Raw genomic sequence first — 101,145 nt, 5'->3', positions numbered from 1 at the left:
GCGAGCGCGATTCACTGAATCCGAGCGAAGCGAGGATTCAGCCTTTTTCACCCATGTTTTTCGAGGAGTGGTGCCCGCAGCGAGCGGAGCGAGCGAGGACACCCGACGATGAAAAAGATGGCTGTACTTAGCATTCGCGCGAACGTAGTGAGCGCGATTCACCGGAACCGAGCGAAGCGAGGTTCCGGCCTTTTTCACCCATGTTTTTGGCCCGGGGGTCGCGAACGGAGTGAGCGACCCCCCGGCGAAAAAGATGGTTTCTACTCTTCGAGGGCCGATTCGGCGCCGGGCGGGAGGTCTTCCGGGCGCATCACGACGTTGCCCCGACCCACGTCGACCTTGACGATGGCGTCGTCGGACTCCATCGCGGAGAGGACGCGGCTGACTTTCGACTTCGACCACTCGGTCTCCTGGACGAGGGCCGCCTGGCGCATCCGCCCGTCGTGGTCGTCGAGCAGGGTGAACACGACCTCCTCGTCCGAGAGGAACTCGGTGGGCACCTCGTCGGCGTCGGCGGCCGCTTCCCCCTCGGCGGCCTGCGTACTCCCGTCCGAGACGACCGCGGCGGGCGTCGCTTCGGCTTCCGACCCGGTGGGTTCGTCCTCGCCTCCTCCGGTGTCCGACCGCTCGCGCTCGCCGGTAGAGAGCGCGCGCCGGACGCGGCCGACGGGGGCGCGACCGGACCACACGAGGAAGACGACGACCGCGATCGCGGCGACCGCGACGCCGATCAATCCCGCGAGGGCGACGGAGAACACCTCGTTACCGGACCGCTCGACCTCTTCCGGGTCGGGGACTCCGTCGCCGTCGGTGTCGGGGTTGGTCGGGTCCGTCTCGAACTCGTTGACTTCCGGCCCGTCTTCGAGGCCGTCGCCGTCGGTGTCGGGGTTGGTCGGATTCGTGCCGTAGGTGTTGACTTCCGCGCCGTCTTGGAGGCCGTCGCCGTCGGTGTCGGGGTTGGTCGGGTCGGTGTCGTACTCCTCGACTTCCGCGCCGTCTTCGAGGCCGTCGCCGTCGGTGTCGATCTGGTTGGGGTCGGTGCCGTAGGTGTTGACTTCAAGGTTGTCGTCGAGGCCGTCGGCGTCGGTGTCGGCGTCCAGCGGGTTCGTCTCGAACTCCTCGATCTCCGCGCCGTCGTCGAGTCCGTCACCGTCGCTGTCGGGTTCCGTCGGGTCGGTGTTGTACGTGTTGACTTCGAGCCCGTCGGCGACGCCGTCGCCGTCGGTGTCGGCCTTGTTCGGGTTCGTCTCGAGTTCGAGTTCGCGCGGGTCGGGCAGGCCGTCGTCGTCGGTGTCGACCTTCGTCGGGTCGGTCTGGTAGCGTTCGATCTCCGCGTGGTCCGAGAGGCCGTCGCCGTCGGTGTCGTTGTTCTTCGGCGAGGTTTCGTAGGTCTCCACCTCTACCTCGTCGGAGAGCCCGTCGCCGTCTGTGTCGTTCGACCGGAGCGACGTGCCGAGCGAGGCTTCACGTTCGTTGACGAGGCCGTCGCCGTCGAGGTCGCCGTCGCGTTCGAGGACGGTGACCGGGATCGTCTCGCTGTCGAGGTCGGTCGACGCGTTGGCCTCGGCCACCGCGACGCGGAGCTCCTGCTGCCCGGTCAGGTTCTGCGGCCAGTTCCCGACCTCGACGGTGACGGTCTGGTTCCCGCCAGCCGGGACGGAGAACCCGCTGCACCCGAGGTTGCCTTCGACCGAGACGACGCGCAGACAGGCCGAACCGTCGTCGAGCCCCTCGTCGCTAGCGGCCGTCACCGCGAAGCCGTGTTCCGCGGTCCGCCAGATCGCGAAGCCGTCGTCGAACTCAGTGACTGCGCCGTCGCCCCGGTAGGTGACGTCGGTGATCTGCGCGTCGACCGCCGACGTCGAGTGGCCGGCCTCCCCGGTCGCCGCAGAGACGATCGGTGCTGCGCCACTCGCCACTACGAGGACCGCGAGAAGCCAAACGTGAACGTTCCGTTCCATGGGGTCGTGGATGCCTGCCCGTCAACCGGACGTGGCCCGGCCCCGCCTCCCCGACCGGGCAGTTTCACGCGCGGGTGACAGAGTAGTATGGCTTGGGTGGCTGACGTTAGGAACCTTACGGCGCCACCAGAAGGGTATGACCACCTTTCCGGGCCGAAATACCTCCATACCGGTCGGACGACGACCGCGGCGAGCGCGAGTTCCTGGCGGAGAGCGGGCTACCACGGGGGGAGGGGACTATGGGCGAGCTTCGTCACCGACGAGTCGTGTCGGCGCGCGCGTCTCGTCCGGTCTGTCCGACCAGGGCTCGCTGATCGAGATCTTCATGTCCTCGGCGAGCCGGACCGTGTCCCCGCGCGGGTCGTACGTGAGGACGCCGAAATCGTCGAGTTTTAACAGATGCGCACACCCGAGTCGATCCCTGACGCGAGCCACCGCGGCGTCGTCCGCGTCGGCCGGTCGGTCGTGGCCACGCCACCAGCCGACGAGGTGGGCCGCTACCTCCTCGACGGTCGCGCGGCCGTCGTGTTCCTGCAGGTAATAGAGTATCGCGCGACGTTCCCAGTCCGAGAAGACGTCGTGCATCGTCTCGATCTCGCTCGAATCTGGCGTCGGACGGTTGTGTGCCGGTCGGGTTCGCGAGTGCGTGTCTGACATGGTTGGCCTGGCAGGGGCTCAGAGACGACCCGGTCGCCGGTCTCGTCCACCGCGCCCCGTAGTCCAGTATAGGCCGGAGAGCCCCAAAGAACCGCGAACTCGTCCCGACCGTTGTCACAGTTCCTCACGGTTCGGTCCCGCATGGGTGGCCCCTATCCCCGGGACGTGAGCGCGTCTGCCGCCGTTTGGCGGCCGGGATCGTGAAACAGTCGAAACAGTCGGGCCGGGAGCGCGCAACCGACGAAACAGTCGGTATTCTGACCGTTCCGGCCGCCAAATCACCAGTGAACGGCCGTGAGGACGGACTCGGGACGATCGGGCGTCCGAACGAACTCGGCGCAGTAAGGACGGGTTACTCGACGAGCGCGGCGAGCAGGTCGGCGGCCAGTCCCTTCTCCAGGGGGTCGTTGGCGTTCCCGCAGTGGGGCGACTGCACGCAGGCCGGACAGCCGGACTCACAGGGGCAGTCCCGGAGCATCCCCAGCGTCCGTTCCATGAGGTCGACGACCGTCTCGTAGGCGCGCTCCGTCAACCCGACGCCACCCGGGTAGCCGTCGTAGACGAAGATCGTCGCGCAGTCGGTGTGGGGGTGTCGCGGCGTCGAGAGCCCGCCGACGTCCCGGCGGTCGCAGAGAAAGGACAGCGGAAACAGCGAGATCATGCCGTGCTCGGCCGCGTGGATGGCGCCGGGGAACGCGTCGGGTCCGTCCCCCGCCGTCCGGACGTCGGTCTCGACCTCGCCGGGAACGGTGAAGTAGAGCGCCTCGGTGTCCAGCGTCGTCTCGGGCAGGTCGAGCGCCTCGCGGCCGATCGGCTCGCCGCTCTGGCGGTCGTAGCGCTCGAAGTCGGTGATCTGTTTGCGCATGCTCACGTCGGCGAATCTGACTGTAACGTCTTCTCGCGTCGGCAGCGCGCGTTCGCGGCGGTCCGCTTCGACGGTTATCGTCTTGTCGTGAAGCACCTGCGTGTAGTAGTTCGGTCGCACGGGCGCGAGGTCCGCGATATCGTTCCGCAGGTCCAGATCGACCACCTCGAAGTCCTGGCCCTGGTGGTGGTATATCGCGCCGGGGTGGGCGTCGCGCAGGGCGTCCGCGAACGAGAGCGTCGCGATGGCGTTCCCGTTCCGGCGGTCCCGGAGCTGCACCTCGCGGTCGCCGATGGTCCGCAGGCTCATCTCGTGTTGCGGGCTGCCCCCGCCGTCGTAGAGCCACCGCAGGCCCGCGTCGGTGGTCCGCCGGTCGAGGTCGCCGGCCTCGGTCAGGTCGGCGACCACGTCGGGGAAGGGCTCGCCGAAGTACCGGTCGTCGTCGGGACGGAGCCAGTTCTCGCGTGCAGCTGCGCGCACGTGGTCCGGCAGGAGGTGTTCGTTCTCGGGGTTCGAGATGGCCTCCTCCGGGTCGTTCTCGAAGAAGTCGCGCGGGTGGGCCATCAGGTACTGGTCGAGCTGGTCCTCGCCGGCGACCATCGCGACGAGCGAGGGGTCGGTGCCCCGGCCGGCCCGGCCGCCCTGCTGGAAGGCGGCCATCCGCGTGCCGGGATAGCCGTCGAGCAAGACGACGTCGAGGCCGCCGATGTCGACGCCGAGTTCGAGTGCGTTCGTGCTCCAGACGCCGCGCACCTCGCCCGAGTCGAGGCCATCCTCGATCTCGCCGCGGCGCTCGTCGGTGAGCGCGGCCTGGTAGGCGTCCACGTTCCGGGCCGCCTCGTGTTCGCCGCGGTCGCGCAGATCGCTGGCGCTGTCGGTCGCGTAGCGCTCGGCGACCTGCCGGGAGCGGGTGAACGCGACGGTCTGGTAGCCGCGAGCCACCAGGTCGACGAACAGGCGCTTGGTCTCGACGTGACTGGAGCGGCGCCGACCGCTCCCGAACCCCTCGCCCGCGTCGTACTCGGGCGGGTTCCAGAACAGCCAGTGGGTCGGTCCCGTCGCGCTGGTGTCCTCGTCGACGAGTTCGAACGACTCGGGCGACTGCCCCGTGACCGTCGCGGCGTGGTCGACGGGGTTGCCGATGGTCGCCGAGCAGCAGACCCAGTCGGGGTCGGCGTCGAAGCGTTCGCAGATGCGCTGGAGCCGCCGGAAGACCATCGACACGTGACTCCCGAAGACGCCGCGGTACTCGTGGACCTCGTCGACGACGACGGTCTCCAGACGCTCGAAGAACCAGTCCCACAGCCGGTGGGCGTGGGGCATGATGCCGTAGTGGAGCATGTCTGGCGTCGTCAGCAGGACCGTCGGTTGACGCTCGCGGATGGCCTCTTTCTCGTTGCGGTCCTGTCGGCCGGTGTACTGCGCGACGGAGACGCCCGAGGCGAAACCAAGCCCGTGGGCGAGGTCGGAGAGGGTCTCCTCCTGGTCGTTGATGAGCGCGACCTGCGGCGCGACGTAGAGGGTGGTCGCGCGCTCGTCGAGCGCGCGTTCGAAGGCGGGGACGGTGTAGGCGACGGACTTCCCGCTGGCCGTCGGCGTCGCGAGGACGACGTTGTCCCCCTCGCGGACGGCCGAGACGGCGCTCGCCTGGTGGTCGTAGAGACGCTCGACGCCGTCGGATTCGAGGGCGCTGGCGAGCCGCGAGTCCAGGTCCACGTCGGCGAACGTCGCCTCGCGGCCGGGCGTCACGTGCCGCTCGGTGATCTGTCCCTCGAAGTAGGGCCTGCCCTGCAGCCAGCGGATCGTCTCGTCCACGTCTACAGGGTCGTTAGCGAGCGGAGCAAAAGCGGTTGCGCCTCACGAGTTCGTCGGACCCGCGAGCGACCGTCAGTCCTCGCGAGTCCGGGTCGTCGCCAGCACGGCGAGCGAGAGCCCCATCAGGCCGACGAACGGCGCCGGGAACAGCGGCGACGTGGAGAGCGTCTCCAGCGCCGTCTGGTCGGCGGCGGGCGCGTTGCCGGCGTCGCCGTCGTCGTCCGGTGTTTCGGTCGGCGTCTCGGTGTCCTCGTCATCGCCGTCGTCCTCGGGCGTCTCGGTCGGCGTTTCGGTCTCCTCACCCTCGCCCGTGTCAGCGTCGTCGGGGTAAGCCTTGATCGACCCGCGGTCGAGTTCGCTCTGCGCGAATCGCAGCTGGGTCTGGCCCGGCGCGCAGGGACTGCTCGCGGAGCGGTCGCCGCTCACGTCGGTCCCCTCGCCGGCCTCGATGACGCCCGGGCTCCCGGACTGCTCGTAGAGCCCGGTATCGGTCCCGTGGACGACTGACTCAGGCCCCATGCCGGGGCCGCCTTCCCGGTAGTTGACGGTGACCGGGTCGCCCTCGGCGTTGTCCTCGACGTTGTTGACGATGATCACCCTCCGATCCGTCTGGTCGGAGTCGAAACAGAGGGCCACGAAGTCGATCGCGCCCTCTTCCGGTTCGGCGCCGGGCGCCTGGGTCGTCTGCGTCGGCGTCTCGGTGGCCGTCGCGGTGTCGGTGGCCGTGTCGGTCTCCGTGACCGTGTCGGTCTCCGTCTCTGGGGCGGCCGCCGTCTCGGTCTCGGTGTCGGTCTCCGTGACCGTCTCGGTCTCGGTGTCGGTCACGGTCGCGGTGTCGGTGGCCGTGTCGGTCTCGGTGTCAGTCCCGGTGGCGGTGTCCGTCGCGGTGTCCGTCGGCGTCTCGGTGGCCGTCACGGTACCGGTCGCGGTCGGCGAGTCCGTCTCGGTCGGCGCCTCGGTTTCCGGGGCCACGGTCTCGGGGCAGTCGACGCGGAGCGCGTACGCGGCGCCCGCGTCGGTGCGGTTCAGCGAGTCGTTTTGGGGCGCGCCCACGACGAGGTCGGCGTCCCCGTCGTCGAAGAAGTCCCCCGCGTCGGCGACCGCGAAGCCGGCCTTGTCCCCGTCGGCTGCGCCGAGGAAGGTGGCGTCGGCGTCGGAGAGGTTCACCTCGTCGTCGAGGGCGTCGTCGCCGTTCACGAGGTATGCCGCGCCGGCGTTCTCGGCGGAAGTGTCGTTGGCGGGCGCGCCCACGAGCACGTCGCTCGCGGCGTCGCAGCCCGTGCCGTCGGCGCCGTAGGAGGCGACGGACCAGCCGGCGCGGTCGAGCGCTCCCTCACCGGCCATGCGAACGTCGGCCTCGGCGAGGGACGTCCCGTCGTCGGCGCCCTCGTCACCGAGGTCGTCGTCGCCGTAGACGACGTAGGCCGCGCCCGCGTTCGTGCGGTTGTTCGAGTCGTTGTACGGTGCGCCGACGATCAGGTCGTCGACGGTGTCGTTGTTCACGTCGCCCGCGCCGGCGACCGACCAGCCCGCGCGGTCGCCCTCCGAGACGCCGACGTAGGTCGCAGTCGCGTCTTCGAGCGAGACGGTGTCGTCCGCGGAGCCGTTCACGACGTAGACTGCGCCGGTCCGGGTCAGCCCCTCGGTCCCGTCGGTGGCGTTGTACCCGGGTGCGCCGACGGCGACGTCGCCGACGCCGTCGTCGTTCACGTCGCCCGCGTCAGCGACCGACCAGCCGGCGTTACTGCCGTCGCGCTCGCCGAGGAAGGTCGCGTCCGCGTCGGAGAGGTTCACTCGCACGTCGGGCGAGTCGGCGATGGTGTCCCCGTCGACGACGTAGGCGGCGCCGGCGTTCGTCCCGCTCGTGTTGGCGTACGGCGCGCCGACGGCGACGGCGTCGGTCCCGTTCGTCCCGTTCACGGCCGCGACGGAGTAGCCCGCGAGACCGTCGTCGGCCGTGCCGGCCAGCACCGCGTCGGCCTCGGAGAGGTTCATCGCCGACGGGAGCGACTCGTTGCCGTAGATCACGTACGCGGCGCCGCCGTTGGGCGCGGCGCTGTCGTTGTACGGAGCGCCGACGACGACGTCGTCGAGGCCGTCACCGTTGACGTCGCCGGCCGTCGAGACGGACCACCCCGCCAGTTCGTTGTTCTCGGGGGCTCGCAGCACTACGTCGGCGTCGGAGAGGTTCACGTCACCGGGGTCGGCCGGCCCGTAGACGACGTAGGCTGCGCCCGCGTTCGGAGCGGCGGAACTGTTGCGCGGCGCGCCGACGATCAGGTCGGTCACGCCGTCGCCGTTCACGTCGCCCGCGTTCGCGACTGACAGGCCAGCAGTGTCGTTGACGCCTTCACCGTAGAACGCCGATTCGGCGTCAGAGAGGTTCGTCGAGTCCGCGAAACCGTCGGGCTGTGCCTGCGCCGCAGATGCCTCGTTCTCGGCTGTCGCCGACGGTCCCCCGGCCGCTCCGAGGTCGACCGCGCCGGCGACGACTGTACTCAACAGGACCAGCGCGACGATACCGACCACGACCAGTCGGCCGCGAGTCGGCCAGGATCTCGTTGGTGATTCGTCTGACATGCATCGGACGCACGAACAGCCCTGTCGTTGTTATTCAGCGACCATCGCGAGTAACCTCGGAGAGACCACGAGACAACGCGACGTTACCCGACCTCCGGGTGAACGCTCCCGACTGTTCCGACTCGCCCAGACGCTGCTCGCTACCGGAATCCACACCGTCGTTCGGCGGGCCGCTCTCCCGCGGCGAACGGTCCCGGAAAGGCGGTATTTGACGACGCAGTCACGCGATTACGGGTGGGACAGCGGACAGCGATCGAGGCGCGATTGAAGTCCGCCACCGTCGCAGTACGAGAACGTGAACGAGTCGGCGATAGTCCTCCACGGGGGCTGCTCCGTCGGTCAGTCCTCGTCCGGCGGTGGCGACTTCGCGCCGAAAAAATAGAGTCGGATCGGGTCGCTACTCGTCGCGAACGCGGGTCATCGCCAGCACGGCGAGCGAGAGTCCCATCAGGCCGACGAACGGAGCCGGGAACAGCGGCGACTGCGAGAGCGTCTCCAGTGCAGTCTGGTCGCTGGCAGCCTCGTTGCCGGCGCCGCCGTCGTCGGTACCGGTCCCTTCGTAGGTCTTGGTCGCTCCGTCGGTCAGTTCGTTCGATTCGAACTTCACCGCGGTCTCGCCATCGGCACAGGGCTCGTTCGGAGAGCGGTCGGCGGTCACGTCGGTACCCTGACCGCTGACGACCGTTCCGGAACTGCTTCCGGATTGTTCGTAGATCGGCTGGCCGGCTTTGTGGACGACCGAAGTCGGTGCCGGTCCGTCCACCGAGTAGTCGACCTCGATGATCTCGCCCTCGCTGTCCGTCCTCACTTCGTCGATGGTTATCGTCGAGTCTTCCGTCTGGTCAGACGGGAAGCAGAACGCGATGAAACTGATCCCCTTCTGACCGTCCTCGGGCGTGTCAGTCGGCGTGTCGGTCGGCGTGTCAGTCGGCGTGTCGGTTGGCGTGTCAGTCGGCGTGTCGGTCGGCGTGTCAGTCGGCGTATCGGTTGGCGTGTCAGTCGGCGTGTCAGTCGGCGTATCGGTTGGTGTATCGGTTGGCGTGTCAGTCGGCGTGTCTGTTGGCGTGTCGGTTGGCGTCGCAGTCGGCGTGTCGGTTGGTGTATCGGTTGGCGTCGCAGTCGGCGTGTCAGTCGGCGTGTCGGTTGGCGTCGCAGTCGGCGTGTCAGTCGGCGTGTCGGTTGGCGTCGCAGTCGGCGTGTCGGTTGGCGTCGCAGTCGGCGTGTCGGTTGGCGTCGCAGTCGGCGTGTCAGTCGGCGTGTCGGTCGGCGTGTCAGTCGGCGTGTCAGTCGGCGTCGCGGTCGGCGTCGCGGTCGGCGTTGCAGTCGGCGTCGCGGTCGGCGTGTCGGTCGGCGTCGCAGTCGGCGTTGCAGTCGGCGTCGCAGTCGGCGTCGCGGTCGGCGTCGCAGTCGGCGTCGCGGTCGGCGTTGCAGTCGGCGTCGCGGTCGGCGTGTCGGTTGGCGTCGCAGTCGGCGTATCGGTCGGCGTCGCAGTCGGCGTATCGGTCGGCGTCGCAGTCGGCGTCGGGGTGTCGGTTGGCGTCGCAGTCGGCGTCGCGGTCGGCGTCGCAGTCGGCGTTGCCGTTGCCGTCGGGGTGTCGGTTGGCGTCGCAGTCGGCGTCGCGGTCGGCGTCGCAGTCGGCGTCGCAGTCGGCGTTGCCGTTGCCGTCGGGGTGTCGGTTGGCGTCGCAGTTGCCGTCGGCGTGTCGGTCGCGACGGCCTCTCTGCAATCGCTGAAGACCAGGTACGCGGCGCCCGCGTCGGTGCGGTTCAGCGAGTCGTTGTACGGGGCCCCGATCACCACGTCTTCGAAGCCGTCGTCGTCCATGTCGCCGGCCTCGGAGACGGCGTAGCCCGCCTGGTCGCCCTCGGACTCACCGAGGAACGTCGCGTCGGCGTCGGAGAGGTTCAGGTCGCCGCCGAGCGACGCGTTACCCGAGACGAGGTATGCCGCGCCGGCGTTCTCTGCGGAAGTGTCGTTGCCGGGCGCGCCCACGAGCACGTCGGCGATGTCGTCGCACGTCACGTCGCCCGAACCGGCCGCGGAGACGGACCAGCCGGCGCGGTCGAGCGCGCCTTCACCGGCCATGCGAACGTCCGCGTCGGACAGCGACAGCTCGCCTCCGACGTCCGTGCCTCCGTAGACAGCGTACGCGGCGCCGGCGTTGGTGTGATTGTACGAGTCGTTGTAGGGCGCGCCGACGACCACGTCGGCGAACCCGTCGTCGTTCACGTCACCCGCGTCCGAGACCGCCCAGCCTGCTCGGTCGCCCTCCGCTTCACCGATCAGCGTCGTCGTGGCGTCGGCCAGCGATACCTCGCCTCCCTCTTCGGCGTTCGCGACGTACGCGGCGCCGGTGAAGTTGAGGGCCTCGCCCGTCTCGGACTCCGCGGCGGTGACGTTGTACCGCGGTGCTCCTATCACGACGTCCTCCTCCGTGTCGCCGTCGACGTCGCCGGCGGTCGAGACCGACCAGCCGGCGTTGCTACCGTTGCGCTCGCCGAGGAAGGTCGTACTCGCCTCGGAGAGGTTCAGGGAGCTCCCGGGGGACTCGACGACGGAGAGCCCGTTGACGACGTAGGCGGCACCGGCGTTCTCACCGCCGGCGTCCGCGTACGGCGCGCCGACGATCACGTTACCGTACGTACCCGTCGTGTTGACGTTCGAGACGGAGTAGCCGGCGAGTCCGTTGGCCTCCGTGCCGGCCAGCACCGCGTCGGCCTCGGAGAGGTTCATCGTCGCCGGGAGCGACTCGTCGCCGTAGATCACGTACGCGGCGCCGCCGTTGGGCGCGGCGCTGTCGTTGTACGGAGCGCCGACGACGACGTCGTCGAGGCCGTCACCGTTGACGTCGCCAGCCGTCGAGACGGACCACCCGGCCAGTTCGTTGTTCTTCACGCCGCGGAGCGTCACGTCGGCGTCAGAGAGGTTCACGTCGCCGGGATCGGCCGGCCCGTAGACGATGTAGGCGGCGCCGGCGTTCGGACCGCCGGAACTGTTGCGCGGCGCGCCGATGACGAGGTCGTCGATCCCGTCACCGTTTACGTCACCGGCCTCCGAAACTGTCCATCCCGCCGTGTCGTTGACGGCTTCACCGGCGTACTTTACGTCCGCATCTGTCAGGTTTATCGTCCCCTCGTACCCGCTCTGGGACGACTCCTGCATCGGTACGGCGTCGGCCGGCGCGTCCGGCACTGTGCCGAGCTGGACGGCACCAGCGACGGACGTACTCACTATGAACAACAACACGATACCGGCCACGGCGAGCCGTCCACGTGTCGATTCTCCACTGGATTGCTGTGTCATGCCATGACATCCACGAAAGCTGGCGACATTGTTATTGAGCTACCAGTGCGAGTAATCCCGGACAATCGTTCAGCGGGTGTCCCGATCGGTTGTGGTTACGTCGCTTCGATCGTCCGTCGGCGCGCTGTCCGTGAACGGGCGGATCAGTGGGTTCGCGATGGGCGCCGCGTTGGTCTCGCTTACGGTGCGAAACGTGATATTTGTCTCCGCCGTCCCGAGATCTGTGGCTCGTCTCTCCGTTCGTTCGCCGGCGTAGCCACCGTGCGGACTGGTCGAGGTACGCTCGCGCCTCCCCCAGTACGAACGCGTTACAACAGGGCGATTCAAGACAACATTTACGTTCTATACATGTGGTTGACGTTTGTGGCCTACCACGTCATCGACCCGATGGACCTGGAGCCGGAGCCGGACCGACCGTCCGAGATGCGCTACGTCAGCGAGGCCGCCGACATGGATCGGCTGGGGTTGCGCACCTACACCGTCGCACCGGGCGAGGAGATCCCCCTCTCGGGCCTGCACTACCACGACGAACAGGAGGAGGTCTTCTACGTCCGCTCCGGTGAACTCAGCGTCGAGACGCCCGAGGAGCTGTACACCGTGCCGGCGGGCCGGTTCTTCGTCGCCGAACCCGAGAGCCCTCACCGCGCGCACAACGCGGACGACGCGGACGAACCCGTGCGTGTGATCGGGATCGGTGCGCCCCCGCTCAGCGACGGACACCCCTGCGACGAGTGACCGAGTTCACGGCGGACGTGTAGCCGGTGGTCGTCCCGACCGGCGGCGCGGAGCACGGACCATCTCGACTGGTCGGGGGCCGCTCGCTGACGCTCGTCTCGAACGCGGCGGACAGTCGGCACCGACAGAGCGGCCGTCCCGGACACCGGAAGACGAAAGGGACGCCTCGCGCAAAGAGTGTGCAATGGCCGGCGAGACGCTGTCGCGTCGCCTCGAGGGAGCCGTGTCGCCGATGGCGGCACTGGTCGTCGCGATCCTCGCGATGTCGACGAGCGCCATCCTCATCCGCTGGAGCGGGGCGCCGCCGTCGGTCGCCGCGTTCTACCGGGTCCTCTTCACCGTCGGACTGCTCGCACCCCTGGCGTTCTCGCGCCACGGCGAGGACCTGCGGTCGCTCGGGCGCCGCGACGCCCTCGCGGCCGGAGTCACGGGCGTCGCGCTCGCCGTCCACTTCGCCGCCTGGTTCCAGTCGGTCAGGTGGACGAGCGTCGCGGCCTCGGTGACGCTGGTCCAGTCGCAGACGCTGTTCGTCGCCGTCGGCGCCGCGCTGTACCTCGACGAGCGACTCACGCTCCCGAAGGCCGCCGGTATCCTGGTCGCGCTCGCGGGGGCGGTCGTCATGTCGGTCGGCGAACTCCTCGGCGGCGCGCTGGTCGGCCCCCGACCGCTCGCGGGGAACGCCCTCGCGCTCCTCGGCGCGGTGATGATGGCCGGCTACGTCCTCGCCGGGCGGTCGCTTCGCGACCGGGTCGCGCTCGTCCCGTACGTCACGGTCGTCTACTCGGCGTGCGCCGTCGTTCTGGGCGCCATCGTGCTCGCCCAGGGCGACAGCCTCGTCGACTATCCCCCGGTCGAGTGGGGGCTGTTCCTCGCGATGGCGATCGGCCCCGGCGTCTTCGGGCACACGGTCATCAACTGGGCGCTCGAACACGTCGAGTCATCGCTCGTCAGCGTCTCGCTGCTGGGCGAACCCGTCGGGAGCACGCTACTCGCACTGGTCCTGCTCGCAGAGGTTCCGGGCGCCTGGACGGTCGGCGGAGGGGCGGTCGTTCTCGGCGGTATCTACCTCACCGCGCGAGCGCGAGTGTCCTGACTGCCGCGTACCGGCCGTTCAGGCGGCGTGTTTCTCGATCTCGCCCTTGACGGCGGCGCCGTCGAAGTCGTGTTCGGGACGGATGTTGACGAAGTCGAGGAACTCCCGGGCCTCCAGCAGGGCGTCGGTGTCGTGGACTTCGAGGGCTGCGGCGACGGCGTCGCGCGCGCCGACGAGCGGTTCGAGGGCGCCGAGCGCACAGGCGGTGTCGTAGGCGCGGGCGTCCTCGATGGCGTCGCCGCTGACTTTGGTCGCGTCGATGAAGTACAGGTCGCCGCCGGAGACGAGGACGTTCTCGCGCTGGAGGTCGCCGTGGGCGAGGTTGTTGTCGTGCATCCGGTCCAGCGCCTCGAAGAGACCGACTGCGTGCCCGCGCACCTCGTCGGGTGGCAAGTCGTCGAGCGACCGGAAGTCGGGGAGGTACTCGAGGACCATCACGGCCACGTCCTCGAACTCGAAGGCCTCCTTGGGTTCGGGCGCGTTGACGCCGATCTCGCGCATCCGTTCGTTGGCCTCCAGTTCGTGTTCGGCCATCTCGATGGGCGCGTCGAAGCGCTCGAAGAAGCCTTCCGTCCCCGAGGAGAACGCGCCGAGGTTGCGACCGGCGGTCAACAGCGCGTGGACCAGCGAGTTCTGCTCGGTGACGACCTTCACGAACAACTGGTCGTTGACGACGCAGGGCGTCGACAGCCAGTTGTCCGCCTCGAGGAAGACGACTCTGGCCGTCTCCAGGTCGTAGCGGTCCATCACCTCCCGGATCGCCCCTTCGAGCGTCGGCCAGGGGACCGTCCCCCGGAGGAATCGCCTGAACGCCATCCGTCAACCGAGTCGCACCCCACGGGTTTAGTGGTTCTGTCACCGCTCGCCGTTCGTCCGCAGCGCCGACCTGATCTGCGGGCATCCCCGCCCCGCCGACACAGCCTTTATTCCGAGCGCCGGCAATATTTGCGTATGGACTTCACCCTCCCCGACGAGCACCGGATGATCCGGGAGACGGTGCGCGACGTCTGCGACGAGGAGATCGAGCCCATCGCCCAGGACATCGAGGACGAACACCGCTTCCCCGAGGAGGTGTTCGACGACCTGGCGGACCTGGACGTGATGGGCGTCCCGATATCCGAAGCGTACGGCGGCCTCGGTGGCGACCAGTTGATGTACGCGCTCGTCACGGAGGAACTGGGACGGGTGTCCGGATCCATCGGCCTCTCCTACGCGGCGCACGTCTCGCTGGCGAGCAAACCGATCGAGCTGTTCGGTACGGACGAGCAGAAAGAGCGGTGGCTCGAACCGCTGGCGACCGGCGAGTACCTCGGATCGTGGGCGCTCACCGAGCCCGGATCGGGGTCTGACGCCTCCGACATGGACACCACTGCCCGGCGGGACGGCGACGAGTGGGTGCTGAGCGGGACGAAGCAGTTCATCACCAACGCGAACGTGGCGGGGTCGGTACTCGTCAAGGCGGTCACCGAACCCGGCGCGGGCTACGACGGCATCTCGACGTTCATCGTCGACCCGGAGGACGACGGCTTCGAGATCTCGGCGGTGTGGGACAAGATGGGCCTGAACGCCTCGCCGACCTGCGAGATCACGCTCTCGGACGTGCGGATCCCGGACGAGCGCATCCTCGGCGAGCCCGGCGACGGCTGGGACCAGACGAAGAAGACGCTCGACGGAGGTCGGATCTCCATCGCGGCGCTCTCGGTCGGGCTGGCGCAGGGCGCGTTCGAGGCAGCGCTCTCGTACGCCAAAGAGCGCGAGCAGTTCGGCCAGCCCATCGGCGAGTTCGACGCCGTCCGGGACATGCTCGTCGCGATGGACCGCAAGATCGAACGGGCGCGCCTGCTGACGCACAAGGCCGCCGTCATGTACGACGAGCGCGAGGCGTCGAAGACGCCTCGTGGAGGCGGCGAAGCCGCCGGGGACGTGACGCGCCTGTCCTCGATGGCGAAGCTCGACGCCTCGGAAGTCTCCCGGGAAGTGGCGGAGGACGCCGTCCAGGTGCTGGGCGGCTACGGCTACACGACGGACTTCGCGCCCCAGCGGTTCTTCCGGGACGCCAAACTCATGGAGATCGGCGAAGGGACCAGCGAGATCCAGCGGCTCGTCCTGGGCCGGGAACTCGGACTGTAGTTGCCGAGAGTCGTTCGCTGCTCTCACCGACGAATTCGGACCGAACTCGGTTCGACCACGGAGAGATTTCGGACCGAGTTCGGAAAACCATCACAGTAGTGATCTGTGTTGGTCGAGACATGCGACTCACGAGGCGGGAGGTGCTGGCCGCAACCGCATCGAGCGTCGCCGTCGCCGGCTGTACCGGCGACGGCGACGAAACTGAGACACCCGGAGACGGGGCGGGCGCGCCGGACGGCGACGCGGGATCCGACGGCGGAGACGGAACCGACGACGCGGCCGCGGAGCCGTCGGCCGAGACGACCACGGGACCGACGGCCGACGGCACGCAAACGGAGGGCGACGAGACGCAAACGGGGGGAGCGGAGGCGCTCGTACAGGTGACGTCGCACGACCTCGGAGCGATCCTGGTCGGCCCCGACGGGATGACCCTCTACAACTTCGACTCGGACACGCAGGGTGCGGGGGAGAGTACCTGTTACGACGGCTGTGCGGAGGCCTGGCCGCCGCTCACGGTCGAAGACGAGTCCGCGGTGACCGCCGGGTCGGAGGTGACGGCGGAACTGACGACGTTCGAGCGCGACGACGGATCCCTGCAGGTCGCGGCGAACGGCTGGCCGCTGTACTACTTCGCCAGCGACGAGGAACCCGGCGACGCGAACGGGCAGGGGGCGAACGACGTGTGGTGGGTGCTCCGCCCCGACGGGACGCCCGTCCGTCCGGACGCGACGGCGACAGTCGGGGGGACAGCGACGGACGCGGACGACGAGACAGGTGGGGAGACGGACGAAGCGACCACTGACGGCGCGGAGACGGACACGGACGAAGAGACCACCGACGGCGGCACGGCGACGGACGACGACGGGTACGATTACCCCGCGCTCGAGCGTCGTTGAGCCGCAGTCCGGCGGCGTTCCGTTCGCGACTCGCCTGCAGCCCCGTCAGCGCTCCGCGGCGAGGACCCCGTAGCGTTCCATGTCGACCCGGCGGCCGCGGGCGAACGCCTGGCCGCGTAGCGTCCCCTCGTGTTCGAACCCGGCCTTCTCCAGGACGCGCATCGACGCGTCGTTGAACGCGAAGACGCGCGCCCATATCTTCTCGAAGCGGCGTTCGTCGAAGCCGTACTCGACCATCCGGCGGACGGCCTCGGTCGCGTAGCCGTTGCCCCAGTGGTCCGGGTGGAAGAAGTAGGCGAGTTCCGCGGTGCCCCACTCTCCGCTGACGTCGCGGAAGCTGATCGTCCCGACGCGCTCGCCGTCGACCCGCAGGAGGAACTGGACGCCGTCCTCGCCGAGCGATTCGAACCACTCGCGCTCGTCCTCCATGTTGATCGGGCGCGTCGCCGCGAGCCCCTCGCGGACGTCCGGGTGGTTGATGATGCTCTGCAGGAACGCCAGGTCGTCCTCTTCGACCGGGTGGAAGGTCACCCTCTCGGCTTCCATGAATATCGGACCGCTCATATCCCGGAGAACTCGCGGGGGACGCTTCAGCGTTCTTCCGGGGTGAGACTCGGTGGCACGCTACGGGAGGTCGCGCACGCGAGCGAGCATCTCGTCCAGGTCAGTCGGACAGGCGGCCAGCGAGTAGCCGTCGATGCGCGCGAGTTCGGCGGCGTGCTCCCAGACGCTCTCGTCGTCGAGGCCCTGGAGGACGACGGCGTTGGGCGTCGGATTCAGGACTCTGAGCGCGACCATGGCGCCCTCGCCGCTGGTGACGTTCGTGAACACGAGCGCCCGGTTGGTCGACTGCCCGTAGAGGCGGTAGAACTCCTCGGAGGAGAGCCGGGAGATCGCCTGGATGCTGTCGATGACGGTGTGGCCGGCGACGCTGTCCTGGGTGCCGCCGACGATCTCGGTCGCGCCGATGGCCTCGTAGAAGTCGTCGACGTGGACGGCGGTCGGGTACTCGCGGAGGTCGTGGACGATGTCGGCGTCGAACCCGGCCGAGAGCACGCGGACGTGCTGGCGGATGTGACTCCCGCCGCGGCGCGCGTCGATCGAAAGCAGCGCCTCGACGGTGCGCTTGACGACGCCGATGCCCGGGCTCTCGCGGCGGCCGCTCTCGTAGTCGGAGACGACCGACGGGGAGACGCTCAGTTCGTCGGCGAGTTCTGTCTGGGCGACCTCGAAGTCGGTGCGCCACTTCCGGAGGGTGCCGCCGGGGTCGTCGCTCAGGGCGATCTCGCCCGCGATCTTCTCGGCCAACTCGCGCCGCTGTCCCTGGCCCATTTGCCCGTTGGTGGACGAGTGGCGACAAAAGCGTGTCGGACCGCCCCACAGCGACGCCCTCGGTGTCCCCGACCGGTCGAGAGACCTCCGCCCCCGCGTCCCCCATTCGGTCGAGGGACATCGGCCGCCGGCCGGCCTCACTCGGCCGAGAGGTGCCCGCCGACGAGCCCGCCGATGGCGCCGAACAGGAGCGGGTAGACCGCGCCCGCCAGCAGGACCGCGGTGACGAGGTTCGGGCCGGCTGTCGCGTCGCCGACGGAGACGGCGAACAGGACGGCACCGGCGACCGACAGCGGCAGGTACCCCAGCAGGACGGCCGCGCCGTTGCGCGCAGCGGTCGTCGGGTCGTCTGCGGTGTTCCAGACCGTCGCGATGCCGGCGACGACGAGCAGGAGTGGCGGAACGACGAGGAAGGCGGTCAGCGCCGTCTCCTCGGCCCCGGCGACGAAGTTCTGGGCGGTCTGGCCGAACACCCCGGGGATCCGGACGGTGACGTTGTGGGCGTTGTAGAAGAGCCAGCCGACGATCTTCCAGGTGACGTTCTCGTCCGTCAGGAGGTTCAGCACGGTCGACCCGACCGAGTTCTCGATCTCGCTCGCGTGCGTGAGATACACCGCGAGATATCCGACCAGCCACGCGGCGATTCCCCCCGCTAGCCCCCCGGCGACGACCCGTTTCGTGTCCGTAGTCGTGTCTGCCATGTCCCGGTCGTCCGACCGCGGCGGGAAGTGCTTTCTGTCCTCGCGGCGGGACCGGGCAGACGCCGAGCGGGGACCGACCCGACACGAGCGGGGACCGACTCAGAAACGAGCGGACGATCGAGGCGGGTACCGCGTGGTTCGTGACGGGGAGCGTTCGGTACTCGCCCAATACCTTAGTCCGGTGCGGTCGGGCGTCCCGGCATGGCCGTGCGCGTCGCGCTCCTCCCGGCACAGACCGCGACGGGGACCCCGTCGCCGACCCCGGGCGTCGGGCCGGACGAACTCGTGGACTTCGCACCGACCGTCGTCCGGGGGGCCTGGTTCCTCCTCGGGGCGACTGTCGTCTTCCTCGCGGGCTGGTACCTCGTCGAACCGGCGATCAGCCGCGTGGTCCGGCGTCGCAACCGCAACAACCCGACCATCCACGACGCGATCTCCCGATACGTCCGCGTGCTCGTCGTCTTGCTGGCGCTCGTCGTCGGTGCCGGCGTCGCCGGCTACGCGAACGTCCTCACGAGTTCCGCACTCGTCGTCGCCGCGGTAACGCTCTCAGTCGGCGTCGCCGCCCAGTCAGTCGTCGGATCGCTCGTCAGCGGTCTCGTCCTCGTGTTCGACCCGGAGTTCAGCGTCGGCGACTACATCGAGTGGGACGACGGCCGCGGGACCGTCGAGGCGATCACGCTCCGGGTCACGCGCGTCGAGAACCTCGACGGCGCGCTCGTGACCGTTCCCAACACCGTCCTCACGAGCCAGCCGATCACCCGGCCGTTCGGTCGCGGTCGATACCGCGTCGTCGAACGGGTCGCCGTCGATTACGACGCCGACGTCGACGAGGCGAGATCGATCCTGACAGCGGTCGCTCGCGACATCGACGCGGTGTCCGCCGACCCCGAACCGGTCGCGTTCGTCGACGAACTCGACAACGACGCCGTGATCGTCCGCGTGCTCTTCTGGCTCGGTGACGTCCGACAACCGGAGGTCGCGGACGTCCGATCGACGTTCGCGACGGAGGTCAAATCGCGCTTCGAGGACGCCGACATCACGATCAGCCCCGCGCCGCAGCAGGAACTCCTGGGGCGGATCGCCGTCGACGAGGGGACACCTCCCGGGAGCTCCGAGGAGTCCGGCTGAGTCAGGGTCTCAGTCGTCCGCCGGCGCCGGGGCCGACTCGGTGCTCTCGCGCGTCACTCGCTCGCCGCTGACGGGCCAGCTCAGTTCGACCCTCCACCGCTGGCCGTCGGCCTCGTCCTCGACGGACTCGACGAGCTGGACCGGGCCCTCCGGTCTCGGCGGTCGGTTCCCGTCGGGTTCAGACGCCGGCGGCTCGTAGCGGGCGGTCAGTCGCTCGTCCAGGCCCCGGAGGTACGCGCCGAGTTCGTCCCGGTCGAGCGACGCCTCCCGATTCGTCCGCCGCTGGGCCGCACCGCGCCCGACGCCGCCGGGGCGGCCCGAGGAGTGCTCGCCGGTCACGGCGTTGATCACCGCGCCGACGAGGAGGACCAGCGCCGAGAAGTAGAGGTAGGTGACGACGACGACGACGCCGCCGAAGAAGCTGCTCGACCCGGGGTCGCTAAAGGAGAGGTAGACCTGGAAGAGCGCCTGGAAGGCGGCCCAGCCGACGGCGGCGAAGGCGGCGCCGGGCAACACGTCGCGGATCCCGACGTCGACGTCGGGGAAGACGTAGTACATCGGGAGGAAGGCCAGGACGAGGCCGCCGAGGAGGACGAGCGGTGACGCGTAACTGAGCAGCGGGATCGCGTCGGCGAACAGCGCGACCGCCGCACTGGCACCGACGGTCGCCAGCACGGCGACGACGAGCGCCCCGAAGACGACGACGCCGTCGCGGAACTTGTCGACCAGGGAGTTCTGGGCGGTCGTCTCGTAAATCTCCGAGAATGCGGTGTCGAGCCCGCGGAAGATCTTGAGCGCCCCCCAGACCAGCACGACGAACCCGATGACGGACGCCCCGCCGGACCCCGCGTCGTCGGAGAACAGCCCACTGACCACGTCGGCGATCGGACCGGGCAGGTACTGCTGGGCCGCGTCGACGACGCGCGCCTCCAGGCCGCCGCCGACGACGTTGAGCACGACGAAGAGGATGAGCAACAGCGGCGCCAGCGAGACGAACGCGTTGTACGCCAGGCCGGCGGCCATGAACGTCACGTTCTTGTCGGAGACGTCGCCGTAAACTCGGGTCCCGAACTGCCGAGCGCCTGCGAGCGAGACCATGCCGTCCGTTGGGGCCTCGGTCGGAAAACCGGCGTGCCGGCGGGTGCGTGCCCGTCGAGCCGGTCGGACCGACGGGTGACAGCGGCAGCGGTCGTCGGCTACGGCGCCGTCGTCGCGGGCCGCGGCGCTCCGAAACCACTAACCCCCTTACACGCCTGGGTTCCGCCAATGGACTGGACGGAGAAGTACCGGCCGTCGTCGCTCTCGGAGATCCGCGGGAACGACAAGGCCCGCGACGCCCTGCAGGAGTGGGCCGACACCTGGGAGGACCACCGGGAGGCGGTCGTGCTCCACGGGTCGCCGGGGATCGGCAAGACCTCCGCGGCGCACGCGCTCGCCAGCGACATGGGCTGGCCGACCATCGAACTCAACGCCTCGGACTCGCGGACGAAGGACGTCATCGAACGCGTCGCGGGCGAGGCCGCGAAGTCGGGGACGCTCACGGCCGGCGAGGCCGGACGCCGCGTCGTGATCCTCGACGAGGCGGACAACCTCCACGGCAACGTCGACCGCGGCGGCACGGCGGCGATCACCTCGCTGGTCAAGGAAGCCAGCCAGCCGATGATCCTCATCGCCAACGAGTTCTACGACATGTCCAACGGCCTGCGGAACGCCTGCCGGGAGATCGAGTTCCGCGACGTGTCCAAACGGTCGATCGTCCCCGTCCTCCGGGACCTGTGCCGGAAGGAGGGCATCGAGTACGACGACGCCGCACTGGACCAGATCGCCGACATGAACAGCGGCGATCTCAGAGGGGCCATCAAGGACCTGCAGGCCCTCGGCGAGGGCCGCGACCGGATCGAGGCCGACGACGTGGTGACGGGCGAGCGCGACCGGACGAAGGGCGTCTTCGACTACCTCGACACGGTCATCAAGGAGGCCGGCGCCGAGGAGGCGCTGAAGGCCTCGTACGACGTCGACGAGACGCCGGACGACCTCATCAACTGGATCGAGGACAACATGCCCAAGGACTACGAGGGCGAGGAACTGGCGGTCGCCTACGACTTCCTGTCGAACGCCGACCGGTGGCTGGGCCGGGTGCGAGCGACGCAGAACTACACCTTCTGGCGCTACGCGGGCGACAACATGACCGCCGGCGTCGCCGCCGCCCGCCGCGAGCCCAAGGGCGGGTGGACCCGCTACGGCCCGCCGAGTTACTGGTCGAAGCTCGGTCGCTCGCGGGGCACGCGCAACACCCGCGACTACATCGCCCAGGAGATCGCCGAGGCCGGCGGCGTCAGCATGTCGACCGCCCGGCGGGAGATCCTCCCGCACCTCTCGGTGATGACCCACCACTGCAAGAACAGGGAGTTGACCGTCGCGATGGCCGCGAAGTACGAACTCGACGCCAAGCACGTCTCCTTCATCACCGGGAGCGGCGAGGACACTAACAAGGTGCAGTCGATCGTCGAAGACGCCGAACGGCTGCGCGAGGAGCGAGCCGTCGAGAACGCCGGCGGCGCCTTCGAGAACGCGCACGCCGGCGAGGGGGAGTCCCTGGACGACGGGAGCGGCGGCGAGGACGAGTCCGACGCCGGAGCCGCCCAGGCGTCGCTCGGTGGGGCCAGCGCGGCGGACGAGGGCGACGGCACAGACGACGCGGACGACGCGGCGGACCCCGAAGACGACGACGGGCAGTCGGGCCTGACGGACTTCATGTAGGTCCCGTTTCTCGAATCACTGCCCGGTGGCGGACGCTTCTGTCCCGTCTCGCTTCCGCCACCAGCGATACATGAGGGAAAGTCCGGCGAGGAGACAGACCACAGCGAGTCCGTCGAGGGCGTAGTTCAGCGTCGTACCGGTCGGGACGGGGCCCTCCTGGGTGATCTGCAACAGCCCGTAGGAGAGCCAGGTGAGGCACACGCCGACCAGGAAGGCGAACTTCTCGCGGCCGACCGTTCCGCGGCGGTATCGGACGGCGAGGAGCCCCAGGAGGAGGGCGTACGCGACGACGAGGGCGAGGTTGACGACGGCGGGGACCATCGCTATGCTGTTAGTCGGCTGTCAGTAACTATCTTGTGGTCGACGGTACCGCGGAGCGGACAGCGACTGCTCGTCAGTCCGCGCGCTGGGTCTCGACGCCGCCGGTTGCGACGACGATGCGATCGGCGACGAACGCGAGGCCGACGACGAGCGCGACCACGAGGAGCGTGGTCACCTCGCCGACGACGCCCGCGACGCCCCACAGGTGCCGGCTCAGGATCATGTCGACGTAGAGGACGGCGGTGCCGGCGGCGGCCACCGAGCGGAACCGGAGGAGGTTCGCGGGGTCGACGGCGGACTCGCTCCAGACCAGCAGCGCGACGAACGCGGCCAGCAGCGCGAACGAACTCGCGTAGTAGCCGACCTGGTTCGCGGGCTGGTAGGCGAAGACGGGGACGAACTCGAAGAGGACGTGCCCGGCGACCAAGGCGACGCTGGCCCAGACGACCTGTCGGACGCGTTCGACGGCAGGCACGCCGTAGATCCGGGCCGCCGCGTAGACGAGCAGGGCGAAGATGAGCGTCGCGGTGGTGAAGTGGGCGGTCATGATAGCGGGGTTGAACCCGCGGGGGAACAGGCCGCCGGCGGTCGTGGTCACGCCGCCGAGGACGATCTGGACGGGGAGGATGGCGATGGCGGCGGTCACGCTGTAGCGGACGCGGCGGTCGTCCTGCCAGCGCCAGGCGCCGTAGAGCCACCCCAGCAGGAGGAAGCCGACGACCATCGCCACCAGGCGGTGGAACCACTCGAAGAAGCTCGCCCAGTTGGCCGGGAACAGCCCCATCCAGCCGTTGCACAGCGGCCAGCGGGTCCCGCAGGAGAGACCGCCACCGGTCGACCCGGTGTGGAGGCCCAGCAGGATGAGGACGAAGGTGAGCGCCGTCGTGACGCCCGCGAGGGTCCGAAAGCGACGGGTCATGAGCGCGGCTTCGTTCGCCACGGACTTTACTCCCCCCATTTCCGTCCCGGTCCCGGTCCCGGTCTCCCCGTCCCCGCTTCCCAACGGCGGACGTCCCCCCGCACGCAGCCACTGAACGCCACCCCTTCGCGTTCCCTCTCACGGAACGTTCGCTCACGGTGCTGATCCCGATGGGCCGCTCTCGCCGGTGAAATCAGCCGCGCCAGTAGTTCGTCGAACGACGAACAACTGGTCGTCATTTGGCGCAACGCGAAGGTTTTTGCCGGCCCCGTCCGGGGATATCGTATGGGACTCGACGAGGACGCACTGGAGTATCACCGGACAGAACCGCCCGGCAAGATCGAGATCGCGACGACGAAACCGACGAACACCCAGCGGGACCTCCAGCTCGCCTACTCACCTGGCGTCGCGGCGCCGTGCCTGGAGATCGACGAGAACCCCGGCGACGCCTACGAGTACACGGCGAAGGGGAACATGGTCGGGGTCATCTCGAACGGGTCGGCCGTGCTCGGCCTCGGCGACATCGGCGCCCAGGCCTCCAAGCCCGTGATGGAGGGCAAGGGCGTCCTCTTCAAGCGCTTCGCCGACATCGACGTGTTCGACATCGAACTCGACGAGCACGACACGCAGGCGTTCATCGACGCCGTCGCGGCGATGGAGCCGACGTTCGGCGGGATCAATCTGGAGGACATCAGCGCGCCGGAGTGTTTCACGATGGAGGAGCAGCTCCGCGAGCGGATGGACATCCCCGTCTTCCACGACGACCAGCACGGGACGGCCATCATCTCCGGCGCCGCGCTCATCAACGCCGCCGAGATAGCGGGCAAGACGCTCGAAGACATGCGGATCGTCTTCTCCGGCGCCGGCGCTAGCGCTATCGCGACCGCCCGGTTCTACGTCTCGCTCGGCGCGAAGAAAGAGAACATCCTGCTGTGTGACTCCTCGGGGATCATCACCCAGGAGCGCGCCGAGGCCGGCGACGTCAACGAGTACAAGCAGGAGTTCGCCCGCGACGTGCCCGAGGGCGACCTCGCCGACGCGATGGACGACGCCGACGTGTTCGTCGGCCTCTCCGTCGGCGGCATCGTCGACCAGGAGATGGTCCGGTCGATGAACGAGAACCCGATCATCTTCGGGATGGCCAACCCCGACCCGGAGATATCCTACGAGGACGCCAAAGACGCCCGCGACGACACCGTCATCATGGGCACCGGCCGCTCGGACTACCCGAACCAGGTCAACAACGTCCTCGGGTTCCCCTTCATCTTCCGCGGCGCGCTCGACGTGCGCGCGACGGACATCAACGAGGACATGAAGACCGCCGCGGCGGAGGCGCTCGCCGAACTCGCCCGGAAGGACGTCCCCGACGAGGTCGTCAAGGCCTACGGCGACCAGCCGCTGCAGTTCGGTCCCGAGTACATCATCCCCAAGCCCGTCGACCCGCGCGTCCTCTTCGAGGTCGCGCCCGCCGTCGCCAGGGCCGCCATGGAGTCGGGCGCCGCCCGGACCGAACTCGACCTCGACGACTACGTCGAGCGGCTCGAAGCCCGACTCGGCAAGTCCCGCGAGATGATGCGGGTCGTCCTCAACAAGGCCAAGAGCGACCCCAAGCGCCTCGCGCTGGCCGAGGGGACCGACGAGAAGATGATCCGCGCGGCCTTCCAGCTCCAGGAACAGGGCATCGCTGACCCGGTCCTCATCGGCGACCGACAGGAGATCACCGAGAAGACGGCGGACCTGGGGCTCGACTTCGAGCCGGAGGTCGTCGACCCCGAGAACGGCGACTACGAGGAGTACGCCGAGCGCCTCCACGAGCTTCGCCAGCGCAAGGGCATCACCCGCAGCGAGGCCTCCGAACTCATCGAGAACGACACCAACTACCTCGCGAGCGTGATGGTCGAACAGGACGACGCCGACGCGATGCTGACGGGGCTCACCCACCACTACCCCTCGGCGCTGCGTCCGCCGCTCGAGGTCATCGGCACCGCGCCAGACGCCGACTACGCGGCGGGCGTCTACATGCTGACGTTCAAGAACAGCGTCATCTTCTGCGCGGACACGACTGTCAACCTGGACCCCGACGAGAAGGTCCTCTCGGAGGTCACGAAACACACCGCGAAGCTCGCCCGTGACTTCAACGTCGAACCGCGGGCCGCGCTGCTCTCCTACTCGAACTTCGGCAGCGTCGAGAACGAGGGCACGCGGAAGCTCCGGCAGGCTGTCGACGACCTGCACGGCGACCCCGAGGTCGACTTCCCGGTCGACGGGGAGATGCAGGCCGACACTGCCGTCGTCGAGGAGATCCTCAACGGCACCTACGACTTCGCCGACCTGGAAGACCCGGCGAACGTCCTCGTGTTCCCGAACCTCGAAGCGGGGAACATCGGCTACAAGCTCCTCCAGCGCCTCGGCGGCGCGGAGGCCATCGGCCCGATGCTCGTCGGCATGGACAAGCCCGTCCACGTCCTCCAGCGGGGCGACGAAGTGAAAGACATCGTCAATCTGGGCGGCGTCGCGGTCGTCGACGCCCAGAAGGCCGAAGACGAGGAGTAACCGACCGGCGCCTCCGGCGCCGGTTCACCGCCCGAACGGAGTCCTCGTGAGAGGAGCGAACGAGGTGGTTCGAGACGGCGCAGCCGTCTCGTCACTGAGCGAATCGGAGATTCGCGAGGTCAGCGAGAGCTTTGCTCTCGCCCGATGCCGAAAATCTCCGATTTTCGAGCAGCTCGGAAGAGCCCGCTCTTCCGGTGTGAGGGTAACGTTTTGCCGCATCTTTTTCGAGTCGAGCGGGACCGACGGCCCCGCTGACCGTGCGAACGGCACTTCGCGCCCGTGAGCAGCGAGCGGTTCCCCAGCGAACGGAGTGAACGATCTGCCGAAGACAGATACACAAGGCATACGTGTGACACGTCCGGTGCGGCGAACAGGGAGCGATGGACAGGACCGTCGACGTTTCGGGCTGGCCGATGCGCGTCATCCGGTACGTGCTGACCGGGTGCTACGCGTTCGGGACACTGTTCGTTCTGTCGTTTTTCGTCTGGAGAGCGCTCACCGCACTCGGTGTCACCGTCCCGTACCGCGACGGAGCGCTCTGGCCGGCGGTGTTCGCCGTCGTCTGGGTCGCGCTGACGGTCACGTGGATACGAGTGCTCCGCCGGGCGAGCGGTGACTGGTGGGGACCGATCCCGCGCGAGCAGTACCTCGGCCGGTTCGCTGGGGCGGGCGGGCTGGCGAGACACAGCTGGGAGCGAGCGGTCGACCAGTTGCCGGACGACGAAGACGACTGAGGAGTCGGAGTGGCACCGTCGACCGGGGCGGCGTCCCGGCACTCACCGCGGGCCACTCACGTCGACGACCGACAGGTCCTCCGCCAGTTCGAGTCGCAACTCGTCGCCGTCGAGTTCGAGCGTGACCAGGACGCGGAGGGGGTCGTCGGACAGGACCTCCCAGTCGGTGCGGCCGGTTTCGAGCCGTTCGTTGATCGACGCGAGGTCGTTGAACCCGTACTGCAGCGAGAGGCCGCGCTCGTAGTGGAAGGCGACGGCCGCGGGGTGGTACTTCGCGACGCCGCCCAGCGTCGTCACCGCCCAGTCCTTGCAGACGGGGCACTCGAACTGCGCCGTGACCGCCGCCCCCCGGCCGCACTCGTCGCAGACGCCATCGTCGTCGTGAGCCTCGCACCGAGCGAGCGAACGCTCGACCGGGCCGGAACAGGACGGGCAGACGCCCTCGATCATCGTGTAGAGTCGCTGGAACGCTCGGACCCAGGCTGTCGCGTAGATCTCCTCCGGGGACCGACCGGTGAACCCCGCGGGGTCGAGTTTGAACTTGCTGAGGAGGCCGCGGGGCGTGTCCTCGCCGGCGAAGAGCCCGTCGCAGTCGGTACAGGCGTTGTACACCCACCCGTCCTCGTAGCCGACTTCGACGGCGCCCCCGCAGAGACTGCATTCCATTTCGATTTCGGTGGGCTCCAGGGTCGGTTCCTCGATGCCGGCGCCGGCGACGACGGCGCGGACGAACTTGCGACCGGGCTCGCGGAGTTCGTACCCGTCGTCGGTCGACTCGACGAAGTGGCCGGTCAGCTTCTCGAGGTGGTAGTTGAACTGCCCGCTATCAGTCATTCCGACCGCCTCGCGGAGGTCGGAGAACCGGACGGCGTTCTCGCCGTCGAAGGGGTCGTAGGCGTCCCAGAGCGCGACGAGGATCGCCAGCCGCGTCTCGTTGCTCAGTAGTTCGAAGGCCTCGCTCGCCGGCCCGGTCGTTCCCGGCGCCGCCGCCAGCGGCGACGCTGAAGCGTCGCTCCGTTCCATAGTCGACCTATCGGGCAGGTTCGCATAAAGTGACGGGACCGCCGGCCGGGACGCTCCCGTCAGTCCGACGCGCTCCCGCGGTCGGCACGCGAGGGCGGCGGATAGCGGTCGTCACCGGTCGACGGCGACTCGGGGAGGACACAGCGGTCGGGTTCGCTATTGACGTGCGCGTACTCGTCGGGGGCGTTCGCGAGCGGGTGGGCGGGGTTGTAGCCGCTGCCGATGCGAGCGGCGCGGATCTCGGCGAAGTCCCGGAGTCGCGAGCGGATGCCCCGCCAGTGGAGTCCGATGGCGGGTGGGTGGGACACGGAGTGCGTCGGTTCGAACCCTGGGCTCCGGTCCGTGAGGACCGCGGCGTTGAGGTTCTCCGCGAGGGCGTCGTGGTCGATGAGGACGCCGACGCTCGCGTCCGCGGGGGAGCGAGCGGCGAGGACGTCGAGCCCGAGGTGCAGCGCCCGATACTCGGCGACGTTGTTGTCCGGGGCGCGGTTGGGGACCGACAGCCGCGCGACGCGTTCGCCGTCGCGGGTCTCGATGACGACGCCCAGTCCGCCCGTGAACTCGCGGGCGTCGTCGCCCGGCGCAGCGCCACCGCTCTCTCGATACGAACCGTCGGTGGCGAGGTAGAAGTCGCGATGGTGTGTCCGCGGCGGGTGGGCGATGTGCGGCGTCGGTGCCTCGTCGAACAGGTCTCGCAGGGTCGGCCGGCCGTATGCGGCCATACTTCCCCTTGGAGATAGGATGATTTAAACGTACGGGCAATTCGGGGATCGGTCCCACGGAGACCGACCGATACAGGGACGGCAGCCGGACCGACCGCGCCACCGACCGTCGACGACGCGGTCTGGTGGCGGTGTTACCCGGTGGCGGCGCGGTCTGGCGCCGGTGTTACCCGGTGGCGGCGCGGTCTGGCGCCGGTGTTACTCGGTGGCGGAGTGACCCGGTAGCGGTGTGGCCAGTTGGCGGAGTGACCCGGTAGCGGTGTGGCTCGGTGGAAGGAACGTCCCGGCCAAAGGCCCGTCTCGGGTGAACACGCACCCCGATGGAACGCGCGTCTCCGGGCCCGAGAGCGGACGGGCGACCCGAAAGGTTCAGGCCGGCTCGGGCGAATCACCGTCCGTGTCCACCTACCGGAATCTCGGGCTGTTCCTCGTGCTCTCCGCGCTCTGGGGGTCGGCCTTCATGGCGATCAAGGCGGGGCTGTCCGCGTTCCCGCCCGTCCTCTTCGCGGCGCTCCGCTACGACGTCGCCGGCGTCGTGATGCTCGGGTACGCCGCGATCAGGGCCGACTGCTGGTACCCGCGGGGCCGCGACGAGCTGGTGACGGTCACCGTCGGCGCGTCGCTCATGATCGCCGCCTACCACGCCTTCCTGTTCGTCGGCGAACAGGGGACGACCAGCGCCGCCGCCGCGGTCATCGTCAGCCTCTCCCCGGTGTTGACGACCGTCTTCGCCCGCGGGCTGCTCCCCGACGAGCGGCTCTCGGCGGTCGGCGTCGCGGGCATCCTGCTCGGCGTCGTCGGCGTCGTCGCGGTCGCCCAGCCCGATCCGGACGCCCTCTTGACCGCGGAGGTCCTGCCGCAGTTGCTCGTCTTCGCCGCGGCGCTGTCGTTCGCCCTGGGCAGCGTCGTGACGACGTACGTCGACGCCGGCCTCGAGATCGAGACGATGGAAGCGTGGTCGATGCTCGGCGGCGCCGGACTGATGCACGTCGTCAGCGTCGGTCTCGGCGAGTCGCTGTCGGCGGTCACCTGGTCGGGGACTGCGCTGTGGTCGCTCGCGTACCTCTCGCTGGGCGCGAGCGCGGCCGGCTTTCTCATCTACTTCGACCTGCTCGAACGGCTCGGTCCGGTGGAGATAAACCTCGTCTCCTACGTCGCGCCGCTGTTCGCCGCCCTCACGGGGTTCCTGTTCCTCGAGGAGGTCGTCGACGCGTGGACGGCGCTGGGCTTTTGCTGTATCTTCGCGGGCTTCCTGCTGATCAAACGCCAGGCGCTCCGCCGGGAGATCCCGCGACTCCGCGCGGCGATTCGAGAGGAGAACTGACCTCGACCGGCGTGAACGGAGTGGAGGGCGGAACCGTCGTGGACGGCGCGATCGAGTCGTGCGTCACGAGTCCGTCGAGACGGACGACCGCAGCGGCGCCATCAGTCGCGATAGTGGGTGTGACCGACGAGGAGCGCGAGGACGTTCGCGACCAGCAGGGCGACGAACGCGTTGGTGTACGGTTCCGTAGACAGCCCGGTCGCCAGCAACAGCGGGAGGTGGAGGAAAGGGAGTGCGACGGCTGCCCAGAACGCGAAGCCGGTGATCGGTGCGACGACGCTCTCGCCGACGTCCGGCAAGGTGACGTCGAGGCGCTCGAGCGAGGGGGCGAGATCTGACGTTCGACTTGACATACGGGGAACCTCGTACTCTCACAGTGACACGGTGATACCTTATAACCGTCCGAGTCTTCCACTGATTTCACAACGTTTCACGCGTTCGATGCGTCCCTAGACGCCGTTTTACCCGCCCGTTTTTTCTTTCATCACTGCCGCAGAACTGCCGAGAAGTTTCATACCTCCTTCCAAACCCGTTTCTGGATCGGATTGCCGGCCCGGGATCGAGAGTTTACAAACGTCCAGTTTCGGAACCGAATACTTATCCGAGGACCGAAATCCTCACTTCGTGTGGGCCGTCGGGAGTGTCGACCGTCGCGGTCTCGCGGAGGTGGTCCCGGACTCGTTCCCGCCACGCTGCCACGGCCTCCCGGTGTCGCTCGTGGTGGCGGTCGACGGTGTACTCGGTATCGGGATCCGCGCGGAGTCGGTCCTCGGTGTCGGCCGGGCGCGGATACGCCGGTGCCGACTCCGCAAGAAGCGCCTCCGGCGACAGGTGGAGCGGCGCCGGGTTCTCGTCGTAGTCGGCGCGGCCGACGTGCAAACGCGCCCGCATCCGGCCACTGAACGGCGGTGTCACGCGCAACACGGCCGCGCTGTCGCGCTGGATCCGCGCTTCGAGGGCTGCGACCACGTCGTCGACTGTCACCGCCAGTGTCCGGATCCGCGTCGGGTCGGCCGACTCCCCGTCCATCGATCGGATCCAGGACGCACGCCGATTTAGTCCCGTCGGTGGACGGAGAGCCGCTCTCGCAGACCGTTCCGTCCTGCCGACGGCGACGGAACTGCCCTCTATTTTCACCGATGATAATCGATGGGGTGGTTTTATGCGTTGGTTTGTTCGATACTCGATAATCCGTATCTCCAATTACGGGACCTATGATGATCTCGCCGAAGAGCAACTCCGAGGACGTAACCGTTCTCGTCGTCGACGACGAACGGGACATCGCAGACCTCTACTCCACCTGGTTAGGGGAGGAGCACGATGTCCGGACCGCCTACGGCGCCGGGGAGGCGCTCGACGAAGCCGACGACGCCGTCGACGTGGTCTTCCTCGACCGCCAGATGCCGGAGATGAACGGCGACGAAGTACTCGAGGTCCTCCGCGAGCGCGACTTCGACTGCCGAGTCGTGATGGTGACGGCGGTCGACCCGGACTTCGACATCGTCGACATGCCGTTCGACGATTATCTCACCAAACCGGTAATGCTCGAGGACCTCCACGAGGCCGTCGACCGGATGTTGACCCGGGAGAACTACGACGAGCGCATGCAGGAGTTCTTCTCGCTGGCGTCGAAGAAGGCGACGCTCGAGGCCGAGAAGGACCACGTCGAACTCCAGGGCAACGAGGAGTACGAGCGGCTCGAAGCCGAGGTCGAAACCCTCCGCAAAGAGGCCGACCAGTCCGTCACCGAGTTCAGCGACGCCGAGGACTTCGAGACGCTGTTCCACGAGTTCCCCGGCGACGCCTGACGAAGGACGCGTTTCGGTGTCGACGTACCATGGTCCGCACAGCGGCGGCTCGACCACGCTCCGCTGGGCACTGATAGTTTCAGCGGTATGCCCGGGGGGCTTCGAACCACGGGGAGACTCACTGGATTCGGCTCCGCTCCCCTGCGGGTTCTCCGACCTCGACCGACGATTCTCGGCACTGCCGCTCACACGAAGTTCGTAGCGACGCGAAAATGCCCGGGGAGGGCTCCGAACCCTCGATCTCCGCATGTCCCAGGTCCGAGGCTGACGGGCCTCGTGGGGGCATGCCGGCTGCCGCGCAAGGAAACCCTATGAGTGCGGCGCTATGTCCAGCTAAGCCACCCGGGCGCACTTGCTCGTACTGTGGTATCGGCCTTTAACCTTCTCATCTCCGGCGGACGTTCGCCGCGATCCGGCCGCCGTCTCGTCGTTTCAGTGATCGGTTCGGGCGTCCCGAGGTGACGACGTTCAGTAGAGCGTGCGTATCGACCACTGAAAGTTATCCGTTTTAAAGGGGGATTCCGAAAGTCGTACGTGATACAGCGTGGGATTCGGTCATAAAACGAGGGTGAATTTCTGAGCGAGCCTTCTTCAGCATACAGGAATGAAAGCAGCACCGGCGATGAACATCAGACCAAGCAGGTGTGACTTGGGGCGAGAACGACGGCGCGACGCCGTTTCATCATCGTCTCTATGCTGCTTCTTTCAGTTTGAACAATCCCATAGGGTTTTAGCAGTATATCCAGTTTTCAAACATTGCCCGTAGTCCTTGGCCATTTCCAGGCATACCAGAGAACTAGTGCAAGAAGAACAACTTCTACAGCAGCACCAAAATACATATGTGGCCAAGATTCACCCGCTAAATTGAATAAAGTAAACGGAATATAGAGTATTGCCACCACGATATTCGTCCAGCGATTCACTCTTGCCGGCAATGCCAGAGACAGGAAAATCATCAAACCCGGAAGCGTCACAAATACTAGTGCAACCAACGCCCATGTTGGCGTAATTTCGAACGTGAATACTTTTCCTAGTAGTATATCCTCAATAGTCCCTGGCTTGTAAAACCCAATAATATCTACATATACATATAAAAACATAAATGATGTCCACAATGCTGCTAGCTTCAGCTTCGCGTTAACATCGATGTCTTCCAATCCCCCTTTGGTTGTATTAGAAGAACTCATAGCTCACGTTTCCCCATCCGCTATAGTTGAATTTCATGGAGAAATATTGAGACAACCACATATAGTTAGCCGGTCGCGTATTGCTAGTAAGCCTCGAGATATTCAGTGAGGCGAATGGTATCCTGGCCAAGTATGTGTCAGAACGAAATCTACCGGAAGGTGGTTTCCCTGTACTGAGCATCCGGCGCCGAAGGCGCCGGTTCACCGGACGCAAGGGAGCGAAGCGACCGCCGCGTCCGGCCTTTTTCACCCATGTTTTTGCCGGTGGGGTGCCCGCAGCGGCGCGAAGCGCCGCGAGGACACCCCGCCGGGAAAAAGATGGTCGCCGAAAGGATGGTAGCCCCACCCTCGGTTTTATACACACGGACGGGTACACCTCTGCCATGGACATCCCGGACCTCGTCAAGGGGGCACTCGGCGACGAGGAGATCCAGGCGGGCGTCTCGCTCGGAGACGAGGACGCCGTCTGTCTCACGCCGACGCGGACGCTCGTCTACCGCGGCGAAGGACTGCTGAGCGACGAACAGGTCGAGGAGTACTCCCACGACATCGAGCAACTCGCCGTCTCGGAGGGTCGCCGGAAGACGAAGTTCACGATGCAGTACATCGACGGCACCGACTCGTTCACGGTCCCGGCCAACCGCGGCGACAAGGTGCTCACCCTCTTCCTCGAAGGCGTGCTCCGACTCGACGGCGTTATCGAACCCCGCGAGTCGGTCGCGGGCGTCTACCGGTTCAGCGAGTTAACGCTCATCATCACCGAAGGCCGACTGATCAAACACATCGGGAACCAGGTGTGGACCGAGGACTTCGAGGTCTACCCCTACGAGGACGTGACCGGCCTGGAGTTCGAACGCGCGAGCGTCGCGACGAGCATCGCCCTCGCCGTCGACGGCCGGCCCCAGCGGGTCAAGGTCCCTAACGACAAAGCGCCGGTCGTCCGCCAGACGCTCGAAGAGGCGCTGTTCGGGTACTACGACGTGGGATCGATCGAGGAGCTCAACCGCGTCGTCGGCGCCGACGACGCGGGGGAGGCCGCGGTCGAGGAGGCGGACGACGACGGGTTCGCGTTCGGCGACGACTTCGACCCGCTCGTCAGCGACGAGGACGACGAACTGGCGGAACCGCTCGAAGCGACCGACGGGCCCGACGAAGACGCGTTCACCGAGCAGCCAGCCGACGCCGGACGGTCGACCCAGGCCGTCGAGTCGTCGAACCAGTCGCAGCCGGCACCGGACCAGCCGACAGAAGCGCCCTCCGGTCAGTCCGGTTCGGGAACCGGTTCACCGGCGAACGCGTCCGGCGGGGCGGTGGCCGGTTCGCAACCGGGCAACGACCAGACCCCCGGGGCAGACGTACCTGAACAACCCCAGTCGTCCGACCCTGGTCAGCACCAGTCGTCCAATCCTGAACAACCCCAGTCGTCCGGTTCCGAATCCGCCGGGCCGCAGTCTTCCGGGGCGGCCACAGCAGACGCGACCGCGTCGTCGCCGGACGGCCGACAGGGGCGTGGGACCTCCCAGGAACAGCCCCAGCAGACCGCTCAGAACGCGACGACGGGATCGGCGGAAGCTCGGGGTGGCGGGGGAGGTTCGCCCGCAGAATCCGGTCCGACGGCGGCGGACTCGGCACCGACCGTCGACGGTCCCGATCGGTCGACCGAGACGGAGGTGGACCGTTCGTCGGCGTCGGCCCCGTCGTCGACCGCGGACCAGTCGGTCGACAGCGCGTCGGGCACGCCCGTCAGTCGCGAGGAGTACGAGGCGCTCGCCGAGCGCGTGGAGGAGCTGACCGACGCGGTCGACCGGCAGAACGAACTGCTCAAACGGCAACATCGCGCGCTCAAACAGCTCGTCCAGCAGAACCAGCAGTCGGAGTAGCGCTCTCCCCGCTCAGTCGCTCTCTCGGCCCGTGACCTTTCTGATGCACGACGAGCCGAACGGGCCGTGCTCGCCGGCGTCGAACTCGATGAAGTAGCCGGTGGTGATGCCAGCGCCGCAGCGCTGGCAGGTGAACTCTCCGTCCCTGCTGACCACGTCGCCCTCGAAGCTGAGGTAGTCGCCGGAGGTGGGGACGACGGTGTCGCCGTCGCGTTCGATGATCCCCCGTCGATCCGCGGTTTCGAGGATCTCGCGGGTGACGGCGGGATCGCTCGTGACCGTCTCGATGCGGTCGACGGCGTCCGGGAGCGACAGCTCCGCGTGTTCGAGGTGGGCGAGCAGTTCCAGGCCGAGTTCGACGCGGTCGTCCACGCTCGGTGGTCGTCCGCCCGTAAAGTAAGCGTTTCCGCGTCGCCCGGCCGGCGGGCGGACCACAAGACTTGTACGGATATGGTAGCGATCGGTATCGATGGCAGTCAGTCGGGCGACGCGTCGCCAGTTCGGGAGCCTCGGAGCGGCCGGCGCCGCGCTCGCGGCCGCCGCGCTGGTCTTCTCGCCGGGCGCAGTCCTGGATTCGATAGCCGGCCTGTCGGCGCACCCGTGGCGATTCCTCGCCGTCCTGGCCGTCCTGTATCTCGCGCGCCCGTTCCTCCTGTGGCCGGTCAGCGCGCTCTCGCTGACCGTCGGGTACGTCCTCGGCGCGACCTACGGCGTCCCGGTCGCCATCGCGGGGACGCTCCTCTCGAACACGGCGCCGTTCCTGCTCGCCCGGTACGCCCGAACGGAGGACGGGATCGTGGGGCTCACGACCCGGACGAGCGACCGATTCGTGGAGGCGACCGGCGAGTTCCGCGGCGTCGTCGCGGCACGCCTCGCGCCGCTGCCGGCCGACGTCGTCTCCACGGGCGCAGGCCTGTCGGACGTGTCGCTGCGGGCGTACCTGCTGGGGACGCTCGTCGGTGAGTCGCCGTGGATCGCCGCCGAGGTGATCGCGGGCGCGTCGATGCACACGCTGTCTGTCCACGGCCTGCGCCACAGCGTCGCGCTGTTCGCGGCGGCGACGACACTGTCGGCGCTGTTGCTCGCGCGGCCGATCTATCGGTTCCTCCGGGAGGAGTACGGCGTCGGTATCGACGGGTAGGTTCCGCGCGACAGTTCGTCGCGCCGTTCAGTAGAAGGTGTCCGAACAGTCGTAGACGACGCCGTGTTCGGGGCAGACGTACTTGCAGTGGCGATGGGTCATCGGTCGCTCGCAGCGGGGGCACGGACGACCGCCGGCGTCGCTCATACCGGCACCTCGGACGAGAAGCGCTTGAGTCTTGTTCTCCCCGACGGGACCGGCGTCGCATCCGTCCGGGACCGGTCGGCCGGCTGGCAGGCCGTCAAACCGAACGAATTCTAGACGGAGTTCGACGGGTTTTCGAACAACGCCTATTGGCGGGGACCGCCCACTCCGATCCATGTCAGAGTACACGCCGCTGTCCGACCGGTACCCGCCCGGACCTGGGACCGTCGCGGTCGCGTTCGCGGCGGGCGTCGCGGGCCTGCTCGGGTCGTTCGGCGCGGCCGGCTTCGCACCCGGGTTCGTCCTCGCACCGGTCGAGAGCACGCTCTCACAGGTCATGCCCGGCGCGCTGATCACGTTCGCGATCACGGTGCTCGGCGACCTGGGCCAGAAACTCAACGTCGCGCTCGCAGGGACCCTCGTGGCCGGGCTGTACGCGCTGCTGGTCGGACTGACGATCGGTATCGGGCGACGACTCGACGAACGGCTCGTGCCCGTCGTCGGCGGTCCTGCGGCCGTCTGGGCGGCGACGGCGGCGCTGACGCTCCGACCGGGGCTGTCGCTTGGTGCGGCCGTCGGTGCGGGCGTCGTCGTCTGGCTGACGGACCTCTCGCGGTCGGGCGAGCGCTTCGTCGGGCGGCGCGACCCCGACGGACGGCGCCGGGTCGTCACGGCGCTCGGCACGGCCGCCGCGGCGAGCGCCGTCGGCTACTCGCTCGGACGCCGGAGCGATTCGGCGGCGAGCGCCGGCGGTGACGGCGGAAACCTCGGAGGGGGCGGCGAAGGCAGGGAGGGCGTGCCGACTGGCGACCCCGCTATCTACGGCAACGTCGACGTGCCGACGTTCGACGTGGACGACCAGCTCGCTGCCGCGGACGAGCGCACGTACGACTTCGGCGGGATGGACCCGCTCGTCAGCGAGGAGTTCTTCAACGTCTCGTACAGTTCGGTCTCCCCGACGCCGGACGCGGCCGAGTGGTCGCTGTCGGTCACCGGCGAAGTCGGGGAAGAACTGTCGTACTCCTACGCGGATCTGCGCGAGCGGGGGTTCGAACACCGCTTCGTCACGCTCCGGTGCGTCGGCGAGCCGCTCAACGGCCACAAGATGGACAACGCCCTCTGGAGCGGCGTCCCCATCGCGCCGCTGGTAGCGGCCGCTGACCCGGACTCCGAGTGCGACTGCGTCATGGTGCGCGCGGCGGACGACTACTACGAGGAGTTCCCCGTGGAGGCGCTGGAAACCGGGATGCTCGCGCTCGGGATGAACGGCGGGCCGATCCCGCGCGGCCACGGCGCGCCTGTCCGCGCGCTCATCCCCGGCCACTGGGGGGAGATCAACGTCAAGTGGATCACCGAGATCGAGTTCCTCGACCGCGAGCAGGACGGCTACTGGGAGCAGAAGGGATGGCACGGCACCGGCCCCGTCAACACCGTCGCCAAACTCCACGCGACCACCCGGACCGAAGACGACCAGATCCTGGTCGGCGGACACGCGTACGCGGGCACGCGCGACGTCGAACGCGTCGAAGTTTCCGTCGACGGCGGCGAAACCTGGGTGGACGCGGACCTCACCGAACGCCTGCCGGGCGCAACCGGCGCCGTCGAGAACCCGCCCGAGTACGCCAACGACGCGTGGCGCCAGTGGAAGTACGCCTACGACCCGCCCAGCGGGAGCCACGAGGTCGTCGTGCGAGCCACTGACGGCACGGGCGAACGCCAGCCTCGCGAGGAGCGCAACGCCTTCCCGAGCGGCCCGTCGGGCTGGGTGAGCGAGACCATCGACCCGAGTCGCGTGCAGTGACGCCCGACTCGTCGGCGCTCCCCGGAACCAGCACGCATAAATATCAGGGTCGAGACAAGAACGGACGAGCGTCGATGGAGAAGGCACTGTGGTATCTGCTCGCCGGGACGCGCGGCGGGGAGAACCGCGCGCGCATCATCCGGTTGCTCGACGACCGGCCGCGCAACGCGAACAAGCTCGCCGACGCGCTCGACGTGGACTACAACACGGTGCGACACCACCTCGACGTCCTGCTGGAACACGACGTGGTAGAGCGCGGCGGCGACGACTACGGCGCGATGTACTTCCTCACGGACCGGTTCGACCGCCACCGCGAGGAGTTCGAGACGATCACCGACAAAATGGAGTAATACACATGGCGATGCACACCTGGCTGACCGTCGCGACCGCCCTCGCAGGGCTGAACGCCCTCTTACTGCTGGCCCTGGGCGCCGTCTGGCTGCGCAACTACCGCACGTTCGGCACGAACCTGATCCTTGGCCTGCTCGCGTTCGCCGGGGTGATGCTGCTGGAGAACCTCGTCGCTATCTACTACTTCTTCAGCATGCAGATGCTCTACGCCAGCGACCCCGTCGCCCAGCAGGCCGTCGTCGTCCTCCGCGCCCTGCAGTTCCTCGCCCTCCTCTTCCTGACGTACGTGACGATGCAGTAGCGCGATCGGTTCAGATTCTTCAGCCGTGGTTTCTCGGCGTTCGACCACGTGAGTCGAGGCCCTTCACAGCGAGCCCCTGACCGTGACCGAGACGACTCCTAGCGAGCCTCACCGCGGGAATACAGCACGGAGCGGGTCGGACGCACCAGTCCGAACGCGAGGCCGATGACGACGCCGGTCAGGTGCCCTACCACACCCACCCGAGCCGTCCCGTACGCCAGGTTCACGAGGCCGAAGACGGCCTGCCCGACGACGAACCCGCCCAGCAGGACCCACACCCAGGTCGCGTCGCCGTGCCACTCGCCGGTCGCGAGTCGGTACCGCACGCTGTCCACGACGACGAGCGCGGTCATCGCGAGGACGATGCCGCTGGCGCCCAGCGTGCCGACGGGTCGGCCGCCGACGCCGATCACCGCGTACGATGCCACCTGCGCGGCCGTCGTCGCGATACCCGAGACGACGACCAGGCCGAGGAACTGCCGGCGGCCGAGTCGTCGCTCGACGATGCCGCCGAACAGGAGCAACTGGACGACGCTCGACGCGAGGTGACGGAAATCGGTCGGGAGGTGCGCGAGCGGCGCGAGCAGCCACCCGAGCGAGGGCTCGCGGGTGGCGACGAAGAACTCGACGAACGCGGCGCGACCCAGGCGGGTCCAGACGTACCACTCGGCGGCGAAGACGAGGGAGAAGAGCAGACAGAGAGAGATAGTCGTCGGGACGGTCCGGAGCCAGCGGAGCCCGCGCGTCAGCGGCGACGCGGGGCCCTCGGTCATCTACGTCAGCACTCCGACCAGCCGCAGGACTCGCACGTCTTGCAGCCTTCGGAGTAGTACAGCGAGAGCGAGCTACACTCCGGGCACTCCGGGCTCTCGCCGGCGTCGATCAGTTCCTGCTGGGCGTCCTCGGACGACTCCCCGGCGTCGGGACCGGGCTCGTCGGCGTCGCTGCCGGGTTTGGCGTCCATGGAGACGGAGGCCCCGCCGTCGGTCTCCGGTTCGGCGGCGGAGACGTCCTGGTTCGGGTTGCTGCGCTGTTCGGATTCGCTGGCGGTCTCCTCCAGGGTCTTCTGCTGGGGGTAGCCCTTGTCGATCTCGTCATCGAGGTAGCGGCGCAGGGCCGTGCCGATGGCGTCCGGGATGGACTGGATCTGCTCGCCCTTGTCCCAGGCGACCTTCGGCGAGCGGATGCCCTGGAGCTCGTCGGCGATCTCTCGCGGGTCCACACCGGCGCGCAGCGCCGTCGAGATGGTCTTGGCCAGCGCCTCGGTGAACGAGGCGGTGAAGCCGCCGGAGTTGCCGATGTTGGCGAACAGCTCGAAGGGGCGCTCGGCCTCGGGGTCCTCGTTGATGTTGACGTAGAGCTTCCCGTAGCCGGTGTCGATGCGCTGGGTGACGCCGTGGAGCACGTCCGGGCGCGTGCGCTTCTGGGCGTAGTCCGGGCGGTCGCCGTCGGCGGCGCCGAGCAGTTGCTCTGTCTCGGCCTCGACGGCCGCCTGCACGGCGTCCTCCTCGAGGAAAGCGTCGAGGCCGCCGAAGACCTCCTCGATCTGGGCGACGACTTCCTCGGCGTCCATGTCGGCGAACTCGGTGTTCTGGGCGCGCGTGGTGAGCACCTGCTTGCTGCGGGTGCCGTCGCGGTAGTAGGTGACGCCCTTGCCGCCGTGGTCGTAGATGTACTCGAAGACCTCGCGGGCGTCCTCGGTCGTCGAGTCGTTGGGCGCGTTGACCGTCTTCGAGATGGCCGAGTCGACGCCCTCCTGGCAGGCGACCTGGATGCCCGCGTGGGCCTTCGCCGAGAGGTCGCCCGTGGTGACGAACAGTTCGCCGACCGCGTCGGGGACCGTCGAGAGGCCGTCGACGCCGTCGAACTCGTTGTTGGCCATCTGCTCCTGGGCCTCCTCTTTGACGGCGTCGATGTCGAGGTCGTTCTCCTCCAGCACGCGGAGGAAGTAGTCGTCGAACTCGACGAGCATCTCGTCGCCCTGCACGTCGTCGGAGACGTTCTTGTAGTAGGCGACGTTGTAGATGGGCTCGCAGCCGCCGGTGGTGTTGCCGACCATCGAGGTGGTGCCGGTCGGGGCGATGGTCGTCGTGTTGTGGTTGCGGATGGCGAAGCCGTCGGCCCACTCGTCGGCGTCGAGGCCGGTCTGCTTCTCGAACCACTCGCGGTACTCGATGGGCTCGGCGAACTTCGAGTTGTCCCACTCGGCGAAGGCGCCCCGATCCTCGGCGAGTTCGTGGCTCGCCCACTTGGACTGGTGGTTGATGTGGCGCATGAGCTGGCGGGCGACCTCGTTGGAGACGTCGTCGCCGTACTTCATGCCGAGCTGGATGTACAGCTGCGCCAGGCCCATGACACCGAGACCGATCTTGCGCATCTCCCGGACTTTCTGCTCGATCTTCGGGACCGGGAAGTCCGACATCGTGACGACGTTCTCGAGGAACCGGGTCCCCATCTCGATGCGGTAATCGAACGAGTCGAAGTCGATGGCCTCCTCGAGGAAGGCGTCGACGGCCTCGTCCAGGGAGTCGTACTCGTCAGCGTGTTCCTCGGACCAGACGCGCCAGTCGGGCGCGTCGCGGGCCGCGAGCGTCGAGAGGTTGATGTGCCCGAGGTTACAGGCCTCGTACTCCTCGAGGGGCTGCTCGCCGCAGGGGTTCGTCGCGAGGATCTGGTGGTCGGGATGCTCCTCGATATCGAAAGAGTGCTCCTTGTTCACCCGTTCGAGGTAGATAACGCCCGGTTCGCCGTTCTCGTGGGCGCCGTCGATGATGCGCTCCCAGACCTCCGTCGCCGGGACGGAGAGCACCTCGCCGACCTCGACGTAGTCGCCGAGGTCGAACATGTCGTAGAGCTCTTTCGTCTCCGCGGTGGCGACGTGCGGTTCGCCCGTGCGCGGGTTGGTGAAGGTGAACTCCTCGTCGGCCTTGACGGCCTCCATGAAGTCGTCGGTGATGCCGACGGAGATGTTGAAGTTCGAGAGGTGACCCTCGACGGCGTTGCGCAGGTGCTTCGGGACCTTGCCGTCGTCGTCGATGAGTTCGCGGGCCTCCTCCAGCGCGTCCGCGAAGGAGTTGTGCGTGAAGTCGTCGGGGTCGTTCAGGCGCAGGGTGTGGGCCAGCGAGACGTCCTTGTTCTTGGCGTGGATGAACTGGATGACGTCGGGGTGTGAGACCCGCATGACGCCCATCTGCGCGCCGCGGCGGGCGCCCCCCTGGGCGATGGTCTCGCACATCTGGTCGAACGTGCGCATGAACGTGATGGGGCCCGAGGCGATGCCCCCGGTGGAGCCGACCGCGTCCCCGTACGGTCGGAGCCGCCAGAAGGCGTAGCCCATGCCGCCGCCGGACTGGAAGACCTGTGCGGCCTCCTTGGCGGTCTGGTGGATGTCGTCGATGTCGTCGTCGGGCGAGTCGACGAAACAGGCCGAGAGCTGCTGGAGTTCGTCGCCGGCGTTCATCAGCGTCGGCGAGTTCGGCATAAAGGAGAGATCCTCCATCAGCGTCTGGAACTCCTCGGCCGTCTCCTCGACGTGGGTCCGGACCGCGTCGGGGAGCTCCGGGACGACCGTGTCGTAGGCGAACTTGTTGACGTTGTGCTGGGTGAGCGTCGTCTCGGCGTCGTCGTCGACCGAGGTCCCCGTGCCGAAGACTTCCGCGGCGAGCTCGTCCCGGCGCGGGTGGTCGGGCTTGAGCTGGTCGGGCGTGACGGTGACCTCGACGCCCTGATTCTCGGCCTCGTAGACGGCTTCGGCGAGCGCGATGTTCTTCGCGACGCGGACGAAGAGATCCTCCTGGTCCTCGATGAGTTCCCCGTCGGCGTCCTTGCGCAGATAGCGCGCGGGCAGAATGTTGTGATACGCGTTGCCGGTCAGGCGCTCCTCCAGCGTCGCCCCCTCGGTGCGCTTGATCGGCAGGTCGATGTCGCCGACCCCGAGATCGGCGTTACTCATGCGTCGCACCCCTCCGGGTGACGATATCGGCACCGGATCGAGAGCGTGTCCGCTGTGGCCTCATACCTATCATTTGTGACGGAAGTTCTGTTTGTATGGGTCCCAAATAACCCTTTGGTTGCGGGAATTTGTCGCGCGATACAGGTGTCCGAATTCCGAGCATTCGCGTCGCTACAGGGGTTCCTGGCTGTGTAACCGTGCGTTCTGTTTCATGCGGCGAGTCCCTATTAAGGCTAGTCGGACCAGAGTGAAAGTATTTCGGAATTTCGAGAAACCGCCCGACAGCGACCGAATTTCCATCGGAAGCCATGGGGGGTTTCGCCTGGAGATACCGTTCGCGTGCCAATCATTGTCGGGACGTTCGGTCGTCGATCTGCTCATTTCATAGTTTTTATAATATCGTCGATGACGAGGAGAAACCGCCTTCCCTGCTGCGGTCGGGGAAAGGGACGGCAGTTTATATAATGAATGTGTCCATTCTGACGGTGGACGCGCGGACTTCGCGTCGTCGCGCTCGAAGTCTTCGTCCGCGAGCTGTCCGCTATCCGGGAGACGTAGTAACTGGCAGTGAGTGACGTCGCGCGGCAGCGAAGGGGGAAGGACACTGATGAAGGTCAGTGTCGGTAAAAGCCGAAGGTCCGAAGCCGATTAGGCGTCGGGGCCGGTCTGCTCGTTCAGCGTGGACGAGGTGTCGCCCTCAGGCGATTCCCAGACAACTTTGACATCGTACGTGCTTTCGACACCAACATCGACCGACTGCCCGGACTTAACCTCGCTGTTAGGGCCGAAGAACGTACCACCTTGAGTCCACGAGCCGTCGGTGATATACGTGCCACTTGGAGAGGTGCTGAATCCGCTCCCGCGAATGTAAAGGTTTGCCGCATCAATCGTCTCACCACTCTCGTGCGAGAGCGTCAGAATGCCGTATTCTACACCACCGCCAGAGCCGGTTTGCTCGTAGTCCATCCCGATCGTCGCCGTCGGCGTCGGGTCGTTCTGCTGGCCCATACCGAGCACGAACGATGCGATGACGGCCGCGAGGATGACCGTGATCGCGACCATCAGGATGACGCCGATGACCGGCGACACCGCGTCGTCGTCTTTGAATAGCTGCTTGATATCCATGATTCCAACTGGCAACTACCTGGGTACTACGATAAAGGGGGACCGTCGTTTCGGATAATCTGGTAATCAAGATGGACTTTCTAGCATTCTCTAAGAAAGAACAAGCTTTCAACGTGAGGTAGAACTGCCGTGGGATAGTTTATACCTCGAAAAACCGGTCACAGCAGCAAATCTCCCCGATGTGCAGAGACCTCCAGAGCTGGATGAATTTTTCCCGGGTCGCGGAGTGTCCTGGTCACCTTTGCGACCCCGCCGTGATCTACCTCGTGGTTCGGCGAATCGTTTTCGCCGAAAGCGTGAGGAGTGAGGAGCAATCCCTCCCCACCTTGGGCAGTCACGATCCGTACGAAATGCGACGACCGGCGTTCACGGGCCGACTTCCCTCTGGAACAAATCCGTCTGAGCGGCCACCTGGTCGGAGTCACTCCGTTTGGGGCGTGAAATCCCTCGTTCGGAGGGTTTGAGGATCTTCCTAAATCTAGTGGTTGTTAACTCTTCACACACTATGCTCCGGTGGAGGTGAAGCACCTACCACCGGGTACAATTCCCAGCGATCCCTGACCTGACTCGTGGTCGGTTTGCCACCCCAGACATTCCATTGTCACCGTCACTGAGGCTGGTTCCGGGGCCGCCCTGGCCCCGACCTCACGACTCGTTCTAGCTCTGCTGGAGGCACCTACTCCCCGCTCGATCGGCTGTGGCCGCTCAACTGGCGACGGTACCTGTCCGACCCCTCGGCGAGAGAACGCACTGGCACCAGTGCACGCGCTGTCGACTATCCGTGTACTCCGACGGAGCGAACGACTGTGATGGACTTGCGGGGGTCTCGCGAGCCCAGTGAGTGAGACCTCGCGGAGAGATGATCGAACGAAGCGAGGGAATGAACCCGCGGGGCAGGAGCGTTCGAATCCGCTGAATGGATCGGTCCCTGACCGTCTTCGGAACCGGTATCGAGGTATTCAGTCGGAACGAACCCGGGTCCTCGAACGCGTATTCGGCAGTGGGCGTTACCGTCACTCAGATGGCTAGTTCCACGCGCGACGGCGATCTCGACCACGAAGACGAGATCCGTATGTGGCGCGAGGGCGATGGTTGGGTCATCACCCGCGTAGAGACTGGCGTGACTACCCAAGGTGAGACGCGGGAACACGCTTGCAGGTATTGACGAAGCGGTCGCGCTCCATCACGGAGAGACCGGTGAGTCCATCGACACTCCGGAAGCGGAACGCGAGGCCTCGCGAGATCTGGGTATCGACCCCGACGAGGTGTCGGCCGCTCGCGTCGAGAACGGCGAACTGCCCGATTCCGTGCAGTGACGACGAGCGCGAACTGATTTCTCCGGGCGAGAGGGCGTCGCGGCGCTGGCGGAGAATCGATTTCACGTCGTCGACCGCACGGGGAGCCACGTGAAACTCCGGTACGAACATCCCTCGAACGAAGACGACGTCCGAGTCGTGAGCGTCCCGATGCACGACGGTATCCGAGTCGGGACGCTCCGGAACGTCGCCGATCAGTCCGGCGACGATGCTAGTCGGCCTGCCGCCGAATGCCGTCGGGCGCCTCGGCGGTTACTCCCGGGACGAACAGGGAGAGGGCGATGAACGTCATCCCCAGTCCGGCGAAACACGTCTGGATCACGCCCGAATGTAGCGTCGATAGCTGGAACACGTTGTAACAGATCCCCTCGATGACCGAGCCGACGCTCAGGAACGTGAACCCGCCGGCCACCACGAGCAGTCGCTGGCTCCGCTCTCGCTTCGCCGCTCGATAGCCCTGAAACGCGACGAACAGACCGAGCGAGACGATGGCAGCTTTCGCGAGAAGGAGTCCGACGAACACTACTTCCACCCCGATTGCATCGCGTCCCAGATAGCGCGGAAGCGGTCTGGTGCGTCGTTGCGTCTTTCGACGTCGATATCGAGGTTCCCGTCTTCGAGGGTGACAGCGAGTCGGTCGAGGTTCGACTCGAACCGCCTGTAGTGGTTGCCGTCGGCCTGGATCTCGACTCGTTCACGGAGGAGTCCGACGTCGAGTAGGTCTTCGATACGTCGGTAGATCGTCGCGAGCGATGCGTCACAGTGGCCTTCCAGCCGCTGAGCCGACATCGCCTGCTGGTCGGTCGCCATGAGGATGTGCTTGCCGATGTCGTCACTGAGCATGTCGATGATCCGATCGTCCGGTCGCTCTGCTTCGGCCACGGGAGAGAGTAGGACTGCCGAAGATATACTTACCCGCCGGCTAAACCGGTCGGCCCGTCGGACGAACCGCCTGGCAGGTGTCGATCGCGCGTCCGACCACTGGCCCGGGCACGGACGATCCGAGCGTTTGCAGCCAGTGCGAACGCGCTGGCGTATTTATTCTGAACAGTCGCCTCTGTCCGGACACAGTGACTGCCCGACGCGACATTCGTACGATTGCTGTGACGCGGACCAGCCGATGGAGCGACGAACGTGGATCGACTGAGCGGCCGGGCCGCTCCGTCCCCGTGGGGAACGTACACCCGGATGGTGGGTCAGCCGAGTCACGCGCTACACGGGAGGGGAGACCGAACGCACTCGACGCGAGGGTGAACCGATGACGGACCGGCGAGTGACCCGGCGGCGGGTACTGCTCGGCACCGGGTCTCTCGTTGGACTGGCCGGGTGTTCCGGCCTCACCGAGAGGGGCACCGAGTCGACCGGCTCGTCACCGACAGAGAGCGACTCGACGGCCACGGAGACCGAGGGCGCCGTCACGCCCTCGGAGACCGAGACGATGACCAGGACCGAGACCAAGACGGCGACCGAGACCAGGGCCGCGACCGACACCGAAACTCCCGCTCCGACAGCAACCGAGGCCGGGCCCGGTTACAAGCAGAACCACTGGCACGGACGGCTCTTCTTCGAGATCGACGGCGAACTCGTCGACTTCGACCAGCCGAAATACTACCTGGACACCATCGAAGACGAGCACCCGGAGACGGTGTACTTTCACTTCCACGACGGGGCACACGGCCCGAACGAGTGGAGTAACGAGAAGCGGATCGTCACGTTTCAGCGGGCCCTGAATCTGTTACCGGATATCGGCTACGAACGACGCGACGGCGCGCACCGCGTCACCTACGAGGGGACGACGTACGACGCCTCCCGGGCCGGGACGGACGTCGCGATCCACCGTGGGACAGAGCGGATCGATCCGACGACGTACGAGGTCCGCCACGACGACAACTTCTGGGTCACCGTCCAGACCGAGGAGGGCACCGAGTCCGGCACCGACGAGCGCAGCGGCAAACTCGTCGTCGACGTGAACAACCGCCGGCTCGAGTTCGGATCGGCCGCACGGCAAGCCGGTTCGGACCGGTTCGAGTGCCGGGACGACGGCGAGCCCTACACCTGGTACAGCGCGGGCGATCCGGTGACACTGGAGCACGCGCTCGCGACCGTTCCGAACCTCTCGTACGACCGCAGTGACGGGGGCCACGTGGTCAGGTACGAGTCCGGCGACGCCCTCGCGGGGACCTACCGCGAGACCGCCGACGCGACGCAGATCATCGCCCGCCAGCGTACCACGCCCGTCGATCCCACCTCGTACACGCTGCAGGACGGCGACATCGTCTGGGTGTACGTCCACACCGCGAACGCTCCCGACAACGAACACTGAGCATGTCCGGGTACACGCTCGCGTTCAAGCCGGCGATCGGTCTGTACGGACAGCACGACCCGAGCGCCGTCCTCTTCGAAGACGGACGCCTCGTCTACGGGATCGAGGAGGAACGGCTCACACGCCGGAAACATGCGGTCGATACGTTCCCGGAGCGGGCGATCCAGTCGTGTCTCGACTACCGCGACCTCGCCCTGTCGGAGGTCGACCGGGTGCTTCTGCCCTACGACCCGTCTCTCCGGTCGAAACTGATTCCGCACTACGTGCGGGACATGCTCCGCGTGGACGGCGCAGTCCGGACGCTCACGTCCGCCGAGTCCCTCGTGAAGACCCAGGTGAAGAGCCGGTTCTTCCCGACGCGTGAGGTCGAGTCCAGGCTGGCCGCGCTCGGCGATTCCGTCCCACCGGTCGAGACGCGGTCTCATCACGCCTGTCACGCCGCGAGCGCCTTCCATCCGTCCGGCTTCGAACGGTCGCTCGTGCTCACCGTCGACGCCAAGGGAGAGTACGACTCGACGGTGGTGTGGTGCGGCGACGCGGAGGGCCTCGAACGCGTCCGCACCTATACGCACCCCAACAGCCTCGGCCTCTTTTTCGCCATCGTCACCGAGTACCTCGGCTACCGGATGTTCAACGGCGAGGGGAAGGTGATGGGGCTCGCACCCTACGGGAACGAGAACCCGTCTATCGAGCGAACGCTCCGGTCGCTGATCGACACGGGCGTCGACTACGACGTCACGGAACTCACCCGTCGCTGGGGGACAGGACACGGCGTCCGCCGCCTGGAGGCGGCGTTCGACCGCGATCGGACCGAGACGTCGGGGGAGTTCTCCCAGTGGGAGAAGGACCTGGCGTACACTGCACAGAAACTCCTCGAGGAGACGGTGCTCGGTATCGTCGAGGAGCACACCGAGACGGTGGGCAGCGACAACCTCTCGCTCGCCGGCGGCGTCGCCCTCAACTGCAAACTGAACAAGCGACTCCGCGAGTCAGACGCCGTCGAGGACGTCTTCGTTCAGCCAGTAGCGCACGACGCCGGCCTCGCCGTCGGTGCGGGCCTGCTCGAGCGGTCCCCCGCGGAAGTACCGCGACTCGAAACTGTGTACTACGGCCCGGAGTACGACGCCGACGAGATTCGAGACCTCCTGAAGCGGAACAAGATCCCGTACAGCGAGCCCGAGGACACCGAGCGTGTCGTCGCCGAACGTCTGGCTGACGGCGACCTGGTCGGGTGGTTCGACGGCCGCCTCGAACTCGGTCCCCGGGCGCTCGGGAACCGGAGCATCCTCGCCGATCCGCGGACCGTCGAGTCCCGTGACCGCGTGAACCGGTTCGTCAAACACCGCGAGGAGTGGCGGCCGTTCGCCCCCTCGATGCTGGAAGCGGCAGCAGACGAGTACCTCGTCGACGGCGAAGCAGCCCCGTTTATGATCTCGGCGTTCGACGTGGACCCGGCCAGGCGCGACGAGATCCAGGCCGTTCTGCACCCGGCCGACGACACGACACGCCCGCAGACTGTCGACCAGCGACAGAACCCGCGGTACCACCGCCTCATCTCGAAGTTCGCCGACATCACCGGCGTTCCGGTCCTCCTCAACACATCGTTCAACGACCACGCCGAGCCCATCGTCACGACGCCGACGGAAGCGCTGAAGGACTTCTTCGGGATGGGACTCGACGTCCTCGCCCTCGAAGGCCTCGTCGTCGAGAAGTCAACTATCGGAACCGAGAGACCGGCCGTGCCCGTCAGGACCACGTAATCCCCATCACCGCTGCCAGGTTGTGCACCACGTCCAGAATCGCCTCTCGTTCGGCGGTTGCGGAGTCGATCTCCGTGAGGGAGGTATCCGAGAATCGGACGTCCTCGAAACCCAGAGTCCGAACGCAGTCTGCGGAAAGTTCGACTTTCTCGGAATCGCGTGAGGATCGGAATGGACTCGCGGGGGTCTCGCGAACGTAGTGAGTGAGACCTCGCGAGGAAACGACCGAACGAAGTGAGGATGGACTCGCAGGGTAGGAGCCACCCGTGAGGCCGAATATCCCGACCGAAGGTTTTTGTCCGAGTCCACGCAAGGTCCGCTCGTATGGCGACGAGAGCCCACGACGATTCCGACGGGGAGGGAGTGGAGTTCATCCACGAGGACGACGGCTCGATAACCGCCAGAGACATCGAGACGGGGGTCGCTTCCTTCGGAGACACGAAGGCTGAGGCCCTTCGGATGCTCGCCGAAGCCCTGACACTCCACGAGGGCGGCGGCGAGCCGGTGTCCGACGAGGACCTCGAAGAGTGGGGTCTCGATCCGGAGAACGAAGGGGACGAGGAACTTCCGGACTTCCTGCAGTAGACGCCGATGGTCCGCACGCAGTTTTCCGGGCACGAAATAGCGAAAGTCCTGCGAAATCACGGCTATCGGAGGGCTGGACGAACTGGGAGTCACCTCCAACTTCGGTGGGAGAGTCCGGACACCGACGAGGTTCGAACGGTGACTGTCCCGATGAAGTCGGAAGACGAGATCCCGACGGGGACGCTTCACTCGATAGCCGACCAGTGCGGTGCCGAAGACTTCGAGGCATGGTGTCGATGGATAGACGAACACGCGTAGCGACTGCGCGTCGAGCCAATCGGACGGAGTTCGAGGCTCCGAATCAATTCGATCTGAGACGGCGATATTTTCGTTACCCGTGCGAGAGTAAGTTTCCGTAAGAACCGCAATACCGGCGACTAACCGGATAGTTCGCGGGAAAGAAACGGTGTAGTGGACTCGCGGGGGTCTCGCGAGCGTAGCGAGTGAGACCACGCGAGGGAACGAACGAAGTGAGTGGACTCGCGGGGATTTGAACCCCGGGCCTCTTCCTTGCGAAGGAAGCGATCTACCGCTGATCTACGAGCCCGCGTATATCGCTCGCAGCGCAGAGGGGATAAGTCCTGCGCGTGAGAGCGGCTTCGGGAATCAGTCACACGGTGTCGCCGTCGGGCGACCGGGCGACTGCGGCGGCGCGGGCCGCCGACCCCTCTCTAGTCCTCGAGGACGATCTCGATGGAGACGTCGTTCGGGACCTGAATGCGCATCAGCTGGCGCAGCGCGCGTTCGTCGGCGTCGATGTCGATGAGACGCTTGTGGACGCGCATCTCCCAGTGCTCCCACGTCGCCGTCCCCTCGCCGTCGGGGGACTTGCGAGTGGGGACCTCGAGCGTCTTGGTCGGGAGCGGGATGGGCCCCGACAGCTCGACGCCGGTCTTGTTGGCGATGTCGTTGACCTCGCCGCAGATCGAGTCGAGGTCTTCGGGGCTGGTACCGGCCAGCCTGACGCGTGCTTGCTGCATGAGTTAGTCGCGCTCGTTGACGGACATGACCTGACCCGCTGCGATGGTCTGGCCCATGTCGCGGATGGCGAAACTACCCAGTTCCGGGATGTCGTTGGCGGACTCGATGCTGAGCGGTTTCTGCGGACGGATGGTGACGACCGCGGCGTCGCCGTTCTGGATGAAGTCCGGGTTCTCCTCCTCGGCCTCGCCCGTCGCGGGGTCGATCTTCTGGTCGATGGACTCGATGGTACACGCGACCTGGGACGTGTGGGCGTGGAAGACCGGGGTGTAGCCGGCCGTGATGACCGACGGGTGCTGCATCACGACGATGCGAGCCTGGAAGGTCTCGGCGACCGACGGCGGGTCGTCGGCGGGACCGCAGACGTCGCCACGGCGGATGTCGTCCTGGCCGATGCCGCGGACGTTGAACCCGACGTTGTCACCGGGGCCGGCCTGGGGCACCTCTTCGTGGTGCATCTCGATGGTCTTGACCTCGCCACCGACGTCAGACGGCTGGAAGGAGACGTTGTCGCCCGTGTTGAGCATCCCGGTCTCGACGCGTCCGACGGGGACGGTACCGATACCGGAGATGGTGTAGACGTCCTGGATCGGGAGGCGCAGCGGCGCGTCCGTCGGCGGCTCCGGCTCGGGCAGCGAGTTGAGCGCCTCGAGCAGGATCTCGCCGTCGTACCAGTCGGTGTTCTCGGACTCGCTGGCGATGTTGTCGCCCTCGAAGGCCGAGACGGGGATGAACTTCGCGTTCTCCGTGTCGAAGCGGACCTGGTTGAGCAGGTCGGTGACTTCCTCGACGGCTTCCTGGTAGCGACCTTCCTCGTAGTCGACGAGGTCCATCTTGTTGATGGCGATGATCATCTCGCCGATGCCCAGCGTACGGGCCAGGAAGACGTGCTCCTGGGTCTGCGGCTGGACGCCGTCGTCGGCGGCGACCACGAGCACGGCGTTGTCGGCCTGGGACGCGCCCGTGATCATGTTCTTGACGAAGTCGCGGTGGCCCGGACAGTCGACGATGGTGAAGAAGTACTCGTCGGTGTCGAACTCCTGGTGGGCGATGTCGATGGTGACGCCGCGCTCGCGCTCCTCGGCGAGGTTGTCCATGACGTAGGCGAACTCGAAGCCGCCCTTGCCCTTCTCCTCGGCTTCCTCTTTGTGCTGTTCGATTACGTGCTCGGGGACGCTGCCCGTCTCGTAGAGCAGTCGCCCGACGAGTGTGCTCTTCCCGTGGTCAACGTGGCCGATGATGGCCAAGTTCTGGTGAGGTTTGTCTTCGCTCATTGTTGTATCTCACGCGCAGAGGCGCTATGTGGGAATCTTTTGGCGGTTGGTGTTAAAACCATTTCGATAGCGACTCCACGACATCCCGGCGCCGTCTTGCGATTTGACAACCGCTCTCACGGACCGCGGGCCAGTCGAGCACCGATCGGCGTCGGTCGTCGCACGTCGAGTCACTACAGGCGATCACAGGCTGGCGAGTGTGAGGAAACCGTCTGGCGAGCAGGGGACGTACAGCGGGCGAGAACCCTGCAGAAACGCAGTTCAGTCGCCGTCGAGGCGGCCCACGTCGGCCAGCACCGCAGTCGCGGTCTCGGGCCCACCCGCGCCGCGCCCGGAGACGTTGAGACGGCCGGCGTGTTCGGTCTCGAACTGGACGATGTTGTTGGTGCCCGTCACGGCGAGGGTGCCGTTGGCGGGGACGAGCCGCGGGCCGACGCGCACCTCGCCCGCGGGCGTGACCTCGCCGATGAGCCGGACGGTCCGGCCGTCCTCGGTGGCGAGGTCGAGCGCGCTGCCGGGGATCTCCTTGATGCCCTCGACGTCGGCGTCGTCGAGCGTGTACTCGCGGCCGTTGTCGGCGAGCACGTTCGCCACGATGACGCACTTGAGTGCCGCGTCCGTCCCCTCCACGTCGAAGGTCGGGTCGGCCTCGGCGACGCCCAGGTCCTGGGCTTCCGCGAGGACGTGCTCGTAGTCGAGCCCCTCCGCGGCCATGCGCGTGAGGATGAAGTTGGCCGTCCCGTTGAGCACGCCGCGAACGGCGGTGATGTGGTCGGGGTCGAAGTCGGCGATGGTCGACAGGACGGGCATCGCACCTCCGACGGTCGCCTCGAAGAGCACCTGGCCGTCGCTCTCGCGTTCGAGTTCGCGCACGTCGGCGTAGCGCTCCGCCACCGGCCCCTTGTTCGCGAGGACGACGTGGCGGTCGCGTTCGAGCGCCGTCCGGACGTGGCCGAACCCGGGCTGGGCGTCGCCGAGCGTGGTCGGCGTCGCCTCGACGAGAGCGTCGTACTCGCCGTCGAGCGCCGCTTCGAGCGACGCGCTTCCCACGACGTCGTCGGTTCGCTTGGACGCCAGCGCGCTCGCGACGTCGATGCCGTCGGGGTCGACGGCGGCCGACGAGGAGTCGGCGAGCGCGGTGACGGTGTGGCCGTAGTCCGCGGCGAGTTCCGCGACGGACGAGCCGACCGCACCGGCGCCGAGCACGGCGAGTCTCACGCCGCGTCACCCCCCGTGAGCGGCTCGATCAGGCGCAGGTCCTTCCGGTCGGCGATGTCGCGCAGGGCCGCGAGCGTCGCGTCCGTCTCGCCCTCCTCGGCGGCCAGTCGGAGCCGCGCGCTCGACACGTCGTCGGTGCCTTCCGGCGCCGACAGCGAGAGGTCGGTGACGGTCGCGTCGGTCGACTCCTGGATGCGCGAGAGGGTGTCCGAGAGGTCAGAGTCGACGATGTGACCCGAGACGACGATCGTCAGCGACTCGCTGTAGTGCTGGGTGCCGGCCTGGATGACGTTGATGCCGGCCTCGCGCAGCGCGTCGACTATCTCTTCGAAGCGCTCGGGCGTCGCTTCGAGGTCGACCTCGACGGGGATGTGTCCGCGCGGCGTGAGGTTCCCCCGCTCGTGGAAGATAGACAGCAGATTGCCCCCGTTGTCGGCGATCGGGTGGAGCGCCCGGAGGAGTTCGCCCGGCTCGTCGACGAGTTCGAGTCTGACTGTGTACGCGCGTACCTCGTCGGTCGAGTCACTCATCGCCCGATCACCTCCCTGGTGCGCTCGCGTGCGCTCATTACGGATGACTCACAGGGGGCGGCTATATCAATCCGGCCATTCCGACCGTCGGTCCGCGTGCGCCACGTCGGTCACCCCCTCGCGTTCGTCGTTCACCTACGTACCTGTCCGCCCCGCAGGCCAGTCCCACACGTTCGTCCACGCGTCCCCGAACCGCTGGCGAACCGATACCTATTACTGACATGTTTCTGTATCTGCAATCGGAATGCCCTCCATACCGACAGGAGCTTTCGGCAGCACAGCGGCCAAGGCGGTCGTCGTCGTCGCGTTTCTCGCGATCGGCGGCGTCGCCGCGGCAGAGATAGGCGTCTTCGAGGACGTCGTCGGCCAGGACGACTCCGACGCGATCGATCAGGTTCCCGACGGAGTCGACAGCGTGGCCACGCTCGACGCGAGCGTCCTTGAGGAAGACGTGAGCGCGCGCCTCTACGCCACGGCCTACAACGCGACCGTCGGTGCGAGCACCGGCGGTAGCGAGTCCGAGACGACAGCGACGACCGCGACACCCGCGGGCGACGGGGCCGACGAAACCGACGAGGACGAGACCGACGGGTTCGACGACGAGCCGAGGACGGCGACGTCGCCGGTCGAGATGGTGCCGGCGAACCTGTCGGCCGCTCTCGACGAAACCGAGAACCAGACCGGTCTCGACCCGCGCGCGGCCGAGGAGGTCACCTTCTTCGAGAAGCAGCGCGAGAACTACACGCAGCCCCGCTACGCCGGTGCCGTCGTCCACGCCGACTGGACGGAGAGCGCCGTCGTGGAGGCCGCGTCCAACAACAGCGACACCGAGTACGAGAACACCACGATCGACGGCGTGACCGTCTACCAGCCCGTCGAGAACGAGAGCGAGGACGAGGACGAACTCAGCTTCGGGCCGCCCGAGCCCGAGGAGTGGATCGCCGTGCTCGATGACGGCGAGTACGCCTTCGGGACCCAGCAGGCCGTCAACGACACCATCGCGGTCGCCGTCGGCGACGCCGACCCGGTTGACGGCGACCTCCGGAGCGCGTACGAGGAGACGCGCGACGACGGCTACGTCCGCTACGCTCAGCGCTCCCAGAACGTCAACGTCACGCGGATCAACCAGACGATGGGCCAGCGGACCGGGCTGAACGTCACCGCGTACGCCGAGGCGTACAACGACCTGCACGTCACGTCGGGTTCGTACTACATTGCCGACGACAAACTCGGCGTCGAGTCGCGGATCCTGACCAACTCGACGGAGACCGCGCGGGACGTCGCTGACATCACGCAAGGGTTCATCTCCATCCAGGCCGGTGCCATCCAGAACGAGACGCTGGAGACGCAGCTCCGGTCGACGAACGTGACCCAGGACGGGACGACCGTGACGGTGTCGCGCGAGACGCCCGTCGACACGGCGGCGAAGCTCGTCCGCTGGTACGGGTCGATCCTCACCGGGAGCGGCCAGACCGGTAGCGCGGCCGCACAACCCACCGTATAAGGACCCCCGTCTCACGTCCTTTTGTATGGCAGTCGGACCGCTCGTCGAGAAGGAACTGCACTGGGTGCGACGCAACTGGCGAGCGGTCGCGCTGGTGTTCCTGCTCGTCCCCGCGTCGTTCGCTCTCGCGAGCGCGTCGTTCGACCGCACCGTCCCTCGCGACGTGCCAGTCGCCGTCGCACCGGCGAGCGACGCCGTCACCGACGACGAACTGCAGGCGGTCGCCGGGCTCGCGCGCTCGGTCGCCGCGCCGCGACAGTTCGACTCGCCGGCGGACGCGCGGACGGCACTCGAGCGCGAGGAGGTCTACGGCGTCGTCGCGGTCGGCCACGGCCTCTACGAGTCCGGTGCGAACGTGACGCTCTCGTTCGCGATCGACGGCGGGATGGTGACCTACGTCCAGCCGTCGCGCGCGGTGACCGTGACGCTCCGTGACCGGGCGACGGTGTTCCCGTCGACGGTGACCGTCGAGCGCCGCGTCGTCGGCCCCGAGCGAACGCTCCCGGAGTTCCTCTTCACCACCGGCCTGCTCTACCTGCTCGCGATCTACGCGTTCACCTACGTTCCCTACCACCTCGCCCGCGAGCGACGGGTGTTCGACCGTGTCCGCGTCGAATCGTCGCTGTGGACCATGCTCGCCGCTAAAGCCGCACTGTTCGGCGCGCTCGGCACGCTCGCCGTCGGAAGCATGGGCCTGACCGGCGCGGCGCTGGGCTATCGAGTCGCCGTCGCGAACCCCGTAGTGCTGGGCGTACTCGCGCTCACGGGCACCTCGCTCGTCGCAGTCAGCCTCGGCGTCTCCTTTCTCACCCGCTTCTCCGTCGCCGGTCGGTTCGTCAACGTCGCGCTCCTGGGCGGCCTGGTCGCCTTCGCCAACCCGGTGTACCCGACCGGCTTCTTCTCGGCCACCCGGCGCACGCTCGCGGGGTGGATGCCCGTCTATCACGCGAGCGTCGTCGTCCGTGCACTCGCGCTGAAGGACCTCTCGGCGGGCCTGTTCACCGACCGCTTGCTCCTGGTCGGCGGCGTGGCCGTCGCCTCTCTCTGCTGGCTCGCCGGGTGCGTCGTCGTCTTCCAGCGGAGGGGTCGCGATGGGTGACGGCGACCCGGAGATACGTCTCGACGGCGTGACCAGGCGCTACGACGGCGTCACTGCCCTCGACGGGATCGACCTCCGGATCGGCGCCGGCGACCTGCACGCGCTGGCCGGTCCCAACGGGTCCGGGAAGTCGACGCTGTTCGCGCTCGTGCTCGGGCTCGACCGGCCGACCGCGGGGACCATCCACCGACCGGACGGCCGGATCGGCTGCGGCTTCCAGACCCCCAGCGTCTATCCCGACCTGAGCGTCGACGAGAACCTCCGCATCTTCGCCGCGATGGGCGACGCCGGCGACGAGTGGGTTGGAACCGTTCGCGCAGAACTGGGACTCGACCCCGTCCGCCAGCGCGTTGCGGCCGACCTCTCCGGCGGATACCAGCGCCTGCTCGACGTCGCGCTCGCGTTCGTCCGCAGGCCGACGTTCGTCCTCCTGGACGAACCGCTGGACGAACTCGACGATTCGGCCCGCGAACGGGTGATCGGCTTCGTCGCCGACTACTGCGGGGACGACCGCACGGTGTTGGTCTCGACGCACCACCTCGACGCCTTCGGCCCGTCCCTCGACCGGCTCACCGTCCTCGCCGACGGCCAGGTCGCGTTCGACGACCGCGTCGACGAGCGGAACGACCACCGCGACCTGTATCGAGAACTGGTGGCGTAGCAAGCAGTTACGAGACGCGGAGCAGAAAGAGAGAACGTAGATAGCATCCGCGCCGAGCGGAGCGAGGCGCGGTTCTTCCGAACGCGACCGAAGGGAGCGTTCGGCCTTTTTCACCCATGTTTTTGCCGGTCGGGTTCCCGCAGCGCGCCGCAGGCGCGCGAGGAAACCCGGCCGGGAAAAAGATGGTTTAGAAGTAGTCGATCGCCTGGTGGAGTTCCTGCTTCATGCCCTTGCGCTCGCGGATCTCCATGATGGTCTCGCGCTGGAGGTTGTCGGCCATGACCTGGAAGCCGGCGTTCTCGGTGTTCCAGGAGGCGCGGCCCTCCGTGGCGCTGCGGATGTCGCTGGAGAAGCCGATCATCTCGTCGACGGGCGCGACGCCCTCGACGACCATGAGGTCGCCTTCCTGGTACATGTCGTCGACGCGGCCGCGACGACCCTGGATCTCGCCGGAGGCGGCACCCATGTGGTCGTTCGGGACGTCGATGCGGACTTCCTGGATCGGCTCGAGCAGGCGCACCTCGGCGTCGATGAGGGCGTTGTGGATGGCCTGGCGGGTGGCCGGGATGACCTGGGCCGGACCGCGGTGGATGGCGTCCTCGTGGAGGCGCGCGTCGTGGAGGCGGATGAGCGAGCCCTGGACGGGTTCCGCGGCGAGCGGGCCGTCGTTGAGGGCCTCTTCCATCCCTTCGAGGACGAGCTCCATCGTCTCGTTGAGGTGCTGGATCCCCTTCGTGTCGTCGATGATGACGTTCGTGTTGTGGATGTGCTCGACGTTCTGCGAGGTGTCCTTGTCCATGCCGGCTTCCTGGAGCGCCTCGCGGCGTTCCAGTTCGGGCATGTCCATGGAGGCCTCGCCGTGCTGGATGGCGTCGACGATCTCCTCGTCGAGCGGCGTCACGGTGATGTAGAAGCGGTTGTGACGGTTCGGGGAGATGCCCTCGACCTCCCGGCTGTCGGTCTGGGGCGCCTCGCGGAAGACGACGATCGGTTCGCCGGTGTTGATCGGGATGCCCTGGTTGCGCTCGATGCGCTGGCCGATGACTTCGAGGTGGAGTTCACCCTGACCGGAGATGAGGTGCTCGCCGGTGTCCTCGTTGATCTCGATCTGGATGGTCGGGTCTTCCTTGGCGACCTGCTGGAGCGTCTCGATCAGCTTCGGCAGGTCGTCCATGTTCTGGGCCTCGACGGACTTCGTGATGACCGGCTCGGAGATGTGCTCGATGGACTCGAAGGGAGTCATCTCGACGGAGGAGACGGTCGAGCCGGCGATGGCGTCCTTGAGGCCGGTGACGGCGGCGATGTTCCCCGCGGGGACGCGGTCGACTTCTTCGCGTTCGCCGCCCATGTAGATCCCGACCGACTGGACGCGGTTCTTGCCGGCGGTCCCGGAGACGTACAGTTCCTGGCCCTTCTCGATGGTCCCGGAGAAGACGCGGCCAGCGGCGATTTCGCCGGCGTGGGGGTCGATCCCGATGTCGGTGACCATCAGGACGACTTCGCCCTCTTCGTCGACGAGCTGCATCGTCTCGGCGACGTCGGACTCGGAGTCGCCGCGCCAGATGCGCGGGATACGACGGGGCTGGGCGTCGATGGGGTTCGGGAAGTGCTCACAGACCATGTCGAGGACGACGTCCGACAGGGGCGTCCGCTCGTGGAGCTCCTGGCGCTTGTCGGCCCGTTCGAGGTCGATGATCTCGCCGAAGTCCATGCCGGTGCGCTCCATCGAGGGCATCGAGACGCCCCACTTGTACAGCGCGGACCCGAAGCCGACGGTGCCTTCCTCGACGGAGACGGTCCAGTCTTCGTTGATGTCGTCCATCTCCTCGGTCATCGCGCGGATGAGCTCGTTCACGTCGCGGATGACGGCGAGGAGTCGCTCCTGCATCTCCTCGGGCCCCTCCTGGAGCTCGGAGATGAGGCGGTCGACCTTGTTGATGAACAGGGTCGGCTTGACGCCCTCGCGGAGCGCCTGGCGCAGGACGGTCTCGGTCTGGGGCATCGCGCCCTCGACGGCGTCGACGACCACGAGCGCGCCGTCGACGGCGCGCATCGCGCGGGTGACGTCCCCGCCGAAGTCGACGTGGCCCGGCGTGTCGATGAGGTTGATGAGGTGGTTGGTGTCCTCGTACTCGTGGGTCATCGAGACGTTCGCGGCGTCGATGGTGATGCCGCGTTCCTGCTCGTCCTCCTCGGTGTCCATCGCGAGCTGCTCGCCCGCGGTCTCGTCGGAGATCATGCCCGCGCCGGCGAGCAGGTTGTCAGTCAGCGTGGTCTTGCCGTGGTCGACGTGAGCAGCGATGGCGATGTTCCGGATGTTCTCCGGCTTGTCCATCAGTGTCTCACATTCCTGTACGATCTTTTTGCGTCGGCCCATTATACGGCTCTCTATCAATGGGTGCGTCAAAAGGGTGCTGTTTCGGTTTGCGTGCGAGAGTAACGAGCACGCAAACCGAAGCTCGGCTTACGGCGACCGGTAGGGAGCCGTCTGGCGGTGTTTCCATCTGCGTGCGACAGTAAGGAGCACGCAGATGGAAGCTCGTCAGGGAGCGAACGGAGAGAGCGAAGCGGCGGTGATCCGCCCCCGTGGGACCGCCAGAGAGTGCCAGACCCCGCAAGAGTGATGCTGCCGTAGCCCCTCCCTCAGTGCGTATGGACGTGCGAGTGCGCGGTCCCGGCCCGGAGGCGCCGTTTCTCGGGGCGCGCGATCTCTTCGAGACCGAACGGACGCTGGAGCGGCCGGTCACGATCGAGATCCGCGAGGACCCAGACGAGCGGACGCGAGTGAGTCACGACGACGAGAGCCACCTCTTCATCATCTCGCGGCAGGCGGCGACGAGTGCGATGGCCCGCGAACTCGCGCTCCACGAGTTCGCGCACATGCACCACTACGAGCGCGACCACCCCTCTCACACCCAGTCGATGGAAGAGGTGATCTTCCTCGCGCTCGCGGGGCAGTCCGTCGAGCGCCGCAAGCTCACCCACTGCTACCAGATCGCCAACCACATGAAGGACATCTACGCCGACGACGTCTGGCTGGAGGTCGCACCGGCGGACAAACTGGTTGCCTTCCTCGAATCCAGCCTCGCGGCGGCGGTCGCCGACCGGCCGCGGGGACCGTCAGCGTGGGACCGACTGACTCCGGCCGCCGACCCGGACATCACCGCAGTCAACGCCGCGTTCGCGCTCGGACTCGTCGAGCGCCACGGCCTCGTCGACGACGACCATCGGATATACGACCTCGCGCACGCGGCCGCACACGACGCGCCGGAAGTGGAGATGGCGGAGTTCACCCGGCGCTTCCGGACGCTCGCGCGCGACCCCGACGACAGCGAGTACCGGAAGGCGCTCGTGGACGTGACCAGGGCCTACGCGGCCGGCGGCGAGCAGGCCGCGGACTGACGGAGAGACGGGGAGTGAGCGAAGCCGCGCTATTCCTGCGTGAGGCGGACGAGCACGTCGTCGCGTTCGGTCGGGAACTCACCCTTCGCACGACCGTCGCGGTTGGAGGTGATGACGTAGACGTCGCCGTCGGGCGACTGCTCGACGTGACGGATGCGACCGAGTTCGTCCTGCATCGTCGTGTGGACCGTCGCGACGTAGGCGTCGTCCGACCAGTCGTCCGTGACCTGTGCGTAGGCGTCCTCGGCGGGCGGTAGTTCGCCACCCTGGGGCGTCAGCGTGGTGACGATCAGTTGCTGACTGATGAGCCCCCCAGTGATCATCCGATTTTTCAGCGCGGGCACTTTGTCGCCGGTGTAGAACAGCGACCCGGTCGGTGCGAAGCTCTGGCCGCCGGTGTTGAAAAGCGGCGGGTGGAACCCGCTGTCGGGGTAGTTCTTCGGCTCGTACACGTCGGGCCAGCTGTAGTTGTCGCCGGGGACCAGCCGGTTGATCTCGTCGCGGCCGGTGGGGCCGTGTTCCGAGTTGAGGGGCGTCCCGTCGGGCAGCCAGACGACCCCCTGCGGGTTGCGGTGGCCGTAGGTGAACACCCGCGGGTCGGCACCGTCGCCGAGATCCGGGTTGTCCGGCGCCGGTTCCCCGTCGGGCGTCACGCGGAGGATCTTCCCGGCGAGGGTACCGGGGTCCTGGACGATATCGGGCTGGCCACCGTCACCGCAGGTGATCCAGAGGTAGTTTTGGGGGCCGAAGGTGATCCGGCCGCCGTTGTGGTAGCTGTCGGCGGGGATCTCGTCGACGACCGTCGCCACCGGCGTCCCGGGCTCCTCGGAGTCCACGTCGAACGCGCTGACCTTGTTGTACTTCTCGCCCTCGTCGTCGGTGTAGGTGTAGTAGACGTAGATCCGCGACGGGTCGGGATAGGTCGGGTGGACCGCGATCCCCAGCGTCCCGCCCTCGCCGCCCTTGACCCACCAGGGGCGTTTGTCCGATCCCGGTTCGATCGACCCCGCGTCGATGGCGTCGGCCGGTTCGGCGACGGTGCTGACTTCGTCCCCGTCGAAGCGGAGGACCCGCCCGACTCGCTCGGTGAGGAACATGTCGCCGTCGGGGGTGAAGGCGATGTCCCACGGTACCTCGAGGTTCTCGACGAGGACCTCGGTGCCGAGCGAGGCGTCGAGCGGCGAGGAGGTCGGTGGCTCCCACTCGGGGTCGTAGCCCGACCACTCCTCGAGGGGCCGGCCGACGACCGAGGCAGTCGTCGCGGTGTCGCCGTCGACCGTTCCGCCGTCTCCGGTCGATCCGCCACCGTCACTGCTGTCACTGCCGTCACTGCCATCACTGCCGTCACCAGTCCCATCCCCATCCCCGTCGTCGCCGTCGCCGCCGCTGGGCGTCGCGGTTTCGGTCGAACAGCCCGCAAGACCGGCCACGCCGACGGCGGTCGCTGCGAGGAACCGCCGGCGCGACCGAAAGGGACCGGTCGCGGTGCGGTCCGTCGAGTCTGGTTGCATGTCCGATTCCTATTACCCGACCGGAATGAATCTTCCGGGAACGAGAGCGAGCAGCGGCGAACACGCGAGCGCCGCGCCGAGTCCCGCAACCAGGTAGTCGCGACGACGGAACCGGAGCGCCGGGAGCGTCGGGTTCCAGGCGAAACAGCGAGCACGGAGCGCCAGTGTCAGCCGGTCGGCCCGTAGCAGCGACCGCTGGAGTCCGCGCGCGAGGATGCGGCGGACCCGATCCCGGAGTCCCCGCTGTTCGCCCCCGCGGGCACGCACTGCCGTCCGAACTGCCCGCAGATCGCCCAGCACGACGGGGAAAAATCGGAAGACGAGGCCGACGCCGACGCCGAAGAGCCGTCCGACCCGTCCCGGGAGCAGCCGCTGTATCGCCGCCCGTGTCTCGCGGACCGGCGTCGTGCGCACGTAGACGGCGCTGACGAACACGACCGGGACGACGCGAGCGACCGAACGAAGGGAGTCGGCAGCGCCAGCCGGCCTGAACCACGGGTCGCCGAGTGCGAGACCGCCGACGAGCGGGCCCACGGCGAGGAAGAGGAACACGACCCGGTAGGCCCGCAGGACCCGGACCGGAGAGAGGCGGCCGGCTGCGAGCGCGGCGAGCGCGACAGTCCCACCGACGGCGAATCCACGGAGCGTCGGGTACGCGAACACCGCGATCGCCACGCCGAACTGGACGGCAAGTTTCGCCCGCGGGTCGAGCCCGTGGGCGAGCGAGTCGCCCGGTTCGTAGGTCAGCATCGCGGGTCGCGCACGCCGAGGCGGTCGAGTTCGTCCAGCGCCGCCGGCGTCGGCGCGTCCACGACTACGCGCCCGTCCGCCAGGCCGACGATCCGGTCGACGCGGTCGGCGAAGTCCCGGAGGTCGTGCGTCACGACGACGAGACTGGTGCCCCCGTCGGCGAGGGCGTCCAGGTGCGCCAGTACCGACTCCCGCGCACCCTGGTCGAGCCCCACCAGCGGCTCGTCGAGGACGAGGTGGTCGGGGTCCATCGCGAGGACGCCCGCGATGGCGACTCGCGCCTGTTCCCCGCCGGAGAGCCGATCGACCCGTTCGTCGTCGCGTCCGTCCATGTCGACGGTGGCGAGCGCGTCCGCGACCCGGCGGTCGATCGCCTCGCGGTCGAGCCCGAGGTTCTCCGGGCCGAACGCCACGTCCGCGCCGACGGTCGCCGAGACGAACTGGTCCCGGGGATGCTGGAAGACCATCCCGACGTTCGTCCGGGCGTACACCTGGTCGTCGGTCACGTCACGGCCGTCGACTGTCACCGTCCCCTCGTCGGGTTCTAACAAGGCGTTGAAGTGCCTGACGAGAGTGGTCTTGCCGCTCCCGTTGGCGCCGACGACCGCGACCGCTTCCCCGTCGTCGATGGTCAGCGACACTTCGTCGACCGCCGCGGTGTCGCCGTAGCGGTGGACGAGCGACTCGGTCTCGATCATTCCCTGAGCGCGAGGTGGCCGCCCTCGACGACGCCGACGGTGATGAACACTTTCACGACGTCCGGTGGAACGAACGGGGCCATCGCGGTCGCGGCCGCGCCGACCGAGATGCCCAGCACCTCGGCCATCCACGGGATGCCGACCGCGTAGACGACGACCAGCCCGGCGAACAGTCCCAGCAACTGGACCGGGACGGAGATCTCCGAGACCGGACGGGGCCGCACCTGCCGGTGGGTTATCGCTCCGGTGACGACAGCGCCGAGGAGGAATCCGACGAGGAAACCGCCGGTCCGGCCACCGAACTGTCCGATCCCGGCCGCACCGTTCGAGAAGACGGGCGCGCCCGCGGCCCCGGCGGCCAGGTACAGGGCCATCGCGAACCCGCCCCAGACGGGCCCGAGGACCAGTCCCGCGAAAAAGGATCCGAACGGCTGTAACGAGAACGGAACGCCCACACTCGGGATCGGGATCGACAACTGGGCGAGCGCAGCCGTCAGCGCCGCGAGCACCGCGGCGCCGGCCAGATTTCGCACGGTGTCGTCCCCGACGAGCTCGACCGATTCGTACTCCTGTGCCATACTCGTCCGTCCATCGTCAACCTCCATATAGACACTGGTTTACCACACTGCGGATCCGATGGTGCGAGCGCATCGCGGTCAGGACGCGTGGATTTACCACGCGGGCGCCCGCAGGCGTCCCATGGAGTACGTTTCGGTCCAGGACGCCGAGGTCCCCGCCCTCGGACTCGGGACGTGGCAACTCACCGGGGAGGAGTGCTACGACGCCGTCTCGACCGCGCTCGAACTGGGGTATCGCCACGTCGACACCGCGCAGCTGTACGAGAACGAGCGCGAGGTCGGCCGCGCCATCGCCGATCCCGACGTCGACCGCGACGACGTCTGGGTCACCACGAAGGTCACGCCGGGTAACGCCCGCACCGACGACGTCGTCGAGAGCACGAAGGAGAGCCTCGACCGCCTCGGCACCGGCTACGTCGACCTCCTCTTGCTCCACTGGCCGAACCCCCTGGTCTCCTTCCGCGACACCGCCCGCGGGATGGCCGAACTCCGCGACGACGGGCTGATCCGCCACGCCGGCGTGAGCAACTTCCGCCGGTGGCGTCTCCGGCGCGCCCGCGAGAAATCGCCGATCCCCATCCTCGCCGACCAGGTCCGCCTCCACCCGTTCTACACCCATCAGGCGCTCCGCGAGGACGCCGTCGAGAACGAGACGATGGTGACCGCCTACAGTCCGCTGGCCCACGGAGGCCTGATGGACGACAGGGTCCTCGCCGAGATCGGCCGGCGGTACGACAAGACGCCCGCGCAGGTCGCCTTGCGGTGGGTCACCGGCCTGGAGAACGTCTCGACCGTTCCCAAGTCCACGAGCCGCGACCACCTCGAAGAGAACCTGCGAGCGCTCGACTTCGAACTCACCGCGGCCGAGCGCGAGGCCATCGCCCGCCCCTCCTACGCGACGTCCGCGAAGCTGTTCCTCCGCAACGAGATGGGGATCTGAGGGACGCGACTTCCTTTTTAAGCCTACGGTGGCGCGCGCTGCCGAGCGTTTCATCGCGAGGCGGCGTCGTGCGAGGGACGAGTGAGGGAACGGAGTGGCCGAGCGAGTCGGCTGGGGAGGTGTGAGGCCGTCTGCGGTACTGTATGGTTACGCAGCCGTCCCTGGCGGACTGAAAGGGCGAGGCCCGGTCGCGCTGTAGGGTAGTCGGTGGGCGGGCAACTATCCGAGTGAGCGAAGCGAGCGAGGATATCCCGGTCAGCGACCGCGAGCGGGCCGAGGGCTTTCGTCGCTTGCTTCCCATCGTAATCGAACGCACAGCTAGCGAACGGGTCGAGGAATGACAGCAGTGACTACGGAGAAAACGGACGCGAGAACCGACTCGACGCGAGCTGCCCACTCTCCGGGAAACTGAGAGAACGAGAGGAGAGAAGCCCGCAGAGAGAGTCGCTTATCTGGCGGCGGCGGCGACGCGCTCTTTCTCTTCTTTCTGGTTGACGGCGTAGGCGGAGACGTCGTCGTTGGCGGCCGAGACGAGCTGGTTGGCCAGCGCGTCCTCGGCGTCGGTCGGCGTCTTGAACGAGTCGCTGTAGACGCCGTCGGCGATGAACTTCAGGGCCTGGTCGACGCGGCGCTGGGGCGCGACGTCGACGGCCTTGGGGACGGAGATGCCACCGTACTTCAGGCGAACGGTCTCCTCGCGCGGCGCGGAGTTCTCGACGGCGGTGACGAGGACCTGGATGGGGTTCTCGTCGGTGCGCTCGTGGACGATCTCGAAGGCGTCCCGGGTGATGCGCATGACCTTCTGCTTGTCGCCGGTGTTCTCCTCGGTCTGCATGAGGCGGTTGATCAGCCGCTCGACGATGCTGATCTCCGACTTCTGGAACTGCTTGCCGGCGTGGCGACCCATCGTGTGGGCGATGGGCGTGACGGTGATGTAGCGCTCGGTCGAGGGGTCGGCGTAGTCGATGTCGGTGACCTCCCACTCGCCGAAGAGCTTCGCGGGCGCGCTCTCTTCCTCGGACGGGGCCGGCTCGTCTGTCTCGGTGGATTCGTCGTCTGCACTCATGATTATCGGACCGGTTTCTCCGCGTTCCCGCGGACGAGCTCGATCATGGAGACGCCGTTGACCTTCTCGACCTTGTAGTTCACGCCCGAGAGGTCGCCCATCGCGCGACCCTTCGCGCCGCCGATGCCGGCGATGGTGACCTCGTCGTGCTCGTCGATGAACGAGATGGCTCCGTCGCCGGGGCAAAAGGCGGTGACCTGCTTCCCGTTCTTGATGAGCTGGACCCGGACGCACTTCCGGATCGCGGAGTTGGGTTGTTTCGCTTCGATACCGACCTTTTCCAGGACGATGCCTCGTCCCTGGGGCGCACCCTCCAGCGGGTCGGACTTCTGGCCGAGTCCCCGCTCGCGGCGCGCGTAATCGGAGTCGGACCATCGGTGCTGCTGACGGTCCTTCTTCAGTTTGCGTGCGGCGTATTTGCCGTTCGCCATAGTAGCCGTGCGTACCCGACGGAGTCACTTAAGCCCACCCTTTTCACCCGCCAGCGTGACCGCCGCACCCGCCGAAATCCGGGCGCAAACGGCCTGTGACGGGTTCGCACACCACGGCCCCAGAGCGCGGACTGCCCGAGCTATCGGACCAGCACAGTGAAAACGAATCCGCCGGCGACGACCGCCCCGTCCGCTCAGGTCAGTTCGATCTCGTCGACGTCGAAGTGACGCGCGGCGAGGTCGCGGGCGGCGTCGATGTTGCGGCCGTCCGTGCCGATGGCGGCGCCGCGGTCCTCGTCGGCGACCTCGGCGTAGGCGACGCGGTCGTCGTTCTCGCTGATCGTGACGTTGTACACGGCGGCGGGCGCGAGCGCGCTGGCGACGAAGTCCTCGGCGGTCGGCGCGTCCTCGACGAGTTTGATCTCGCGGTCGAATCGGTCTTCGACGCGCTGGACGTGCTTGCCGCCCGGGCCGATCGCCTCGCCCATCTCGCCAGCGGTGACGAGGAAGATCAGGCGGTCGTACTCGTCGTCGACGACGCAGTCCCTGGCCGTCGCGCCGGTCTCGTCCTCGAACAGCGCGATGTACTGGCGCGCCTCGTCCGAGAGCGTGACCGTCATCTAGTCGGCCTCTTCACCAGCGCCGTCGCGCGCGGTCATCCGCAGGTCCACGTCGCCGGTGCCGAGCTTGATCGGCTTGCCGACGATGACGTTCTCCGTCACGCCGTTGAGGTCGTCGACCTCGCCGTGGATGGCGGCGTCGAGCAGGTGGTTGACCGTCACCTCGAACGCCGCGCGGGCGAGCACGGAGTCCTTGTTGCCGGAGATACCGTGGCGGCCGATGGACTCGATGGTGCCGCGGTTGGTCATGATGTCCGCGACGAGCATCAGGTGGCGGATGTTCACCTCGTCGAGCCCCTGCTCGGCGAGCGTGTCCATCGTCTCGTTGATGATGGCCTCGCGGGCCGCCTCGATGCCCAGCTGACGGTGGATCTCGTGGATGTTGTTACACGTCGTCCGCGAGGCGTCCACGCCCTCCAGTCCGAGCACGTCGCCGAGTTCCGAGCCCTCGGTGTAGAGGACGAACTCCTCGCCGTGCTCGGTCTCCTCTTTCCGGATGACGACGCGGGTGATCTCCTCGATGCCCTTGAAGACGATGTCGCGCAGCTCCTCGACGAGCTGGAGCAGGTCGCGGTAGCTCGGCTCCTCGGGACCGAACTGGACGACGGTCGGCGCCGGCGTGTCGACCTCGACGCCGAGCTTGTCCTGAATGGTCGAGGCGATGTCCTCGACGACGGACTCCAGGCTGTCGGCGGTCGGCCACCGCTCCTCGAGGGTGTCCTCGTTGAGGTCGACCTGCACGAGCATGTCGGCGACGTTCGTCGACACGTCCCCGAGCTGGAGGATCTTCGTCGACTCGATCTGCCAGACGACCTCGTGAGCGCGCTCGCGCTCGGCGGCGTACTCGTCCTCGAGGTGGATGGTCATCATCGGCGTGTCCGGCTCCTTCCGGGCGTCCACCAGTTCGATGAGTCGGGGCAGGCCCTGGGTCACGTCGATCTCCGCGACCCCCGCGTAGTGGAAGGTGTTCATCGTCATCTGCGTCCCCGGCTCCCCGATGGACTGGGCGCTGACGGTGCCGACCGGGTCGAGCGGGTCCACGCGCGTGTCGACGTACTTGCTCTCGACCGCGCGGGCGATCTCGTCGACCTGTTCGAGCGTGACCGAGTCGCGGTCTTCGAGCGTGCTGTACACTTCCTCCTTCAGTCGACGCGGGAGCTCGGTGTCCTCGACGAGCGCCCGCATGTCCTCGGTTACCTGCGTCATCGTCAGTCACCTCCGGCCGCTTCCATCCACCAGTCGTCGGCGTGCTCGGAGAGGTTCGTCGGCTCGGGCTCGCGCCCGAGGAACTGCTCCTTGGCGGTCGCGTCCTCGAACTCGGCGTCGATGACCTGGTCCGCGATGGCCTCGACGTCGACGATGTCGCCGTCCTGGTTCGAGGAGACCTCGACCGGCGAGGTACCGTCCTCGCCGAACTCGAACTGGACGATGTTGTCCGAGGTGTCCCGGACGGTGCCGTCGTACTGCGTCTCCAGTTCGGAGAGCGCGTTGATGAGCCGGCGCTGCAGGTACCCGGACTTCGACGTCCGGACTGCCGTGTCGACCAGCCCCTCGCGGCCGCCCATCGCGTGGAAGAAGAACTCCCGGGGCTCGAGCCCGCTACGGTAGGAGTGCTCCACGAAACCGTGGGCCTCCGCGGAGAGGTCGTCGGGCTTGTAGTGGCTGAGGGTGCGGTCCTCGTACCCGCGGTTGATCCGCTCGCCGCGGACAGCCTGCTGGCCGACGCAGCCGGCCATCTGCGTGAGGTTCAGCATCGAGCCACGCGCCCCGGAGTCGGCCATGATGACCGCGGGGTTCGTGTCGCCGAAGTGGTCCTCGGCGATGTCACCGGCGGTGTCGCGGGCCTTCGAGAGCGTGGACATGATCTTCATCTCCAGGGTCTCGTCGACCGAGCGACCGGGCAGCGACTCCAGTTCGCCCGCCTCGTAGGTCTCGATGAGCTTCTCGACGCGGTCGTAGGCGTCGCCGATGGCCTCGTCGATCTGCTCCTCGGCCGCGGGCGGGATGGACTCGTCGTCGATGCTGATCGAGAACCCGAAGTGCATGATCGAGCGCATCGCGAGCGCCGACACCTCGTTGATGAAGATGCGCGCGCGAGTCTTCGAGTACACCTTCGCGATGGTGTCGACGACCTCGCCGCCGAACGCGCCGACCGCGTCCTCGTCGATGGTGCCGTCGATCATCTGACCGTTCTCGATGGTGACGGTGTCGCCGGCCGAGGACGTGAACTCGAGATCCAGGTCGTCGGGCAGCAGTTCGGAGAACAGCGTCCGGCCGGTCCAGTACGCCTCTCCGTCCTCCGTCCCGTCGGCTTCCGGCAGTTCGTCGATCCGGGTCGCCCGCAGCAGGTCCAGCGCCTGCGTCTCGTTGAAGTTCGGGTTCGTGTGCGTCAGCAGGTACGTCCCCGTGATGTGGTCCTGGATGGCGCCGATGATGTTCTCGCCCATCTTCGGGCTGAGCATCTGCTCCTGGACGCGCATCAGCACGCGGGCCTCCGCGCGGGCCTCCTCGTTCTGCAGCGCGTGCATGTTCATCTCGTCGCCGTCGAAGTCCGCGTTGTACGGCGGACAGACCGTCGTGTTCAGCCGGAACGTCTTGTACGGCATCACGACCACCTCGTGGGCCATGATGGACATCCGGTGCAGCGACGGCTGGCGGTTGAAGATCACGATGTCGCCGTCGATGAGGTGCCGGGAGACCTCCCAGCCCGGCTCGACCTTCTCGGCGAGCTCCTCGCAGTTCTTCTCGGTGACCTTGAGACGACGGCCGTCGTGGCGGCGGACGTAGTTGGCGCCCGGGTGGGACTCCGGCCCGTTCGCGACGTAGCGCCGGGCCTCGTCGAGGTTCCGGTCGTTGACGTTCATCGTCTGGGTCATCTCCGTCGCCACGCGGTCGGGGACGCCGACCTCGTTGAGCGACAGCGTCGGGTCCGGGGAGATGACGGTCCGCGCGGAGAAGTTGACGCGTTTCCCGGACAGCGAACCACGGAAGCGCCCTTCCTTGCCCTTGAGACGCTGGGAGAGCGTCTTCAGCGGCCGGCCGGAGCGGTGTCGCGCCGGCGGCGTGCCCGAGATCTCGTTGTCCATGAACGTGGTGACGTGGTACTGCAGCAGTTCCCAGAGGTCCTCGATGATGAGCTGGGGCGCACCGGCCTCGCGGTTCTCCATGAACCGCTGGTTGATGCGGATGATGTCGACCAGCTTGTGCGTGAGGTCGTCCTCGGAGCGCTGGCCGTTGTCCAGCGTGATCGACGGACGGGCCGTCACCGGTGGCACGGGCAGCACCGTCAGGATCATCCACTCCGGTCGGGAGCGCTCGGGGTTGATACCGAGCGCCTCGATGTCCTGGTCGGGGATCTCCTCGAACCAGTCGCGGATGTCCGACGGCATCAGCTTGTCCATGTCCTCCTCGACGAGGTACTCCGCCGAGGAGCTCACGTCCACCTCGAGTTCGTCGAGGTCGTTGAGCCGACCGAGCGCGCGGCCGAGGTTCTTCAGGCGGTCGATGTCGTTGCGGTCCGGGCGGTAGGTCCCCGACAGCAACTCGCGGATGCGCTCGGCGGTGAAGTCGCCCTCGTCGAGCTCGTCGGCGACGTCGCTCGGGCGGACGGCCTCGCCCTCGGGCGGGTCCATCGCGCGTTCGAGGCGCTTGGAGAGCTCGCCGTGGGGCACCTCGATGATCTCGTAGTAGGTGGTCGGCTTCTCGTGTTTGATGTCGAACTGCTTGGCGCCGCAGTACGGACAGTAGTCGACCTTGCGGCACTCGCGGATGGCCGACTTGAGCACGTCGCTGGGGTCCTTGTTGAGCTCCTTCGCGCGGCGGAGCTGCTCGCGGTAGGCGTCCTTGCGCTGCTCGGCCTTCTCCTCGGCGTCGGCGACGCGGCGGCCGTCGACGGGAGTCAACCGCGAGCACTCGCGGCAGGTCCCGCGCAGCAGGCGCCGGATGAGCTTCGCGAAGCCGACGTGGATGACCGGCGCGGCGAGCTCGATGTGGCCGAAGTGGCCGTTACACGACCCGGAGTGCTTGCCGCAGGTCTTGCACTCCAGTCCGGGGTCGATGACGCCCAGCCGGGGGTCCATCAGGCCCATGTCGATGGGGAAGCCGTCGTCGTCGTAGGTGTCGGCCGTGATGACCTTCGTGGCCGACATCTCGCGGTACTCCTCGGGGTCCATCAGCCCGAAGCTGATCTGACCGATCTCCTGGGGTGTTCCTTGTGCGCTCATTTATACGGCGTCCTCCAGTTCGATGCGCGGCGCGATGCCGAGCGCCTTCATCTCGTCCAGCAGGAGCTTGAAGGCGTAGCTCATCTCCACCTCGTGAATCTCGGTCTCCTCGTCGCAGTTGGGGCAGTAGACGCGGCGTTGCTCGACGTTCTCGACCGCCGTCATCCCGCACTCGCCGCAGACGTTGATGAACTCGCGGTCGGACTCGTCGAGCAACCGCTCTTTCAGCGCCATCGCAGCGCCGTGCCCGATGAGCACGTCGCGTTCCATCTCGCCGACGCGCAGGCCGCCCTCGCGGGCGCGCCCCTCGGTCGGCTGGCGCGTGAGGACCTGCACCGGCCCGCGCGAGCGGGCGTGGATCTTGTTCGAGACCATGTGGTAGAGCTTCTGGTAGAAGATGGTCCCGACGAAGATCTCCGCCTCGATCTTCTCGCCGGTGATGCCCGAGTACATGATCTCCTTGCCGCTGGACTTGAAGCCGCGCTCCTCCAGCGATCCGCGGAGTTCGTCCTCGTCCTCGCCGGTGAAGGCGGTCCCGTCGACGCGGCGGCCTTCCAGCGACCCGACCTTCCCGCCGATCATCTCGAGGATGTGCCCGACGGTCATCCGCGACGGCAGCGCGTGCGGGTTCAGGATGAGGTCCGGCACGACGCCCTGCTCGGTGAACGGCATGTCTTCCTGGGGTGCGATGTGGCCCACGACACCCTTCTGGCCGTGCCGCGACGCGAACTTGTCCCCGAGTTCGGGGATCCGCTCGTCGCGCACCGAGACCTTCGAGAGCTTGGAGCCGTCCTCGCCCTCCATCAGCGTCACGGTGTCGACGACACCGGACTCACCGGAGCGCATGGTGACCGACGTCTCCCGGCGCTTCTGCGGGGAGAGGCCGCCCATGTCGTCCGGCTCTTCGAGGAACCGCGGCGGGCTCGTTTTCCCGAGGAGCACGTCGTTCTCGCCGACGGGCGTTTCGGGGTTGACGAGGCCGTCCTCGTCGAGGTGGGTGTACGCTTCCTCGCCGCGAGCGCCCCGCACTTCGTCGTCGGGGATCTCGAAGTGGTCCTCCTGGCCGCCGGGGTAGCGGCGTTCCTCGCCCTCGTAGGTCCGGAAGAAGTGCGAGCGGGCGAGCGCGCGCTCGACCGACCCCTTGTTCATGACCAGGGCGTCCTCGATGTTGAACCCCTCGTAGGACATGACCGCGACGACGAAGTTCTGCGCCGCCGGTCGGTCGTCGTACCCGATCTGCTCGGTCGTCTGGGTCTTGACCAGCGAGAGCTGCGGGTAGTGCAGGAGGTGCTGGCGCGTGTCCGGCCGGATCCGGTAGTTGGCGCTCGGCAGGCCGAGCGACTGCTTGATCATCCCCGACCCCATCGTAATCCGGGGCGAGGCGTTGTGCTCGGGGTAGGGGATCATCCCCGCGCCGATACCGAACATCAGCTGCGGGTCGACTTCGAGGTGCGTGTGGTCCTCGGTGAGTTCCTCCTCGTCGACCGCGACGTAGATGTCCTCCTCCTCCTCGGCGTCGATGAACTCGATGTACCCGCGCTCGACGAGTTCCTCGAACTCCATGTCGCTGTCCTTGACGGCCTCGACCTCCTCGTCGGAGACGATCGGCTCGCCGTTCTCGATGACGAGCAGCGGACGGCGCGCGCGGCCGGCGTCGGCGTTGACGATGACCTCGCGCGTGCGGTTCTTGACCGAGACGTTGACCATCTCGCTCACGTCGCCGCGCCGTCGCGCCTGCCGGATCTGGTCTGCGAGCTGATGCGGGTCGGGGTGCGTCCCGACCAGGCTCCCGTTGACGTATACTTTCGCTTCTCGTGTTTCCTGGCTCATGTTAGTCGTCCGCCGGCTGCTGGTCGATGGACTCGATGCCCGGGATGCCCGAGACGCCCATCGCCGCCAGTTCCTGTTTGAGTCCCTGTTCGTCCTCGACGTTCTGCGACAGCTCCATCGCCTGCGCGAAGTTCTTCACCAGTCCGCAGTTCGGCCCCTCGGGCGTCTCCGAGGGACAGATGCGACCCCACTGGGTCGCGTGCAGGTCCCGCGCCTCGAAGTGGGGTTGGGAGCGGCTGAGCGGCGAGCGAAGCCGGCGCAGGTGAGAGAGCACGCCCATGTAGTCCGTCCGGTCGACGAGCTGGCTCACGCCGGAGCGGCCACCGACCCAGTTGCCCGTCGCGATCGGGTGTTCGAGCCGCTCGGTCAGCACGTCCGAGCGGACCACCGTGGAGACGGAGAGCTGTCGGTTACGCATGTTGGCGCGTTCGAGCTGGTACTTCACGTCCCGCGCGAGCTTGTTCAGCGCCGTCCGGAACAGGTCCTTCATCAGGTCGCCCGAGACCTTGAGGCGCTTGTTGGCGTAGTGGTCCTTGTCGTCGGCGTCGCGGCGTTCGAGCGCGAGCTCGAAACACGCCTCGGCCATCCGACAGAGGTAGTACGCCTTGTTGATGCGCACGTCCTCCTCCTCGACGCCATCCTCGTGGAGGTGCGGCAGGAGGTAGCGGTCGATGACGTAGTTGGCGCGCTTGAGCTGGTAGTTCTTGCCCTGGCCCGAGGCGACGCGCTTGCCGAGTTCCTCGATGGCGCCCTCGGTCGTCTGGACCTCCGCGGCCTCCAGGTTCTCGAGCATGAACTTCACGATCTCGGGGTCCTCGGAGACGCGGTGGACGATCTCCTCGTCGGATTCGAGGCCGAGCGCCCGGATGAGCGTCACGAAGTTGATGCTCCCCGACACCGAGGGGAACGAGACTTCGAGCAGGCCGTCGCGGGTGCGCTCGACGAGCACGAGCGCGCGGTAACCACGACGCTGGGAGAAGGTCTTCGCGACCTCGATGGTGTCGCCGTACTTCGTGTCCGTCTCGGCGAGGATCTTGTTCGGCGCGAGGTCCTCGCTCGTCATCAGCACGCGCTCGGAGCCGTTGACGATGAAGTAGCCGCCGGGGTCGGCGGGGTCCTCGCCGATGTCGATCAGTTCTTCCTGAGTGAACCCGGCGATGTTACACTTGTTCGAGCCGACCATGATCGGCATGCGGCCGATTTTCGTCTCGGTCTGGTCGACGACGCGCTCTTCCTCTTCCTCGCCGCCCTTGATGATCGCCATCTCCATGAAGACGGGCGCGGCGTAGGTGATGTTCCGCAGTCGCGCTTCCTGGGGATAGAGCAGTTCCTCGGAGCCGTCAGCCTCTCGAACGCGGGGGGTGACCACTCGCACGTCCCCGAGTTCGACGTAGACTGGCTCCTCGCCTTCCTTGTCGCCGATGTCCGTCTCGATCGTCTCTTTCTCGTCGACCACCCGCTGCATCCCCCGGTCGAGGAACGCGTTGAACGAGCGGAAGTGGTGTTCTGCGAGTCGTTCCCTCGAGAAATACTCCCGTGATATTTCGCGTCTGTCCTGAATGTTCATATTATTCCACCACGAGCCGATATACGACTGCCCGGTCGGTCGTTCGCGAGTCCCGTGTCACCTGGATGACGTCGCCGGCCTCGACGTCGGCATCGAGGTCGCGCAACGCGGGGTCGGATCGCTTGATCTTCGGCAGGTCCGTTTTCTTGATGTTGTACTCCTCGAGCACGCCCTCGATGTCGTCGCCGTCGAGGAGCGTGTGGTCGGGAACGAGTTCGTGTTGGCTTACGTCTACCATGTGTGGGCCTGTTGGGAGTGAGAAGTTGCTGTCACGAGATACTACAGGCGCCTATAACCGCGAGCCATAAAACGCTTACCAAGTCAGCCGAGCATAGCTACTCGGACCGCAAACAGCCGCCGTGGACCGCGGCAATGTCCTTTCGTGGGGCAGGATACGCAAACTACCTTGATTAGTGTTGGGGTGTGGTAGTAATTGACGCGGCCGGGTGGGATCGGCAGACGGCGCGGTCGTCGTAACTGGAAAGCCTTTTCTGTGTGTTCCTCGCAGGTGTTGGTAAGCCCGGGTGGTGTAGTGGCCCATCATACGACCCTGTCACGGTCGTGACGCGGGTTCAAATCCCGCCTCGGGCGCTTCTTCGATTTCAACTCCGTGAGCGACCGCCTTGGCGTGTCGCGAACTTCCGAAATCGAAGAGCGGTCGGCAAGGAATTTGAAGTAGACCGGAAGCGCGCAGCGAAGCGAGCACTTCCGGGCATGGTTCAAATCCCGCCTCGGGCGCTTCTCTGATTTCAACGGCGCGGAGTTTCATCTCCGCGCTACTCCCGAAATCAGAGAGCGACCGCAAAGGGATTTGAATCACGCAAGACGAGCGAAGCGAGTCTTGCTCGGGTTCAAATCCCGAGAGACGCCTTCGGCGTCTCTCGACCCTCGCGAACGCTCCGCGTTCGCTCGGTCCCGCCTCGGGCGTCTCTTCGAACTCACCTACCAAGGGGGACGTTTCGTCGCGGGCAGTCGAGTTCGAGGAACGCCGTTCAGAATGGGGCTCTCGTGCGCGGTGCCGTCCGGGACAAACCGCTCACGGCGCGCCACCGCAGAGACACAGTAGCGAACAGTGACGACCGCGCCAGCAAAAGCGTAAATGGCTGCGTGTGAATTGGTCGGTATGGACGAAATCGACAGCCAGGCGATGCCGCGCGTCCTCGTCGAGGAGTTCCTCGAACGCGAGGAAGGGACGCGCGCGCTCCTGGACGACCTCGAGCGGGCGACGCTGGAGGGCGAACACGAGTCGGTCCGGGAACGCATCCGCGACCTCGCCGAGAACAACCAGCACGTCTTCTACGCTATCGCGCTCTCGCTGTCGGGATCGAAGCAGTTCTACGGCGACGTGGAGGCCCAGCTGGGCGTCGAGGCGGCCGACGTGCTCCGGGACCTGGGGGAGACCTACCCGGCGCTGGCCGAGCCGTTCGGCGTAGTCCGCACCGAACAGACCCGCGAACGACGCAATCCCGTCACGGAACTCGAAGCGACGACGACGTATCACTCCGAGGCGGAGGTGCCGGTGGTCAGCTACGCCCCGAAGTCGGGTTCCGTGGAGCTGTTTTCGGGCCAGGGCTCGCCCGAAGAGGTGCTCCAGTTCGCCTCGTATCTCGTGCAGGCCACGACCGACTCGCTCGACAGCGCGCTCGACCACGACTACTCGGTCAACACGGAGGAACTCAGCGCGCTCATCGACCGCCAGGAGGACCTCGAGAGCGAACTCGGGCGCCTGCGCGACCAGCTCGACGAACTCCGCCGGAAACCCGTCGGCGACGAGTAGGCGCCGACGAGGGAGAGAACGCGACGGAGGATCGCGACTGTGACGGTGACCCGTCAGGTCGACGGGGCGGCACCTGTGACTTTATTACGCCCGGGGGGATACACCCGGTGGACTTCATGGTGGATCGACTGACCGATCAGGTCGAAAAGGAGGAACGGGACCTGCGTATTCTGGAGGCCGTCATCGAGTCGGGACCGATCGGGATCGTCCGGATCGCCGAGGAAACGGACATCCCCGAACACAAAGTGCGCTACTCGCTGCGGATGCTGGAGAACGACGGACTGATCGAGCCCACGCCCAACGGCGCGACGCCGGCGGAGGGGATCGAAGACCGACTCGCGGAGATGAACGACGGGATCGACGACCTGATCGCGCGACTCGACGAACTCAAGGACACGTTCTGAGCGGCGCGGCGGTCGGGACCGACTCGTTCGGGCGCCGCATCAGTGTTTTGTACGCCGCTATCGTTGGTCGAACCGAACGATATGAAGGCAGTCATCCCTGCGGCGGGGCGCGGGACGCGGCTCCGGCCGCTCACCGACGACCGGCCGAAAGCACTCGTCGACGTCGCCGGGACACCGCTACTCACACACGGGCTCGAACGGCTCGCCGATCTGGACGTCTCCGCGTTCGTGATCGTGGTCGGCTACCGGAAGGAAGCGATCATCGATCACTACGGTGACGAGTTCGCGGGCGTCCCGATCACGTACGTGCACCAGCGCGAACCGAAGGGGCTTGCGGATGCAGCCCTCCGGGCCGAGAGCGAGGTCGACGGCGATTTCCTCGTGTTCAACGGCGACAACGTGATGCTGGGTGATCTCGACGCCGTCGTCGAACGCCAGCGGACCGACGGGGTCGACGCGACGCTGGTGGTCGACGAGGTCTCGCGGGACGAGGCGGCGGAGACGGGCGTGTTCGTCACGGACGACGACGGTCGACTCGACGCGGTCGTCGAGAAGCCGGACGACCCACCGTCGACCCGCGTGTTGACCGGGCTGTTCGGGTTCGACCCGGAGATATTCCACGCCTGCCACCTCGTCCAGCCCTCGAACCGCGGCCAGTACGAACTGACGGACGCGATCGACCTGTTTCTCCGGGCCGGCCGCCGCGTCGAGACGGTCCCGTTCGACGGCCAGCGGGTCAACGTCAACACGCCCGCCGACCGCGACCGGGCCGCCTCACTCGTGGGACAGTCCTGACGGTCAGTGGACACACGGCTGAAACGCGAAAAGCGACGTTCCCCGACGGTCACGACGGCGAACGGGGACCGGACCGACTCACTCGGAGGGGTTGTTCCCGCGCTGGAAGAGGTACACCATCTCCCACATCGCCGCGTCGAGGTCGCGACCGTCCGAGGCCTCCTCCAGTTGACTGTACAGACTGTCCGACACCTGAATTTCGGGCATGGAAGAACGCAGGCGCCGATAGCTAATAAACACCCGCTGAGTCGGAAACGAGTTAACGATCAGACGACGGCCGGGCGAAGCGGCGGCCACCAGCGAGGAGTGAACGGTGTAGGCCGACGTTACTTCGAGGAACGACCGTTTCGGGCGCTATGGCTCGAATCCGCGGCACTGCTGGCGAATACGTCAAACAGACTTTTAGATTGAACAACCTTCATGAGGGGGTCGTCCGTCCTCCGGGGTGTATGGTGGACAGAAGCGACTCGGCCGGGACGACCACGGTGTTGTACGTGATCGTCGTGGTCGTTGCCGTCCTGATTGCAACCGTACTCGCGCCAGTCGTCTGGAGTGCGACGCAGTCTTCAGGCGATTCGGGGGAGCCGACGGTGTCGGTCATCACGCTGCGGGCTGGCACGAGCGCCGGCCCGGTGAACGACGTCAAGGAAGACCTCCGGGAAGCGAGAACTAACGATTCCGTCGAGGCGGTCGTCCTGCGTATCGACAGCTCCGGCGGACCCGTCGCATCGAGCGAAGAACTCTACCTGGCGGTCAACCGGACCGCGCGGCAGATGCCGGTCGTGGCCTACGTCGAGGGGGTGGCCGCGTCCGGCGGGTACTTCGGGATCGCGCCCGCCGACCGCATCTACGTCAAACCCAGTTCGACCGTCGGCTCCATCGGCGTGATCGTCAGCGCGCCGTTGAGCGCGCTCGAACAGGCCTCGGCACAGAGCAAGACCTACCTCCGGACCGGTCCCGACAAGGCGACCTACGAGAAAGACCAGTTCCGCGAGGAGATGGAGACGCTCCACAACGCCTTCGTGGACACGATCATGAAACACCGCGGGGAGAACCTGTCGCTCTCCCGCGCCGAAGTCGCCCACGGCGACGCGTACATCGGCCCGACTGCAGTCCAGAACGGGTTCGCCGACCGGACGGGCGACCTCCACTCGGCGATCGAAGACGCGGCCTCGCAGGCGGACGGTATCGAAGGCGATGAGTACAACGTCCAGTACAACGAGCCGATCAGCCCGTCACAGGGGCTCCTGTTGCTGGAAGAGGGCGCCGAGAAGGCCGACGGGAACGTCGTTTACGTCGACACGTCCGGCGAAGACGGGACGGAGTTCCAGCGACCGGTCACGTACTACGCGGTCTGGGGCGTCCCCGTCACGGAGGACGCTCAGGAGGTGAACACCAATGAAAGCGACTGAAGTGCTCAAACCGCTCGGCGTCTTCGTGCTCGTAATCGCGGTGATCCTCGCCGGAACGGCCGTCGTCTCGACGCTCAGCGGTTCCGGTTCGGCAGCATCGTCCGACGGCGAAGACATCCAGGGGCAGTCTCCCGACCAGTTCCAGCCCGAGAACGCCATCGCGACGAGCGCGCCGGACGACGGCGAGATATCGGTCGACGCCGGCGGCGAGGACAAACGCATCCTCGTCGACAGCAGCCACGGCAACCAGTACTCCCAGTCGGAGATGGAACCGCTCGTCGCCGCGCTCTCCCAGGCGGGCCACGAGGTCGACTTCGCGGCCGACGGCGGTAGCAACGGCGGCTTCGGCGGCGGCAGTTACAACGCGACGCTCCAGCAGTACGACGCAGTGTTGATCGTCCAGCCGACTTCGTCGTTCTCGGACGCCGAGATAGCGGGACTGCAGGCCTACGCCGAGGGCGGCGGCCGCATCGTCGCGCTCGGTGAGCCCCCGCAACTGCAGGTCAGCGGCGGGCTGGTCGCCCAGGTCTCCGAGGTTCGCTTCGGCGCACAGGACCTCACCGAGGAGTTCGGTCTCCGCATGGGGACCGAGGGCCTCTACAACGTGGACGACGACCGGAACGACAACAACTACGAGAGCATCGTCGCGAGCCCCGACGGGGACTCGTCGCTGACCGAGGGCGTCGACAACGTCACGTTCGACGCGGCGGGAACCATCGTGCAGACCGGTGACGGGGCGGACGTCCGACTCCGTGCGCTCCCCGGCAGCAAGACGCTCGACCGGCGACAGGCGGGCGAGCATCCCGTCGCCGCCCAGAACGGCAACTTCGTCCTCGTGGCGGACACGTCGTTCCTCAAGTCTTCCGAACGCTACGACATGGACAACGAACAGTTCATCAGCAACCTCCTGGAGTTCCTCGTCTCCGGTGACAAGGAGGAGGGGGTCCCCGAAGCCGGCGGAGGAATGGGCAACGGCGGCTTCGGCGGCGGTGACAGCGGCGGTGACGACGACGGCGACGACGGCGGCCAGTCCGGCGGGCCGCTCACGCCGACGCCGACTGCCGCTCCGTAACGGTGCCGTAGCCGTCTCCCCGTTACACTCGCAGAATCGATCGCGACCACCGCCCACGCGGTTCTATCCTTTTCTGAACCCGAGGAAGAAGCCGCCGGTGAAGCCGGCGCTGACGGGGATGATCGAGAGGAAACTCGTCACGATACCCGGCGGCTGGTTCGCGCTCGCCGCGTCGCCGGCCGCGGTGCTCGCGTTGACCAGCCCGGCGGAGAGCCGTTCCCAGTCGACTGTGAGGATGCCCTGCGATTCGAGGAACTTGAACAGCGCCAGTTCGAGCCCGATCAGGAAGGCGATGATCTTCGCGACCTTCTTCGCGGTGAAGCCGATCAGCCCGCCGATGACGGCGCCAGTGCCCAGTTCCAGCCCGATCTGTTGCAAGCCGATGTCTACCATATCACGCCCGGTGACGGCCACGGAATAAGGCTCTTGTGCCCGCGCCCCCCTCGCCGGTAGGCTCACCCTATCCACGGCCACCCGTCTCCTTCGGCGAGTACCTCGGCCGAAACGCCGGTTCGGCCCTCGAAATCCACAGAAGGGGCTGAGCCCGACGACTGGCACCCGCGACCAGAGTTTAAATACGCGGGCGACGTAGCCCCGCGCGAGTGACGGAGTCACAGACCGAACGGCGGGCCGTCGTCGCCAAGCGCGTCGACAGCGGTCGGCCGGACACGACGGAGATCCGCGACCTCGCGCGGGCGGCCGGGTACGACGTGGTCGGCGAGGTGACCCAGACCCGGACGGAGGACCCGGCGACGCTCCTGGGCGAGGGGAAAGTCGCCACGCTGGCGCGCAGGGTCGCCGAGACCGACGCGACGGTGGTCATCTTCGACAACCAGCTGGGACCCTACCAGACGTACAATGTCGGGAACGAGCTCCCGGAGGGGGTCCGCCTGATCGACCGTTTCCGGCTCATCCTGGAGATCTTCGGCCAGCGCGCCCAGACTCGCAAGGCCCAGCTACAGGTCGAACTCGCGGAACTGCGCTACGAACTCCCGCGCGCGGAGGCCAAGGCCAGCCTCGCGCGGCGCGACGAGCGGCCGGGGTTCATGGGGCTGGGCGAGTACGACGAGAGTCGCGAACGCGACATCAAGTCACAGATCTCCCGGATTCGGGAGGAACTCGAACAGATCGAGGAGACGGAGGAACACCGCCGCGAGCAGCGCCGCGAGTCCGGCTTCGACCTCGTGGCGCTCGCCGGCTACACGAACGCGGGGAAGTCGACGCTGCTCCGCCGGCTGGCCGCCGACGTCGAGGTCGACGAGAACGAGGACCTGCACCCGGACCTGGACGCGACCGCCGAGTCCGAGGACCGGCTGTTCACGACCCTCGGGACGACGACCCGCCGGGCCGACATGGACCAGCGGGACGTGCTCGTGACCGACACGGTCGGGTTCATCTCGGATCTGCCCCACTGGCTGGTCGAGTCGTTCAAGTCGACGCTCGACTCGGTCTACCGGGCCGACCTCGTCCTGCTGGTCGTCGACGTGAGCGAGCCCGTCGAGGAGATCCGCGAGAAACTGGTCACGTGTCACGACACCCTCTACGAACGCAACGAGGCGCCCATCGTCACGGTCCTGAACAAGGTCGACAAGGTCGACGACGAGGAGGTCGCCCGCAAGCGCGAGGCGCTGTCGGCGCTCGCCCCGAATCCGGTGTCGGTCAGCGCGAAGACCGGCGAGCGGATCGACGACCTGCGCGAGCGCATCCACGCGGAACTGCCCGACTACGAGCGCGAGCGGCTGGTCCTGCCGATGACCGACGACACGATGTCGCTCGTCTCGTGGATCCACGACCACGCCCAGGTCGACTCGGTCGACTACGGCGACCAGGTCGTCGTCGAGTTCGAGGCGCGACCGGCCGTCGTCGAGCGCTCGCGGGCGAAAGCCGGCGATCTGGTCGAGGCGTCGGCCTGAGCCTCACGAGTCTTCGTCTTCCGCTCGCCAGTCGAGCGCCCGCTCGCGCAGTTCCCGGCAGCGCTCGGCTTCGACAGACAGATCGGGGACCGGGATCGGCGAGCCGTTCTCGTCGATGGCGACGAAGACGAACTGCGATTCGGTGGTCGTCTCCTGCTCGCCGGTCCGGGGGTTCTCGCGGGCGGCGCGCAGGTGGACGTTGACGCTGCTGCGGCCCTCGTCGAAGACGAACGACTCGATGACGACCACCTCGCCCGTCGGGATCGGCCGGTGGAAGTCCATGCGGTCGATGGAGGCGGTGACGCACGGCTCCCCCGCGAAGCGCATCGCGGACATCGCGCCGAGCTCGTCCATCCACTTCATAACATTTCCGCCATGAACTGTCCCGTAGTTGTTGGCGTGGTTGGGCTGGACGCGCCATCGATTCTCCAGATACGTCTCGCTGACTGTCGGCATGGATCGTCGGAGGTGCCGGAGACTTGTCGGTCTACCGGCGCAGGGTCGCTGCGGGGCCGCCGCGTCGTCACGTGGTCCGCACGGTCGCCCGGACGTCGTTCTCGGGCCGGAGCGAGAGCGAGGGCGTGAAGGTGAGCGGTCCGTCGACCGAGACGTCGAGGTCGACGCGGTCGACCATCGTCGCGAGGGCGATCACGAGTTCGAGGCGGGCGAAGCGCATGCCGATGCAGTGGCGCGGACCGCCGCTGAACGGAAAGTACGCGTACTCCGGGCGGTCGGCGTCCCGTTCCCAGCGCGCAGGATCGAACGTGTCCGGGTCCTCCCAGTACCGCTCGTCGCGATGGAGCACCCACTGCGGCAGCATCAGTTGCGCGCCCGCGGGGAGGTCGTACCCTCCGATCGTCACGGGGTCGGTGGCCTCCCGGCTGGTGGCGAACGCCGGCGGGTAGAGCCGGAGCGTCTCGTCCACGACGGTTCGGACTCCATCCAGATCGTCGAAGTCGTCCGCGCCGGGCAACTCGCCGTCGAACACCCCGTCGACCTCCGCGACGAGTCGCTCGCGGACCTCGGGATGTCGGCCCAACTCGTACCACGCGTAGGTGAGCGTCACCGCCGAGGAGTCGTGGCCCGCGAGGAAGAGGGCGGTCAGGTTGTCCCGCACCTCGGCCGGCGAGAGGTCGCCGCGTTCGCGCGCGGCGAGGAGGACGCCCACGACCGAGTCGCCAGCAGGCTCCGGAGAGCTGTCGGCGATCACCCCTTCGATGTACTCGTCGAGGGCGCCGACCGCGCGCTCGAACCGTCGCTGGGTCGGCGTGGGCACCCAGTCGGGGAGCAACTGCCCGGGGCGGCGGAAGTCGGTCTTCGCGACCAGCGCGTCGGCGGCCTCGTGGATCACCGCCTCCTCGCCCTCGACGTCGACGCCGAGCAGCGTGTCACCGAGGACGTGCAGCGTCAATCGGCGCATCTCGGCCCAGAGGTCGAGGCGGTCGCCGGGGTCCCAGTCGTCGACGTGTGCGGCCGTCCGCTCGGCCATCCGGTCTCCGTAGGACCTGACCCCGTCCCACTCGAACGCCGGCTGGAGCGCACGTCGGAGCCGCTTCCAGCGCTCGCCGGTCGACGCGGTCACCGCGTGGTCCTCGATCCCCGCGAACGTCTGGCGCTGTGCGCGGCTGAGCGTGAACCTGTCCTGGTCGGCGACGAGCACCCGCTCGACGAGTTGCGGGTCGGTCACCATGTACATGGACCGCCCGGGGAACGACAGTTCCACGACGGCGCCCCGCTCGGCCCACTCGCGCATCGCGGTCCAGGGGTCGCGCGCGAACGCCCATCCGTGCCCCATCAGCGGTACCCCGTCCGGTGTCGGCGGCCGGTTCGCACTGCCCATGCGCGACTGTACGCCCAGACGCATCAAAACGGTCCGGCCTAGTGACGAGGGCCCCTTTTTACCGCTGGCCGGTGCTTACAGTTCGCGCTTGGTCTTCTCCACCACTTCGACGCCCTCGATCCCCGTCTCGGGGTACTGCCCGGCGGCGTCCTTCTCCGCCGACTTCACCATGTCCCAGACGACGTTGAGACCGGTCGTGACGCCCTCCAGCGCTTCCATCTCGCAGCCGGTTTTGCCCGTGGTCTCGACGGCGACGGTCAGCTCGACGTGACCCTCGCCGAGGTCGAACTCCGTGTCGACGTTCGTGACCGGGATCTGGTGGCACATCGGGATCGTCTCCCAGGTGTGTTTGACGGCCTGGATGGCGCCGACGCGGGCGGTGGCGAGCACGTCGCCCTTCTCGACGTCGTTGTCACGGACGGCGTCGACGGTCTCGGGCCGCAGGCGGATCCGCCCGCGGGCGACCGCTCGCCGGGCCGTGTCGGGTTTGTCGCCCACGTCGACCATCTGGGCCTCGCCGGACTCGCCCGTGTGGGTGAGGTCGGCGTCCGGGGAGTCGGTCGCGCCATCTGCGGGACCGTCGGTCTCCGGACCCGCTTCCGCTCGTTCCTCGGTCACGCCTCGCCACCTCGGTCGGTCCAGAGGACCCCAGGGATCTCGTCGTGGAGGTCGGTGGCGACCAGTCCGTTGTTGTGCTGCTCGAACGCGCGGTCGCCGGCGCGACCGTTGGCGTAGGCGGCCATCGCTGCCGCGTCGAGCGGGTCCTGCGTGGCCGCGAGCGCTCCGGTGATCCCCGCGAGCACGTCGCCGGTGCCGCCGACGGTCATCCCGGCGTTGCCGGTCCGGTTGACGCGGGTGGTCTCGCCGTCGGAGATCACGTCGTAGGCGCCCTTGACGAGGACGACCTGTCCGAGGTCGGCCGCGAACCGCTCGACGATGTCGGCGCGCTCGCGCCAGTCGTCGCTGACTCGCCCGCCCATCCTGGCGAACTCCCCCTGGTGGGGCGTGCAGATCAGGTCGGCGTCGGTGTCGACCTGCGGGACCCGCGAGAGGGCGTCGGCGTCGACGACGGCCGTCCCGGAGTAGCCCGAGAGGATGCCCTCGACGGCTTCGAGCGTCTCGTCCTCGTCGCCCAGGCCCGGCCCGATGACGACCGTGTCGTGGTGGCGCGCCATCTGGAGGAGGAAGCCGACCTGCCTGGGTTCGAGCTGTTTCCCCTGGTACGGGCGGACGATGAGGTCCTCGCCGAACCCCTGGAGTTCGCGCCCGACGACCATCGGGCAGGCCACGCGGACCAGATCCGCGCCGGCTCTGAGGGCGGCCCTCGCCGAGAGTGCCGGCGCGCCGGCGTAGGGCCCGCCGCCGATGACGAGCACCTCGCCGTTCTGCCCCTTGTGGCTCTCCGGGTCGCGGTGGTCCAGACGCACGAGGTCGCCTCGCTCGACGAATCGCTCCGCGGCGGCTGGTATCCCGATGTCGGCGACCGTCACGTCGGCGTCGAGCGCGGTGAGGCCGGGTTTGGTGTCGTGGAAGGTGACGACCCTGTCGGCCTCGACCGCAGTCGCCGCGAGTTCCCCCGTCTCGGCGTTCAACCCGGACGGGACGTCCACGGAGACGACCGTCGCGTCGCTGTCGTTGATGGCCGCGGCGGCGGTCCGTTCGGGTTCGCGGAGGTCGCCCCTGATCCCGGTGCCCAGCATCGCGTCGACGACGACGTCGGGATCGCCGAGATCGAACGCGGTGGAGTCGCGGACGACGTTCGTCTCGTACTCGCCCTCGTCCAGCGCGTCCCAGTTCTCGCGTGCGATCTCGGTGGTGATGGTCCCGGGACGGCCGAGCAAGGTCGTCGTGACGTCGAATCCGTCCAGAAACCGGACCGCGACGAAGGCGTCGCCGCCGTTGTTCCCGCGGCCGGCGACGACGCGAACGCTCGCGCCCGCGTCGGCGACCTCGCGGACCGCTCGCGCGACGGCGTGGCCGCTGGACTCCATCAACTGCTTGCGCGGGACCCCCATGGCCGCGGCGTTCTCGTCGATGACAGCCATCTCGCTGCCGGTAATCATACGCGAGCGTTCGCTCGCCCCGCTGAAAAGGGTGGGGGCCTCGACGGCACACGAGGGCGTGCGAATCGACAGCAGTCGCCGGCACGAGGTATTTACGCGTCCCGGGGCAACGATCACCGTCTCGCGGGCGCGGGTGCCGTTCCCGGCGTCCGCGTCCGTCCAGCATGACAGCACACGGCGAACCGCTCGACTCGGTACTGGAGACCGTCGGCGAGACGCCGCTCGTCCGGGTGCACGCCGCCCCGGACGCCGTCTCCGTCTACGCGAAACTCGAGTCGTTCAACCCGGGCGCGAGCGTCAAGGACCGCATCGGCCGCTACATGCTCGAAGCGATGCTCGACCGCGGGGACCTCGCTCCCGGCGGCACCGTCGTCGAACCGACGGCCGGCAACACCGGCATCGGGATGGCGATCGCCGCGGGCCAGCTCGACCTCGACGCCGTCTTCGTCGTCCCGGAGCAGTTCAGCGTCGAGAAGCAGCGCCTGATGGCCGCGCTCGGCGCCGAGATCGTCACCACGCCGACCGACGACGGGATCCCGGGTGCGATCGACCGCGCCTACGACATCGCCGCCGAGCGCGAGAACGCGGTCGTCCCCGAGCAGTTCTCCAACCCCCTCAACGTCGAGGCCCACTACGAGACGACCGCGCCAGAGACCTTCGACGCGCTCGACGGCGCGGTCGGTGCCGTCGTCGCGGGCGTCGGTACCGCGGGGACGCTGATGGGCCTCGCGCGGTACGCCCGCGAGCGGGACCCCGAGATCCACGTCGCGGCGGTCGAACCGGAGGGATCGGGGTTCGCGACGCTGCTCGGCAGGGACGTGGACGACCGCGACTACCTGATCGAGGGTATCGGCACGCACGACCTCGAGCGAAACGAACTGTTCGCTCCCGACCTGGTCGACGAGGTCCGACAGGTGAGCGACCGCACGGCCCACGCGGAACTGAAGCGCCTCGCCGCCGAGGAGGGCCACCTCGTCGGGTCGAGCGCGGGCGCGGCCAGCGTCGCCGCGCGGCGCGTGGCCGAAGCGATCGATGCGGGGGAGATCGCCGCTCCCGCCGATTCGGTCGTGACGGTCTTTCCGGATTCGAGCGAGCGGTACCTCTCGAAGGACGTCTACGGCAGTTTCGAGGACTGGAGTGAACACACGTGACAGGAGAGAGTGACCCCGACGACGGGACCGACGCGGACGAGGTGAACGACGCGGACGACGAATCGGACGCGGCCAAAGAAACCGATGCGGACGACGGGACGGGCGCGGACGACGGGACGGGCGCGGACGACGGGACGGACCGCGAGCGTGACGCGCAGGCCAGCGCGCCTCCGGAGGAGCGGTTCGAGACCCGCGCCGTCCACGCCGGCCAGGAACCAGACGAGGAGACGGGTGCGGTGATGACGCCCATCTACGCGACGTCCACGTACGTCCAGGACGCCCCGGGCGAGCACCGCGGCTACGAGTACTCCCGGACCGGCAACCCGACGCGCACCGACCTGGAGGCGAACCTCGCCGACCTGGAAGGCGGGGCGTTCGGCCGCGCGTTCGCCAGCGGCATGGCCGCCATCAACACGGTCCTCAACTGCCTCGACGCGGGCGACCACGTGGTCACCGGCGACGACGTCTACGGCGGGACCCATCGGATCTTCCGCGAGGTCTACGAGGACTACGACCTCTCCTTCACGTTCGTGGACACCACGGACCACGAGCGCGTCCGGGAGGCCGTCACCGACGACACGGAACTGCTGTGGGTCGAGACTCCCACGAATCCGCTTATGCGCATCAACGACGTCGCGGCGCTGGCCGACGTCGCCCACGAGCACGGGGCGCTCTGTGCGGTCGACAACACGTTCGCGACGCCGTACCTCCAGCGACCGCTGGAGTTCGGCGCGGACGTCGTCGTTCACTCGCTGACGAAGTACGTCGGCGGCCACTCGGACCTCGTCGCGGGCGCGCTGGTCACCGACGAGGCCGCCCTGGACGAGCAGTTCGGCTTCTACCAGAACAGCGTCGGCGCGACGCCGGGCCCGTTCGACTGCTTTCTCGCCCTCCGGGGCGCGAAGACCCTGCCGATACGGATGGACCGCCACTGTGCGAACGCCCGGGAACTCGCGACCTGGCTCGCCGACCACGACGACGTCTCCCGGGTCTACTACCCCGGGCTCGAATCGCATCCCCAGCACGACCTCGCCGCCACGCAGATGGACGACTTCGGCGGGATGCTCTCGTTCGAACTCGACGCCACCCTGGGGGAGACCGCCGAGGTGGTGTCGAACACCGACGTGTTCACGCTCGCCGAGAGCCTCGGCGGCGTCGAGAGCCTGATCGAACAGCCGGCGACGATGACCCACGCCGCCATCCCGGCCGAGGAACGAGAGGCTGTCGGCCTTCGTGATGGCCTCGTCCGCGTCAGCGTCGGCATCGAGAACGTCGCGGATTTGCGGGCGGACCTCGACCGCGCCATCGCGGACGCGCTGGAGTGACTGGCGGGGACGAGGTCGGTCGAGCGAGCCGCCCCCGGCTCTCGCCAGTCACCGACGGATCTCGAACCCGTCCAGCCCGTCCGGTTCGGCGTACTCCGCTTCCACGTCGTCGACGCGGGCGCGGGAACTCCCCTCGTGACACCACTCGACCATGGCCTCGACGGCCTCGTCGGGCCCCTCGAAGACGGCCTCGACGCGACCGTCGTCGAGGTTCTTCACCCAGCCGTCGACGCCCCGTTCGCGAGCCTCGTCGCGGGTGGTCGCCCGGTAGTAGACGCCCTGTACCCGTCCCGAGACGTAGACGTGTGCGCGCGTTCGGTCTGTCATTAGCGGTCGGTAGCGCCTCCGCGATGAAAAAACGCACCGCCGGACGGACTCCAACGCGCCCGCTCGCCCGCCACTCCCCGTACCCCCGCACTCCGCAGCACCGTAGTACGCCTGTCGATACCCGCGTCGACAATTGGACAAAATCGGTGGAAACTACCTTTGCGTTGGCGAAAGTTCGCGGACATCGCCCCGATTACAGGAAGTATTCCAACAAAGCTTTGGTAGTCACCCGCAGAGACGTGCCCATGGGCGACGGTAACCTGAATCGCGGACTCGAAGGGGTCCGGGTCGCGGAGACGCGATTGAGCGACATCGACGGCGAGGAGGGCGAACTCACCATCGGCGGCTTCCCGGTGGACGAGCTCGCGCGGGAGGCGACCTACGAGGAGAGCGTCTTCCTGCTCTTTCACGACCGGCTGCCGTCTGCCGACGAACTCGACGAGTTCAGAGCCGACCTGGCCGGCCGGCGCGGCGTCGGCGAGGAGGTCCGCGCGGTACTGCGTCGGGCGGCCGAGGAGGACAAACCCGCGATGGACGCCCTGCGGATGGGCGCGGCAGCGGCCAACCTCGGAACCGGCGCGGAGGACCCCGAGATGGACGCCCGTCGCGTCATCGCCGTCTTCCCGACCATCGTCGCGACGTACTGGCGCTACCACGAGGGCGACGAGCCCGTCGAACCGCGCGAAGACCTGCGTCACGCGGCCAACTACCTCTACATGCTGACCGGCGAGGAACCGGACGAGCCCGCCGTTCGCGGGCTGGAGACGTACCTCAACACGGTGATCGATCACGGGCTGAACGCGTCGACGTTCACCGCGCGGACCGTCGTCTCGACGGAGTCCGACGTGGTCTCGGCGGCGACCGCGGCCGTCGGCACGCTCAAGGGGCCGCTCCACGGCGGCGCGCCCGGTCCCGTCCTCGACATGCTCCGGACGATCCACGAGCGCGGCGATCCCGAGACGTACGTGCGTGAGAAACTGGAAGCGGGCGACCGACTGATGGGCTTCGGCCACCGCGTCTACCGCGTCAGGGACCCGCGGGCTGCCGTCCTGGAGGCGGCCGCCTCGGAGTTCTACGAGGAAGCCGGCGACACCGACTTCTTCGAGACGATCCGGGAGTTCGAGGGCGTGGCCGTCGACCTGCTCGCCGAACACAAGCCGGGGCGGCGCCTCGACACGAACGTCGAATTCTACACCGCGGCGCTGCTCGACGGCGTCGGCGTCCCCAAGGAACTGTTCACGACCACCTTCGCCGCCTCACGAGTCGGTGGGTGGACGGCCCACGCGCTCGAACAGCTCGACGACAACCGACTCATCCGCCCGCTGTCGGCCTACGTCGGCGACCACGGCCGATCGTGGACGCCCGTCGACGAGCGGTAACGAGTCGCGGTCCGCTGGCCACTTCTCGTCGCTTCCCCGCTATCGCAGGTAGTGAAACACGTAGGTCTGCGCGTAGCCGGCGAACTCGCCGCCGAAGGCCTCGCGGATGGCCCGCGAAGTGTCCGCGTAGTTGCCCCGGTCGCACTCGGGGTAGTACTCCTCGATGGTCGTCCGGATCCACGTGTCCAGCGGGACGGCTTCGAGGTAGTCGAGTGCGAACAGCAGGACGCAGTCGGCCACCTTGTCGCCGACGCCGACGAACCGGGTGAGCGACTCGCGGGCGTCCGCGTAGTCCAGTCCGACCGCCTCTTCGGGGTGGGCCTCGCCGTCGGCGACCATCCGCGCGGTGGCGAGCACGTACGGAGCGCGATAGCCCAGTCCGAGGTCGCGCAGTTCCTCCTCGGTCGCGGCGGCCAGTTGCTCGGCCGTCGGGTAGGCGCGGTACGTCCGGCCGTCGAACTCGACGGTCGTTCCGAACGCGCGCTCCAGTTCGCGCTGCATCCCGTGGATGCGCGCGACGCGCATCTGGGCCGAGCAGATGAACGAGACGAGACAGGGGAACGCTGGGTCGTCGACGAGACGCATGCCCCAGTAGGCGTCGAAGGCGCGCTCGATCAGGTCGTCGTCGGGCGTCGCCGCGCGGATGGCCGGCAGGTCGTCGTCGAGGCGGAGGCGCTCGCGGAGGACGGGGACGGGGTCGATCGAGGACTCCCACTCCAGGCGGTCGTCGACCTGCCGGACGCGGACGACCGCTGGCGCTCCGTCGACGCGGACGACCGTCTCGTACCAGTGGTCGCCGCCGTAGACGGCGCTCTGGTCGTACATCCGGCCGTCGGCGCGGTCCCAGAGGTACGACTGACCGCTCTCGACGGTCGACTGGAGGTCGAACGGCCCCGAGCACTCTGATAGCGCTATCGCGCCGCGCTCCTCACTCATACACGGACCAGGCGCGGGGACGGCATTTCCCTTTCGAGTCGAGCCGGAAGCGACGTCGACGCGCGACGTCACCGACCCGCAGGCATGTGGGGTGCTATCGAGGCTAACCTTCATGTCGCTGCGAGGCAAATACTGATCTATGAACTGCAGAGTTGTCGTCGAGGCCGCAGTGCCCGTCTACGACGTCGAAACGGCAGACGAAGCGGTCCGGATCGCCATCTCGAAGACCGGCGAGATGCTCAATCCGGACCTCAACTACGTCGAGATCAACATGGGAGAGCGGTCGTGTCCGCACTGCGGCGAAGAGCTCGAACCGGCGTTCATCGCCGCCGACGAGAGCCTCGTCGCGCTCGAACTGGAGATCACCGTCTTCAACGTCGAGCGCGAGGAGCACGCCGCCCGCATCGCCCGGAAGGAGATCGGCCAGCGCCTCGAGAACATCCCGCTGGAGGTCCTCGAGATCGAGGTCATCGATGACGACGACGAGGAATCGGACGACGACGTCGAATCGTCGGACGACGAGGAAGCGAACGATCAGGAGTCCGGGGAAGCGAACGACGCTCCGGAGGAAGCGGACGAGGACCGGAACGACGACGACGAAGTCCTGCCGGAGTTCGAGGAACTCATCGACGAATCGTAGGTCGAGTCACCGGGCACGCGGATCTGCAGTTCACCTTTTCGCGCCGTTCGCTGTCGAGCGACCGCTGAACACCGAGCGGTCGGGAGCGTCGAAACCGGGCGAGCGGGAGCGACGGGTGCGACTGCGAGGGGGAGCGTTCGGAGGACGTGACAGCGCGGCCAGCGGGAAGGGCGCGAGAGGCAGAGAGAAAGAGCGTGAGGGGAGAAGGAAGGTGAGAGAGCGAGAGACGGCAGTCAGGTATGCAACTGAGTGCGACAGAACGGGACCGCTCGTTCAGTCAGCGGAGGCCGGGACGCGCTCGCGCGTCTCGGTCTCCATCTCGGACGTGATGCCCTTCGCCAGCGCAAAAACAGCGTTTTTGTGGTCCGTTTTCGATTTGTGGATGGACGTTGGCTTTACGCCGAGGGTGGTGTACTTGTCGTGTTCCACCTCGTCCCCTGTCTCCATCTCGTAGTGATTCTCCACCTGAGCAAGCAGGCCGTGAAGGTGAATGAGCTCCTGCTTTTTCATAGTCAACCGGTCCTAGCCCCTGGAGGGTAATAGTAGTATCCTGAGTCGCGTTAACATGCGCCTTCTTATAAACCGTGTACAAAAGGGTCCCGATATCGACTCGGCGCGTCTCGAAATCGCGGCCGGGCGGTCGGGTTCCCGCCCCTCGGCCCGGATACCCGTGCGTGGGCCCGGGTTGAAAGACTTTTACCCGGGGACGGGCTTCTCAACCGTATGGACTACGACGACATGCTCGACCGGGCACTCGAGGAGACGCCGGACATCGAGGGAAGCTCCGACCGGTTCGAGGTGCCCGACCCCGAACTCCGCCAGGAGGGGAACGTCACCGTCTACGAGAACTTCCAGGACACCTGTGACGCGCTCGGGCGCGACGACGACCACGTCATGCAGTTCCTGCAGAACGAGATCGGCACGAGCGGCCACATCGACGAGAGCGGCCGCGCGCGACTGACCGGCGAGTTCAGCGCCCGACGCGTCAGTAACGCGATCGACGAGTACGCCGACGAGTTCGTCCTCTGCCCGGAGTGTGGCCTCCCGGACACGCACTTCGAGCGAGAAGGAGGGGTGCTCCTCCTGCGGTGTGAGGCCTGTGGCGCGCGCTCGGCGACGAGCGGCTGATCGAGCGCGGCGGCTAACTGAGCGTTTTCAGCGTCTGTAGATCGCGGTCGGTCCGCGTGAACTCCGCGAGCCGCCTGCTCGCGTGACAGTTGGGGCAGTGATAAACGTCTGTGTGCTCCGGCAAGTCAGTCGGCGTCGACTCCCAGTCTTTGGTACATTCCGGACAGAGCAATCTGACGTACGCTTCCTCCATGCGTGATATCTACACACACGCCCGGGAGATAAAAAGACCGGTGCGGCGACGGGGTCGCCGCGAGCGACACGTCGTCGGTGCGCCGTCGGATCGGCCGCGACCCACGCGGTCGCGTCGCCCGCGCCTCTTCAGGCGGGGGCGTCGACGGCTTCGAGCAGTTCCTTGTAGCGATTGCGGATGGTGACCTCGGAGATGTTGGCGACCTCGCTGACCTCGCTCTGGGTCACTTTCTCGTTGGTCAACAGCGCGGCCGCGTAGACGGCGGCGGCGGCGAGCCCGACGGGGCTCTTCCCGCTCAGGATGCCCTGGTCGCGGGCGCTCTCGATGAGTTCGCGCGCGCGGCGCTCGGTGTCGTCAGAGAGGTCGAGGTCCGAGACGAACCGGGGGAGGTAGCTCTCGGGGTCGGCCGGCTTGATCTCCAGGTTGAGCTCGCGGACGACGTAGCGGTACGTCCGGGTGAGCTCCATCTTCTCGACGCGGGAGACGGCCGTCATCTCGTCGAGGCTGCGCGGCGTGTTGGCCTGGCGGGCGGCGGCGTACAGCGCCGACGTGGCGACTCCTTCGATGGAGCGGCCGGGCAGGAGGTTCTCCTCCAGCGCACGGCGGTAGATGACCGAGGCGGTCTCACGGACCGTCTTCGGGAGCCCGAGGGCCGAGGCCATGCGGTCGATCTCGCCGAGGGCCTGCTTGAGGTTGCGCTCTTTGGAGTCGCGCGTCCGGAAGCGCTCGTTCCAGGTGCGCAGGCGCTGCATCTTCTGGCGCTGGTTGGACGAGAGGGAGTTCCCGTAGGCGTCCTTGTTCTGCCAGCCGATGTTCGTCGAGAGGCCCTTGTCGTGCATCATGTTCGTCGTCGGCGCGCCGACGCGCGACTTCTCGTCTTTCTCCGAGGGGTTGAACGCTCGCCACTCGGGGCCGTGGTCGATCTCGTCTTCCTCGACGACGAGGCCGCACTCCGAACACACCGTCTCGCCGTGTTCGGTGTCGGCGTCGAGTCGACCGCTGCACTCGGGACACTCGCGCTCGCTCGCCTCCGCTGTCTCACCCTCCTCCTGCAGTCGTTCCCGCGCCTGCTCCTCCGCGTTCGTTCGAATTGACGTATCACTCATGGTGGGTTCGGGAGCGGCTCACCGGTGGCGAAAACCATATATTCCGGCGCCGCTGTTCCTAACACCACGTAAGTACGAAAAGTACTTAAACGTTTCGCTAGTTTCCGCGTGGTAATAGATCGCAGATCCCCTGGTATCGACCATGTCACGCACTAGCGGGCGAAATTCTCGTTTTCGAGAGATCGGGGGCACGGGCGGCCCGGCCGGTCGACGTATCGGCCCGTTCAGGTCCGTTCGACTCGGAGCAAGATGGCGGCGAAGACCCACATGAACAGCGCGCCGACGGGGACAGTGGGCTGGTGCTGGTAGAACATCACCGCCGCGGCGGTGAAGACGACCGCCAGGACGGCGAAGCCGGCACCGAACAGGCGGACCGGATCGACCGGCGAGCGCTCGGTGAGCCACTCTTCCCTGGCGTAGTAGACGACGCTCAGTGCGAGCATGAGCGCGAAGAAGAGGGCGGCGGCGACCCAAATCCGCCCTTCGAGGACCTGGTTGTCGGGAACGAACGCGGGGATCTCGTAGACGAACTGCACGAGTCCGTCGAGGGACTGGTCGCCCAGCGAGAGCCCGAACAGGTAGTGAAACTGGACGAACACGAACCGGATGTTGACGACCGTGAACGTGGCGTCGAGCCCGTCCGGGGACTCCCTGAGGACGGACACCGACCACGGGAGGAGGGCGGTCAGCCAGGTCGCGACGACAGCGAGTTCACCGGCGTACTCCGATCGGACCCACATGCGCGTGGGAAATCGCCGTCCGGGGTCGTATAAAAGTTACCGGCTCCGGTCCCGTCGGTCGACCCGCGCGCTCGCGTCGGTCGAGAGAATCGCGCCGTCGGCCGAGCCCGGTGAACCGTGTCGTCGACCGGGACCGACGAACTGCACGGTCGACCGGGACCGACGAACTGCACGGTCGACCGGGACCGACGAACTGCACGGTCGACCGGGACCGACGAACTGCACGGTCGACCGGGCCGGCCGTCCCGGAGACGGAAACCGCTGGCGGCGTTACGTTCATGGCTCCGCACGTCATAGTGTGCGGTGTCGAATGAGGCGCGATTACGTCACGCTGGAAATCCGCCAGGCCGACCAGGACGGCGACCACCTGCCGACGGCCGTGCTGTCGTACGACGGGCCGGAAGACCTTCTCGAGGAGCGCCTCACAGACCCCGCCGGCGACCCGCTCGACCGGGAACGGATAGACGTCGCGTTCCGCCAGCAGTCGGCCGGCGACGACGCCGGCGGCGTCTTCAGCCTCGCGAACCGGATGACCGGGGAGTTCGTCGTCGAGGTCAACGCGGAGGCCGCGTCGATCCGCACACTCGTCGACGCCGCCCGCCGCGACGACGACCCCGACGGCGCCGACGGGTGCTACCGGGTCGTGATCCGACGCGACGGCGAGGAGGTCGCGTCGTACGAGAAGCGGACCTTGCTCGTCTACGACGACGAAGGGAGTCTGCTCCGGCAGCACAGCCTGATCCCGAGCGGCGTCGAGTTGTAACTCGGCGCCGTCGAGCTGTAACTCCCTCGTCCACAGCGGACGCTTCCGGCTGGGTCCGGGCGCGGTGGGGCGCCCCGTCTACGCGGTACCGGCCGCTTCGACCGCCTCGACCAGCGCAGGTAGCACCTCGGTCACGTCCGCTCGCAGGTCGTAGTCGGCGCGTTCCGAGCACGCCGTCGAGTCGAGATTGATCACTGCCAGCGTCGCGCCCGCTTCGGCGGCGATCTCCGGAAGCATCGAGGCCGGGCGGACGGTCAGGGACGACCCGACCGCCAGGAACACGTCACAGCGGCGCGCGGCGACCTGCGCCCGGTCGAACGCGTCGTCGGGGAGCCCTTCGCCGAACAGGACCACGTCGGGCTTGCAGACGCCCCCGCAGTCACAGATCGGCGGACGTTCCCCTGCGCGCACCCGCTCCCACACCGGATCGGCCGGTTGCGTCGCACCGCAGCTATCGCAGACGACCCGCGCGCTCGTCCCGTGGAGTTCGATCGCCGAGTCCGACCCCGCGGCCGCGTGCAGCCCGTCGACGTTCTGCGTGACGAGGGTGTCGAGGTGTCCCAGTTCTTCCAGCGTCGCGAGCGACTCGTGAGCGACGTTGGGTTCGACGTCGTCGCCGTACAGCGTCTCCCGGAGTTCGAGGCGGTCGGCCCAGAACCCGGCGGGGTCGGCGTCGAACCGCCGGCGATGAAAGTCCGTGGGATCGTGGGTCTCCCAGACCGGATCGGGAGCGTCGTCGCCCGTCGACTCGCCCCGGAACGGAGGGATCCCGGAAGGGACGCTCACGCCGGCACCGGTGAGCGCGACCGTGCGGTCGGCGGCCGCGATTTCCCCCGCAAGCGCGTCGACCGTCGATTCGTTCGGCTCCATGACCATCTAGACGGGCGAAGTCCGGATAAGGAACTCGACACTCGGGGGACTGGAGGTTGACCACGCCCGGGAGGCGCTGCTCCGACGTGTCCCGTTGTATCCGGTGATAGCTGATCCAGGCCGACGTGGTTCACGCCACACGCGTCGCTCTGGGGGAAGGGACGCAAAGAGAGGGGTGATGGGTGGGGGTAGGTGAAGTGGGGTGGGTGGGTGGTGGGTGGGTCGCAGAGTATCGGCACCAAACGGTGCCAACGTTTAGCCGAAACTGCCCGAGCATTAAATCACTTGTGCCCCAGTTTTCACATTCGATAACAGCCGTCGCACAGGGGGGTTCGCGGCCGGATGAACGGGATTTAAGCGCTCGCCGGACCGCCTTTCGAGTGACATGCGATTGCACGAATACCAGGCCAAGCAGGTCTTCTCCGACGCCGGCATTCCGACACCGGCCTCGGAACTGGCCGGGACCGTCGACGAGACGGTCGCCGCGGCCGAGGAGATCGGCTATCCGGTCGCCGTCAAGGCACAGGTACACGTCGGCGGACGCGGGAAAGCCGGCGGGATCAAGCTCGTCGAGGACAAAGATGAGGCTCGCGAGGCCGCCGAGGACATCCTCGGCATGGATCTGAAGGGCTACACCGTCGAGCGCGTCCTCGTCGAGGAAGCGGTCGACTTCGTCAACGAGCTCTACGTCGGCGTCACGATGGACCGCGGCGAAGGCAAGCCCGTCGCCATGGTCTCGACACGCGGCGGCGTCAACATCGAGGAGGTCGCCGAGGAGGACCCCGACGCCATCGCTCGGGAGCACATCGACCCCGCCTTCGGCATGCACCCCTACCAGGCCCGGAAGGCCGTCTACGACGCCGGCGTCGACCGCGAGATCGCCAACGACGTCGCCTCGATCCTGCGGACCCTCTACCAGCTCTGGGACGACCGCGACGGCGCCGACGCCGAGATCAACCCGCTGATGGTCACCGGCGACGACGAGGTCATCGCCGCCGACGCCGTTTTCAACGTCGACGAGGACGCCCTCTTCCGCCAGCCCGAACTCGCCGAGATGGAGGAGGAAGGCGAGTTCGCCGAGAGCGAACTCGAGCGGAAGGCCGACGAGTACGGTTTCGACTACGTCCGCCTGTCGGGCAACGTCGGCATCATCGGCAACGGCGCCGGCCTGGTCATGACGACCCTCGACCTCGTCGACCACTACGGCGGTTCGCCCGCCAACTTCCTCGACGTCGGCGGCGGCGCGAAGGCCCAGCGCATCGCGAACGCGCTCGACATGGTGTTCTCCGACGACAACGTCGACTCGGTCGTCTTCAACATCTTCGGCGGGATCACCCGCGGCGACGAGGTCGCCAAGGGGATCAACCAGGCGCTCGAACAGTTCGACGAGATCCCCAAGCCCGTGGTCGTCCGCCTCGCAGGGACGAACGCCGTCGAGGGGATGGAGATCCTCAACGAGGACCTCGTGACGGTCGAACAGACGCTGGAGGACGCCGTCCAGCGTGCGGTCGAATACGCAGACGAGGTGGAAGCATGAGCGTGTTAGTAGACGAAGACAGCCGCGTCATCGTGCAGGGTATCACCGGCGGTGAGGGCAAGTTCCACACCGAACAGATGATCGAGTACGGGACGAACGTCGTCGCCGGCGCCGTCCCCGGCAAGGGCGGCCAGGAAGTCGCGGGCGTCCCGGTCTACGACACGGTCGAGGAGGCCGTCGAGGAGGAGAACGCCGACACGTCCGTCGTGTTCGTCCCGCCCGCCTTCGCGGGCGACGCCTGCTTCGAGGCGCTCGGCGTCGACGAACTCGACCTCGTCGTCACCATCACCGAGGGCATCCCGACCCAGGACGTCTCGCGGGTCTACCGCCGCCTGCAGGAGACAGACGCCTACCTGATCGGCCCGAACTGCCCCGGCGTCATCACGCCGGGCGAGGCCAAACTCGGCATCCTCCCGGGCAACATCTTCGAGGCCGGCCGCGTCGGCCTCGTCTCCCGCTCGGGCACCCTGACCTACCAGGTCGTCGACAGCCTCTCCCAGCGCGGGATCGGCCAGTCGACCGCCGTCGGCATCGGTGGCGACCCGATCATCGGCACCTCGTTCGTCGAGGCGCTCGCGCTGTTCGAGCAGGACGACAAGACCGACGCGGTCGTCATGTGCGGCGAGATCGGCGGCGAGGACGAGGAGGAGGCCGCAGCGTACATCGACGAGTACATGACCACGCCGGTGGCCGGCTTCATCGCCGGTCGCACCGCCCCGCCGGGCAAGCGGATGGGCCACGCCGGCGCCATCGTCTCCGGCTCCGGAACGGGGACCGCCCAGTCGAAGATCGACGCCCTCGAATCCGCGGGCGTCCCCGTCGGCGACACCCCCGAGGAAGTCGTCGACAACGTCGAAGACCTGCTGTAGCGGATCTCAGTTCTCCGTTTTTCGCGACCGGCGAGTCACCACCACTTCGCGTCGTCGTCGAGACGGCCGTACCAGTGGGTCGCGGGCGAGGCTGTCACCCCGTGGGCGAGGATCGACCCGGCGACTGCGAGGGTCGCGAGGGTCCAGGGGGTCTCCGATCCCGTCTCGCGGACTGCGATCGCGGCGTAGAACAGGGCGGTGACGCCGATCGGCCCGAACCAGCCGACGAACAGCGTCGCCTCGGGGCGGTCCAGCGGTTCGATGCCTCGGCGAAGCGCGAAGACGACCGGCAGCCGCCGCAACAGGAGGACGCCGGCGACGAAGGCGATCCCGCGCCAGCCCAGCGCCGCCCATGCGTCCCAGGGGATCGCCGCGCCGAACACGACGAAGATGGGGAGCGTGAACAGCCGGTTGAACACCTCTTCGACGGACTGGGCCCGCGACTCGTCCTCGGCCCGGGCGGCCAGGTTGTAGCCGAGTCCGGCGACGAACACCGCGAGGACGCCGTCGATTCCGAGGACGCTCCCCAGGCCGACGACGGTGAACGTCAGCGCGATGGCGAGTGTGAACACCGAGGTTTCGTCGAGGTCCCCGCTCGCGCTCAGGAACCGCTCAGCGCGGCCGACCGCGATCCCCAGTGTGAGCCCCAGCAGGACGGCACCCACCAGTTCCAGACCGACGGTCGTGGTCGCCCACTCGCCGAGCGTCGCGTCGCCCGTGTGGCCGAGTACGAAGAGCGCGAAGAAAACGAAGACGTACGCGGCGCCGTCGTTCGCGCCGGCCTCGGCCGTGAGCAGGTACCGGAGGCGCACTGGGATGTTCTCCGTGGCGGTCTTTCCCTGCGTGATCGACGTGGCGATCACGGGGTCGGTCGGTGTAAGGACCGCGCCGACGAGCAGCGCCGTCGCCACCGAGACCGGGACCGTGAGGTAGGCGACCGCCGAACTGACCAGCCACGTGACCGCCATCACCGGGCCGAGGACCACGAGCAGCGCCCGCGCCCGTTCCCGGACGTAGTCTCGTGGGAGCTGCAGCGCGATACTCGTGACCGCGATGGCGACGGTGAGGCGGGCGATCTCCTCGACCAGTACCATCGGGGCCCCCCAGTCAGTCAGCCGGACCGCGTCTATCCCCGCGGGGCCGAGCACGACACCGATCGCCGTGGCGATCATCAGTTCGGAGGGAAGGTACCCGCGGCTCCGGAGGATCTCGGCGCCCAGGCTCAACAGGAGAACCGTCCCGCCGAGCAGCGCCAGTAGCAGGGAAAAGTCGGTCATCTCCGAGCGGGGTTCGGGGTACGAGGCGGACGGGGTTAAAACGACGACCGGAACGCCGTGGGCGAGACTCCCGGTCGGCGCTCGACCCGACGGCGAGGGTACTTTGCCGGTCACGCCCGAAACGTCGGCCATGATCGTCGCCGAGACGGCGGAGGGGTACCAGTTCGTCACCCAGCCCGACCACGCCGCCCTGGCCGGCCAGTTCGCCGACCACTGGGGCACGCGCGGTGGCCGCTCGGGCACCGTCGAGTTCGACCGTCCCGACCCGTTCGCTCCGCTCGCGCTCGCCGCCTACGCCCACGACACCGGCTGGAGGGACTACGACCGCCACCCGCGCCTCGGCGACGACGGCGACCCGATCGACTTCCGCGAGATGCCCCCCGGCCCCTGGATCGCCCTCTACGACGACGGCGTCGATGCCGTCGTCGAGGCGGACGCCTACGCCGGCTTGCTGGTCTCGATGCACGGCGCCGGCCTGCGAAAGCGGCGCTACGGGCTCTCCCCGGGCTGGCCGGAGACGCCCGAGGAATTCAGGGAGTTCGTCGCCCGCGAGGAGCGCCGCCAGGCGCGACTCTTGGACCGCCTCCGCTCGGACGACCACCGCTCCGCAGTGTCCGACGCAGACCGCGAACTGCTCGATTCGCTCCACGACTCCGCGGGCGTCCCGGACGGCTACGACGGGCGGCTCTGGGCGGACTACAGGCGCCTCCAGGCGTGGGACGAACTCTCGCTGGCGTTCTGTATCACCGAGGACCCACCCGGATACGACGAGATCGAGGGAGTGCCGACGACGGGTCCCCGCGACGACGCGACGCTCTCGATAACGCCCGTCGGCGCCGACGAGTACCGCGTGGATCCGTATCCGTTCGACGAGTCGCCCCTCGCCGTGTCCGTCCCCCTGCGGCGCGTCGACGGGGACGCGTTCGCCGACGAGGACTCGCTCGTCCGCGCGTACTACGCGGCCGGCCGAGAGACCCGGTCGATCGCACTCGTCGCCGGCGAGCAGGGATAGCCCGGGAACGGAGTAGCCGACACGCGGAGAACGGGTGCCGCTCGACTCGCTCACGGTCCCTCGGAGTCCCCGCCAAAGCGATATATCGTCGGCCGTCTATGTGGCGGGGTATGGAAGACCAGGCCTGGCGGTCGGTCGACGTCATCAAGAACAAGCAGGGCGAGCCGCACGTGCTCCAGCAGCGGGTGACCGTCTACACCGCGGGCGTCACCGAGGAGTCCTCGGGCTACACGAAGCCCGAGGTCCAGCACCGACTCGTCCCGCTCAAGAGCCTCGTCGAACTCGACAGCGGGTAGCGCCGGTCGACACCCTGGCCGTCCGAGCCTTTATCAACTAAACCGGGACCAACCCGACTCGCCGTGGGAGCACGCGCGATGGTCGCCGTGGCGCGACCGGACGGCCGGTACGACTGCTACCACTCCCAGTGGGGTGGCGAGCACCTCGACCGGCTGGTCGCGTGGGCGTGGGCCGACGGGGTACCCCCCGACCTCGTCGACCCGGAG

At 67.5% G+C, this 101,145-nt stretch carries 96 protein-coding genes, 3 tRNA genes and 2 pseudogenes (1 of these 101 running past the window's edge); 44 read left to right on the top strand and 57 right to left on the bottom strand.

What is annotated here, in order from left to right:
* Positions 1-260: 260 nt before the first annotated feature.
* The 5 genes from ACMGFE_RS22165 to ACMGFE_RS22145 all read right to left on the bottom strand — a co-directional run bounded on the left by ACMGFE_RS22165 (position 261) and on the right by ACMGFE_RS22145 (position 11,182).
* Entirely contained in the window at positions 261-1,919 is a 1,659-nt protein-coding gene (locus tag ACMGFE_RS22165) for a helix-turn-helix transcriptional regulator (protein WP_436927466.1), read from the bottom strand.
* Positions 1,920-2,198: 279 nt separating this feature from the next.
* Positions 2,199-2,546, bottom strand: coding sequence for a DUF7344 domain-containing protein (locus ACMGFE_RS22160; protein ID WP_436927465.1), 348 nt, complete (start codon positions 2,544-2,546; stop codon positions 2,199-2,201).
* A gap of 424 nt (positions 2,547-2,970) precedes the next feature.
* Positions 2,971-5,298 (bottom strand): DEAD/DEAH box helicase, encoded by a 2,328-nt coding sequence (locus ACMGFE_RS22155; RefSeq protein ID WP_436927464.1) that lies wholly within the window; start codon positions 5,296-5,298, stop codon positions 2,971-2,973.
* 72 nt (positions 5,299-5,370) lie between these two features.
* Positions 5,371-7,878 (bottom strand): integrin alpha, encoded by a 2,508-nt coding sequence (locus tag ACMGFE_RS22150; RefSeq protein WP_436927463.1) that lies wholly within the window; start codon positions 7,876-7,878, stop codon positions 5,371-5,373.
* A 397-nt stretch (positions 7,879-8,275) separates the two neighbouring features.
* A complete protein-coding gene (locus ACMGFE_RS22145; protein WP_436927462.1) occupies positions 8,276-11,182 on the bottom strand; it encodes an integrin alpha in 2,907 nt (968 codons plus the stop codon).
* Between the two features lie 363 nt (positions 11,183-11,545).
* Between ACMGFE_RS22145 and ACMGFE_RS22140 the strand changes: the two genes are divergently transcribed.
* Together ACMGFE_RS22140 and ACMGFE_RS22135 are read left to right on the top strand one after the other, a co-directional pair.
* Positions 11,546-11,917 carry a cupin domain-containing protein gene (locus ACMGFE_RS22140; protein WP_436927461.1) on the top strand — a complete coding sequence of 124 codons (372 nt, stop codon included), beginning with the start codon at positions 11,546-11,548 and terminating at the stop codon, positions 11,915-11,917.
* Between the two features lie 184 nt (positions 11,918-12,101).
* Positions 12,102-13,010, top strand: coding sequence for a DMT family transporter (locus ACMGFE_RS22135; protein WP_436927460.1), 909 nt, complete (start codon positions 12,102-12,104; stop codon positions 13,008-13,010).
* Positions 13,011-13,028: 18 nt separating this feature from the next.
* On the opposite strand, the gene ACMGFE_RS22130 is transcribed toward ACMGFE_RS22135, so the two are convergent.
* Complete coding sequence (locus ACMGFE_RS22130; RefSeq protein WP_436927459.1) at positions 13,029-13,826, bottom strand: RIO1 family regulatory kinase/ATPase domain-containing protein; 798 nt, start codon at positions 13,824-13,826, stop codon at positions 13,029-13,031.
* A 135-nt stretch (positions 13,827-13,961) separates the two neighbouring features.
* Between ACMGFE_RS22130 and ACMGFE_RS22125 the strand changes: the two genes are divergently transcribed.
* Together ACMGFE_RS22125 and ACMGFE_RS22120 are read left to right on the top strand one after the other, a co-directional pair.
* On the top strand, positions 13,962-15,140 hold the full coding sequence (locus ACMGFE_RS22125) for an acyl-CoA dehydrogenase family protein (RefSeq protein WP_436927458.1): 1,179 nt from the start codon (positions 13,962-13,964) through the stop codon (positions 15,138-15,140).
* 119 nt (positions 15,141-15,259) lie between these two features.
* Entirely contained in the window at positions 15,260-16,036 is a 777-nt protein-coding gene (locus tag ACMGFE_RS22120; RefSeq protein ID WP_436927457.1) for a COG4315 family predicted lipoprotein, read from the top strand.
* A 45-nt stretch (positions 16,037-16,081) separates the two neighbouring features.
* Here the strand turns inward: ACMGFE_RS22120 and ACMGFE_RS22115 are convergent, their stop codons facing one another.
* The 3 genes from ACMGFE_RS22115 to ACMGFE_RS22105 all read right to left on the bottom strand — a co-directional run bounded on the left by ACMGFE_RS22115 (position 16,082) and on the right by ACMGFE_RS22105 (position 18,069).
* Positions 16,082-16,600 carry a GNAT family N-acetyltransferase gene (locus ACMGFE_RS22115; protein WP_436927456.1) on the bottom strand — a complete coding sequence of 173 codons (519 nt, stop codon included), beginning with the start codon at positions 16,598-16,600 and terminating at the stop codon, positions 16,082-16,084.
* A 60-nt stretch (positions 16,601-16,660) separates the two neighbouring features.
* The gene (locus ACMGFE_RS22110; RefSeq protein WP_436927455.1) at positions 16,661-17,368 is read right to left on the bottom strand and encodes a helix-turn-helix domain-containing protein; all 708 of its coding nucleotides are present in this window, start codon (positions 17,366-17,368) and stop codon (positions 16,661-16,663) included.
* Between the two features lie 137 nt (positions 17,369-17,505).
* Positions 17,506-18,069: a DUF7978 family protein gene (locus ACMGFE_RS22105; RefSeq protein WP_436927454.1), complete on the bottom strand. Its 564-nt coding sequence runs from the start codon at positions 18,067-18,069 to the stop codon at positions 17,506-17,508.
* A gap of 201 nt (positions 18,070-18,270) precedes the next feature.
* On the opposite strand from ACMGFE_RS22105, the gene ACMGFE_RS22100 reads away from it, so the two are divergent.
* Positions 18,271-19,200 (top strand): mechanosensitive ion channel family protein, encoded by a 930-nt coding sequence (locus ACMGFE_RS22100; protein ID WP_436927453.1) that lies wholly within the window; start codon positions 18,271-18,273, stop codon positions 19,198-19,200.
* 9 nt (positions 19,201-19,209) lie between these two features.
* Here the strand turns inward: ACMGFE_RS22100 and ACMGFE_RS22095 are convergent, their stop codons facing one another.
* Entirely contained in the window at positions 19,210-20,298 is a 1,089-nt protein-coding gene (locus ACMGFE_RS22095) for a YihY/virulence factor BrkB family protein (RefSeq protein WP_436927452.1), read from the bottom strand.
* Positions 20,299-20,466: 168 nt separating this feature from the next.
* Here ACMGFE_RS22095 and ACMGFE_RS22090 point away from each other — a divergent pair, with 168 nt between their 5' ends.
* Complete coding sequence (locus tag ACMGFE_RS22090; RefSeq protein ID WP_436927451.1) at positions 20,467-21,960, top strand: replication factor C large subunit; 1,494 nt, start codon at positions 20,467-20,469, stop codon at positions 21,958-21,960.
* A 15-nt stretch (positions 21,961-21,975) separates the two neighbouring features.
* On the opposite strand, the gene ACMGFE_RS22085 is transcribed toward ACMGFE_RS22090, so the two are convergent.
* Together ACMGFE_RS22085 and ACMGFE_RS22080 are read right to left on the bottom strand one after the other, a co-directional pair.
* A complete protein-coding gene (locus ACMGFE_RS22085; protein ID WP_436927450.1) occupies positions 21,976-22,281 on the bottom strand; it encodes a hypothetical protein in 306 nt (101 codons plus the stop codon).
* Positions 22,282-22,354: 73 nt separating this feature from the next.
* The gene (locus tag ACMGFE_RS22080; RefSeq protein ID WP_436927449.1) at positions 22,355-23,221 is read right to left on the bottom strand and encodes a COX15/CtaA family protein; all 867 of its coding nucleotides are present in this window, start codon (positions 23,219-23,221) and stop codon (positions 22,355-22,357) included.
* 264 nt (positions 23,222-23,485) lie between these two features.
* Between ACMGFE_RS22080 and ACMGFE_RS22075 the strand changes: the two genes are divergently transcribed.
* Entirely contained in the window at positions 23,486-25,753 is a 2,268-nt protein-coding gene (locus ACMGFE_RS22075; RefSeq protein ID WP_436927448.1) for an NADP-dependent malic enzyme, read from the top strand.
* Between the two features lie 380 nt (positions 25,754-26,133).
* Positions 26,134-26,487 (top strand): DUF8000 family membrane protein, encoded by a 354-nt coding sequence (locus tag ACMGFE_RS22070; protein ID WP_436927447.1) that lies wholly within the window; start codon positions 26,134-26,136, stop codon positions 26,485-26,487.
* A 42-nt stretch (positions 26,488-26,529) separates the two neighbouring features.
* Here the strand turns inward: ACMGFE_RS22070 and ACMGFE_RS22065 are convergent, their stop codons facing one another.
* On the bottom strand, positions 26,530-27,510 hold the full coding sequence (locus ACMGFE_RS22065; protein WP_436927446.1) for a DUF7351 domain-containing protein: 981 nt from the start codon (positions 27,508-27,510) through the stop codon (positions 26,530-26,532).
* Positions 27,511-27,569: 59 nt separating this feature from the next.
* A complete protein-coding gene (locus tag ACMGFE_RS22060; protein ID WP_436927445.1) occupies positions 27,570-28,232 on the bottom strand; it encodes a ribonuclease H family protein in 663 nt (220 codons plus the stop codon).
* 397 nt (positions 28,233-28,629) lie between these two features.
* On the opposite strand from ACMGFE_RS22060, the gene ACMGFE_RS22055 reads away from it, so the two are divergent.
* Positions 28,630-29,556: a DMT family transporter gene (locus ACMGFE_RS22055; RefSeq protein ID WP_436927444.1), complete on the top strand. Its 927-nt coding sequence runs from the start codon at positions 28,630-28,632 to the stop codon at positions 29,554-29,556.
* Positions 29,557-29,657: 101 nt separating this feature from the next.
* On the opposite strand, the gene ACMGFE_RS22050 is transcribed toward ACMGFE_RS22055, so the two are convergent.
* Positions 29,658-29,909 carry a DUF8028 family protein gene (locus ACMGFE_RS22050; RefSeq protein WP_436927443.1) on the bottom strand — a complete coding sequence of 84 codons (252 nt, stop codon included), beginning with the start codon at positions 29,907-29,909 and terminating at the stop codon, positions 29,658-29,660.
* A gap of 244 nt (positions 29,910-30,153) precedes the next feature.
* Positions 30,154-30,585, bottom strand: coding sequence for a DUF8009 family protein (locus tag ACMGFE_RS22045; protein WP_436927442.1), 432 nt, complete (start codon positions 30,583-30,585; stop codon positions 30,154-30,156).
* A 185-nt stretch (positions 30,586-30,770) separates the two neighbouring features.
* Here ACMGFE_RS22045 and ACMGFE_RS22040 point away from each other — a divergent pair, with 185 nt between their 5' ends.
* Positions 30,771-31,364 (top strand): response regulator transcription factor, encoded by a 594-nt coding sequence (locus tag ACMGFE_RS22040; protein WP_436927441.1) that lies wholly within the window; start codon positions 30,771-30,773, stop codon positions 31,362-31,364.
* 213 nt (positions 31,365-31,577) lie between these two features.
* On the opposite strand, the gene ACMGFE_RS22035 is transcribed toward ACMGFE_RS22040, so the two are convergent.
* Positions 31,578-31,712, bottom strand: a tRNA-Met gene (locus ACMGFE_RS22035).
* 401 nt (positions 31,713-32,113) lie between these two features.
* Positions 32,114-32,551: a DUF6326 family protein gene (locus ACMGFE_RS22030; protein ID WP_436927440.1), complete on the bottom strand. Its 438-nt coding sequence runs from the start codon at positions 32,549-32,551 to the stop codon at positions 32,114-32,116.
* A gap of 383 nt (positions 32,552-32,934) precedes the next feature.
* Between ACMGFE_RS22030 and ACMGFE_RS22025 the strand changes: the two genes are divergently transcribed.
* Entirely contained in the window at positions 32,935-34,431 is a 1,497-nt protein-coding gene (locus ACMGFE_RS22025; RefSeq protein WP_436927439.1) for a DUF7115 domain-containing protein, read from the top strand.
* Between the two features lie 12 nt (positions 34,432-34,443).
* On the opposite strand, the gene ACMGFE_RS22020 is transcribed toward ACMGFE_RS22025, so the two are convergent.
* Complete coding sequence (locus ACMGFE_RS22020; RefSeq protein ID WP_436927438.1) at positions 34,444-34,803, bottom strand: DUF5830 family protein; 360 nt, start codon at positions 34,801-34,803, stop codon at positions 34,444-34,446.
* Positions 34,804-34,900: 97 nt separating this feature from the next.
* On the opposite strand from ACMGFE_RS22020, the gene ACMGFE_RS22015 reads away from it, so the two are divergent.
* Complete coding sequence (locus tag ACMGFE_RS22015) at positions 34,901-35,572, top strand: TVP38/TMEM64 family protein (protein ID WP_436927437.1); 672 nt, start codon at positions 34,901-34,903, stop codon at positions 35,570-35,572.
* Positions 35,573-35,599: 27 nt separating this feature from the next.
* Here the strand turns inward: ACMGFE_RS22015 and ACMGFE_RS22010 are convergent, their stop codons facing one another.
* A complete protein-coding gene (locus tag ACMGFE_RS22010; protein ID WP_436927436.1) occupies positions 35,600-35,719 on the bottom strand; it encodes an HVO_2523 family zinc finger protein in 120 nt (39 codons plus the stop codon).
* A gap of 172 nt (positions 35,720-35,891) precedes the next feature.
* Here ACMGFE_RS22010 and ACMGFE_RS22005 point away from each other — a divergent pair, with 172 nt between their 5' ends.
* The 3 genes from ACMGFE_RS22005 (at position 35,892) to ACMGFE_RS21995 (ending at position 38,169) form a co-directional block, all read left to right on the top strand.
* Positions 35,892-37,517 carry a molybdopterin-dependent oxidoreductase gene (locus ACMGFE_RS22005; protein ID WP_436927435.1) on the top strand — a complete coding sequence of 542 codons (1,626 nt, stop codon included), beginning with the start codon at positions 35,892-35,894 and terminating at the stop codon, positions 37,515-37,517.
* A gap of 74 nt (positions 37,518-37,591) precedes the next feature.
* Entirely contained in the window at positions 37,592-37,867 is a 276-nt protein-coding gene (locus tag ACMGFE_RS22000; RefSeq protein WP_436927434.1) for a winged helix-turn-helix domain-containing protein, read from the top strand.
* 5 nt (positions 37,868-37,872) lie between these two features.
* On the top strand, positions 37,873-38,169 hold the full coding sequence (locus ACMGFE_RS21995; protein WP_274325149.1) for a DUF8036 family membrane protein: 297 nt from the start codon (positions 37,873-37,875) through the stop codon (positions 38,167-38,169).
* Between the two features lie 98 nt (positions 38,170-38,267).
* Here the strand turns inward: ACMGFE_RS21995 and ACMGFE_RS21990 are convergent, their stop codons facing one another.
* From ACMGFE_RS21990 to ACMGFE_RS21980, 3 genes are all read right to left on the bottom strand, one after another.
* Entirely contained in the window at positions 38,268-38,942 is a 675-nt protein-coding gene (locus ACMGFE_RS21990) for a rhomboid family intramembrane serine protease (RefSeq protein ID WP_436927433.1), read from the bottom strand.
* A 5-nt stretch (positions 38,943-38,947) separates the two neighbouring features.
* Complete coding sequence (locus tag ACMGFE_RS21985; protein WP_436927432.1) at positions 38,948-42,121, bottom strand: adenosylcobalamin-dependent ribonucleoside-diphosphate reductase; 3,174 nt, start codon at positions 42,119-42,121, stop codon at positions 38,948-38,950.
* A gap of 648 nt (positions 42,122-42,769) precedes the next feature.
* Complete coding sequence (locus tag ACMGFE_RS21980) at positions 42,770-43,246, bottom strand: type IV pilin domain-containing protein (RefSeq protein WP_436927431.1); 477 nt, start codon at positions 43,244-43,246, stop codon at positions 42,770-42,772.
* A gap of 1,021 nt (positions 43,247-44,267) precedes the next feature.
* Between ACMGFE_RS21980 and ACMGFE_RS21975 the strand changes: the two are divergent.
* A pseudogene (locus tag ACMGFE_RS21975) lies at positions 44,268-44,562 on the top strand (type II toxin-antitoxin system HicB family antitoxin).
* A gap of 6 nt (positions 44,563-44,568) precedes the next feature.
* Positions 44,569-44,847, top strand: a pseudogene (locus ACMGFE_RS21970) (type II toxin-antitoxin system HicA family toxin); the annotation flags it as partial.
* Here ACMGFE_RS21970 and ACMGFE_RS21965 read toward each other — a convergent pair.
* Both ACMGFE_RS21965 and ACMGFE_RS21960 read right to left on the bottom strand, forming a co-directional pair.
* A complete protein-coding gene (locus tag ACMGFE_RS21965) occupies positions 44,774-45,085 on the bottom strand; it encodes a DUF7521 family protein (protein ID WP_436927430.1) in 312 nt (103 codons plus the stop codon). The pseudogene ACMGFE_RS21970 and the gene ACMGFE_RS21965 overlap by 74 nt on opposite strands.
* Positions 45,085-45,444, bottom strand: coding sequence for a hypothetical protein (locus ACMGFE_RS21960; protein WP_436927429.1), 360 nt, complete (start codon positions 45,442-45,444; stop codon positions 45,085-45,087). The genes ACMGFE_RS21965 and ACMGFE_RS21960 overlap by 1 nt, the downstream gene beginning before the upstream one ends.
* Before the next feature lie 376 nt (positions 45,445-45,820).
* On the opposite strand from ACMGFE_RS21960, the gene ACMGFE_RS21955 reads away from it, so the two are divergent.
* From ACMGFE_RS21955 to ACMGFE_RS21940, 4 genes are all read left to right on the top strand, one after another.
* Positions 45,821-46,885 (top strand): hypothetical protein, encoded by a 1,065-nt coding sequence (locus ACMGFE_RS21955; RefSeq protein WP_436927428.1) that lies wholly within the window; start codon positions 45,821-45,823, stop codon positions 46,883-46,885.
* Positions 46,886-46,887: 2 nt separating this feature from the next.
* On the top strand, positions 46,888-48,645 hold the full coding sequence (locus ACMGFE_RS21950; RefSeq protein ID WP_436927427.1) for a carbamoyltransferase family protein: 1,758 nt from the start codon (positions 46,888-46,890) through the stop codon (positions 48,643-48,645).
* 324 nt (positions 48,646-48,969) lie between these two features.
* A complete protein-coding gene (locus ACMGFE_RS21945; RefSeq protein ID WP_436927426.1) occupies positions 48,970-49,230 on the top strand; it encodes a type II toxin-antitoxin system HicB family antitoxin in 261 nt (86 codons plus the stop codon).
* A gap of 6 nt (positions 49,231-49,236) precedes the next feature.
* Positions 49,237-49,488, top strand: a complete 252-nt coding sequence (locus ACMGFE_RS21940; RefSeq protein ID WP_436927425.1) for a type II toxin-antitoxin system HicA family toxin — start codon at positions 49,237-49,239, stop codon at positions 49,486-49,488.
* A 217-nt stretch (positions 49,489-49,705) separates the two neighbouring features.
* Here the strand turns inward: ACMGFE_RS21940 and ACMGFE_RS21935 are convergent.
* The 5 genes from ACMGFE_RS21935 to ACMGFE_RS21915 form a co-directional block, all read right to left on the bottom strand.
* Positions 49,706-49,777, bottom strand: a tRNA-Ala gene (locus tag ACMGFE_RS21935).
* Positions 49,778-49,901: 124 nt separating this feature from the next.
* A complete protein-coding gene (rpsJ, locus tag ACMGFE_RS21930) occupies positions 49,902-50,210 on the bottom strand; it encodes a 30S ribosomal protein S10 (RefSeq protein ID WP_006885248.1) in 309 nt (102 codons plus the stop codon).
* Between the two features lie 3 nt (positions 50,211-50,213).
* A complete protein-coding gene (tuf, locus tag ACMGFE_RS21925) occupies positions 50,214-51,485 on the bottom strand; it encodes a translation elongation factor EF-1 subunit alpha (protein ID WP_436927424.1) in 1,272 nt (423 codons plus the stop codon).
* 261 nt (positions 51,486-51,746) lie between these two features.
* Positions 51,747-52,703: a homoserine dehydrogenase gene (locus ACMGFE_RS21920; protein ID WP_436927423.1), complete on the bottom strand. Its 957-nt coding sequence runs from the start codon at positions 52,701-52,703 to the stop codon at positions 51,747-51,749.
* Complete coding sequence (locus ACMGFE_RS21915) at positions 52,700-53,233, bottom strand: amino acid-binding protein (protein WP_436927422.1); 534 nt, start codon at positions 53,231-53,233, stop codon at positions 52,700-52,702. The genes ACMGFE_RS21920 and ACMGFE_RS21915 overlap by 4 nt, the downstream gene beginning before the upstream one ends.
* A 244-nt stretch (positions 53,234-53,477) precedes the next feature.
* Here ACMGFE_RS21915 and ACMGFE_RS21910 point away from each other — a divergent pair, with 244 nt between their 5' ends.
* From ACMGFE_RS21910 to ACMGFE_RS21900, 3 genes are read left to right on the top strand one after another with little or no spacing between them, the layout of a single operon-like run.
* Positions 53,478-54,737: a hypothetical protein gene (locus ACMGFE_RS21910; RefSeq protein WP_436927421.1), complete on the top strand. Its 1,260-nt coding sequence runs from the start codon at positions 53,478-53,480 to the stop codon at positions 54,735-54,737.
* 25 nt (positions 54,738-54,762) lie between these two features.
* Complete coding sequence (locus tag ACMGFE_RS21905) at positions 54,763-55,836, top strand: ABC transporter permease (protein WP_436927420.1); 1,074 nt, start codon at positions 54,763-54,765, stop codon at positions 55,834-55,836.
* Entirely contained in the window at positions 55,829-56,497 is a 669-nt protein-coding gene (locus ACMGFE_RS21900) for an ATP-binding cassette domain-containing protein (RefSeq protein WP_436927419.1), read from the top strand. The genes ACMGFE_RS21905 and ACMGFE_RS21900 overlap by 8 nt, the downstream gene beginning before the upstream one ends.
* 187 nt (positions 56,498-56,684) lie before the next feature.
* On the opposite strand, the gene ACMGFE_RS21895 is transcribed toward ACMGFE_RS21900, so the two are convergent.
* Positions 56,685-58,874: an elongation factor EF-2 gene (locus ACMGFE_RS21895; protein ID WP_436927418.1), complete on the bottom strand. Its 2,190-nt coding sequence runs from the start codon at positions 58,872-58,874 to the stop codon at positions 56,685-56,687.
* A 275-nt stretch (positions 58,875-59,149) separates the two neighbouring features.
* Between ACMGFE_RS21895 and ACMGFE_RS21890 the strand changes: the two genes are divergently transcribed.
* On the top strand, positions 59,150-59,899 hold the full coding sequence (locus tag ACMGFE_RS21890; RefSeq protein ID WP_436927417.1) for a DUF5781 family protein: 750 nt from the start codon (positions 59,150-59,152) through the stop codon (positions 59,897-59,899).
* A gap of 29 nt (positions 59,900-59,928) precedes the next feature.
* On the opposite strand, the gene ACMGFE_RS21885 is transcribed toward ACMGFE_RS21890, so the two are convergent.
* From ACMGFE_RS21885 to ACMGFE_RS21870, 4 genes are read right to left on the bottom strand one after another with little or no spacing between them, the layout of a single operon-like run.
* Positions 59,929-61,410 (bottom strand): PQQ-dependent sugar dehydrogenase, encoded by a 1,482-nt coding sequence (locus tag ACMGFE_RS21885; protein ID WP_436927416.1) that lies wholly within the window; start codon positions 61,408-61,410, stop codon positions 59,929-59,931.
* 12 nt (positions 61,411-61,422) lie between these two features.
* Positions 61,423-62,160, bottom strand: a complete 738-nt coding sequence (locus ACMGFE_RS21880; protein WP_436927415.1) for an energy-coupling factor transporter transmembrane component T family protein — start codon at positions 62,158-62,160, stop codon at positions 61,423-61,425.
* The gene (locus tag ACMGFE_RS21875; protein ID WP_436927414.1) at positions 62,154-62,858 is read right to left on the bottom strand and encodes an energy-coupling factor ABC transporter ATP-binding protein; all 705 of its coding nucleotides are present in this window, start codon (positions 62,856-62,858) and stop codon (positions 62,154-62,156) included. The genes ACMGFE_RS21880 and ACMGFE_RS21875 overlap by 7 nt, the downstream gene beginning before the upstream one ends.
* Positions 62,855-63,436 carry a biotin transporter BioY gene (locus tag ACMGFE_RS21870; protein ID WP_436927413.1) on the bottom strand — a complete coding sequence of 194 codons (582 nt, stop codon included), beginning with the start codon at positions 63,434-63,436 and terminating at the stop codon, positions 62,855-62,857. Before ACMGFE_RS21870 ends, ACMGFE_RS21875 begins: the two co-directional genes overlap by 4 nt.
* A 121-nt stretch (positions 63,437-63,557) precedes the next feature.
* Between ACMGFE_RS21870 and ACMGFE_RS21865 the strand changes: the two genes are divergently transcribed.
* Positions 63,558-64,376 carry an aldo/keto reductase gene (locus ACMGFE_RS21865; protein ID WP_436927412.1) on the top strand — a complete coding sequence of 273 codons (819 nt, stop codon included), beginning with the start codon at positions 63,558-63,560 and terminating at the stop codon, positions 64,374-64,376.
* A gap of 448 nt (positions 64,377-64,824) precedes the next feature.
* On the opposite strand, the gene ACMGFE_RS21860 is transcribed toward ACMGFE_RS21865, so the two are convergent.
* The 8 genes from ACMGFE_RS21860 to ACMGFE_RS21825 form a co-directional block, all read right to left on the bottom strand.
* Complete coding sequence (locus ACMGFE_RS21860) at positions 64,825-65,442, bottom strand: 30S ribosomal protein S7 (protein WP_415381011.1); 618 nt, start codon at positions 65,440-65,442, stop codon at positions 64,825-64,827.
* A 2-nt stretch (positions 65,443-65,444) separates the two neighbouring features.
* Positions 65,445-65,873 (bottom strand): 30S ribosomal protein S12, encoded by a 429-nt coding sequence (locus ACMGFE_RS21855; protein ID WP_006885266.1) that lies wholly within the window; start codon positions 65,871-65,873, stop codon positions 65,445-65,447.
* Positions 65,874-66,067: 194 nt separating this feature from the next.
* Positions 66,068-66,493 (bottom strand): NusA-like transcription termination signal-binding factor, encoded by a 426-nt coding sequence (locus ACMGFE_RS21850; RefSeq protein WP_436927411.1) that lies wholly within the window; start codon positions 66,491-66,493, stop codon positions 66,068-66,070.
* A complete protein-coding gene (rpoA2, locus tag ACMGFE_RS21845) occupies positions 66,494-67,699 on the bottom strand; it encodes a DNA-directed RNA polymerase subunit A'' (RefSeq protein ID WP_436927410.1) in 1,206 nt (401 codons plus the stop codon). It lies immediately after the preceding gene.
* A 2-nt stretch (positions 67,700-67,701) separates the two neighbouring features.
* Positions 67,702-70,716, bottom strand: a complete 3,015-nt coding sequence (locus ACMGFE_RS21840; protein WP_436927409.1) for a DNA-directed RNA polymerase subunit A' — start codon at positions 70,714-70,716, stop codon at positions 67,702-67,704.
* Positions 70,717-72,546: a DNA-directed RNA polymerase subunit B gene (gene rpoB / locus ACMGFE_RS21835; RefSeq protein WP_436927408.1), complete on the bottom strand. Its 1,830-nt coding sequence runs from the start codon at positions 72,544-72,546 to the stop codon at positions 70,717-70,719.
* A gap of 1 nt (position 72,547) precedes the next feature.
* On the bottom strand, positions 72,548-74,113 hold the full coding sequence (locus ACMGFE_RS21830) for a DNA-directed RNA polymerase subunit B'' (protein WP_436927407.1): 1,566 nt from the start codon (positions 74,111-74,113) through the stop codon (positions 72,548-72,550).
* A 1-nt stretch (position 74,114) separates the two neighbouring features.
* Positions 74,115-74,351, bottom strand: a complete 237-nt coding sequence (locus ACMGFE_RS21825) for a DNA-directed RNA polymerase subunit H (protein WP_436927406.1) — start codon at positions 74,349-74,351, stop codon at positions 74,115-74,117.
* Between the two features lie 280 nt (positions 74,352-74,631).
* On the opposite strand from ACMGFE_RS21825, the gene ACMGFE_RS21820 reads away from it, so the two are divergent.
* The 4 genes from ACMGFE_RS21820 to ACMGFE_RS21805 all read left to right on the top strand — a co-directional run bounded on the left by ACMGFE_RS21820 (position 74,632) and on the right by ACMGFE_RS21805 (position 77,089).
* Positions 74,632-74,704: transfer RNA gene (locus ACMGFE_RS21820), tRNA-Asp, on the top strand.
* A 532-nt stretch (positions 74,705-75,236) separates the two neighbouring features.
* On the top strand, positions 75,237-75,890 hold the full coding sequence (locus tag ACMGFE_RS21815) for a hypothetical protein (protein WP_436927405.1): 654 nt from the start codon (positions 75,237-75,239) through the stop codon (positions 75,888-75,890).
* A 116-nt stretch (positions 75,891-76,006) separates the two neighbouring features.
* Entirely contained in the window at positions 76,007-76,294 is a 288-nt protein-coding gene (locus ACMGFE_RS21810; RefSeq protein WP_436927404.1) for a winged helix-turn-helix transcriptional regulator, read from the top strand.
* A gap of 81 nt (positions 76,295-76,375) precedes the next feature.
* Entirely contained in the window at positions 76,376-77,089 is a 714-nt protein-coding gene (locus tag ACMGFE_RS21805; RefSeq protein WP_436927403.1) for a sugar phosphate nucleotidyltransferase, read from the top strand.
* A gap of 78 nt (positions 77,090-77,167) precedes the next feature.
* On the opposite strand, the gene ACMGFE_RS21800 is transcribed toward ACMGFE_RS21805, so the two are convergent.
* Positions 77,168-77,296 (bottom strand): DUF8556 family small protein, encoded by a 129-nt coding sequence (locus tag ACMGFE_RS21800; protein ID WP_436927402.1) that lies wholly within the window; start codon positions 77,294-77,296, stop codon positions 77,168-77,170.
* A gap of 242 nt (positions 77,297-77,538) precedes the next feature.
* Here ACMGFE_RS21800 and ACMGFE_RS21795 point away from each other — a divergent pair, with 242 nt between their 5' ends.
* Together ACMGFE_RS21795 and ACMGFE_RS21790 are read left to right on the top strand one after the other, a co-directional pair.
* Positions 77,539-78,501 (top strand): S49 family peptidase, encoded by a 963-nt coding sequence (locus ACMGFE_RS21795; RefSeq protein ID WP_436927401.1) that lies wholly within the window; start codon positions 77,539-77,541, stop codon positions 78,499-78,501.
* Positions 78,488-79,573, top strand: coding sequence for a DUF4350 domain-containing protein (locus tag ACMGFE_RS21790; RefSeq protein WP_436927400.1), 1,086 nt, complete (start codon positions 78,488-78,490; stop codon positions 79,571-79,573). The genes ACMGFE_RS21795 and ACMGFE_RS21790 overlap by 14 nt, the downstream gene beginning before the upstream one ends.
* A gap of 63 nt (positions 79,574-79,636) precedes the next feature.
* Here ACMGFE_RS21790 and ACMGFE_RS21785 read toward each other — a convergent pair whose 3' ends face one another.
* Positions 79,637-79,966: an FUN14 domain-containing protein gene (locus ACMGFE_RS21785; protein ID WP_436927399.1), complete on the bottom strand. Its 330-nt coding sequence runs from the start codon at positions 79,964-79,966 to the stop codon at positions 79,637-79,639.
* A gap of 209 nt (positions 79,967-80,175) precedes the next feature.
* On the opposite strand from ACMGFE_RS21785, the gene hflX reads away from it, so the two are divergent.
* The gene (hflX, locus tag ACMGFE_RS21780; protein ID WP_436927398.1) at positions 80,176-81,486 is read left to right on the top strand and encodes a GTPase HflX; all 1,311 of its coding nucleotides are present in this window, start codon (positions 80,176-80,178) and stop codon (positions 81,484-81,486) included.
* A gap of 3 nt (positions 81,487-81,489) precedes the next feature.
* Here hflX and ACMGFE_RS21775 read toward each other — a convergent pair whose 3' ends face one another.
* The 4 genes from ACMGFE_RS21775 to ACMGFE_RS21760 form a co-directional block, all read right to left on the bottom strand.
* Positions 81,490-81,942 (bottom strand): acyl-CoA thioesterase, encoded by a 453-nt coding sequence (locus tag ACMGFE_RS21775; protein ID WP_436927397.1) that lies wholly within the window; start codon positions 81,940-81,942, stop codon positions 81,490-81,492.
* A 67-nt stretch (positions 81,943-82,009) separates the two neighbouring features.
* On the bottom strand, positions 82,010-83,326 hold the full coding sequence (locus ACMGFE_RS21770) for a cytochrome P450 (RefSeq protein WP_436927396.1): 1,317 nt from the start codon (positions 83,324-83,326) through the stop codon (positions 82,010-82,012).
* A 75-nt stretch (positions 83,327-83,401) separates the two neighbouring features.
* On the bottom strand, positions 83,402-83,944 hold the full coding sequence (gene moaC, locus ACMGFE_RS21765; protein WP_436927395.1) for a cyclic pyranopterin monophosphate synthase MoaC: 543 nt from the start codon (positions 83,942-83,944) through the stop codon (positions 83,402-83,404).
* Positions 83,941-85,389 (bottom strand): NAD(P)H-hydrate dehydratase, encoded by a 1,449-nt coding sequence (locus tag ACMGFE_RS21760; protein ID WP_436927394.1) that lies wholly within the window; start codon positions 85,387-85,389, stop codon positions 83,941-83,943. Before ACMGFE_RS21760 ends, moaC begins: the two co-directional genes overlap by 4 nt.
* Positions 85,390-85,553: 164 nt before the next feature.
* On the opposite strand from ACMGFE_RS21760, the gene ACMGFE_RS21755 reads away from it, so the two are divergent.
* Positions 85,554-86,540 (top strand): PLP-dependent cysteine synthase family protein, encoded by a 987-nt coding sequence (locus ACMGFE_RS21755; RefSeq protein ID WP_436927393.1) that lies wholly within the window; start codon positions 85,554-85,556, stop codon positions 86,538-86,540.
* Complete coding sequence (locus ACMGFE_RS21750) at positions 86,537-87,865, top strand: cystathionine gamma-synthase (RefSeq protein ID WP_436927392.1); 1,329 nt, start codon at positions 86,537-86,539, stop codon at positions 87,863-87,865. Before ACMGFE_RS21755 ends, ACMGFE_RS21750 begins: the two co-directional genes overlap by 4 nt.
* Positions 87,866-87,913: 48 nt before the next feature.
* Here the strand turns inward: ACMGFE_RS21750 and ACMGFE_RS21745 are convergent, their stop codons facing one another.
* Positions 87,914-88,192 carry an acylphosphatase gene (locus ACMGFE_RS21745; protein WP_436927391.1) on the bottom strand — a complete coding sequence of 93 codons (279 nt, stop codon included), beginning with the start codon at positions 88,190-88,192 and terminating at the stop codon, positions 87,914-87,916.
* A 245-nt stretch (positions 88,193-88,437) separates the two neighbouring features.
* On the opposite strand from ACMGFE_RS21745, the gene ACMGFE_RS21740 reads away from it, so the two are divergent.
* Positions 88,438-89,571 carry a citrate synthase gene (locus ACMGFE_RS21740; protein WP_436927390.1) on the top strand — a complete coding sequence of 378 codons (1,134 nt, stop codon included), beginning with the start codon at positions 88,438-88,440 and terminating at the stop codon, positions 89,569-89,571.
* A gap of 39 nt (positions 89,572-89,610) precedes the next feature.
* Here the strand turns inward: ACMGFE_RS21740 and ACMGFE_RS21735 are convergent, their stop codons facing one another.
* Positions 89,611-90,507: a DNA-3-methyladenine glycosylase family protein gene (locus tag ACMGFE_RS21735; protein ID WP_436927389.1), complete on the bottom strand. Its 897-nt coding sequence runs from the start codon at positions 90,505-90,507 to the stop codon at positions 89,611-89,613.
* Between the two features lie 139 nt (positions 90,508-90,646).
* Here ACMGFE_RS21735 and ACMGFE_RS21730 point away from each other — a divergent pair, with 139 nt between their 5' ends.
* Positions 90,647-91,147: a DUF555 domain-containing protein gene (locus ACMGFE_RS21730; RefSeq protein ID WP_436927388.1), complete on the top strand. Its 501-nt coding sequence runs from the start codon at positions 90,647-90,649 to the stop codon at positions 91,145-91,147.
* A gap of 273 nt (positions 91,148-91,420) precedes the next feature.
* Here the strand turns inward: ACMGFE_RS21730 and ACMGFE_RS21725 are convergent, their stop codons facing one another.
* Complete coding sequence (locus tag ACMGFE_RS21725; RefSeq protein WP_415381034.1) at positions 91,421-91,657, bottom strand: UPF0058 family protein; 237 nt, start codon at positions 91,655-91,657, stop codon at positions 91,421-91,423.
* A 213-nt stretch (positions 91,658-91,870) separates the two neighbouring features.
* Between ACMGFE_RS21725 and ACMGFE_RS21720 the strand changes: the two genes are divergently transcribed.
* On the top strand, positions 91,871-92,275 hold the full coding sequence (locus ACMGFE_RS21720; RefSeq protein WP_436927387.1) for a translation initiation factor IF-2 subunit beta: 405 nt from the start codon (positions 91,871-91,873) through the stop codon (positions 92,273-92,275).
* Between the two features lie 13 nt (positions 92,276-92,288).
* Here ACMGFE_RS21720 and ACMGFE_RS21715 read toward each other — a convergent pair whose 3' ends face one another.
* The 3 genes from ACMGFE_RS21715 to ACMGFE_RS21705 all read right to left on the bottom strand — a co-directional run bounded on the left by ACMGFE_RS21715 (position 92,289) and on the right by ACMGFE_RS21705 (position 94,314).
* Positions 92,289-92,468, bottom strand: coding sequence for a DUF7836 family putative zinc-binding protein (locus ACMGFE_RS21715; RefSeq protein WP_274324440.1), 180 nt, complete (start codon positions 92,466-92,468; stop codon positions 92,289-92,291).
* Between the two features lie 128 nt (positions 92,469-92,596).
* Entirely contained in the window at positions 92,597-93,574 is a 978-nt protein-coding gene (locus tag ACMGFE_RS21710) for a transcription initiation factor IIB (RefSeq protein WP_436927386.1), read from the bottom strand.
* Between the two features lie 224 nt (positions 93,575-93,798).
* Positions 93,799-94,314, bottom strand: a complete 516-nt coding sequence (locus tag ACMGFE_RS21705) for a DUF7549 family protein (protein WP_436927385.1) — start codon at positions 94,312-94,314, stop codon at positions 93,799-93,801.
* 310 nt (positions 94,315-94,624) lie between these two features.
* On the opposite strand from ACMGFE_RS21705, the gene ACMGFE_RS21700 reads away from it, so the two are divergent.
* Complete coding sequence (locus tag ACMGFE_RS21700; protein WP_436927384.1) at positions 94,625-95,077, top strand: DUF5793 family protein; 453 nt, start codon at positions 94,625-94,627, stop codon at positions 95,075-95,077.
* 78 nt (positions 95,078-95,155) lie between these two features.
* On the opposite strand, the gene ACMGFE_RS21695 is transcribed toward ACMGFE_RS21700, so the two are convergent.
* On the bottom strand, positions 95,156-95,947 hold the full coding sequence (locus ACMGFE_RS21695) for a Sir2 family NAD-dependent protein deacetylase (protein WP_436927383.1): 792 nt from the start codon (positions 95,945-95,947) through the stop codon (positions 95,156-95,158).
* A gap of 385 nt (positions 95,948-96,332) precedes the next feature.
* Here ACMGFE_RS21695 and sucC point away from each other — a divergent pair, with 385 nt between their 5' ends.
* Both sucC and sucD read left to right on the top strand, forming a co-directional pair.
* Positions 96,333-97,484 carry an ADP-forming succinate--CoA ligase subunit beta gene (sucC, locus tag ACMGFE_RS21690; protein WP_436927382.1) on the top strand — a complete coding sequence of 384 codons (1,152 nt, stop codon included), beginning with the start codon at positions 96,333-96,335 and terminating at the stop codon, positions 97,482-97,484.
* Entirely contained in the window at positions 97,481-98,353 is an 873-nt protein-coding gene (gene sucD, locus ACMGFE_RS21685; RefSeq protein WP_436927381.1) for a succinate--CoA ligase subunit alpha, read from the top strand. Before sucC ends, sucD begins: the two co-directional genes overlap by 4 nt.
* Positions 98,354-98,388: 35 nt before the next feature.
* Here the strand turns inward: sucD and ACMGFE_RS21680 are convergent, their stop codons facing one another.
* Positions 98,389-99,762 carry a cation:proton antiporter domain-containing protein gene (locus ACMGFE_RS21680; RefSeq protein WP_436927380.1) on the bottom strand — a complete coding sequence of 458 codons (1,374 nt, stop codon included), beginning with the start codon at positions 99,760-99,762 and terminating at the stop codon, positions 98,389-98,391.
* On the opposite strand from ACMGFE_RS21680, the gene ACMGFE_RS21675 reads away from it, so the two are divergent.
* The 3 genes from ACMGFE_RS21675 to ACMGFE_RS21665 form a co-directional block, all read left to right on the top strand.
* Positions 99,761-100,642, top strand: coding sequence for a DUF3891 family protein (locus ACMGFE_RS21675; RefSeq protein WP_436927379.1), 882 nt, complete (start codon positions 99,761-99,763; stop codon positions 100,640-100,642). The two genes, ACMGFE_RS21680 and ACMGFE_RS21675, sit on opposite strands and share 2 nt — an antisense overlap.
* Positions 100,643-100,752: 110 nt before the next feature.
* Positions 100,753-100,938, top strand: a complete 186-nt coding sequence (locus tag ACMGFE_RS21670) for a hypothetical protein (protein ID WP_436927378.1) — start codon at positions 100,753-100,755, stop codon at positions 100,936-100,938.
* Positions 100,939-101,001: 63 nt separating this feature from the next.
* Positions 101,002-101,145, top strand: the start of a protein-coding gene (locus tag ACMGFE_RS21665; RefSeq protein ID WP_436927377.1) for a DUF6735 family protein. Its footprint extends 423 nt past the window's final position; only the first 144 of its 567 coding nucleotides appear in the window; it begins with the start codon at positions 101,002-101,004; its stop codon lies off the right edge, out of view.

The sequence above is a fragment of the Halosimplex amylolyticum genome (genome assembly GCF_051414035.1).
Taxonomy (GTDB): domain Archaea; phylum Halobacteriota; class Halobacteria; order Halobacteriales; family Haloarculaceae; genus Halosimplex; species Halosimplex amylolyticum.
This window is presented reverse-complemented; position numbering and strand designations above follow the sequence as displayed.

Bases quoted from the DNA above. Each gene is read 5' to 3' on its own strand.
- ACMGFE_RS21890 (WP_436927417.1), top strand. From the start codon at position 59,150: ATGGACGTGCGAGTGCGCGGTCCCGGCCCGGAGGCGCCGTTTCTCGGG.
- ACMGFE_RS22040 (WP_436927441.1), top strand. From the start codon at position 30,771: ATGATGATCTCGCCGAAGAGCAACTCCGAGGACGTAACCGTTCTCGTC.
- ACMGFE_RS22085 (WP_436927450.1), bottom strand. From the start codon at position 22,281: ATGGTCCCCGCCGTCGTCAACCTCGCCCTCGTCGTCGCGTACGCCCTC.
- ACMGFE_RS22145 (WP_436927462.1), bottom strand. From the start codon at position 11,182: ATGACACAGCAATCCAGTGGAGAATCGACACGTGGACGGCTCGCCGTG.
- ACMGFE_RS21670 (WP_436927378.1), top strand. From the start codon at position 100,753: ATGGAAGACCAGGCCTGGCGGTCGGTCGACGTCATCAAGAACAAGCAG.
- ACMGFE_RS21715 (WP_274324440.1), bottom strand. From the start codon at position 92,468: ATGGAGGAAGCGTACGTCAGATTGCTCTGTCCGGAATGTACCAAAGAC.
- ACMGFE_RS22030 (WP_436927440.1), bottom strand. From the start codon at position 32,551: ATGAGTTCTTCTAATACAACCAAAGGGGGATTGGAAGACATCGATGTT.
- ACMGFE_RS22115 (WP_436927456.1), bottom strand. From the start codon at position 16,600: ATGAGCGGTCCGATATTCATGGAAGCCGAGAGGGTGACCTTCCACCCG.
- ACMGFE_RS22065 (WP_436927446.1), bottom strand. From the start codon at position 27,510: ATGGAACGGAGCGACGCTTCAGCGTCGCCGCTGGCGGCGGCGCCGGGA.
- ACMGFE_RS22095 (WP_436927452.1), bottom strand. From the start codon at position 20,298: ATGGTCTCGCTCGCAGGCGCTCGGCAGTTCGGGACCCGAGTTTACGGC.
- ACMGFE_RS21695 (WP_436927383.1), bottom strand. From the start codon at position 95,947: ATGGAGCCGAACGAATCGACGGTCGACGCGCTTGCGGGGGAAATCGCG.
- ACMGFE_RS22105 (WP_436927454.1), bottom strand. From the start codon at position 18,069: ATGGCAGACACGACTACGGACACGAAACGGGTCGTCGCCGGGGGGCTA.
- ACMGFE_RS21850 (WP_436927411.1), bottom strand. From the start codon at position 66,493: ATGACGGTCACGCTCTCGGACGAGGCGCGCCAGTACATCGCGCTGTTC.
- ACMGFE_RS22150 (WP_436927463.1), bottom strand. From the start codon at position 7,878: ATGTCAGACGAATCACCAACGAGATCCTGGCCGACTCGCGGCCGACTG.
- ACMGFE_RS22135 (WP_436927460.1), top strand. From the start codon at position 12,102: ATGGCCGGCGAGACGCTGTCGCGTCGCCTCGAGGGAGCCGTGTCGCCG.
- ACMGFE_RS21805 (WP_436927403.1), top strand. From the start codon at position 76,376: ATGAAGGCAGTCATCCCTGCGGCGGGGCGCGGGACGCGGCTCCGGCCG.
- ACMGFE_RS21840 (WP_436927409.1), bottom strand. From the start codon at position 70,716: ATGAGCGCACAAGGAACACCCCAGGAGATCGGTCAGATCAGCTTCGGG.
- ACMGFE_RS21735 (WP_436927389.1), bottom strand. From the start codon at position 90,507: ATGAGTGAGGAGCGCGGCGCGATAGCGCTATCAGAGTGCTCGGGGCCG.
- ACMGFE_RS21755 (WP_436927393.1), top strand. From the start codon at position 85,554: ATGACAGCACACGGCGAACCGCTCGACTCGGTACTGGAGACCGTCGGC.
- ACMGFE_RS22120 (WP_436927457.1), top strand. From the start codon at position 15,260: ATGCGACTCACGAGGCGGGAGGTGCTGGCCGCAACCGCATCGAGCGTC.
- ACMGFE_RS21895 (WP_436927418.1), bottom strand. From the start codon at position 58,874: ATGGGCCGACGCAAAAAGATCGTACAGGAATGTGAGACACTGATGGAC.
- ACMGFE_RS22100 (WP_436927453.1), top strand. From the start codon at position 18,271: ATGGCCGTGCGCGTCGCGCTCCTCCCGGCACAGACCGCGACGGGGACC.
- ACMGFE_RS21855 (WP_006885266.1), bottom strand. From the start codon at position 65,873: ATGGCGAACGGCAAATACGCCGCACGCAAACTGAAGAAGGACCGTCAG.
- ACMGFE_RS22000 (WP_436927434.1), top strand. From the start codon at position 37,592: ATGGAGAAGGCACTGTGGTATCTGCTCGCCGGGACGCGCGGCGGGGAG.
- ACMGFE_RS21770 (WP_436927396.1), bottom strand. From the start codon at position 83,326: ATGGGCAGTGCGAACCGGCCGCCGACACCGGACGGGGTACCGCTGATG.
- tuf (WP_436927424.1), bottom strand. From the start codon at position 51,485: ATGAGCGAAGACAAACCTCACCAGAACTTGGCCATCATCGGCCACGTT.
- ACMGFE_RS21760 (WP_436927394.1), bottom strand. From the start codon at position 85,389: ATGATTACCGGCAGCGAGATGGCTGTCATCGACGAGAACGCCGCGGCC.
- ACMGFE_RS22005 (WP_436927435.1), top strand. From the start codon at position 35,892: ATGTCAGAGTACACGCCGCTGTCCGACCGGTACCCGCCCGGACCTGGG.
- ACMGFE_RS22160 (WP_436927465.1), bottom strand. From the start codon at position 2,546: ATGCACGACGTCTTCTCGGACTGGGAACGTCGCGCGATACTCTATTAC.
- ACMGFE_RS22045 (WP_436927442.1), bottom strand. From the start codon at position 30,585: ATGGACGGGGAGTCGGCCGACCCGACGCGGATCCGGACACTGGCGGTG.
- ACMGFE_RS21990 (WP_436927433.1), bottom strand. From the start codon at position 38,942: ATGACCGAGGGCCCCGCGTCGCCGCTGACGCGCGGGCTCCGCTGGCTC.
- sucC (WP_436927382.1), top strand. From the start codon at position 96,333: ATGCGATTGCACGAATACCAGGCCAAGCAGGTCTTCTCCGACGCCGGC.
- ACMGFE_RS21785 (WP_436927399.1), bottom strand. From the start codon at position 79,966: ATGGTAGACATCGGCTTGCAACAGATCGGGCTGGAACTGGGCACTGGC.
- ACMGFE_RS21830 (WP_436927407.1), bottom strand. From the start codon at position 74,113: ATGAACATTCAGGACAGACGCGAAATATCACGGGAGTATTTCTCGAGG.
- ACMGFE_RS21825 (WP_436927406.1), bottom strand. From the start codon at position 74,351: ATGGTAGACGTAAGCCAACACGAACTCGTTCCCGACCACACGCTCCTC.
- ACMGFE_RS21915 (WP_436927422.1), bottom strand. From the start codon at position 53,233: ATGAGTGACTCGACCGACGAGGTACGCGCGTACACAGTCAGACTCGAA.
- ACMGFE_RS21795 (WP_436927401.1), top strand. From the start codon at position 77,539: ATGGTGGACAGAAGCGACTCGGCCGGGACGACCACGGTGTTGTACGTG.
- ACMGFE_RS22050 (WP_436927443.1), bottom strand. From the start codon at position 29,909: ATGTCAAGTCGAACGTCAGATCTCGCCCCCTCGCTCGAGCGCCTCGAC.
- ACMGFE_RS21860 (WP_415381011.1), bottom strand. From the start codon at position 65,442: ATGAGTGCAGACGACGAATCCACCGAGACAGACGAGCCGGCCCCGTCC.
- ACMGFE_RS21705 (WP_436927385.1), bottom strand. From the start codon at position 94,314: ATGTGGGTCCGATCGGAGTACGCCGGTGAACTCGCTGTCGTCGCGACC.
- ACMGFE_RS21985 (WP_436927432.1), bottom strand. From the start codon at position 42,121: ATGAGTAACGCCGATCTCGGGGTCGGCGACATCGACCTGCCGATCAAG.
- ACMGFE_RS21945 (WP_436927426.1), top strand. From the start codon at position 48,970: ATGGCGACGAGAGCCCACGACGATTCCGACGGGGAGGGAGTGGAGTTC.
- ACMGFE_RS21880 (WP_436927415.1), bottom strand. From the start codon at position 62,160: ATGCTGACCTACGAACCGGGCGACTCGCTCGCCCACGGGCTCGACCCG.
- ACMGFE_RS21720 (WP_436927387.1), top strand. From the start codon at position 91,871: ATGGACTACGACGACATGCTCGACCGGGCACTCGAGGAGACGCCGGAC.
- ACMGFE_RS21865 (WP_436927412.1), top strand. From the start codon at position 63,558: ATGGAGTACGTTTCGGTCCAGGACGCCGAGGTCCCCGCCCTCGGACTC.
- ACMGFE_RS21675 (WP_436927379.1), top strand. From the start codon at position 99,761: ATGATCGTCGCCGAGACGGCGGAGGGGTACCAGTTCGTCACCCAGCCC.
- ACMGFE_RS21775 (WP_436927397.1), bottom strand. From the start codon at position 81,942: ATGCCGACAGTCAGCGAGACGTATCTGGAGAATCGATGGCGCGTCCAG.
- ACMGFE_RS22090 (WP_436927451.1), top strand. From the start codon at position 20,467: ATGGACTGGACGGAGAAGTACCGGCCGTCGTCGCTCTCGGAGATCCGC.
- ACMGFE_RS22015 (WP_436927437.1), top strand. From the start codon at position 34,901: ATGGCAGTCAGTCGGGCGACGCGTCGCCAGTTCGGGAGCCTCGGAGCG.
- rpoA2 (WP_436927410.1), bottom strand. From the start codon at position 67,699: ATGACGCAGGTAACCGAGGACATGCGGGCGCTCGTCGAGGACACCGAG.
- ACMGFE_RS22025 (WP_436927439.1), top strand. From the start codon at position 32,935: ATGGACATCCCGGACCTCGTCAAGGGGGCACTCGGCGACGAGGAGATC.
- ACMGFE_RS21745 (WP_436927391.1), bottom strand. From the start codon at position 88,192: ATGACAGACCGAACGCGCGCACACGTCTACGTCTCGGGACGGGTACAG.
- ACMGFE_RS21725 (WP_415381034.1), bottom strand. From the start codon at position 91,657: ATGAAAAAGCAGGAGCTCATTCACCTTCACGGCCTGCTTGCTCAGGTG.
- ACMGFE_RS21740 (WP_436927390.1), top strand. From the start codon at position 88,438: ATGGGCGACGGTAACCTGAATCGCGGACTCGAAGGGGTCCGGGTCGCG.
- ACMGFE_RS21995 (WP_274325149.1), top strand. From the start codon at position 37,873: ATGGCGATGCACACCTGGCTGACCGTCGCGACCGCCCTCGCAGGGCTG.
- ACMGFE_RS22110 (WP_436927455.1), bottom strand. From the start codon at position 17,368: ATGGGCCAGGGACAGCGGCGCGAGTTGGCCGAGAAGATCGCGGGCGAG.
- ACMGFE_RS22070 (WP_436927447.1), top strand. From the start codon at position 26,134: ATGGACAGGACCGTCGACGTTTCGGGCTGGCCGATGCGCGTCATCCGG.
- ACMGFE_RS22060 (WP_436927445.1), bottom strand. From the start codon at position 28,232: ATGGCCGCATACGGCCGGCCGACCCTGCGAGACCTGTTCGACGAGGCA.
- ACMGFE_RS22125 (WP_436927458.1), top strand. From the start codon at position 13,962: ATGGACTTCACCCTCCCCGACGAGCACCGGATGATCCGGGAGACGGTG.
- ACMGFE_RS21870 (WP_436927413.1), bottom strand. From the start codon at position 63,436: ATGGCACAGGAGTACGAATCGGTCGAGCTCGTCGGGGACGACACCGTG.
- ACMGFE_RS22010 (WP_436927436.1), bottom strand. From the start codon at position 35,719: ATGAGCGACGCCGGCGGTCGTCCGTGCCCCCGCTGCGAGCGACCGATG.
- ACMGFE_RS21900 (WP_436927419.1), top strand. From the start codon at position 55,829: ATGGGTGACGGCGACCCGGAGATACGTCTCGACGGCGTGACCAGGCGC.
- sucD (WP_436927381.1), top strand. From the start codon at position 97,481: ATGAGCGTGTTAGTAGACGAAGACAGCCGCGTCATCGTGCAGGGTATC.
- ACMGFE_RS21905 (WP_436927420.1), top strand. From the start codon at position 54,763: ATGGCAGTCGGACCGCTCGTCGAGAAGGAACTGCACTGGGTGCGACGC.
- ACMGFE_RS21810 (WP_436927404.1), top strand. From the start codon at position 76,007: ATGGTGGATCGACTGACCGATCAGGTCGAAAAGGAGGAACGGGACCTG.
- ACMGFE_RS21940 (WP_436927425.1), top strand. From the start codon at position 49,237: ATGGTCCGCACGCAGTTTTCCGGGCACGAAATAGCGAAAGTCCTGCGA.
- ACMGFE_RS21875 (WP_436927414.1), bottom strand. From the start codon at position 62,858: ATGATCGAGACCGAGTCGCTCGTCCACCGCTACGGCGACACCGCGGCG.
- ACMGFE_RS21815 (WP_436927405.1), top strand. From the start codon at position 75,237: ATGGACGAAATCGACAGCCAGGCGATGCCGCGCGTCCTCGTCGAGGAG.
- rpsJ (WP_006885248.1), bottom strand. From the start codon at position 50,210: ATGCAGCAAGCACGCGTCAGGCTGGCCGGTACCAGCCCCGAAGACCTC.
- ACMGFE_RS21680 (WP_436927380.1), bottom strand. From the start codon at position 99,762: ATGGCCGACGTTTCGGGCGTGACCGGCAAAGTACCCTCGCCGTCGGGT.
- ACMGFE_RS21955 (WP_436927428.1), top strand. From the start codon at position 45,821: ATGACGGACCGGCGAGTGACCCGGCGGCGGGTACTGCTCGGCACCGGG.
- ACMGFE_RS21710 (WP_436927386.1), bottom strand. From the start codon at position 93,574: ATGAGTGATACGTCAATTCGAACGAACGCGGAGGAGCAGGCGCGGGAA.
- ACMGFE_RS22130 (WP_436927459.1), bottom strand. From the start codon at position 13,826: ATGGCGTTCAGGCGATTCCTCCGGGGGACGGTCCCCTGGCCGACGCTC.
- ACMGFE_RS21950 (WP_436927427.1), top strand. From the start codon at position 46,888: ATGTCCGGGTACACGCTCGCGTTCAAGCCGGCGATCGGTCTGTACGGA.
- ACMGFE_RS21885 (WP_436927416.1), bottom strand. From the start codon at position 61,410: ATGCAACCAGACTCGACGGACCGCACCGCGACCGGTCCCTTTCGGTCG.
- ACMGFE_RS21800 (WP_436927402.1), bottom strand. From the start codon at position 77,296: ATGCCCGAAATTCAGGTGTCGGACAGTCTGTACAGTCAACTGGAGGAG.
- ACMGFE_RS21730 (WP_436927388.1), top strand. From the start codon at position 90,647: ATGAACTGCAGAGTTGTCGTCGAGGCCGCAGTGCCCGTCTACGACGTC.
- ACMGFE_RS22075 (WP_436927448.1), top strand. From the start codon at position 23,486: ATGGGACTCGACGAGGACGCACTGGAGTATCACCGGACAGAACCGCCC.
- ACMGFE_RS21790 (WP_436927400.1), top strand. From the start codon at position 78,488: ATGAAAGCGACTGAAGTGCTCAAACCGCTCGGCGTCTTCGTGCTCGTA.
- ACMGFE_RS21980 (WP_436927431.1), bottom strand. From the start codon at position 43,246: ATGGATATCAAGCAGCTATTCAAAGACGACGACGCGGTGTCGCCGGTC.
- rpoB (WP_436927408.1), bottom strand. From the start codon at position 72,546: ATGAGCCAGGAAACACGAGAAGCGAAAGTATACGTCAACGGGAGCCTG.
- ACMGFE_RS21910 (WP_436927421.1), top strand. From the start codon at position 53,478: ATGCCCTCCATACCGACAGGAGCTTTCGGCAGCACAGCGGCCAAGGCG.
- ACMGFE_RS21700 (WP_436927384.1), top strand. From the start codon at position 94,625: ATGAGGCGCGATTACGTCACGCTGGAAATCCGCCAGGCCGACCAGGAC.